Origin of the sequence: Butyrivibrio sp. XPD2002 (genome assembly GCF_000423945.1) — a bacterium.
Taxonomy (GTDB): Bacteria; Bacillota; Clostridia; order Lachnospirales; family Lachnospiraceae; genus Butyrivibrio.
The window spans coordinates 1-115,343 of sequence record NZ_AUIY01000018.1; the positions used below are offsets into that span (position 1 = coordinate 1).

119 protein-coding genes are annotated in these 115,343 nt (G+C 39.9%); 19 read left to right on the forward strand and 100 right to left on the reverse strand.

Going from position 1 to position 115,343, the window contains the following annotated elements; translation table 11 throughout:
* Positions 1-624 precede the first annotated feature (624 nt).
* Entirely contained in the window at positions 625-2,007 is a 1,383-nt protein-coding gene (locus tag G587_RS0110035; protein WP_026492123.1) for an ATP-binding protein, read from the forward strand.
* Between the two features lie 67 nt (positions 2,008-2,074).
* Here the strand turns inward: G587_RS0110035 and G587_RS22305 are convergent, their stop codons facing one another.
* The 29 genes from G587_RS22305 to G587_RS22320 all read right to left on the reverse strand — a co-directional run bounded on the left by G587_RS22305 (position 2,075) and on the right by G587_RS22320 (position 28,098).
* On the reverse strand, positions 2,075-3,436 hold the full coding sequence (locus G587_RS22305) for an FtsW/RodA/SpoVE family cell cycle protein (RefSeq protein ID WP_051200951.1): 1,362 nt from the start codon (positions 3,434-3,436) through the stop codon (positions 2,075-2,077).
* A 2-nt stretch (positions 3,437-3,438) separates the two neighbouring features.
* Entirely contained in the window at positions 3,439-3,768 is a 330-nt protein-coding gene (locus G587_RS0110045) for a PadR family transcriptional regulator (RefSeq protein WP_026492124.1), read from the reverse strand.
* A gap of 188 nt (positions 3,769-3,956) precedes the next feature.
* A complete protein-coding gene (locus G587_RS0110050; RefSeq protein ID WP_026492125.1) occupies positions 3,957-4,406 on the reverse strand; it encodes a hypothetical protein in 450 nt (149 codons plus the stop codon).
* A gap of 191 nt (positions 4,407-4,597) precedes the next feature.
* Positions 4,598-4,852 carry a hypothetical protein gene (locus G587_RS0110055; RefSeq protein WP_155829490.1) on the reverse strand — a complete coding sequence of 85 codons (255 nt, stop codon included), beginning with the start codon at positions 4,850-4,852 and terminating at the stop codon, positions 4,598-4,600.
* A gap of 39 nt (positions 4,853-4,891) precedes the next feature.
* Complete coding sequence (locus G587_RS0110060) at positions 4,892-5,956, reverse strand: helix-turn-helix domain-containing protein (protein WP_026492127.1); 1,065 nt, start codon at positions 5,954-5,956, stop codon at positions 4,892-4,894.
* A 557-nt stretch (positions 5,957-6,513) separates the two neighbouring features.
* On the reverse strand, positions 6,514-7,059 hold the full coding sequence (locus G587_RS0110065; protein ID WP_026492128.1) for a type III toxin-antitoxin system ToxN/AbiQ family toxin: 546 nt from the start codon (positions 7,057-7,059) through the stop codon (positions 6,514-6,516).
* Positions 7,060-7,597: 538 nt separating this feature from the next.
* Positions 7,598-7,903, reverse strand: coding sequence for a hypothetical protein (locus G587_RS0110075; protein ID WP_026492130.1), 306 nt, complete (start codon positions 7,901-7,903; stop codon positions 7,598-7,600).
* A gap of 49 nt (positions 7,904-7,952) precedes the next feature.
* Entirely contained in the window at positions 7,953-8,483 is a 531-nt protein-coding gene (locus tag G587_RS0110080) for a GNAT family N-acetyltransferase (protein ID WP_026492131.1), read from the reverse strand.
* Positions 8,484-8,745: 262 nt separating this feature from the next.
* Positions 8,746-8,973 (reverse strand): hypothetical protein, encoded by a 228-nt coding sequence (locus G587_RS0110090; protein ID WP_026492132.1) that lies wholly within the window; start codon positions 8,971-8,973, stop codon positions 8,746-8,748.
* Positions 8,974-9,221: 248 nt separating this feature from the next.
* A complete protein-coding gene (locus tag G587_RS24425; RefSeq protein ID WP_051200952.1) occupies positions 9,222-10,214 on the reverse strand; it encodes a hypothetical protein in 993 nt (330 codons plus the stop codon).
* A 105-nt stretch (positions 10,215-10,319) separates the two neighbouring features.
* A complete protein-coding gene (fliD, locus tag G587_RS0110100) occupies positions 10,320-11,189 on the reverse strand; it encodes a flagellar filament capping protein FliD (protein ID WP_026492133.1) in 870 nt (289 codons plus the stop codon).
* A 110-nt stretch (positions 11,190-11,299) separates the two neighbouring features.
* Positions 11,300-12,592, reverse strand: a complete 1,293-nt coding sequence (locus G587_RS0110105; protein WP_196812553.1) for a sensor histidine kinase — start codon at positions 12,590-12,592, stop codon at positions 11,300-11,302.
* 128 nt (positions 12,593-12,720) lie between these two features.
* The gene (locus G587_RS0110110; protein ID WP_051200953.1) at positions 12,721-13,488 is read right to left on the reverse strand and encodes a LytR/AlgR family response regulator transcription factor; all 768 of its coding nucleotides are present in this window, start codon (positions 13,486-13,488) and stop codon (positions 12,721-12,723) included.
* 228 nt (positions 13,489-13,716) lie between these two features.
* Positions 13,717-14,499 carry a hypothetical protein gene (locus G587_RS26250; RefSeq protein ID WP_242830068.1) on the reverse strand — a complete coding sequence of 261 codons (783 nt, stop codon included), beginning with the start codon at positions 14,497-14,499 and terminating at the stop codon, positions 13,717-13,719.
* Positions 14,487-15,134: a hypothetical protein gene (locus tag G587_RS0110120; RefSeq protein WP_026492137.1), complete on the reverse strand. Its 648-nt coding sequence runs from the start codon at positions 15,132-15,134 to the stop codon at positions 14,487-14,489. The genes G587_RS26250 and G587_RS0110120 overlap by 13 nt, the downstream gene beginning before the upstream one ends.
* 50 nt (positions 15,135-15,184) lie before the next feature.
* The gene (locus G587_RS0110125; RefSeq protein WP_155829492.1) at positions 15,185-16,054 is read right to left on the reverse strand and encodes a hypothetical protein; all 870 of its coding nucleotides are present in this window, start codon (positions 16,052-16,054) and stop codon (positions 15,185-15,187) included.
* A gap of 70 nt (positions 16,055-16,124) precedes the next feature.
* A complete protein-coding gene (locus G587_RS0110130; RefSeq protein ID WP_026492139.1) occupies positions 16,125-17,255 on the reverse strand; it encodes a M56 family metallopeptidase in 1,131 nt (376 codons plus the stop codon).
* A 144-nt stretch (positions 17,256-17,399) separates the two neighbouring features.
* Positions 17,400-17,795 (reverse strand): BlaI/MecI/CopY family transcriptional regulator, encoded by a 396-nt coding sequence (locus tag G587_RS0110135; protein WP_026492140.1) that lies wholly within the window; start codon positions 17,793-17,795, stop codon positions 17,400-17,402.
* Positions 17,796-17,916: 121 nt separating this feature from the next.
* Complete coding sequence (locus G587_RS0110140; protein WP_026492141.1) at positions 17,917-18,528, reverse strand: hypothetical protein; 612 nt, start codon at positions 18,526-18,528, stop codon at positions 17,917-17,919.
* A gap of 192 nt (positions 18,529-18,720) precedes the next feature.
* Positions 18,721-19,992: a sensor histidine kinase gene (locus tag G587_RS0110145; RefSeq protein WP_196812554.1), complete on the reverse strand. Its 1,272-nt coding sequence runs from the start codon at positions 19,990-19,992 to the stop codon at positions 18,721-18,723.
* A 136-nt stretch (positions 19,993-20,128) separates the two neighbouring features.
* Positions 20,129-20,842, reverse strand: coding sequence for a LytR/AlgR family response regulator transcription factor (locus tag G587_RS0110150; protein WP_026492143.1), 714 nt, complete (start codon positions 20,840-20,842; stop codon positions 20,129-20,131).
* A 161-nt stretch (positions 20,843-21,003) separates the two neighbouring features.
* A complete protein-coding gene (locus G587_RS0110155) occupies positions 21,004-22,110 on the reverse strand; it encodes a hypothetical protein (RefSeq protein ID WP_026492144.1) in 1,107 nt (368 codons plus the stop codon).
* A 104-nt stretch (positions 22,111-22,214) separates the two neighbouring features.
* A complete protein-coding gene (locus G587_RS22315) occupies positions 22,215-23,099 on the reverse strand; it encodes a DUF6033 family protein (RefSeq protein WP_051200954.1) in 885 nt (294 codons plus the stop codon).
* A 229-nt stretch (positions 23,100-23,328) separates the two neighbouring features.
* Positions 23,329-24,105 (reverse strand): hypothetical protein, encoded by a 777-nt coding sequence (locus G587_RS0110165; protein ID WP_026492145.1) that lies wholly within the window; start codon positions 24,103-24,105, stop codon positions 23,329-23,331.
* Between the two features lies 1 nt (position 24,106).
* Positions 24,107-24,601, reverse strand: a complete 495-nt coding sequence (locus G587_RS0110170) for an RNA polymerase sigma factor (protein WP_026492146.1) — start codon at positions 24,599-24,601, stop codon at positions 24,107-24,109.
* A gap of 489 nt (positions 24,602-25,090) precedes the next feature.
* Positions 25,091-25,741, reverse strand: coding sequence for a hypothetical protein (locus G587_RS0110175; RefSeq protein ID WP_026492147.1), 651 nt, complete (start codon positions 25,739-25,741; stop codon positions 25,091-25,093).
* Positions 25,742-25,758: 17 nt separating this feature from the next.
* The gene (locus tag G587_RS0110180; RefSeq protein ID WP_026492148.1) at positions 25,759-26,805 is read right to left on the reverse strand and encodes a helix-turn-helix domain-containing protein; all 1,047 of its coding nucleotides are present in this window, start codon (positions 26,803-26,805) and stop codon (positions 25,759-25,761) included.
* 192 nt (positions 26,806-26,997) lie between these two features.
* Positions 26,998-27,399 (reverse strand): DUF6483 family protein, encoded by a 402-nt coding sequence (locus G587_RS0110185; RefSeq protein WP_026492149.1) that lies wholly within the window; start codon positions 27,397-27,399, stop codon positions 26,998-27,000.
* A gap of 30 nt (positions 27,400-27,429) precedes the next feature.
* Complete coding sequence (locus tag G587_RS22320; protein ID WP_035773349.1) at positions 27,430-28,098, reverse strand: helix-turn-helix domain-containing protein; 669 nt, start codon at positions 28,096-28,098, stop codon at positions 27,430-27,432.
* 153 nt (positions 28,099-28,251) lie between these two features.
* Between G587_RS22320 and G587_RS0110195 the strand changes: the two genes are divergently transcribed.
* The 3 genes from G587_RS0110195 (at position 28,252) to G587_RS0110210 (ending at position 30,825) form a co-directional block, all read left to right on the forward strand.
* Positions 28,252-28,563: a hypothetical protein gene (locus G587_RS0110195; RefSeq protein ID WP_026492150.1), complete on the forward strand. Its 312-nt coding sequence runs from the start codon at positions 28,252-28,254 to the stop codon at positions 28,561-28,563.
* Positions 28,564-28,714: 151 nt separating this feature from the next.
* Positions 28,715-30,106, forward strand: coding sequence for a hypothetical protein (locus G587_RS0110200; RefSeq protein ID WP_026492151.1), 1,392 nt, complete (start codon positions 28,715-28,717; stop codon positions 30,104-30,106).
* Between the two features lie 323 nt (positions 30,107-30,429).
* The gene (locus tag G587_RS0110210; RefSeq protein WP_026492152.1) at positions 30,430-30,825 is read left to right on the forward strand and encodes a hypothetical protein; all 396 of its coding nucleotides are present in this window, start codon (positions 30,430-30,432) and stop codon (positions 30,823-30,825) included.
* Positions 30,826-31,007: 182 nt separating this feature from the next.
* Here the strand turns inward: G587_RS0110210 and G587_RS0110215 are convergent, their stop codons facing one another.
* The 6 genes from G587_RS0110215 to G587_RS0110240 all read right to left on the reverse strand — a co-directional run bounded on the left by G587_RS0110215 (position 31,008) and on the right by G587_RS0110240 (position 35,709).
* Positions 31,008-31,454, reverse strand: a complete 447-nt coding sequence (locus tag G587_RS0110215) for an Hsp20/alpha crystallin family protein (RefSeq protein ID WP_026492153.1) — start codon at positions 31,452-31,454, stop codon at positions 31,008-31,010.
* Positions 31,455-31,628: 174 nt separating this feature from the next.
* Positions 31,629-32,117 carry a hypothetical protein gene (locus G587_RS0110220; protein WP_196812556.1) on the reverse strand — a complete coding sequence of 163 codons (489 nt, stop codon included), beginning with the start codon at positions 32,115-32,117 and terminating at the stop codon, positions 31,629-31,631.
* 110 nt (positions 32,118-32,227) lie between these two features.
* Positions 32,228-32,350 carry a hypothetical protein gene (locus G587_RS26495; RefSeq protein WP_256379313.1) on the reverse strand — a complete coding sequence of 41 codons (123 nt, stop codon included), beginning with the start codon at positions 32,348-32,350 and terminating at the stop codon, positions 32,228-32,230.
* Between the two features lie 17 nt (positions 32,351-32,367).
* Positions 32,368-32,604 carry a pyroglutamyl-peptidase I family protein gene (locus G587_RS0110230; RefSeq protein WP_026492155.1) on the reverse strand — a complete coding sequence of 79 codons (237 nt, stop codon included), beginning with the start codon at positions 32,602-32,604 and terminating at the stop codon, positions 32,368-32,370.
* A 29-nt stretch (positions 32,605-32,633) separates the two neighbouring features.
* Positions 32,634-33,089: a hypothetical protein gene (locus tag G587_RS22325; protein ID WP_051200955.1), complete on the reverse strand. Its 456-nt coding sequence runs from the start codon at positions 33,087-33,089 to the stop codon at positions 32,634-32,636.
* 46 nt (positions 33,090-33,135) lie between these two features.
* On the reverse strand, positions 33,136-35,709 hold the full coding sequence (locus G587_RS0110240; protein ID WP_026492156.1) for a tetratricopeptide repeat protein: 2,574 nt from the start codon (positions 35,707-35,709) through the stop codon (positions 33,136-33,138).
* 363 nt (positions 35,710-36,072) lie between these two features.
* On the opposite strand from G587_RS0110240, the gene G587_RS0110245 reads away from it, so the two are divergent.
* Entirely contained in the window at positions 36,073-36,333 is a 261-nt protein-coding gene (locus G587_RS0110245; protein ID WP_026492157.1) for a type II toxin-antitoxin system HicA family toxin, read from the forward strand.
* Entirely contained in the window at positions 36,330-36,677 is a 348-nt protein-coding gene (locus G587_RS0110250; RefSeq protein ID WP_026492158.1) for a type II toxin-antitoxin system HicB family antitoxin, read from the forward strand. Before G587_RS0110245 ends, G587_RS0110250 begins: the two co-directional genes overlap by 4 nt.
* 158 nt (positions 36,678-36,835) lie before the next feature.
* Here the strand turns inward: G587_RS0110250 and G587_RS0110255 are convergent, their stop codons facing one another.
* From G587_RS0110255 to G587_RS0110335, 17 genes are all read right to left on the reverse strand, one after another.
* Complete coding sequence (locus tag G587_RS0110255) at positions 36,836-38,431, reverse strand: glycoside hydrolase family 43 protein (RefSeq protein ID WP_026492159.1); 1,596 nt, start codon at positions 38,429-38,431, stop codon at positions 36,836-36,838.
* 8 nt (positions 38,432-38,439) lie between these two features.
* Positions 38,440-39,078: a bifunctional 4-hydroxy-2-oxoglutarate aldolase/2-dehydro-3-deoxy-phosphogluconate aldolase gene (gene eda, locus G587_RS0110260; protein ID WP_026492160.1), complete on the reverse strand. Its 639-nt coding sequence runs from the start codon at positions 39,076-39,078 to the stop codon at positions 38,440-38,442.
* 25 nt (positions 39,079-39,103) lie between these two features.
* Complete coding sequence (locus G587_RS0110265) at positions 39,104-39,907, reverse strand: gluconate 5-dehydrogenase (RefSeq protein WP_026492161.1); 804 nt, start codon at positions 39,905-39,907, stop codon at positions 39,104-39,106.
* Positions 39,908-39,916: 9 nt separating this feature from the next.
* Positions 39,917-40,759: a 5-dehydro-4-deoxy-D-glucuronate isomerase gene (kduI, locus tag G587_RS0110270; RefSeq protein WP_026492162.1), complete on the reverse strand. Its 843-nt coding sequence runs from the start codon at positions 40,757-40,759 to the stop codon at positions 39,917-39,919.
* A gap of 40 nt (positions 40,760-40,799) precedes the next feature.
* Complete coding sequence (locus tag G587_RS0110275) at positions 40,800-41,891, reverse strand: sugar kinase (RefSeq protein ID WP_026492163.1); 1,092 nt, start codon at positions 41,889-41,891, stop codon at positions 40,800-40,802.
* 21 nt (positions 41,892-41,912) lie between these two features.
* Positions 41,913-43,394 carry a UxaA family hydrolase gene (locus G587_RS0110280; protein WP_026492164.1) on the reverse strand — a complete coding sequence of 494 codons (1,482 nt, stop codon included), beginning with the start codon at positions 43,392-43,394 and terminating at the stop codon, positions 41,913-41,915.
* Entirely contained in the window at positions 43,387-44,871 is a 1,485-nt protein-coding gene (locus G587_RS0110285; protein ID WP_026492165.1) for a tagaturonate reductase, read from the reverse strand. The genes G587_RS0110280 and G587_RS0110285 overlap by 8 nt, the downstream gene beginning before the upstream one ends.
* A 53-nt stretch (positions 44,872-44,924) precedes the next feature.
* A complete protein-coding gene (gene uxaC, locus G587_RS0110290; RefSeq protein ID WP_026492166.1) occupies positions 44,925-46,361 on the reverse strand; it encodes a glucuronate isomerase in 1,437 nt (478 codons plus the stop codon).
* A 131-nt stretch (positions 46,362-46,492) separates the two neighbouring features.
* The gene (locus tag G587_RS0110295) at positions 46,493-47,329 is read right to left on the reverse strand and encodes a sugar phosphate isomerase/epimerase family protein (protein ID WP_026492167.1); all 837 of its coding nucleotides are present in this window, start codon (positions 47,327-47,329) and stop codon (positions 46,493-46,495) included.
* Between the two features lie 49 nt (positions 47,330-47,378).
* Positions 47,379-48,368: a pectinesterase family protein gene (locus G587_RS0110300; protein WP_026492168.1), complete on the reverse strand. Its 990-nt coding sequence runs from the start codon at positions 48,366-48,368 to the stop codon at positions 47,379-47,381.
* A gap of 9 nt (positions 48,369-48,377) precedes the next feature.
* Positions 48,378-49,970: a glycoside hydrolase family 28 protein gene (locus G587_RS0110305; RefSeq protein ID WP_026492169.1), complete on the reverse strand. Its 1,593-nt coding sequence runs from the start codon at positions 49,968-49,970 to the stop codon at positions 48,378-48,380.
* The gene (locus G587_RS0110310; RefSeq protein ID WP_026492170.1) at positions 49,960-51,129 is read right to left on the reverse strand and encodes a glycoside hydrolase family 88/105 protein; all 1,170 of its coding nucleotides are present in this window, start codon (positions 51,127-51,129) and stop codon (positions 49,960-49,962) included. Before G587_RS0110310 ends, G587_RS0110305 begins: the two co-directional genes overlap by 11 nt.
* Positions 51,126-52,949 (reverse strand): ABC transporter ATP-binding protein, encoded by a 1,824-nt coding sequence (locus tag G587_RS0110315; protein WP_242830069.1) that lies wholly within the window; start codon positions 52,947-52,949, stop codon positions 51,126-51,128. Before G587_RS0110315 ends, G587_RS0110310 begins: the two co-directional genes overlap by 4 nt.
* Positions 52,946-53,716, reverse strand: a complete 771-nt coding sequence (locus G587_RS22330; protein ID WP_081673493.1) for a rhamnogalacturonan acetylesterase — start codon at positions 53,714-53,716, stop codon at positions 52,946-52,948. Before G587_RS22330 ends, G587_RS0110315 begins: the two co-directional genes overlap by 4 nt.
* A 3-nt stretch (positions 53,717-53,719) precedes the next feature.
* Entirely contained in the window at positions 53,720-54,586 is an 867-nt protein-coding gene (locus tag G587_RS0110325) for a carbohydrate ABC transporter permease (RefSeq protein WP_035786355.1), read from the reverse strand.
* A 10-nt stretch (positions 54,587-54,596) separates the two neighbouring features.
* Positions 54,597-55,547 carry an ABC transporter permease gene (locus tag G587_RS0110330; RefSeq protein WP_026492173.1) on the reverse strand — a complete coding sequence of 317 codons (951 nt, stop codon included), beginning with the start codon at positions 55,545-55,547 and terminating at the stop codon, positions 54,597-54,599.
* Between the two features lie 125 nt (positions 55,548-55,672).
* Positions 55,673-57,373 (reverse strand): hypothetical protein, encoded by a 1,701-nt coding sequence (locus G587_RS0110335; RefSeq protein ID WP_026492174.1) that lies wholly within the window; start codon positions 57,371-57,373, stop codon positions 55,673-55,675.
* 290 nt (positions 57,374-57,663) lie between these two features.
* On the opposite strand from G587_RS0110335, the gene G587_RS0110340 reads away from it, so the two are divergent.
* Positions 57,664-58,572, forward strand: a complete 909-nt coding sequence (locus tag G587_RS0110340; RefSeq protein ID WP_026492175.1) for a helix-turn-helix domain-containing protein — start codon at positions 57,664-57,666, stop codon at positions 58,570-58,572.
* A 167-nt stretch (positions 58,573-58,739) separates the two neighbouring features.
* Here G587_RS0110340 and G587_RS0110350 read toward each other — a convergent pair whose 3' ends face one another.
* The 5 genes from G587_RS0110350 to G587_RS0110370 form a co-directional block, all read right to left on the reverse strand.
* Positions 58,740-59,588: a hypothetical protein gene (locus tag G587_RS0110350; protein ID WP_026492176.1), complete on the reverse strand. Its 849-nt coding sequence runs from the start codon at positions 59,586-59,588 to the stop codon at positions 58,740-58,742.
* A 9-nt stretch (positions 59,589-59,597) separates the two neighbouring features.
* Positions 59,598-60,668 (reverse strand): DUF6077 domain-containing protein, encoded by a 1,071-nt coding sequence (locus G587_RS0110355; protein WP_026492177.1) that lies wholly within the window; start codon positions 60,666-60,668, stop codon positions 59,598-59,600.
* A gap of 220 nt (positions 60,669-60,888) precedes the next feature.
* On the reverse strand, positions 60,889-63,021 hold the full coding sequence (locus G587_RS22335) for a clostripain-related cysteine peptidase (protein ID WP_035786357.1): 2,133 nt from the start codon (positions 63,019-63,021) through the stop codon (positions 60,889-60,891).
* Between the two features lie 665 nt (positions 63,022-63,686).
* Positions 63,687-63,866, reverse strand: coding sequence for a hypothetical protein (locus tag G587_RS0110365; protein ID WP_026492178.1), 180 nt, complete (start codon positions 63,864-63,866; stop codon positions 63,687-63,689).
* A gap of 34 nt (positions 63,867-63,900) precedes the next feature.
* Complete coding sequence (locus tag G587_RS0110370; RefSeq protein ID WP_026492179.1) at positions 63,901-64,098, reverse strand: hypothetical protein; 198 nt, start codon at positions 64,096-64,098, stop codon at positions 63,901-63,903.
* Positions 64,099-64,382: 284 nt separating this feature from the next.
* Between G587_RS0110370 and G587_RS0110375 the strand changes: the two genes are divergently transcribed.
* Positions 64,383-65,825, forward strand: a complete 1,443-nt coding sequence (locus G587_RS0110375; protein ID WP_026492180.1) for an InlB B-repeat-containing protein — start codon at positions 64,383-64,385, stop codon at positions 65,823-65,825.
* 63 nt (positions 65,826-65,888) lie between these two features.
* Here the strand turns inward: G587_RS0110375 and G587_RS0110380 are convergent, their stop codons facing one another.
* The 8 genes from G587_RS0110380 to G587_RS0110415 form a co-directional block, all read right to left on the reverse strand.
* Positions 65,889-66,107 (reverse strand): hypothetical protein, encoded by a 219-nt coding sequence (locus G587_RS0110380; protein WP_026492181.1) that lies wholly within the window; start codon positions 66,105-66,107, stop codon positions 65,889-65,891.
* Positions 66,108-66,112: 5 nt separating this feature from the next.
* The gene (locus G587_RS0110385; protein ID WP_026492182.1) at positions 66,113-66,511 is read right to left on the reverse strand and encodes a hypothetical protein; all 399 of its coding nucleotides are present in this window, start codon (positions 66,509-66,511) and stop codon (positions 66,113-66,115) included.
* A gap of 86 nt (positions 66,512-66,597) precedes the next feature.
* Positions 66,598-66,855: a hypothetical protein gene (locus G587_RS0110390; RefSeq protein WP_196812559.1), complete on the reverse strand. Its 258-nt coding sequence runs from the start codon at positions 66,853-66,855 to the stop codon at positions 66,598-66,600.
* Between the two features lie 236 nt (positions 66,856-67,091).
* A complete protein-coding gene (locus G587_RS0110395; RefSeq protein WP_026492184.1) occupies positions 67,092-67,961 on the reverse strand; it encodes a CPBP family intramembrane glutamic endopeptidase in 870 nt (289 codons plus the stop codon).
* Positions 67,962-68,152: 191 nt separating this feature from the next.
* Positions 68,153-69,010 carry a CPBP family intramembrane glutamic endopeptidase gene (locus tag G587_RS0110400; protein ID WP_026492185.1) on the reverse strand — a complete coding sequence of 286 codons (858 nt, stop codon included), beginning with the start codon at positions 69,008-69,010 and terminating at the stop codon, positions 68,153-68,155.
* A gap of 14 nt (positions 69,011-69,024) precedes the next feature.
* Complete coding sequence (locus tag G587_RS0110405; protein ID WP_196812560.1) at positions 69,025-69,987, reverse strand: HAMP domain-containing sensor histidine kinase; 963 nt, start codon at positions 69,985-69,987, stop codon at positions 69,025-69,027.
* Positions 69,988-70,085: 98 nt separating this feature from the next.
* Positions 70,086-70,778 carry a response regulator transcription factor gene (locus G587_RS0110410; RefSeq protein WP_026492187.1) on the reverse strand — a complete coding sequence of 231 codons (693 nt, stop codon included), beginning with the start codon at positions 70,776-70,778 and terminating at the stop codon, positions 70,086-70,088.
* A 117-nt stretch (positions 70,779-70,895) separates the two neighbouring features.
* Positions 70,896-71,945, reverse strand: a complete 1,050-nt coding sequence (locus G587_RS0110415; RefSeq protein WP_026492188.1) for an SGNH/GDSL hydrolase family protein — start codon at positions 71,943-71,945, stop codon at positions 70,896-70,898.
* Positions 71,946-72,084: 139 nt separating this feature from the next.
* Here G587_RS0110415 and G587_RS24430 point away from each other — a divergent pair, with 139 nt between their 5' ends.
* The gene (locus G587_RS24430) at positions 72,085-73,467 is read left to right on the forward strand and encodes a BspA family leucine-rich repeat surface protein (RefSeq protein WP_026492189.1); all 1,383 of its coding nucleotides are present in this window, start codon (positions 72,085-72,087) and stop codon (positions 73,465-73,467) included.
* A gap of 188 nt (positions 73,468-73,655) precedes the next feature.
* On the opposite strand, the gene G587_RS0110425 is transcribed toward G587_RS24430, so the two are convergent.
* Positions 73,656-74,642: a guanosine polyphosphate pyrophosphohydrolase gene (locus tag G587_RS0110425; RefSeq protein ID WP_026492190.1), complete on the reverse strand. Its 987-nt coding sequence runs from the start codon at positions 74,640-74,642 to the stop codon at positions 73,656-73,658.
* A 682-nt stretch (positions 74,643-75,324) separates the two neighbouring features.
* Here G587_RS0110425 and G587_RS0110430 point away from each other — a divergent pair.
* Positions 75,325-76,599, forward strand: a complete 1,275-nt coding sequence (locus tag G587_RS0110430; RefSeq protein WP_026492191.1) for a leucine-rich repeat domain-containing protein — start codon at positions 75,325-75,327, stop codon at positions 76,597-76,599.
* A 758-nt stretch (positions 76,600-77,357) separates the two neighbouring features.
* Here G587_RS0110430 and G587_RS0110435 read toward each other — a convergent pair.
* Positions 77,358-77,735, reverse strand: a complete 378-nt coding sequence (locus G587_RS0110435; protein WP_026492192.1) for a glyoxalase/bleomycin resistance/dioxygenase family protein — start codon at positions 77,733-77,735, stop codon at positions 77,358-77,360.
* Between the two features lie 261 nt (positions 77,736-77,996).
* On the opposite strand from G587_RS0110435, the gene G587_RS0110440 reads away from it, so the two are divergent.
* Together G587_RS0110440 and G587_RS0110445 are read left to right on the forward strand one after the other, a co-directional pair.
* Positions 77,997-78,464, forward strand: a complete 468-nt coding sequence (locus G587_RS0110440; RefSeq protein WP_026492193.1) for a hypothetical protein — start codon at positions 77,997-77,999, stop codon at positions 78,462-78,464.
* The gene (locus G587_RS0110445; protein WP_026492194.1) at positions 78,461-79,678 is read left to right on the forward strand and encodes a DUF3298 and DUF4163 domain-containing protein; all 1,218 of its coding nucleotides are present in this window, start codon (positions 78,461-78,463) and stop codon (positions 79,676-79,678) included. Before G587_RS0110440 ends, G587_RS0110445 begins: the two co-directional genes overlap by 4 nt.
* Positions 79,679-79,847: 169 nt before the next feature.
* Here the strand turns inward: G587_RS0110445 and G587_RS22345 are convergent, their stop codons facing one another.
* The 10 genes from G587_RS22345 to G587_RS0110495 all read right to left on the reverse strand — a co-directional run bounded on the left by G587_RS22345 (position 79,848) and on the right by G587_RS0110495 (position 86,415).
* Entirely contained in the window at positions 79,848-80,354 is a 507-nt protein-coding gene (locus tag G587_RS22345; protein ID WP_051200956.1) for a metallophosphoesterase family protein, read from the reverse strand.
* Positions 80,355-80,434: 80 nt separating this feature from the next.
* On the reverse strand, positions 80,435-80,986 hold the full coding sequence (locus G587_RS0110455) for an NAD(P)H-dependent oxidoreductase (RefSeq protein WP_035786360.1): 552 nt from the start codon (positions 80,984-80,986) through the stop codon (positions 80,435-80,437).
* A 38-nt stretch (positions 80,987-81,024) separates the two neighbouring features.
* A complete protein-coding gene (locus G587_RS0110460; RefSeq protein ID WP_026492196.1) occupies positions 81,025-81,651 on the reverse strand; it encodes a hypothetical protein in 627 nt (208 codons plus the stop codon).
* A gap of 15 nt (positions 81,652-81,666) precedes the next feature.
* On the reverse strand, positions 81,667-82,398 hold the full coding sequence (locus G587_RS22350; RefSeq protein ID WP_081679411.1) for a C39 family peptidase: 732 nt from the start codon (positions 82,396-82,398) through the stop codon (positions 81,667-81,669).
* A gap of 37 nt (positions 82,399-82,435) precedes the next feature.
* Positions 82,436-83,278: an alpha/beta hydrolase gene (locus G587_RS0110470; RefSeq protein WP_026492197.1), complete on the reverse strand. Its 843-nt coding sequence runs from the start codon at positions 83,276-83,278 to the stop codon at positions 82,436-82,438.
* A gap of 27 nt (positions 83,279-83,305) precedes the next feature.
* The gene (locus G587_RS0110475; RefSeq protein ID WP_035786395.1) at positions 83,306-83,524 is read right to left on the reverse strand and encodes a hypothetical protein; all 219 of its coding nucleotides are present in this window, start codon (positions 83,522-83,524) and stop codon (positions 83,306-83,308) included.
* A gap of 74 nt (positions 83,525-83,598) precedes the next feature.
* Entirely contained in the window at positions 83,599-83,775 is a 177-nt protein-coding gene (locus G587_RS25460) for a hypothetical protein (protein WP_155829497.1), read from the reverse strand.
* The gene (locus G587_RS0110485) at positions 83,775-84,872 is read right to left on the reverse strand and encodes an RtcB family protein (RefSeq protein WP_081679415.1); all 1,098 of its coding nucleotides are present in this window, start codon (positions 84,870-84,872) and stop codon (positions 83,775-83,777) included. Before G587_RS0110485 ends, G587_RS25460 begins: the two co-directional genes overlap by 1 nt.
* Positions 84,873-84,971: 99 nt before the next feature.
* The gene (locus G587_RS0110490; protein WP_026492200.1) at positions 84,972-85,739 is read right to left on the reverse strand and encodes a hypothetical protein; all 768 of its coding nucleotides are present in this window, start codon (positions 85,737-85,739) and stop codon (positions 84,972-84,974) included.
* Entirely contained in the window at positions 85,729-86,415 is a 687-nt protein-coding gene (locus G587_RS0110495) for a DUF4230 domain-containing protein (RefSeq protein ID WP_026492201.1), read from the reverse strand. The genes G587_RS0110490 and G587_RS0110495 overlap by 11 nt, the downstream gene beginning before the upstream one ends.
* Positions 86,416-86,563: 148 nt before the next feature.
* On the opposite strand from G587_RS0110495, the gene G587_RS0110500 reads away from it, so the two are divergent.
* Positions 86,564-87,100, forward strand: a complete 537-nt coding sequence (locus tag G587_RS0110500) for a hypothetical protein (RefSeq protein WP_026492202.1) — start codon at positions 86,564-86,566, stop codon at positions 87,098-87,100.
* A 114-nt stretch (positions 87,101-87,214) separates the two neighbouring features.
* On the opposite strand, the gene G587_RS0110505 is transcribed toward G587_RS0110500, so the two are convergent.
* From G587_RS0110505 to G587_RS0110575, 16 genes are all read right to left on the reverse strand, one after another.
* Complete coding sequence (locus G587_RS0110505) at positions 87,215-87,454, reverse strand: hypothetical protein (RefSeq protein WP_026492203.1); 240 nt, start codon at positions 87,452-87,454, stop codon at positions 87,215-87,217.
* Complete coding sequence (locus G587_RS0110510; protein WP_026492204.1) at positions 87,439-87,669, reverse strand: hypothetical protein; 231 nt, start codon at positions 87,667-87,669, stop codon at positions 87,439-87,441. Before G587_RS0110510 ends, G587_RS0110505 begins: the two co-directional genes overlap by 16 nt.
* Positions 87,656-87,886 carry a DUF3791 domain-containing protein gene (locus G587_RS0110515; RefSeq protein WP_026492205.1) on the reverse strand — a complete coding sequence of 77 codons (231 nt, stop codon included), beginning with the start codon at positions 87,884-87,886 and terminating at the stop codon, positions 87,656-87,658. Before G587_RS0110515 ends, G587_RS0110510 begins: the two co-directional genes overlap by 14 nt.
* A 105-nt stretch (positions 87,887-87,991) precedes the next feature.
* Positions 87,992-88,672 (reverse strand): MBL fold metallo-hydrolase, encoded by a 681-nt coding sequence (locus G587_RS0110520; protein WP_035786363.1) that lies wholly within the window; start codon positions 88,670-88,672, stop codon positions 87,992-87,994.
* A gap of 339 nt (positions 88,673-89,011) precedes the next feature.
* Entirely contained in the window at positions 89,012-89,524 is a 513-nt protein-coding gene (locus tag G587_RS0110525; RefSeq protein ID WP_026492207.1) for a nitroreductase family protein, read from the reverse strand.
* 61 nt (positions 89,525-89,585) lie between these two features.
* Entirely contained in the window at positions 89,586-89,735 is a 150-nt protein-coding gene (locus tag G587_RS25465) for a hypothetical protein (protein ID WP_155829498.1), read from the reverse strand.
* Complete coding sequence (locus tag G587_RS22355) at positions 89,704-91,104, reverse strand: MATE family efflux transporter (protein ID WP_051200959.1); 1,401 nt, start codon at positions 91,102-91,104, stop codon at positions 89,704-89,706. Before G587_RS22355 ends, G587_RS25465 begins: the two co-directional genes overlap by 32 nt.
* A gap of 18 nt (positions 91,105-91,122) precedes the next feature.
* Positions 91,123-91,785, reverse strand: a complete 663-nt coding sequence (locus G587_RS0110535) for a GDSL-type esterase/lipase family protein (RefSeq protein ID WP_051200960.1) — start codon at positions 91,783-91,785, stop codon at positions 91,123-91,125.
* Positions 91,786-91,862: 77 nt separating this feature from the next.
* Complete coding sequence (locus G587_RS0110540; RefSeq protein WP_026492209.1) at positions 91,863-92,888, reverse strand: LacI family DNA-binding transcriptional regulator; 1,026 nt, start codon at positions 92,886-92,888, stop codon at positions 91,863-91,865.
* Positions 92,889-92,964: 76 nt separating this feature from the next.
* A complete protein-coding gene (locus G587_RS0110545; protein WP_026492210.1) occupies positions 92,965-94,452 on the reverse strand; it encodes a cellulase family glycosylhydrolase in 1,488 nt (495 codons plus the stop codon).
* Positions 94,453-94,476: 24 nt separating this feature from the next.
* A complete protein-coding gene (locus G587_RS0110550; protein ID WP_051200961.1) occupies positions 94,477-95,340 on the reverse strand; it encodes a carbohydrate ABC transporter permease in 864 nt (287 codons plus the stop codon).
* Positions 95,333-96,208, reverse strand: a complete 876-nt coding sequence (locus G587_RS0110555) for a carbohydrate ABC transporter permease (RefSeq protein ID WP_026492212.1) — start codon at positions 96,206-96,208, stop codon at positions 95,333-95,335. Before G587_RS0110555 ends, G587_RS0110550 begins: the two co-directional genes overlap by 8 nt.
* A gap of 3 nt (positions 96,209-96,211) precedes the next feature.
* Positions 96,212-97,522, reverse strand: a complete 1,311-nt coding sequence (locus G587_RS0110560; RefSeq protein WP_026492213.1) for an ABC transporter substrate-binding protein — start codon at positions 97,520-97,522, stop codon at positions 96,212-96,214.
* A 131-nt stretch (positions 97,523-97,653) separates the two neighbouring features.
* Entirely contained in the window at positions 97,654-97,986 is a 333-nt protein-coding gene (locus G587_RS0110565; RefSeq protein ID WP_026492214.1) for a helix-turn-helix domain-containing protein, read from the reverse strand.
* A gap of 2 nt (positions 97,987-97,988) precedes the next feature.
* Positions 97,989-99,161 (reverse strand): glycoside hydrolase family 130 protein, encoded by a 1,173-nt coding sequence (locus tag G587_RS0110570; protein ID WP_026492215.1) that lies wholly within the window; start codon positions 99,159-99,161, stop codon positions 97,989-97,991.
* A gap of 13 nt (positions 99,162-99,174) precedes the next feature.
* The gene (locus G587_RS0110575) at positions 99,175-100,356 is read right to left on the reverse strand and encodes an AGE family epimerase/isomerase (protein WP_035786366.1); all 1,182 of its coding nucleotides are present in this window, start codon (positions 100,354-100,356) and stop codon (positions 99,175-99,177) included.
* A 728-nt stretch (positions 100,357-101,084) separates the two neighbouring features.
* On the opposite strand from G587_RS0110575, the gene G587_RS0110580 reads away from it, so the two are divergent.
* Positions 101,085-101,627 (forward strand): hypothetical protein, encoded by a 543-nt coding sequence (locus G587_RS0110580; RefSeq protein ID WP_026492217.1) that lies wholly within the window; start codon positions 101,085-101,087, stop codon positions 101,625-101,627.
* A gap of 169 nt (positions 101,628-101,796) precedes the next feature.
* Here G587_RS0110580 and G587_RS0110585 read toward each other — a convergent pair whose 3' ends face one another.
* Positions 101,797-102,369: a rhomboid family intramembrane serine protease gene (locus tag G587_RS0110585; RefSeq protein ID WP_026492218.1), complete on the reverse strand. Its 573-nt coding sequence runs from the start codon at positions 102,367-102,369 to the stop codon at positions 101,797-101,799.
* Between the two features lie 347 nt (positions 102,370-102,716).
* Here G587_RS0110585 and G587_RS0110590 point away from each other — a divergent pair, with 347 nt between their 5' ends.
* On the forward strand, positions 102,717-103,493 hold the full coding sequence (locus tag G587_RS0110590; RefSeq protein ID WP_035786368.1) for a class I SAM-dependent methyltransferase: 777 nt from the start codon (positions 102,717-102,719) through the stop codon (positions 103,491-103,493).
* Positions 103,494-103,554: 61 nt separating this feature from the next.
* Here G587_RS0110590 and G587_RS0110595 read toward each other — a convergent pair whose 3' ends face one another.
* From G587_RS0110595 to G587_RS0110605, 4 genes are all read right to left on the reverse strand, one after another.
* Positions 103,555-104,781, reverse strand: a complete 1,227-nt coding sequence (locus tag G587_RS0110595; RefSeq protein WP_196812561.1) for a hypothetical protein — start codon at positions 104,779-104,781, stop codon at positions 103,555-103,557.
* Positions 104,782-104,902: 121 nt separating this feature from the next.
* Positions 104,903-105,106, reverse strand: a complete 204-nt coding sequence (locus tag G587_RS26755) for a DUF554 family protein (RefSeq protein ID WP_081679413.1) — start codon at positions 105,104-105,106, stop codon at positions 104,903-104,905.
* Positions 105,103-106,236, reverse strand: coding sequence for a rhodanese-like domain-containing protein (locus tag G587_RS26255; protein ID WP_242830070.1), 1,134 nt, complete (start codon positions 106,234-106,236; stop codon positions 105,103-105,105). Before G587_RS26255 ends, G587_RS26755 begins: the two co-directional genes overlap by 4 nt.
* 57 nt (positions 106,237-106,293) lie before the next feature.
* Complete coding sequence (locus G587_RS0110605; protein WP_026492222.1) at positions 106,294-107,250, reverse strand: YwqG family protein; 957 nt, start codon at positions 107,248-107,250, stop codon at positions 106,294-106,296.
* A 222-nt stretch (positions 107,251-107,472) separates the two neighbouring features.
* Here G587_RS0110605 and G587_RS26870 point away from each other — a divergent pair, with 222 nt between their 5' ends.
* From G587_RS26870 to G587_RS0110620, 4 genes are all read left to right on the forward strand, one after another.
* Positions 107,473-107,712 carry a leucine-rich repeat protein gene (locus G587_RS26870; RefSeq protein ID WP_442855755.1) on the forward strand — a complete coding sequence of 80 codons (240 nt, stop codon included), beginning with the start codon at positions 107,473-107,475 and terminating at the stop codon, positions 107,710-107,712.
* A gap of 997 nt (positions 107,713-108,709) precedes the next feature.
* Positions 108,710-109,591 carry a helix-turn-helix transcriptional regulator gene (locus G587_RS0110610; protein WP_026492223.1) on the forward strand — a complete coding sequence of 294 codons (882 nt, stop codon included), beginning with the start codon at positions 108,710-108,712 and terminating at the stop codon, positions 109,589-109,591.
* Positions 109,592-109,826: 235 nt separating this feature from the next.
* Positions 109,827-111,200, forward strand: coding sequence for an MATE family efflux transporter (locus G587_RS0110615; protein ID WP_026492224.1), 1,374 nt, complete (start codon positions 109,827-109,829; stop codon positions 111,198-111,200).
* A complete protein-coding gene (locus tag G587_RS0110620; RefSeq protein ID WP_196812562.1) occupies positions 111,197-111,811 on the forward strand; it encodes a hypothetical protein in 615 nt (204 codons plus the stop codon). Before G587_RS0110615 ends, G587_RS0110620 begins: the two co-directional genes overlap by 4 nt.
* A 201-nt stretch (positions 111,812-112,012) precedes the next feature.
* On the opposite strand, the gene G587_RS0110625 is transcribed toward G587_RS0110620, so the two are convergent.
* Positions 112,013-114,070, reverse strand: a complete 2,058-nt coding sequence (locus tag G587_RS0110625) for a methyl-accepting chemotaxis protein (protein WP_026492226.1) — start codon at positions 114,068-114,070, stop codon at positions 112,013-112,015.
* 365 nt (positions 114,071-114,435) lie between these two features.
* The gene (locus tag G587_RS0110630; RefSeq protein ID WP_026492227.1) at positions 114,436-115,305 is read right to left on the reverse strand and encodes an NAD-dependent epimerase/dehydratase family protein; all 870 of its coding nucleotides are present in this window, start codon (positions 115,303-115,305) and stop codon (positions 114,436-114,438) included.
* Positions 115,306-115,343 lie beyond the last annotated feature (38 nt).

Consider the following 115,343-nt stretch of genomic DNA (forward strand, 5'->3'; position numbering starts at 1 on the left):
CGTGGAATTAAGACTGTATTTGAGAATAACTGGTGTCTTAAAACAAGAAATAATGATAAGATTTGTTTAAATGGTGGCAGATTGAAATTCCACAGCCACCCGGACGCGACTTAGTTCACTCAGATGAAAATCGGTCTGAAGCCCAAACAAAAGGACAGATTTTGAATATATGAAGTCTGTTTTTTTGTTTGGTCTTACACCGATTGTTCACGTTCCGAGATAATGTCTGTTTGTATTATTAAGTATAACATACCCCTTAGTGGGGCTAAGCTGCAGATCGGTGGTGCTAAATAAAAAAACAATAGTGCTGAGCAAAGATTAGCACCGGTGCTATCAGACCGAAATAATCAACCGTCACAGAAACATTCTTTGCTAGTCCGTTCTTTGCGTATACATATACATGACAGGTTCCGACACTGACTCCGTTGATATTGCCATTCTTATCAACAGTTGCAAGGAAGCAAGGATGGACGTAGCTCAGAAACTGTTTTCAAATTATTTGAATAAATTAAAGTATGTCCCATATTGCGGAAAACGGTGAAAAAAACTATAATGTAATTAACCGAAATGTATTTAGGCGAAATCAATTTCGGCAAAACGCAGTTTGACACTTGGAGGTGTTCTATGCAAGAAATTTTTAGAGGCAGAACAAAAGAACTTGCTGTTCTGGATAAAAAATATAAAAACGACAACTTTATTATGACTGTACTTTATGGACGGCGAAGAATTGGCAAGACTATGCTCATAAACAAATTCATAAAAGAGCATGATTGTAAACATATATCCTTCACAGCTGTTGAAAGAGGCGAGGCTGAGCTGTTATCAATGATGACGGAGTCTGTACTTGCAGCCTTGGCTCCGGATATGCTTGGAAACATCAGCTTTAACAGCTTTGAAAACATTTTTGATTATGTAGGAAAACAGGCCGAAAAAGAGAGGATTATCTTTGTAATTGATGAATATCCGTATCTGGCAAAGCAGTGCCCGTATATCCAGTCCGTTTTGCAGAAGTATATCGATACCAGCTGGAAAAACAGCAAACTATTCTTCATCATATGCGGTTCCCTCGTAAGCTTTATGAAAGATGAAGTTTTGGCTGAATCGGCTCCTCTCCATGGAAGAAGTGACCTTGAGCTGAAACTGAGGCCTTTCAACTATATTGAAACAGCACAGTTTCTTGATGGATATAATAGTGAAGATAAAGCAATCTGCTATGGACTCACCAATGGAGTGGCAAAATACATTGTACAGTTCGATACATCCCTTAGTCTTGAGGAAAACATCCTTGATCAGTTCTATTCTATTGGCGGATATTTCTCTGAGGAACAGATAAGGACCACTGTCACCAGTGAAAAACAGAGTCCGGCTTTATATAACTCCATCATATCTGCAGTAGCAACCGGACACACAAAAAACGGAGAGATTGCTTCATGTGTAGGTGCAGATGATGTGACCTATCCTCTTAAGGTCCTTACCAATGCAGAGATCCTTGAAAAGAGGATGTCAAAAAAACCTTATTACGTGCTTAATGATAGCATGCTCGAATTCTGGTTTCGATATGTAAACAGAGCAACAAGCTTAATAAACGCAGACAACGGCCAGGCATATTATTACTCAAATGTAAAAGATCATCTTCATGACTTTATGGGGAAAATATTTGAAAAAATGGCAAAAGAATACCTCATGCTCAATGCCGGCAATAATGGGCTCCCTATCTTGACTGAAATTACTGATTATCAGGATTCTGTTTTAGATGAAGAACGAAAACCTAAACAGATAGAAATAGATCTTCTTGGCAAAAATGGAAAAGACATTCTCCTTGTTGGTGAATGCAAATTTAAGAACTCCCAGTTTGACAAGTCTGATTTTCAAAATCTGATGGATAAGATAAAGTACCTTCCGGTCACAAATCCTCTGGTATGCATATTTTCTCTTGGCGGATTTTCTGATTATGTGAAAAACAACAAGGGAGATTGTTTGCTTATCGGAATCGATGATATGTATTGATATTTGCAAAAAAACAGCCAAGCAATTGCTTAGGCTGTTTTTTGGTATATTGCTTTTGTTTACAATATCAGTTCTTTATGAATTCTATTTTTCCAAGCTTTATTCTTCCACGTATATCTATGTCCATGTGCTGTGGATAAGCTGTTTTGTACTTATATATGCTCATTATGATTCCAAGAAAAGCATATGAAACCAACAGATTACTGCCGCCTGCCGATATGAATGGGAAGAATGATGAAAAGAACGGAATGATTCCAAAGGCTGCACCCATATTTACGAGGGCACTTGCTAAAAGAGCCATCATGCAGCCACTTCCCATTACCATACCAAGCTGATTTTTAGTTTTTGATGAAGCGATAAATCCTGCAACGAGCAGTCCCCCTACTGCAGCTATGACAGCAAGTACTGCAACTGTTCCCCATGTGGATGAGATATAAGTCAGGATATAATCACTGTCAGGACGCGGAAGCCTGTTGAAAATATCCTCAGAATTTCCACCTAATAGTCCTGATGATCTGGCAAATTCTCTTACGGTATTAATCTCATAATAAGCGGGAGAGTCTGCGTTAAACATGTGCTCTAATCTTGCTTTCTGATATTCTGCAAGAGTTCCTAAGGAATACGATCCCCATACTAAAATAATCGGAGATAAAATAAACACTGACCATATGCCTGCAATTACAGGAACTTTTGGCACTTTTATCCACCCCTTAGCGATTGCTATTGTAAGCTCAGCGAGCATGCTGATAGCCATAATTGCGGCGGGCATTTTCATATGATCAATGAATACAAGACCGCAGGGAATCATTATCCACAATAATGACTTGATCAATGCTCCTACTCCACCGCCCTTGTATTTATAGATGATTCCGCCATATAAGGGGACCATCAGAAGTAAGAGTGACGATGAAAGAATAGCGTTATGTCCTATGACAGCAAAGATTTCAAGCTCGTTCTCACCGATCATCACTATGACGAACAGTGTTATTGCGATAATTCTGGAAAACTTGGCTATAACTGTGTAGTCGATAAAATATACGATCAGCATCGTCAATATTCCAAGAATTGTGAAAAGAGCAAATGAGTAGCTACCACTGATTTTTAATTCAGCGAGCACTTCATCCCCAAGCAAGTCCATATTTTTAATTAGCATCATATGTATTACACAGCCGATAATGCCGACAACTACTCCCCCAAGCACCATTGTCCATGCAATCTGCGGTCTGTGTACCCTATCCATGGAAATTCCAACTTCTACCGGATCTCCCATATCCTCTATAGCCGCTTTTTCAGCAGCTTCTCTGTCCATGCCGGCAGCCATGTTATCTTCAATCTGGTCTTCTATATGTGCTATTATTTCTTCTGCAATTCCTCTGTGAGCCTTCTTGAAGCGCACCTGTTCAAGAAGTTTTTTGATATACTCCTCCATTGTCACACCTCCAGCGCCAGTACATTCATTATTGCCCCTGAATATACATTCCACTCTTCAGTTTTGCTTTTTAAAAGCTTTTTTCCCTCTTTGGTAATGCTGTAGTATTTTCTTGTTTTCCCCAAAAACTCCTGCTCGTATACCGTGAGCATCCCCTTATCTTCCAGTCCGTGAAGAAGCGGATACAAAGTACCGGCTTTAAGCTCAAAGACATTCTGGGACTTTTGCCTTAAAGTATCGATCATCTCATATCCGTACATATCTTTCTCTGACAAAAGCTTTAATATCAGCATGGTCATGCTTCCTGTTAGTAGAGATTTATCAACGGCCATGGTTGTCCTCCTTTATATAGATTGTCTATATATTGCTTACCTATATACTATATCGATAATCTATATATGTCAACATATTATCCATGAAGTTACAGAACTCTTCAAAAGAATACTGTTTGCTGCCATCGCCATACAATACAGGAATGGCTCATTTACAGGTAGAATTATTCGTGCTTTTGCAGATATGTTCATGTTCCATATAGCATTTTCCTACGCTCAATTGCTTTTTCAGTCAGTTCCTTTTGCATATCCTGCCGTTTCTGATACTCCTGGAGCTGTTTTTTCTGTCTTGCAGTCTTCTGTGCTCTGCGCTGGGCATTTGTATTGTTATTATTACGCTGTCTGTTTTGAGTACTCTGGCTTCTTATCTGGTTCATGAGTTCTTCCAGTTTTTCATCCTCTGTCAGCAGTTCTGCCTCTCGACCCTTTATAGCCATGTCAACATGCTGGATTGTTCCGGCTTCGCCGTTTTCTTTAAGGAACACACCTGTTTTTCTCACTTTGCCGTCAAGAACCTGATCTGCCCCGTCCATACGGAATTCTGTCTCTTCTGCTCCAAGGAAAATCGCTCCTACACCTGCATCCTTAAGACTCTTTAACTCATCACCCTCTTCACTTTTTTTGCATACATAGTTCATCCTCCGAATTATTATTCCTATTTATATAACGCACGAAGTACCCATTTCGTGACATAAAATATAGAAAAAATTGAAATTTTTCATAAAAAAGTAGGTACCAGCAAAACACTGGTACCCACCACTATGCAACAATTTCTTAATCTGGCGCCTGCTCCGTTTCCTTAGTCTGGCATAAAAAAAACTCCTAATTTTCACTCTGTTCGCCTGGAATATATGCAGTCTAAAAAGCCTTTTAAATACAGCTTACAATCTGCCCAAAGAGTATTTTTCCCTCTTCTTAACATCCGCATCCCCATGTGCCACATTTCCGTGAGCGGCACAGTGCGTTCCAACCGTTCATTTTTCGCCCATGTTGGAACAGTATGCAAATCTCTTTTACTTATTCCATATTTTGCTTCTATTATTGTCTGGGTATCCATGATGATTTCCTCCATTAACTTCCTCATGAAATACCCTTCGGCCGAAAGGTTTTATATCCTTTAATGTTATTTTATCTTGTCTATCAGTCTTCTCTTTTCCTCGCAAAGAGCGTCAACATCCGCGCCTTCAGTGATGTTCCATTCTTCTTCCAGATACTTGATCTGAAGCTCAACATACCTGATGGCATCTTCATATTTTCCAAGTATTTCATAAATCCTTGCCTGTGCCTGGAGATGATCCATGCAAATATGTTCCTTGTGGTTAGTTACATATATTTCCTCAGCCGTGTGATATCTTTCCAAAGCCTCCTCATGTTTTGCATTGGATGCATATATGCCTGCTACTTCAAACATCGCATCGTAGTTGTCATGGAACTTTTCCTCAATATCAGAAACTATTTTCCATGCATCCTCAGCACGATACTCAGCAAAAGCAATATATGCTTCATATACCGGAACTAAAACATCCTTATGATCAGGCAATTTTGAATAAGAATCCAAATATACAGCAGCCTCCTTGGTGCGATGATCAGCGATCAGGTTATCCATAAGGAACAGATAATTCCTGCCTATTTCAGGATGTTTTTCTATTAAATCCTTGAAAAACTCAATAGTACTGTTATGCTGTCTTGCGTTCCAGTCCCAGACTACTGCCCCTTCACTTTTTTGCAGGAGCCACTGATCCTCTTTTGCATTAGGATGAAAATTCATAGCCTTTCTGGCATACAAGCTAACATATCTGCTGTCACTAACTATTCTGTGATGATAAAGATGGGCCAGAAATGTATAAATCCTGCCATCCATTCTGTCAGGATGACTCTCATCATAATCATCTTTTATATCCAGCAGGAACTCCTTTGTATTATTAAACGCTTCATCCGTGAGCTCATTTTCATAATCAAGCATGTTTTCGATACGGTGGAGCTTTAGCTCTACAGATAGATCAAACAGTTCATCAATCGTAACCCCAAAGAATTCCGATATGGACGGGAGCAGTGATATATCCGGGGCACACACATTGTTCTCCCACTTAGATATAGACTGACTGCTTACTCCTAATGCGTCTGCAAGAGCCTCCTGCGTTGTACTAGATTTTAAACGAAGTGCCTTTATCTTGTTTCCAATATTCATTTTCGCGTCTCCTTATATGATTTTGAAGAAACGAAGCTTCATTTCAGTTCTTACAAGAATAATTGTAGAATATTGTCGTATTGCCCACAATGACGCAGTTTTCTAGTCGGTACAACCTGAGGTTGATTATTTATTCTTGTATTTTGTCATTCTTCCCCGGTCTTTTTAATATCTTCAGGGATATATACAAGCCCCACCTCGTCCAGTCTCACATCATATTTGAGACTATGATACTTTAGCGTGCGAAAGTTTATTGCTCTCACATGCCTATTTTATGGCATTCCTGCGATGATATGCTTTTTTAACAAAAACTCAGTCTCACGGTAGTCTCAAAATTTCATGAGACTACCATGAGACTAACTTGAGACCACATCAGTTCAAATTGTCCATGTTCAATCCAATCATCTATATATTGTAGTCGATTGGTTCTTTTGATGGAATATCTTGTATAAATATTCCAATTATTCCACTCATTCCACGGCTTTTTAGAAGTTTTTGTTGACATTTTGTTGATATTATCCGGTAGCAACCACTTGTTATGAATGTGGTTACATAAGTCATTTTTTCAAAAACTTATCTGCTATCTTCTCTAACTCTGTAAACTTAGAAGATCTCTTCACCAAATTTCTATTTTTATCTGGCTTGTTTGTCACCAGATCATACACTTTGTTTGCCCTATTCTCGATCGTATCAGCATGATCTCTGCACCATTTTAGCTGCTTTTGCATAAGTTCTTTATGATTTTTTATCTCGATAACATCATTCTTGTGTATTGTTAAATCCACTTTCTGTATAACGCTATCTATAACAGAAATCATATTATTGATGTTAAGAACACCTATAAGTTTACTTGTTCCATCCTCATTTTTCTTACTATCATCAAAAATTTTGATAAAATCAACCTGACTTTTCTTGTTCTGGAATTTAGGCTTTGGCGAAGTAAGTGGTATACAGTAATGCCTGCCATTGAGAAGTACAACAACTCCAACAAATGGTCTGTTCTCCTTTCCTCTCTGCGGAGATATAGACATAACATTATCATCCGCATTGGACAAATCCCTGATATATTTTAAGTCAATGTAGTAAAAGTTCAGTTTCTTCAAGTAATCATGCTCCTTAATAAATCGAGTAGGCTGACTCCTACTCGATTTCGCACACGAACATTCCGCACTTCGCGCTCCATGTTCTTACAACCGGCAAATGAATTTGTATGCAAGCATCCATTCGCTTGCCGGTCTTGTGCAACAAATAACGAGCTACGTCGCATGACGCAGCTCGTAAAATTCCTTTTCGCCGGTAGGGCTCCCATCTTAATAAAGTTCCCATTTGTTTTATATGGTAGGGCTCCCATCTGATAAAGCTCCCGATTATTTTATATGGTGGGGCTCCCATCTGATAAAGTTCCCATTTCGCTTGGTAAGGAAACCAATACATCTATTCGATGTAACTAAATACTAACATCTCCAAACATATGTTGCAATATCAAAAATACACAAATAATATTCATTATAGTTAGACGTGATTACATTCCCCTATTGTCGATAACGGCTATGCGCTAACTTTGTGTAATCGCCGGTCCTTTGGAGTTCCTGGGCTCGGATTAGTATGTCTGGAATATCTTTATTCATATTTCTTTCCACGCTATTTACCATTATTTCTTCGAATATTAGCTGTGTCCTGAACTGCTTTAGGCAACCCATCTGCTTTAACATAATCAAGCGGAATGACTAACTCTTGAATTTTGTCATCCTTGCCAGGCCTCTTGATATCGTCTGGCAAATAATCCAGCCCGACTTCCCTTAAGCTCATGACACTATCATAAATCCAGCCAACAGCCTGATTATCACAATACAAACAATAGCACCCAAACATCTTTTTTACTTTTACATCAAGCTTTATGAGTGCATCTAACCATTCTTGAACTATTTGCGGATCTTCATAAGCCATCTTATTCCCTCCGTAACGGTAACGTTATTACAGTGTTTGTATCTTGGAATTACGACCATTCATCACGCAGGATTCGCATCATAACAAAATCGCTGTACTCTCCGTTGTAGTAATAACCTTGTTCTTGGACGCCCTCCTGCTTGAAACCGATTTTTTTGTAGAATTTCAAAGCATCTGTATTGAGTCCCACTACTCCGATAGATACACGGTTCATTTCAAATTCATTAAAAGCCATATCCAACATGAGACGTATTGCCTCTGTACCATATCCTTTATGCTGCATTTCAGGATTTGGAATTATTATTGTCAAGTCGGTACAATGCCATGCAGGAAACATTCTGAGTAGCCCAGTTTCTCCTATAATTGCCCCGTTCATATCCGTGATAGTAAACCATACAGAATCTTCTGATTTATGGCATTTGTTGATATATTTTTTTTCTTCTTCCTCATTCGTAGTATCCGTAAATCCGCATTGAAACATAATTTCTGGCTGGTTGAACCATTCTGCAAAGAACTTTGCGTCCTCTTCTTTTTGTTCCCGTAGAATTATATATTTCCCTTTAATCTCAGCATGTATCATTTTTATAAACCTTCCAATTTACTGAATACAAAATCATTATCTCTGCTCTATCGCTAAAGCTCACATTCTGCATTTCTTAGTTAAATGGCTATGTTCAGTCTAGCCAAAATAGTTGGGGCTTCCCATACCTATTGTAGCCCAATGTCTGGCAAGTTCGAGCTCTGAATCAACATAGTCCTGATCATATTCTCCGTCTGCCTTCATTTCTTCAATATCTCTCTGACCCCCCCCTCTGGAGTTGACTCTCTGGAAATACCAATGCTTATTTCATTAAAGATATATGAAAGCTTGTACTTATGACTATATATTCAGACACTAGGGAATCTGCAAGAACACTGAGCATAGTCGTCTTACCATACTGCCTCGCCCTGTTAACCGTAAAATATTTCCCGTCATCAACAAGCTTTCTGATTTCCATAACTCTCTCTGTCAGATCCACCATATAATGTTTTGAGGGAATACATACTGCTGTCGTATTAAAAGTCTTCACTACAGTCTCCTTACAACTTTAACCTTTTTTATATTATATCGCATGATTGACACTTATCATATGAAAATCGCACAAACAAAAACACTGCTGTGTCCCGTATTCAGATAATCCAGCAGTGCTTTTAGTCGTTACCATCATTTATTTCTTATAAAAAAGCCGCAACACCTAAGGCTTCTCCCAAGAAAGCTGTTAACACACCTACTGTGAAAGTCATTTTTCTGTATCAGGGCACTGAATTAATGGCATTATCAGGCAAGCTTATTCTGATCCTGCAGCATTTCACGACGCTCAATAGCTTCCTCAGTCAACTGTTTCTGATAATCCTTTTTCTTGTAATATTCCTCAAGCTTCTTCTTTTGTCTGGCAGCTTTTTGAGCTCTCCTCTGAGCGTTAGTATTATTATTGTTTCTCTGTCGATTCTGAGTACTCTGATTTCTTATCTGTTCCATTAACTGATCAAGCTTTTCTTCATCCGATAATAGTTCAGCCTCGCGTCCTTTTATAGCCATATCCACATGCTGGATAGTCCCTGCTCCCCCGTTCTCTTTTAGGAACATGCCTGTTTTCCGGATCTTTCCGTCAAGAACCTGATCTGCGCCATCCATTCTGAATTCTGTCTCTTCTGCTCCAAGGAAAATCGCTCCGACGCCTGCATCCTTAAGACTCTTTAACTCATCGCCGTTTTCAGTCTTAAACCACACTTTGAGCTGATCAAAAACCTCATCATTTTCATCGATCCAGCCGTTACTATCTGTATCATATTCTGCAAGATCCTTGAAGCCATCACCACTTTTCACTCCAAAAAGCTCATTTCCATCGTTAATCTTGCCATCTCCATTTTTATCCAGTGCCAGGAATCCGCTTCCTTCACCAAGCGTAGAGATCTCATCCTCTTTTCCATCAGCATCCAGGTCAAATTTGAATTTCTTATCACTAAGCTCTGTAGTGTCGGATCCTGTATTTATGATAAGTGGATCAAACAGCGCATCTAGCGGAGAAGCCATCGGTACAAAAACTTCTGACACTTTGCATCGTTCCATAGAGGCGTTCATATCAACATCAATACTTCTACCATCTGTAGTTTTGACTGTTCCCTTAGCTTCATATGTTGTCATTTCCTTCTCTGTTGTTTTATCGACAAGACCAACAAATCCCATGTTGCTGCCTTTTCCCGTCTGGCCGTACTGTTTATCATAATATCTTGACGCTGTACTGTTTATTTCACTCTGATCAATTCGCATATATATTTCCTCCAGATACTTCCGAGACACAAAAAGCGCCTTAGTTCAAATTAGATCCCTCGAACCAAAGCGCTTTCCGTAGCTTTAATCTATGTTATTTTTCCCTTATGCCAGCCAGTTTCCTAAAAATGATGAAAGTCCATAGTTTCCGGTAAGACCATAGCTGCTTCCCAGCCCATAGCTATTCATCAATCCATAAAGGCTGTTGGTCCCATACAATCCATTGCTGCCATAAGCACTGGTTGTACTATTCCTTACAGCTGTCGCAGCCACGCTCTGAATCAGTGTAGAATTAGAACGGATCCTCTGACCAAATGAACCATCCCGTCCAAGCAGGTTTTTGACTTTATCCTTATCAGCTGCCTTAAATTTCTTTTCATCAATGCTTAGTGTTCCATTTTTGCTGTTATAGCTGATACCAATTTCACTAAGAGCATCTTTATTCCCGGCAGCATCATTTTTCATGGCAGTAGCTCTGGTTCCGATAATTGTAGCTGTGCTGTTCTTTGCCTGAGAAACAATGTCATTATATCCATCAACAAGATTCTTTGCACTGTTATACAGCTCATCAGTATTTTTATCACTGTAGATATAATCGCTGCCAAGTGTCTTCCCGGCTGCCTCAGCCTTTACACCGCCCTCAAGCACAGAACTGTTTGCTCTGGCTGAACTACCATAAAGCTTGTTATGCAGATTGCTGCTTCCCGTTGAACGGATATTTCCAGCGTTTCCATACCTGCCTGATGAAGAAGCTCCGGTATTTATACGAGTACCTGATTCAACAGCCTCTCGTCTTTCTGCCCTGGACATTTTCATAAAAGTATCCGCATAGCTTGCCTGCGCAACAGCCTGACCTTTGGTAAGCTGTTGTCTTCCACTTTTTCTTACGGATCCCGTTCCATAGCCACTCCAAACTGAGCCGGCACCACCGATCCTGCTCATTAGCGCGCCTACATAATCCATCCCAAAATTCATGCGATTACCTCCTCACAAGGAGCTTTTTCCTTTGCTATTTCAAGTATCGTCCATGAAATGAGACAATTAAATAGGATTGTAACGAACGGACAGTTTAATGTAATGAATAGTCATTTTTCTTTTGACTGCAGCATTACCGTAACGATAAAAGTATTATTATCAGTCTCCACTTTGACTCCGCCAAGATATTTTTCTGCGATGTTTTTTACACTTTCTAGCCCAATACCATGCTGCCCGTTATATGTTTTTTCCTTTTTCCTGCTAACTATCGAGCTATCTTTGTCCCGTATCACAGTTCCATCATAGGAATTTTCTGCTTTTATCAGATAAAAGTTATCTTTTGAAGTCCCATATAGCTTAATAAATCGTTCTTTTTCCGATACCAATGCCACCGCTTCCAATGCATTATCTAAAAGGTTATTGAGTACAATAGCCATATCCATAGCACTGATGCTCTTATCATCAGGGTAAGAGAACTCACACTCAAAGGTACATCCCTGCTTTTCTGCCTGAGTTGCCGCTTCATTTATTACAACATCAGTAACCGGATTACCTGTAGAATATTTCACCCCACTGGCATTCAGCTCTATATCCATTTCACTTAAAAAATCACTTGCATCCTGATAGCGATTATTCTCGATAAAACTCTTTAAAATCATCAGCTTTCCTGCCATATCATGACGCAGAGTCCTGATCTGATCGTGATGTTTTTCAGTAAATTCTATCTTTTTTCTCAGAAACTCCTGCTCCTGCACCTGTTCCTGAAGCAAAAGGTCTTCTTCCTTTAAGCGCCTATACCGCTGCCAGGTTGCTATGGCTGATAATTCACCTATAAAGATAAGCACTGCAAGAATTGGCAGAGTATATCTAAGACTTCTCTTTTCGTCCAGCAAAACAAATACTTCCTTTTGCATGGGAACGACCATGACATCTACGATCATGTATGAGATAAAATAAGATACCGCAGAGTAGATTGAAAGATAGACGGCTTCCGTCCAGGTCATATCATACTGTTCTGGACAAATTCTTTTTATTAATAAAAATTCTACCTCCACCATAACAGTCATAAATAATACTTGAGCAAGCATCAGCAAAAACATCCTGAGCCACAGTTCTTCTATCGCTCCTTCCAGCGAATAATCTATACTTCCTATGACCATGTCTGTTATTGAATTAGAAGCTGCTGTATTGATCAGATGCCAGACATAATATACGTTCTGCCAGAGAAAAAACACAAAGATCATGTGTGGCATAGCTTTTTTATCATAAAAATAAAATATTGCTGCGATTGTCAGAACACTTATTATGGTAAATAGCCCTTTTACAGGGAAAGGAAGAGAATACAGGCATAATGCCTCAATCGTAATTACTGCTGATAACACAATCCTCTTTACACTGTTCAAGACCTCTTTTTTTATAAACAGGCTCATGAAAAAATACAAAAATATGCCACGTATCAGAATTATTGATACTCCATAAAATTCTTCTATTATCCTAATTTGCACTTCTGACATATACACCAATTACCTCGTCACAAAATATGATCCATGTATGCTTTAACAAAATCCGCATATTTATATTTGGAGATAATGATAGAATCTCCGCTGTCCATAATGGCTTCTGTCCTTGTGTACCCTCTGATATGGTTCAAATTCACAAGATATCCTCTATGTATTCTGAAAAACTCTTTTCCCAGTTCCTCTTCAAATTCTGACATTCTTTTATACACTTCAAAGCTTTTGCCTTTGAGATGTACAGTAGTTTTCCTGCCATTACTTTCTATATACAAAATATCCTTGATGGCTATCTGGATTGTTATTCCACCTGTCTGGATTGTTGTGTATTGTTCTCCTGTATCCGCTTCATATGCAGCTTCACATATCATCTGGGCATCCATTTTTTTCAGTTCTTCCACTGCTCTTCGAAGTTCAGACTCAAATGCGGCTTTGGATATTGGTTTAAGAAGATAACCGTAAGCCCTTACACCAAAAGCATCTCCCATTCTGTCGGGAATACCGGTAACAAATATGATAAGCGGCCTTGAAGCCCTGATACTGCGGCCACTCCCTTCAATTCTTTCCCCCAGAGCTTTTGCTGCCTCAATTCCATCAGTACCACCCATAGCTATATCAAGAAAAAGCACATCTATTTTGGATCCTGAATCTATGTCCTTTATGAGGTCTTCAGCTGATGAATACTCCTTTATTTCTGCGTTATACACACTTCCGGAAAGCCATCCGTAAAGTAATTCTCGTACTGCTTTTTCATCATCACAGATTGCAAAACACATTTTTCCCATAATGTGTGAACCCACTTTCCTCTTTTATTGTCTATTACATCCATATCATCAAAACTAACAATCATAATGCCGTTAACAACAAAGTTATCTCCATAGACATAACAAAAAGCTTAACATGATTCTTCATGTAAGCTTTTTGAATTTCAACTTTATTTTAATCATAACATTATGCCAGCACTCTCTATAGGTCAATGTTATGAATGGTCAGTTTTATGTCATGAGTGGACATTACTCCTTCTTATCAACAGCCCGTGGTAGCAGTGATGAAAGTGCATCCGAATATCTTCCCTGGCTATTATATGTTCCGCCACCTCTTGCTGCAGCATTAGTAATGGCTCTTCCTTTGTCACTCATCTTTGATGCAAACGAATTATACCCGGTGAAAAGTGTCTTTAGTGTTTTTATATCTGAACTCTTAAGCTTATCCTCATCCACTTCAAGCTTATTATTGGCTCCTACACTTATGCCCACCTTGTTTAATAGCTCCTCATTTACTTCAGTTGTTTTAATCATCCATGTAGCAGAACGTAGCACATCTTTGGTGTTTGACTCTGCAGCGCCATCCAATGTTCGGTTGTAACTATCCACAAAGCTCTTAACAGCCTTGCTGATACTATCCCAATCGTACTCTTCAGTTACTGTCTCTTCACCTGCTTCTTCGTTCATTGTAGTCTTCTGCTTTTTCTGCCAAAGAGAGTCCTTCATCAGATTCTGCGCAGCTTTCGTCAATGTTCCTGCATTACTTGCCATAGAAGTAAGCTTTGCATGCGAGTCCTTACCTGCAGCAGCATTTTCTGCTTTCTGCTTGGCATAGTATGCTTTCACAAGCTTTTTGTACGAGCCATTTCGGAGCATAGCATAATCAGAAACACTAAAAGGACTTGTTGCACTTGTGCTGGTATTTATATTTAGCCCCGATAAAAAAGAGCTTGCATTCTGATTATAATCGCTGAAATCATAATCAGATTTATCATAATAACTACCACTTAATGAGTCTCTTATCGTTGACATCTCCTTGCCCTCCTTTGCTTCGACTTATAATAATCATCAAAAAGTTTGTTTGCAGCTTTCAATGTTTCATTACATATAGATGGAAGATCTCTCCCCCATGCACCAGTAGCCAAATTAAATCCCTTTTCCATAGCTTTCTGCATCTTTTTCATTTTCTCTACATCATCTCCTGCAAGAGCTGATGCAAAGTCAAAAAGTCTCTGAGAAGTCTGCTTTACGCCATAGTATCCATCTTCAGAAATATCCTTTTGTGCCTGAGCCTTAGTTGTTGCATCAACCTTGAAATTGCCACCAGCCAGTCTTTTCCAAAAGCTGTCATCTGTTGCCTTTCCAAAAGCTGAAACCTGACCTTCCAATGTTTTCCTGACAATTTCCAGAAGCTTGTTTCTCTGATCCTCTTCAGCATGTTTCATCTGCTGAACTATTGCTGCTCTGTCTGCAGGTGACTTCTTATTTATGCTATATAACCCTGCATCCTTTTCAGCCGTCTTCTCGTAAACTGCCGCAGATTCTTTATTCTCGCTTGCTACTTCCTGAACACTGTCAGTTTTCTTTCCATTTTCAGAACTATAGTTTTCTGTGTTCATGACTGAATAATCAGTATTCTGAATGTTTCCTACTAATCCTGTACTCATAACAAATATCTCCTTTATTAACATCTGTTAATCATTTAGTTATAAAAAAGCTATATTTCTGCATCAACCATGCCACCTACTTCTGTCATTCCAGAGTCCTGTACCATCACGGGCATCTCATCTCCGCCAAGTGATAGCGAAACACCGCTATCAAAACCTGATGAAACTGACGATTTCCCCAAATTCTCTTTTTCTGCCTGAAGTCTTTCAAACATTGCCTTTAGATATTTTAAGTCAGCCTTCATGATATCCCTTGCTTCATCAGATCTGTGTTTAGCCTTTAGCTGTTCAAGATCCTGCGGCTCCATGGCTCCTGAAAGTGCCTCAGCCATCTCATCTAGCTCCTGATCTAGCTGAGCCGTTTCCTCAGCCTCTTCATACATCTCCTCAGCAGACATTTCCAGCTTTTCCATAAGAGCTTCGAACTCTTCCTGTTCAAGTTCCGTTATTTCCTCATCCGACTGAACTTTTTCTAAAGGATTTTCTTGCTCAGAAGGCAATTCTTCGTCCATATTCTGCTCAGCAGTTTCTTCCATTTTCAGGTTCTTCTTTTTCTTCTCACAGGCACGTTGAACCATTTCCGCATGCAGGATTGCCCTCAGAATCTCTTCATCATCGTATTCTCCGGTTTTCAGCTTCTTCTGAAGGTTCCCGATTTTCATCCTGATCCCGATTGAAACCTGAGCAGCTTTTGCGGAAGTCTTGGCACTTAATACCTGTGCTGAAACCTGCTTGAAGCTATACATAGCAGGTCTCTTCTTTTTAGAGCTGTTACTCGTTTTCCTTGGCCTGGACATAGAGATAGTCCCTACATGGTTACCATTAAGGTCATATAAGCGCTTTGAGTAATACTCTGTATTTCCTCTGATCTGTAGTTCATATCCATACATAGTTATCGCCTTCTCCACTTCGTTCCGCATACAGTCTTACTAAGCTCACAAGTTCGCTAAGTGCGACTAGCCTCCTTGCTTCGCTACGCAAAAAGATTTTTCATAACCACATTATCATCCAGTTCCATACATCTATATCATCATGGTTCTCTATTCTGAACACTCCGTCCTTAATGTCAGATGCTGAAAATTCACCCCAGCCTCCTCCACCGCCTACTCCGGGTATTTTATAATATCCCCCGACAAAAACAAATAGAGGCTGTTCTTCTATCTCAGCATCAGGATATGCTTCCTTTAAAGCTTCTCCATCAATATATATGTAATCCCCATCGTACCCTGTAACTACCTTTTCTTCTGTATCTTGCACAACCGTATCCATCTTTGTCATGCTGTAAATGCCACTTATATCCAACGGGTTATTACGCTTGTACGAAAAGCATTTTATTCCAAAGATTGAAGCTATAAGTGCCATTATGAAAAGGACACCACCGGCTAAAACCACTTTTCTGTTATAGCCATTCCTCTCAAGTATCCTGTGGATCCTTTTATTTAGCACCTTATAATTATCATCCCATGCAAAAAGGAACCCTTCTTCGCACTTCATGTTTTTTCGGGACAACATGATTTCCCTGGCATTTGCCAGAAGTGATTCACCATAATCAAAAGGATCAATCCCATTCATTTGCATAGTCACAGCATCACAAACATCTTCAAGATCCCTTTTTATGTACTTTGCAGCAATATGAAGAAAAACATTAGGCCACAAAAGACACCGCACCATATCATATCCGGCAATTATCCAAAGATGTCCCAGTTTAATGTGAGTTTCTTCATGCTTTATAACTATAAGAGCATTCTGCACGTCAAGCTTTTCCGGAATAACTATTATAGGATGGATACAACCTATGCAGAAAGGGGAAATAGTACCCGGATATTTTCTAATTTCATTATCAAAGCCGCAGGACGTGGCTTTATCCAGCCCCTTCACAAATTTATTTAGTCGCCTTCTTCTGTATATAAAATATGTCGCAAATATGAATATTCCAACTATATAGATAATTGAAACGATCCTGTGTGCACATAACAGATTCCATCTGCCCAATGTATACCACCCGGCTTTGGTTTCGAAAATAAGCTTAAGTTTTCCGCAAAATAAACAAAGGATCAATAGTCCCCAAGAAGCAGCCTTCGCAAATACTCTATCTGCTAAGACAGTCTTTCTAAGGAACATAATGATCCCCAAAACCAGTACTGATATAAGCGCACAGAAACCTAAAATGATCGAATAATAAACGACCAAAAATTCAAAAAACTGTGATAAATTTGTAAAGAATTGCTGCAGTCCTTGCATAACATACCTCTGCTCATCCGTGAGCTACTTATTCTTCTTTGCATTCTTTATAATGTTTTCAAGTTCCTTTATCTGATCTTCAGTAAGTGACTCTGCCTCCAGAAAAGAAAAAGCCGCACCTAGTTTATTTCCTCCAAAATAATTATTGGCAAAATCTATGCTCTTTTCACGTCTGCATTCTTCCTTTGTCTTTATGGGAAGATAATGATAAACTCTGCTATCTTTTTCATCTACTGTATATGAAATAAGATTCTTCTTGCACAGCCTGTTGATAAGAACTCTCACCATTCGCTGCGACATTTTGTCCTGTCCGGGAAGTCTCTCACATATCTCTACAGAAGTAAGGTCTCTTCCAGCATCCCAAAGTGTCTCCATTATCAGCCATTCACTCTTACTAGGAAGCATTTCTTCTCTTTTCATGAAAATCTCCTCAAAATACCACATAATCCGATATGTTACCTTTTCATAATAACATATCGGATAATGTGTGTTAATAATTAATAGCTGTTAATGATTTTTTTTGATTTTTTATTTTTTCGACTCAAGTCTTTACATCAATACTCACACTGACGCCTTCTGCTGCAGACACCTCTGTTCCTGTTGATTTTGCAATCTTTTCATCAATATGAGGAACCTTTGTATTGTGCGTGGACTCTGAAACCACAGAAACCTTCACGCCACCGACATCGATCTGCTGTGCCTTTGCATTTTCTTCGTCTGAGAATCCTGATGCACTTGCCTGTGCATTTGCAACTCTGTCTGCTTCTTCCGCTCTTCTTTCTGATGCAGCCTCCTGAAGATGCTGTTCCTGCCACCTTCTCTCAGCTCTCTTCTTTTCACGCGCTGCTTCAGCTCTTTCATTCTCTTTCTGCAGGGTCGCATCAGCTTCCCTGGCTTTCTGCATTTCCTTATTAGTCTCAGCAATCTGCTCCATATTGTTATTTGCTATGTCTTCAGATCTTTTCTGAGTTTCAGCCAGTTCTTCTTTCTTTTTTGTGGTATCCGCGCCGGATGCCTCATCTCTCTTGATCTCAGCATCCAAAACACCGGCCTTACCATCCATCTGCTTTTTCACTCCCTGCTGAAGCTGTATCTGTTTCATGGATGTACTGGCAGATATAAGAGACTGAGTCATTACATTTGTTAAAGCCATTACACACACCTCCTTGTATTAAATAATGGAAGTTCTGATCTCACTTCGTTCGCCAGAACACGTTCGGACTAGGCTCAAAAATACTTCGCCAAGTCCTCTCAGCTCTACCAAAGGCTTCGGAAAGTTAACCAAAAACCATTATAGATTTTTCACGAAACGACCTTTTTCAATCATGAATGGACTGGCTTTACATTAAATTACCATCATAGCTGTGAAAATAACTGTATCATCCTCCTGTTCCAGTTGTGTTGTTCCAAAATACTTTTCTGCAATTCTTCGCATATTTTTCAGTCCATAACCATGCTTATCAAAATCCGGCTTCGATGTTCTCACAAGTCCATCCTCATCAGAAATCCATAAAACACCGCTAAAACTGTTCCTGACCTGAACCATGAACATATCACCACTACGCCAGGATTTTATCTCAACAAACGGATTATCCTGACCTTCAGCAGCCCTAATTGCATTTGAAAGAGCGTTATTTAAAATAACACCCACATCTATAGATTCTACTTTTCCTTCCTCCGGATAGTGAAAATCATCTACAAATCGTATTCCAGCATCTTCAGCTTGTCTCCGTTTCTCTGAAATCACTATATCCGTGACTGGATTTCCGGTCTTTGCATTTATGTCTACTGTATGGAAATCCTCAGACCAATCATTTAGGTATTGTAAAGCCTGATCACTACTGTTTTCCTTTATTAGATTACCGAGTACCATAATATGATTGTTGATATCATGCCTAATTCCACGGAAATCCGAATAGACCTTCTCCATAGAATGAACATGCCCTGAAAGTTCGTCGATCTGACTGTGTATAAGTGAGTTTTGCAGTACTTCTTCCTCTGATGCCTTTATCTTATGATAAAAATAAATTACCGCCATCATGGCAAGAAAAGCTATCACTCCGAACACAGCGCATATTCCATGATATACAGGATACCTATGCCCGAAATAGTCACCTGCAGCTTTTTCAAAGGCTTCCTCCATAAATGTACATATCCAGTATGATGCAATTATTGCTATGTATGTTGTGGACAAAAAAGCCAGCTCTCTCCATTCCATTAACTCTTTCTTGCGCTTGTATATGACCTTAATCAGATGAATTCCAAAGCTCAGAACAGCGCACCGTATTACCGCATGAATAGCCTGCGCCAAACCATAAAGCATAATCTGCTGTAAATCTCCTGTCACTTTTGGATTCATAAAAGTCACAGAGCTTATAAGATTCCATGGCAAAACAGCAAGCTCCATTGATATCCACAAAAGCAGATACATCGTCATTGATAAAAACATCATTTGCGGAGCGTTCACCCTCTCTACGAAAACGGAGGCAATACATACCGCACTGCAGCCAAGAGCATAGGCAATTACCCCGGAAAAGTTCACCGGAACAAAATACAATATAGACATCACTCCTGCATAGACCACTCCGAGTATAACTGTGCGCACTCTTCTTCTCAAAAAAGGTATGTAAAAAACCGAAACAAGCACTGCATTTAACAGCACATTTGCAATCATCGATATATTATTTACCTGGTCCCACATGGCTTCAGTAATCATTAATTCTCTTCACCTCTATAATTTTTGAAGTAATACCTTACTCCGCTCTCTTTTTGTTGTAATCCATCAGGGCTTTTACAAAAACCGGATAGTTTTGTTTTGAGATAAGTGCTTCACCCCTTGCCATATAGCACGTTCCCGAATCATACCTCTTTACAAATCGTAGATTTACAAGATATCCTCTATGAGTCCTTAAAAAATCATCACCTACAAGCTTTTCAAGTTCTGATAGATGTCCATAATATTCAATTTCATCAGTTCTTGTGTGTACGATTATCCTGGCACCATACACTTCTGCAAAAACAATGTCTGAAACACACAGCCTTATATGACTGCCTCGTGAGTTCAACATCACATACTTCTTTTGAGAATTAGTAGCCGATTTAGCAATTTCCACTTTTGCATCTTTTATCACATTAACCATCTTCTTATTTGAGAATGGCTTTACAAGGAAATGAAATGCTCTTACATCAAAAGCATCAAATACATACTGCTTTTCTCCAGTTATAAAAATGATAACAACCTCATCGCTAATATCACGAAGTTTCCTGGCGACATCCATTCCAGACACTCCGGGCATCATAATATCCAGAAGAATAATATCAGGCATATAACCATCTTGTTCCACAACTCTCAAGACGTCTTCTCCAGTGCAAAAGCAACTAATCTCATCATCCGAAAACGATGCATTCAGTTCCGACACTATAATTTTTCTTATTCTTTCTTCATCATCGCATACTGCTATCTTCATAAGGCAATATTCCTCCAAGTTATTCGTATCATAATCACATAAGAAATACTATGATTTGATCACGAAACGACCTTTTTCATATCTGAAAGGGCAAAAAAGAGCCGGATAGAAATATTTTCCATCCGACTTTACATTAACAATATAACTTTTAACCATACTGTTTAAATCTGAACATCAATCGAACCCCCATCTGAAACCGGAGCTGCCATTGCCGGCATTGATACGGTTACCCCCTGCACTGCAGGGCTTCCAACCACTGCAGAAGCTGACTGTCCACCTCCCATACCGGGAATACTTCCGGCTTTTCCAAGCTCATGCTTGATCATATCTTTAAGGTATTCCATATTTGCTTTTACAATAGCCTTGTTTTCCGAAGCCCTATGCTTCCGCTTTAGATCCTCAAAATCCTCTTTGCTCATATGCGGATCTACCACTTCCATATCTTCAAGCATCTCCATAGTTTCTTCCAACTCTTCCAGTTCTTCCTCGCCAAATTCAGAGATCATCTTGTTCAGATCAGCCATCATTTCATCCGAAACATTAGCTCCGCTTTCTTCGATTTGTTCTAGAGCTTCCTCCAGCATCTCCTCGCGCTCATCGAAGATTTGGTCTTCTTTCTCAGTGATCTTTTCTTCCTCTGCCTGTGTTATGGTACTCTGAATACCCCGAACAGCATCTTCCTGTTCGTCAAGGCGCTCATCCTGCTTCTGAGCACGAGCCACCATTTCTTCCAGCTCCAGATGATGTTTCTTTTTCCTTGCCACCATTTCCATGCGCTTTGCATGGGTTAAAGCAAACTGTAGTTCCTCAGGATCACCATCCCCCGCAGAAATCTTTCTCTTTATCTGCGTCACAGCTCTTTTTGCTGCCAGTACTGCCTGCCCGGCACTGTTTGATGTCTTGGCACTCTGTATTTTGGATGCAACCTCTTTATAATTATAGGTCGGCTTAGGCGCTGTCTCTTCCTCTGCTGCATCCGGGGAACCGGATGATGTCAGAAAATCATTTATTTTTTTATTATTCTGATCTTGCTGAGAATCCTGCTTCAGTGAGCGTATCATCTGCCGCATCTGCTGTGATAATCCTTTTCGATCATTAACCTCATTGTCTGTTCTTCTGTCAAAGCTTGATACAAAAGGATTTACCGGCATCTTTCCCATAATTGTATTCTTCATGCCTCCGTCAGTCTTCTGAGCATAGAGATTCCCCTGGGCATTCTTCATGTACTGTGAACTATATAGATTATTCGCAATAAATGATATATTCATGCCGTACCTCATAACATATAGGAATCGTATTTATACGATTCCTCTCGCGCCAGCCGCACGCTGCATAGCAGCAATTTCCACTGTGCGGCTGTGTGCATAAAACATCAGCCTCTGAAATCTATCTTTGTTCCTACCATCTGCTCGGCCTGAGTCATAACTTTTCCGGATGCATTATTGTATGAGTATGTCTGCACCTTAGAGAGAAGTTCATCCATGGAATCTGCTTCGAATGTTACATATTCCTCGTCATCTTTAATCCTGGAATCCTCTTTATCAGTATCTTCCTTTTCAGCTTTTTTATCCCTGGCTTTTTGGATACGTTCCTCCTGCGCCTTCTTTTCCGCTTTCTTCTTCTCCTGAAGTTTCTGAGCCTTCTTCTCTGCTGCTTTCTTTTCTGTACGCTTTTTCTGAAGATCTGAAGATTTATTTACAGTGGCAAAGAAACTCTCCTTACCATTAGAATCAACACTCATCCCAAAATTCTTAACACTTGCGCCGCTGCTGGCAAGTCCCATCTTAGCCTCTGACATCTTTGTCTGTGCCATAGCAATGATTCCCTCATATTTTTTGCGATATGATTCATCCGTCGCCATCCGCTCAAGCTTCTCTTCATCTATAAGAACTACCATTTTGTTGGCATTTCCATAGGAGGCAGCATTCTGCTGGACCTGTGCTTTCATATCCTTGCTGACAGCAATGAACTCCATGTTATGATATTTTGATTTCAGCGAATTATAGTAGTCCTTTGCCTTATCGGAAAGCTGCACATCTCCAATAGTCATCCCATATTCAGTTTTTCTGGGCACAAGTGAACTCGTGGTATCTATCGGACTCCACGCTTTTGTTTCTACTTTAGCCTGCTGAGAATTTTTTGCTGAACCAGCCTGATCTGCCCTACCTGTATCAGGAGTCTTAGACACTCCCGATTTCTCGTTATGGACACTCGGATTTATCTGCTGATATGCAGAAATGCCATTAATTCCTGTCATACTGATCTACCTCCTTGTAAAAAAGCCGACATCCTTTTCATTCATTTATATCTAAAAACGCATAGTAAGACACTTATCCATTTCTTATATATCTTTTATCGTCTTAACTTCTGCAGGAATACACCCTGAATTTATTAAAAAAATATAAAAAGGTACTCTCGTTTTTGAACAGCCCCCTGTCAAGTAGATAGGGGGCTGTTCACATTGAGGAATGCTCTTTAATCATTTCTTACCTTGCAGTGATGATTTCCTCAGCCATTCCAAAAAGATCCTCCGCTGACATATCAATGTCAAAGCCTATCATTATATAGGCTATGCCATCTATTTCAAAATCGATGCCACTCACATAGGAAGTATAACGCTCATCACTTCCATCACTGATAAAGAAATGATTATCTGTTTCTGTTCGTTGTAGTTCCTCTTCTGTAGGTCTTTCATCCCCAGGAAGATTTAGGTATTCATCATAGTTATAGTGAACTGTTATACCGTCAATTTCCCTAACAGCCGTATCCCTATCATGAGGATCACCGTACATATCTGCCTGATCCATACCAATATAAATATCAGGGCATCCATCTTTTGCATAGGTTAAGTCTATGCCCTTAAAGCTTCTAAGATCATTGCCTTCTGCATCCTGTGTTTTAGCCTCAGAAACTTCCATATAATCAAAAGTATACCCATTGCTAAATGATTCAACAGCAATGATATCCATCCCCGCCTTCTCTTCAATTTTTGACAGATCTTCGAAGCTGCTTGTTCTGGTACCTATTATGTTCCCCCCAACAATACTTACTGCTTCCCCTGCTGCAAGGGCTGTCACACTAAATAATATCAGGCATGCTGCTATAGTTATTCCAAGCTTTTTAATATCAAGTTTTCCTTTCATACGACCTCCATCTTTAGCTCCACCATTCAGTATCTGGTGGATCATATGCTCCTTTTCATAATCAGAAAATTTGATACTCTCCATGGATTCTTTGTAGATCTCTATTCTTTCATTTCCCATATTATTCACCTGCCTTATTTCTGGGTGTATATTCATCTGACAATGTATCTTTAAGAATTCTTCTGCCCCTTGAGAGATACTTTGAAACTGCTGTTTTTCTTTTGCCCATGATATCTGCAATTTCTTCAGTATTATATCCCTCGTAATAATACAGATAGATGGCAGTTCTGTAATTACTTGGGAGTTTCCATATCTCATCAAGTATCTCTGAGTTCTTTACCTGTGGCGCTTCCTTCTCAGTGACTTCATCCAACGCTACTGTTTTCCTGAAAAAAGCACTTTTCTTCAGATCATGGCAGGCATTTATTGTTGTTCTTACCATCCATGCCTTTTCATGCTCCCGGCTTTCATATGAGATATTTCCGGTTAAATACTTTAAGAAAACAGTTTGGCAGATATCGTCGCAGTCATAACTGTGCTGAAGGTAGTTGTAACTGATCCTCTTGATCATATCAGAGTAATCCTTTACAACTCGCCTGACTTCCTGTTCATCCATGTGTGAGTAATCTCGCTTTCTGTTCCTTTTAGAAGGCCTTCTACTAATAATACGATTTATAAAGTCCAAATTGGACACTGCATACATCTTTTTATACAAAAAATAGCCATCCGCTATTACAGATAACTATTTTCATGCACTGTTCTTATACAATTATGACTGTTTCTGCTTTACAATTTTCTGGCATTCCAGCTTGTCTTAAGAAGCTCATAAATCAATACTGCAAGAAAAGCCAAAGACTTACCAAAACGGATTTGCTAAAACATATGGGATTACCTACTGATTGGGAGAATATAACTCGCTATAAGATATAGGATTTTTAAGTTGACTTTGCGTATATCCTTTTTCTTTTCGTAATCCGGCAATGATTACATCGCTGTCACCCATATCAATCAAATCAAGTATGTTAATAACAAGTTGTAAGAAAAAAGGCCTTCAGAAAACAAAATCCTGAAGGTCTTCCATATTACTGCAATACCAGCCCATAAATCACAGATCATCTGTCTTTCCACCTGGCATCCAATCCATAGAACATAAGTATTCATAAAAAGTCATATATTCCGGAACAGGCCATTTCCCTTCGACATACTCAATCAGATCTGAATCGGCGCTATAATCTTCATCAATGCATTTTCCATAGACAGATAATGCCTCGCTACTATTGCCAACCCAATAATCACCAGTCTCAACATCAAAAACAAGTGTCTGATACTGTTCGCCATCATTAGGAAGTCTATCCTCATCTACAAGATCAAGAACTATAAAGTGATAGTGTTCGTTCAAGGCTGCTTCTTCTCTAAGATTATCCAGGTTTTGACTTGCATAGATAATCATATAATTAGAGCTGTTTCTTTGAACATTTTTATAAGTACGGTATATTGCTTCATAGTTGTCATTATGGCGATAAAAATCATTTAAATCATATTTCATGGTATGCCTGAATGTATTGGAATCTAAATACCACTCTTGCTCTTCCTCATCATAATCTTCTGTCAGTGATACAAATGAGCATTTGTGTACTTTTGGACACTGAACCTGTTCATCTTCAGAAGCATTTGCTGATAGTGAGAAATTCTTTCCGCATCCAAGTAATCCTATGCTAAGACCCAATATAGTTATTGCAGACAATACCTTTTTCATTAAATAATTCCCCATCTTTATTTTTTATGACTTTTGTCTTTTAAAGTCTCCCAATAAATATTACCACTCATATATCCAAAAGTCTTTTCGTCGCAGAACCTTTTAATCAGTTCAGCCTGTAACTCCGCATAAAAATCCTTACCCGACTGCTTAAATGTAAGGTGTGAAAACAGATTTGACTTGGTAAAGTCTGATATAGACGCGCAGTTGTCAATCAGAGCCTCCATAATCCTGGCTGTTTCATCGACATTTTTCTCATATGCAGCAAGTTCTAACTGTACTGATTTTTCCTGATAAACACCCATGTCAAAACATTTTGCTACATTTTCATTGGCATCAGCTACTCTATGAGCCTGTTCCAAATTGCCGTCTTCCTCACACAGAACCTGCAACGCATTCATTATAATGCGAAGCCGATTAACTTCTGCAAGCATCAGCTCTTCATATGCTACATAAGCTTCGCTAATCCGTCCTGTTTTCGTAAATATATTTGCCTGGAGCACTTTGCGTTCCGGATTGTCCTCTGAATAGTATTGGAGATACTTTTCTGCAGTTTGATAATCCTCTTTTCTGCAATAATAATGAAAAAGCGATTCCGCTGCCGATTTCCGGATTGATAAATCCTCTGATCCCAACAACCCAGAAAACCATGAACGGATTGCCTCATCATATTGGCCGCTGTTGTCTACTTCATTAAGAAGTCTCGCCGCATTGAGTACAACAGCTACTTGCCACTTCAGCTTCTCGTTGCAGGGATATTCTTCAATTTTCTTTTTAGCATCAGCAAAGACATCCTCAAATGGCTCCTGCTTCAATCTCCTATCCAATTCCTTGATGAAGATATCGATCTCTTTATCAGTGATATCATCTTTAAATGACAGTAGTTCATCAGTAGAAATGCCAAATAATCTTGCAATAGGCACTAATAGCGAGATATCCGGAAGGGTATTGTCCTTCTCCCATTTATTTACCGCAGGAGTACTCACTCCAAGCCTGATAGCCATTTCCTCTTGTGTCAGCCCGTTTTCTTTGCGGTACTTTCTTATTACTTTTCCAATAGTCATCTGCAATTCCTCCAAACAGTATTGGAACCGGTTCAATAATAATGATACCTAAGAGGATCTGATTTTGCTATTGAATTCAGGTTAATCATTTGGAAATATTTTTAACCAGTGAGAAATTCTTGATTCTTCATATATAAAAAGGCATGTGACTGTTATTTAAGGCACACACCCTTTAACCTTCCAATAATATGCTTATAGTACCTGTAATCCCTCAACTATATTTAGCAGATCTCCATATCCAGCTTTCTGAACCAACCGGTTCATTCCATCTAAGACCTCTCCCTTTGAAAAGTCATGTTCTGTCAGGAAGCTTTCACTTTTCTCTGATAAATATTGATAGAACAAGGCTGCAGCAGCAACATTTTCTTTATCGGAATAATCGATATTATCCAAGAGCTGATTTTCAGCTTCGTTTATCATTCCCTGATCAATCATCATTAGGAAATCCTCAAGTTTTTTCCCTGAAACTTCATATCCATTATCTTTTTCCATTTCTACCGCAACATATTTTTTGCCAAGCATCAATGAGAAGAGGACTCTTGCTACTTCTTTGATAATCCTCATGATATAGTCTTTTTCATCATCAAATGTCATAGGTCACCTCCGTTAATAGTCGGAGCTGCATTACTTGGTATGCTTTGACGATATTGATGATAACAGCCTCAGAACGCCTAATGAAACTGCAAATATTACAATAAAGAATAACAAAGAGTACTTCAGTTCCTGCCCGGGAATAGCCTTACTTAACATAAAGAAAAATGCAACGGTAAAAACTATTGTGCATGCTAAGCTACTGATAACGTCTTTTTTTAATGTATCCCCGTTGCTCTTAGGATAATTCCATGCCCCGGCTCTTACTATCAGCATCAGGTAAGCCATCCCGCCAAGTAGCACTGCAACCGTCTCTCCTATAACCAATTTCATATCCATAAAGGCAATCATCTGAATCAATATGGCTATCGCACTTATGATAAAGATGGTAACAAATCCATAATTACTTGCTTTTACGGCTGCCTTTTTCTGTTCATCAGTATACTCTGCTACAGTTTTAAGTGTTTCCTTTAATTCTTTATCCATCTCGCTTTTCCTTTCTCCATTTAGAAGCTCCTTGACATCGATATCATAATAATCTGCAAGCTCTATCATGATAGAAAGATCCGGCATGTTTGTTCCCGTCTCCCACCGTGATACAGTCCTGCCAGAAACATTTAATATTTCAGCAAGCTGCTCCTGTGTTAAGTTTTTCTCCTTACGAAGTACCCGTAAGAATGCTCCAATTTTCTGTGAATCCATTAGTTCCTCCTTTCACTCACAGAATATAGAAAGCTGTCTAATACAAACACGACACAAAGCGAGAAATGCCGTTTTTATGCTATTAGACAGACTTGTCTAATACATTATAGCCATAAAAATAGCAGTACACAATTTAATAAATCATGTACTGCCATGTATGAGGAAGCTAGAAAAAGGCGTGAAGCTGCTGCGGAAAAAAGAAATCAAAAGCGGCTTATTGAACCTAAGAAAATAATCTACAGAGATCAGATGCTTTTAAGAAGACTAATAAATAAGTGGCAGAAATCTGAAGTATCTGCAAATAAACAGATAGAAAACCTCAAAAAAATCCTTGAGGAAACAAAGAAAGCATTAAATTATGTTGTTACCCTGCCTAGAGAAAAAGCTGAAGAATTAAAAGATCCTCTTGCATGGCGAAATCACGAAGAACTTGGCTATGTTTTTGCAACGAATGAACTGTTTTGATATGGGAGTATAAAGTATAAAATATAAATGACGGAATGGATACTCCCAACATAAACAGGAAAGAACGGGCATTCGAGTTCGAGTTGCCCACACGACCTGTATGATGGTGATAGAATAAGTAGCGAGGGAATAATTAGATGGGAGAATTGATATGAGATATAAGGTTTTGGGGAGTATCCTTTTAAGTATGCTTGTTTTGTCTGCATGCTCTTTTTCAAATAAAAATGAAATAAAACAAGATAATGAAGCTGTTATAGAAGAATCTGTTGAAGAAAGCTCAACCACGCAGGAACCTGAAGAAATCTTCAAGTCAGAAATGCCTATCCATGCTGGAGTTTGGCAGGTAGAGGACTATGGTGATATCAGTTACTACTATGACTTTAAAGATGATAATAGCGGAAGGCGTGTCAGATTTTACGAGGGCGATATCGAGGAGTTCACATATGAAGTGACAGATGGGAAAAAACTTGTTCTTCATTATGATGACAGAGACGAATATGCGAATTATTCTTTTGGTGAAGATGGTAAACATCTTGTTCTTACCTATAAGGATTACCAGCAGTCTCTATCATGGGTTTCACATGGTACTTTGGAAGATATGGGTGGCTTAGGACTTTCGTTTACTACAGAAGATGTTACTCCTGTAGGATGTACTCTTAAGTATTCACAAAAAGGCGGGTATGTTTCCGGCAATATCACTGTGGATCAGTGTTATTGCGTGATTCTGTATGATGAAAATGAAGGGAACTGGGGATTTACGGATTATATTGGAGATGAAGATCAGACTTATACCATTGATAAGAATTCTTCGGGAAGTCTGTCACTTGATTGGGGAAGAAAATTGGGAGCTCTGAAACCCGGTACATACGCTTTGAAATTCAGGATTCGTGATGTAAGAAATATCGGAGGAGACTGGGATTCATTTGATTATCGAGTGTGGTTCACGGTTCCGGATCTGGATGCTGATCAGCCTTTAAGAAATGAGACTTATGGTATGTTGGATTCAGGCGATAATAATGACTACGAAGACTATTCAGCTATTGAGCCTGAGTGCACATATACGTCCGAAGACGGAACAGTTTATGGGATGCTTCCTGTAGATCGTGCAGCTGGAAGCAGCTATTACGTATTTGCGGCATATAAAAAGGGTGAAACTATCCCGGTACTGGTAAATGAAGATCCTTTTTGTGGAAGTGGTGGCCAGGCAACATGGATTGATTTTATAGATAATTCAAATCTTGGATTTTCATGTCTAACATATAATGGTGGGGATGATGGAATGCTCTTTAGGACCGATGACGGAGGGAAATCTTTTACACAGATTGAATATCCTTCAGCAGAGGTTGAGCTTTCAGATGGAACAATTTATAATCCATTTACTATCCCTGAAAAAGTATGGACCGAAGGAGCTACTCTGTATATGCTTGCAGGACAGAGTCCATGGTCAGGTGATTATTATAACGATGAACTAGAAAAGCACCCGTCCGGATTGTATGTGTCTTATGACGATGGTATTAGTTTTAAATATCTTGGAGAACAATAAAGTATTTGTGGCAAAAAGATGAAAAAAGAATTGAAACCATTATTTCTATTTCTGATAATACTAACTGCTTTACAAACAATACTGATTTTTATGCCTGACTGGCTACAATTTATTATATTTACTTTTTTTATTGGAAATTCTTCAATAAGGCAAATTGTATAATTGCGATGATTTTTCTAGTACTGTTTTGGATCGGCGAAGAAGTTGGTTGCAGGCGTACAAAAGACAATGATTAAGATATGAGTATCTAATGACATGCAGAAAGAGAATTTTGCGAGGATAAACTTTATTTCATTAATTCAAAAATGGGAATTGGAGATGTAATGGCAGAAATTATTTTTTCGGATTTCTACAGAACAGTCATATTGTCATTATTATCTGCCTGCATTGTTTTTTTTTCACGAAATGCAGGTAAAAGAAAGAGAGCATTAGCTCTGATGGGGTATGAAGCTTTTATGCTTATTCCTTTTCTTTGGATATTTTTTATAGCCATTGCATTTACACATTTTTCGGATGAATCAATGATAGATATTGTTCTATGGGAATTAAAATGGCTTCTTTATTTTTCAGTAATTACGATATTACAGTTTGTTATGTATCAATTACTATGGAAAAAAAGTACAGCATATAAGGTTATTGCCTTGCTGCTTTGCATAATAATTGTTGTTATTCCATTCTCTGTTTTGACTTTTCAAAAGATTATTTATTGGAATATATAAAGATATCAAATAATAAAAGTACCTCTTCCTGATATTTATAGTATCAGTTTAATCCGATGGTGTTAGTATTACCCGACATTTCTTGCTCTGATTTGTCGTGAAAATCATAATACAAAAAACATCCCGAGGTGATCTCGGGATGCCTTTTAGGAGTTTTCTTATTATGTGGAGCCTATTGGCTCTTAAGCTATCATGATATGTTTCTTTTCAGGAAGCTTTTCCTGTTCTTTCTTAGGAATGGTAAGTGTCAGAACTCCGTGATGGAAGGCTGCCTTTACGTCCTCTTCTGTGATCTGGTCGCCTACATAGAAGCTTCTCTGCATCGAGCCACTGTATCGCTCCTGCCTGATCAGACGTCCTTTCTTATCGTTCTTGTCATTGTTCATGTTCTTTGAAGCACTGATCGTAAGATAACCTTCGTTTAGTTCGAGATTAATATCTTCTTTGCTGAATCCAGGAAGATCGATGCTGACCTCATACTGGTTATCCTCTTCCTTAACGTCAGTCTTCATCAGCCTGTCGGCGTGACGTCCGTAGAGCTTACGCTCCATGTGGTTCAAATCCCTGAAATCCGGGAAGTTGAACAGATCATCAAAAAGTCTCTCTTCAAAAATACTTGGTGCTAACATAGTTTTTTCCTCCTTTGCATCAAAAACATTTATTTTTGAGCATTGGGACGGAGGGTTCAGATCTAGGGAACTTAAGTCCTTATGGTCTTCTCTGTTCCTTTGTTCTATATATGGTATAACACCAAATTAGCACTCTGTCAAGTAGAGTGCTAATTTTCTTATAGGATTTTTATATCATTTCCAATAAATATCAAAAAACTGCTGAGGTCCTTTAAATAGAGTAACTATGCTCCCATCATTAAGGTCTACAACCTTAAAATAGATATCCTCATCATCTGTCGGAGCACCTGCTCCCCAGGGATGCATCTCCTCATAAAGAATACGATCTTCATCAGGAGACAGAACGTACTGGTCGATATAGTAATCATTGCCTACTAGGCTCCTAAGCTTTTCATATATTTCATCTGACTCGTGTTGTTCTTTCTCCAGTCCAGTTACATCGATGGCATTTTTTGAAAGCCCCCAGAATGTCCGACTGTATGCGCTATCATTGCAAGTAAATACTATGTCTTCATAACCCTCCACTTTTCTGAAGTTCTGAGAAAAATCCAGATGAAGGTAATAAGAGGGAAAATACCATAAAAATCTTAATATTATAAATATGAGCAAAAGGTTAAATGCCATAATTACAACAAGCCCGATTCTCTTTAGCACCTTTTTCATATGCATTTCTTAAATCCTTTATTCACATTCTTTTTTTATCCAATCACTACTATAACATAAAAAAGGCCGGACTCCGATATCACTCGCAAATCCGACCTCATAAGATTTAATTAGATGCACCTGCTGATGATGAAGTACTTGCTGTAGCTTCCCTGTCCTTTATCATGTGCTGAAGGGTAGTCGCCTTGCAATGCCTTAGCTATATCACAGTACTCAGGCAAGTAATAAATCAAAGTCCGCCACATATTAGTCAAACCTCTTTCAAAGCAGTCTCTACGCATATCTGAATCCCCTTGGCGATTTCGCCTATGCCAAGCTCAGATTTTGTTTCCGCATCCGATTCAGCTGGATTAGGTACATGGATAAATCCTGCATGAATATCAAGAGCCTTTTCTTTCAGGTAATGCATTACCCTATAGAAAAGGTCGTTGCATACATAAGCTCCTGCTGAATATGAAAGCTCAGAAGGTATTCCTTCCTTTGTCATGGTTTATCTCCTTCTAGAAAGCGCCTCAATCACCTAGAATAGCTTACGCTTTCAAGTTTGATTGGAATGGGATTTTGAAGCACCCACTTAACAGCGAGCTCCTCAAGCCTATACATCTCTGTTTTACCCTGATTGGGCAAGGTTTTTGCGATTTCTTCAACCTCAAGCAGTTCTGAGTCTGACAACCCCTGCCCTTCTTTAAAGTACTCTTTTAATGCATTGACCATTTTTCTGAATTCATGATCCCAGTTGGCACCGCCATTATCAAGTACTTCATGGGAAAGTCTTCCGGTTATTCTTATAACTTCACCCTGAACAATGGAACATGCACCTGAGCCTGGAACAAGGAAATCCCACAGTTCTTCATGCTGCTCCATCCAGCCTTCCGCCTTTGGATGTATCTCACTGACACCGTCGTGAACCTGTCTTTTAGGCACGGGTTCTACATCAAGTAGCTTATAGAGCTTATCTACTGTATCATCCACTCTCTGGTTAAACTCTATAGCCCATGCCCAACATACGTGGTGCTAATTACATGCCAAACTCTTCATAGTAATTTATAAGATCCTTAAGCGGCGGAATCACCCTTCTTATATCCTGTTCAGTTACACTTACAGATTTTGAACCGTTTGCATGTGCCCCGCTATTACCAACTTTTGAAATATTATATAGGATCTCAATATAGTGCTTTGGAATCACCTTTGCGTTTTCTAGCTTTTTGCGCTGCTCTCCCTTATTGTCAAAAACACATTCCGGTATGAAGATCTGGACAAAATAAGACAAAATAGTCTCTTCTATATGTCTTATATTAGCTGCGGCATCTTCAAAATACCCTTTTTCAAGGTGTTCCATTACTCTCTCGTAGAACTCACTAACCGATCCTTTTTCAACACTTGCTGCATCTACATTCGTAATATTATTCTGGCTGCTTACCTTGTTTTCTCTGTATAACCTGTCACATTTCTCAGCTGCATTTTCTTCCCCATTATCATGCGCTTTTTTATACCATTTTGCTGCAAGATTATAGTCCTTTGGAACACCGATACCATCTTCATAACATAAGCCTAGATTAAACATGGCATGACTGTTACCCATATCAGCTGATTTTTTATAGAGATTGAATGCCTTAACATAGTCTCTTATATCTATACCCAATCGTTCCTGATAACAGATGGCAAGCATGTTATAGCCATCGCTCGACCCCTGGATAGCTGCTTTCATATTCCAGATATAGCAGCTCCTTCTTTCCTTGTCTTTTTCAGGACTGGTAGGTCTGATATAATCCGATCCAAGCTTTCTACACGCACACTCGTTACCTCTATTTGCTGCCTTGCTATAAAGTCCATATGCACAGGCTTTTTGGTTCGCTTTTATAATATTATAAGTAGCTTTATCATGCTTTTGCATATAAATGCGGGCTAACTCAACATAACCCCAGTTTTCATCATGCCTTGATGCTTTCATGTACCAACGTATCGCATCTTCGATATTTACAGGTACACCATTCCCATAATGATAAGCATCTCCAACCAATAACTCTGCCCATGAATCACCATCTTTTGCTCTTTTAAGTAATTCATCAAAATTCATGGATTCATAATCAATCTCGTCTTCATCATCATCGCTACCAAGATCTTCAGTATAATCCAGATTGATCGTAATACTGGTTTCATCAGTTTCGATGCGCCTATTATAAATGTACTTCTCAAGCTCTTCTTTTATCAGTTCTTTCTTTTCCGTATCAGTAAAAGCAAAAGAAACCTTACGATCCCCTAACAATGCGTTAGTGATTTCTTCCCTATTTGCATATAGCCATTCCTCAAATTGCCCAATAACGCTCTCAGGGTTTTTAATGACTTTTCTACCTTTCTCTATATAATTGTTTTCCCAGGTGTTATGGTAATAGTCAAAACAGTCTGAAAGGATAGATTCAAAATATTTCTCATCCTTTGTTTCCTGATATTTCTTATCATACAGTTCATAAAGCTCTTTTTGTGCCATGGGGATTTTTTCTTTTACTGCCAAGCGCAAAGCATCTACTATCTCATCAAAAGTCGATGCATCGTGCCTTTGGCACTTTATCACAGAGGGCATAAATCCAAGATTTGCTGACTTTTTCCACCAGTCATAGCTTATCTTTTCGTAATTCACGGTCTTTCTTTGCTCTATAATTTGAGCAAGCTGATACATGGAAACAGGATTATTTGCGCAGGCACTGCCACCTAATACCGAGAATCCATAGTCGGACATATGGTGCGTATAGAATAGATAATTAGCCCTTATAAAAGCAGCATAACTTTCGCCCATTTGTTCAGCTATTAAAAACAGCTTGTAAGCTGCTTTAGTATTCTTTTCTACACCTGTACCAAATGCATAACACTCAGCCAGTTTTGCAGTTGCTATACAGTTACCAGCTTTATAAAGTTCAAACAGACTTTTTGCATCATTATTGTTTATGATATTGTCATATGCGTTCTTTTTTTCTCCGAGAAGCCCGTGGTGACTTGCATATCTGACAACATTTGTCCAGGAATAATTGCGTAGTTGATAAGACTGCATTTCTTCTACATCAGCAAGGACGGGTTTCTTTTTTTCAAAAAAATCTGTCGATGCATATATTACCGTCGAGTCCTGATTGCTTTTCGCGCATGAGCGACAGAAAGGCTTATTCTCCGAGTTGTAATATATATTTTCAGAACAACATTTCATGCATATAGGATTTGTTTTGGGAATCTGCTTTATCTTATTGTTTACGAATGACTTCCTTTGAACCATCCTGGTATATCTATTACCACCAGAAGATGACTGGTTATTATTCTTTTTATAAATCGCGTATCCTTTATTCTGATCATTTCCCACAGATTTTGTAAGAGTATAATCCTCAGGCTTATTTTGCCTAGGTTCATTCAGATCCAGAGCTGCATCATAACCATCATTAAGATCATTATCATCCTCATCTACAGTCTGACTTTTACCCAAAAGAGATCCTCCCCAAGAATCATTAGAAAAACTGTCATTTTTGTACCTTCGCTCATCTTCCTCCAGATTGTCAATGAAGACAGAAAAATTCTGAACTTCATCATCAAAAAAGCCAAATAAGCTCATAGGTTGTTCCCTCCCAACTATTATTTTTTGTCCCCTCTGTACTGTTTTACGACAATACATTACTACTATATCAGAAACAGCAGAATATGACAGCAATTATCACGAAAAAGTGCTGCCTTTTCTGCCAAAATCTCCCATGAGACTTTCACCCTTAGAGTGCATGCGCTGCAAACTGTTTCAAGCGGGGCTTTATATATATCTGATCCATGGAACACACTAATAATCCCGACATATCAGGTATTGTATCTGAAACATGAAGATATGTATGAAATAAGGAAATGCTAGCTGTTACTCTGTTGGAATTGACGAGGTAGGGCTAAAGTGTTATATTGTAACTAGAAAATAGTTGCAAGAGGAATTACTGTGCCAAAGAAATCAAAATTACTAGAAAAATTACTGTCAAAACCCGCACCGACAAGTTTTACAATAAGAGAACTGGACACACTTATGAAGCAATGTGGCTGCGAAAAGTTCGAGGGCGGAAGAGGATCAGGAATAGGCTATTATCATGTTGAAACCAAGCGCATCCTTCAATTTGACGGTCCGCACCCAGGTAATGAACTGTACAGGTATCACGTAAAGATGGTCATAGTATTTCTTAAGGAAGTAGGTGAGATAGAATGATAAGTTCACTGATGGAATACAATGGATATCATGCAAAAGTAGAATTTGACCAGGAAGATCAGATATTCATAGGTCACGTTCTTGGCATCAATGACTCTCTGAATTTTCATGGAGAATCAGTAAAAGAGCTTACACAGTCCCTGCATGATTGTATAGATAATTACCTTGAATACTGCCAGAAGATTGGAAAAGATCCTGAACGAGAATTTAAAGGCTCATTCAATGTTCGCATTAAGCCTGAGCAGCATAAGAAAATTGCATTATATGCTGCCAATGAAGGAATCACAATAAACCAGTTTGTATCCAGAGCTATTGATGATGAACTGGACATCCTAGAAGGTTAGCCCAATTTTCAAACCTTTCATTTTTTAGCATGTCTCTATAAATATATATTGCGGTCAAAAATCTTGACCGCAAATAAATTCTGTAATAAAGCATAACATAAATTCACAGGCATTAACATCGATAGATACAAACATGAATGTCGTCTGTCGCCCTTGTTTTATGCAAGAATTATACATTTTGTTAACACATCATCAACTGCGACATAGCCTGAAGAAGAGCTTCTTGATGAAAGGCAGAATAAACCGAATTTTACGCCAACCCACCTTCCCGGTACAGCTCTCATTTTTAGTGCCGGAGTGTAGTTTACTCCATCGATACTATAATACATGGTGACACGGTTATCAGGAAACATCCCATCCTCTGAATTGATTTCTCTTTTTCCGATATTTTCTACAACGTACCTGACATAAACAATACCTGACTCAGTAGGTAATACCTTCAAGCACAGACAGTCTTCCTCAGACTTTTCAACAAGTATTCTCCCAAATATCTGGTGTCCTCTAATAACTTTGACAAAAAACTGTGATTTACAGTGGCAAAAAGAAATCACTCCGTAATCCATTCCCAAAGATATCATTCCTGCTTCATCCCCTTGCATAAGTTTTGAAAGAGATAGTCTTGCAGTCCAGGAGAATTCAGAAGCAGGCCATTTCTGAAGAAGGATATTCGGCTGATCACCATAAGCTCCACCCTTCTTAATAGCATGAAGATGCAAGGCATCGTCTTTTATATCAAACCAGGATGAATTCGGGTTAGCATTCCATTGCCATTTAAGGCTAATACGGCCTTCTGAAAAGTCCTTAGAATTATCTGATTCCCGTATCAAATAGGATACTTCTCCGACATCAGGCTTTTTATGTCTGCTTACAGGCTCGCCATAATCGGCATCTGCAACAGGTTTTCCAATTATAGGCCAGTCATTTTCCCATTTCATGGGCTGAAGATGTACTATTCTTCCTGCTGCATATACATCCTGAAAATGTATAAACCAGTTTTCTCCGGACAAAGTATCAATCCATGCACCCTGATGTGGTCCGTTCACTTCACTATTCCCCTGACGCATAACAACTTTATATTCATAGGGACCATAAATATTTTTCGAACGAAGCACCGTTTGCCATCCGGTTTTTACACCACCTGCAGGTGCAAAAATATAATACATGCCATTTCGCTTATACAGCTTAGGGCCTTCGATAGTATGCTGATCATTCTCATTTCCATCAAATACTTTTACAGGTTCACCTATAAGTCCCAAGCCATCAGGTTGCATTTCCTGAATATGGAGAACACTTTTATAGCCAATGCGGCTTTTTGCTACTCCAGTTACCAAATATGCTTTTCCATCATCATCCCAAAATGGGCATGGATCAATCCGGCCTGCGCCTGGACATATGTTTACCGGCTCAGACCATTCGCCGTACGGATCTTTTGCGGTAGTCATAAAAATTCCCTCATCCGGTGTAGGAAAGCATATATAAAACAGACCTTCGCGATAACGTATTGACGGAGCCCATACCCCACAACCATGTACCGGAAGGTCATATCTTTTATTGGGAATCTTTGGTAAAGCATAGTTTATAAGCTTCCAATCAACAAGATTCTTTGAATGAAGAATAGGAAGCCCCGGGGCATTGCTAAAGCTTGAAGCTATCATATAAAAATCGCTTTCAACTCGTATAGCATCCGGGTCAGAATAATCTGAATAGAGGATGGGATTTGTATATGTCCCATCCCCATTATCTGCAATATACATAACAGAACTTAGCCTCTTATTTCCTTTACAGCCTTAACAGCCTCCGCTGTAAGCTGCTCAATCTTTGTAAAATCGCCACTCTTTATAAGATCGGATTTAACCATCCAGCTTCCGCCACAGGCACTGATTTTGTCAAACGAAAGATAATCTCTTAAGTTCTTCTCGTTTATGCCACCTGTAGGCATGAACTTCACTCCGGTGTATGGTGCAGCCATCGCCTTGATCATTGGAAGTCCTCCTGCTTGCTCTGCAGGGAAGAATTTAAGAACCTTAAGACCTCTCTTTACGCCCTGAGCTACCTCTGAGGGTGTTATTGTACCGGGAATAATCGGAATATTTTTACTGATGCAATAGTCTACCACCTCAGGATCAAATCCCGGACTAACAATAAATTTTGCTCCCGCTGATATAGCTTCATCCACCTGCTTTGCTGAGAGAACTGTTCCGGCTCCTACAAACATATCAGGGAAATTTTCTGTCATGGCCTTTATTGCGTCAGCCGCTGCTTCCGTACGGAAGGTTACCTCCGCACACTCCAGTCCACCTTTCATAAGAGCCTCTGCCAGAGGTACTGCATCTGTAACATCATCTATTACAACAACAGGGACTACCCCGTATGTCATAAGCTTATCTATAACCTTTTCCATTTTTGTCTCCTCAAAAAAATTTGTTTTAGGGCTGTTTTCCTATATAAGCAAGGATGCCTCCATCTACATAAAGTATATGTCCGTTTACAAAGTCAGAAGCCTTTGATGCCAGGAAAATGGCAGGGCCTTTAAGGTCATCTGACTCACCCCAGCGCTCAGCAGGAGTCTTTGCAATAATGAAGCTATCAAAGGGATGTCTTGAACCATCACTCTGACGCTCTCTTAAAGGAGCTGTCTGCTCAGTAGCTATATATCCGGGACCTATGCCGTTACACTGAATATTGTATGCTCCATACTCAGATGCAATGTTCTTTGTAAGCATTTTAAGTCCGCCCTTTGCAGCTGCATAAGCTGATACAGTCTCTCTTCCAAGCTCAGACATCATTGAACAGATATTGATGATTTTTCCTCCACCTCTTTTCATCATTGACGGAATAACCGTTTTAGATACTATGAAAGCAGCTGTAAGATCAACATCAACAACTCGCCTGAAATCACTTGCTTCCATCTCGATCATCGGAACTCTTCTGATCATTCCGGCATTGTTAACAAGGATATCAACCTCGCCAACCTCCTTGCATATTCTCTCGTGAAGGCTCTTCACTGCATCCTCATCAGTTACATCACACACATATCCTTTCACAGAATCGAGAAGTCCGTCTTCCTCATAGGTCTTAAGTCCTCTGTCCACAGTCTCCTGTCTGCTACAGTTAAATACTACCTTGGCACCGGCTTCAATATACGCCTTTGCTATTGCATAGCCTATTCCATAAGCAGCACCTGTAACCCATGCCACTTTTCCTTTAAGTGAAAACATATCTTCGCTCATATATCCTCCTTATAAAAGGTCAGTTGCCTTTAGATTGTCCATATCATCAAACTCCTGATTCTCTCCACCCATTGCCCATATGAAGGTATAGTTTGATGTACCTGCTCCTGAATGAATAGACCATGAAGGAGAAATTACAGCTTCCTCGTTTTTCATTACAATATGTCTTGTCTCTCCGGGCTCACCCATGAAATGGAAAACCACCTGATTCTCAGGAATATCAAAATAGGTGTATATTTCCATTCTGCGCTCATGTGTATGAGACGGCATAGTATTCCAAACGCTGCCCTCTTCAATTACTGTCATTCCCATACTAAGCTGGCAGGTCTTCAAAACATTCGGATGAATAAACTGGTTTATAACTCTCTTGTTGCACTCAGCGGTACTTCCAAGAGGTCTCTTTACTGCGTCTGCAAAGGTAAGAAGCTTTGTTTCATAAGAGCAGTGTGCAGGAGCACTTACCATATAGAATTTTGCAGGCTGTTCCTTATCATCTGAGGAAAAAAGAACCTCCTTTGCTCCTCTGGTGATATAAAGGCAGTCCTTGTGTCCAAGGTTGTACTCTGTTCCATCTACATTGATTTTGCCGCTGCCTCCGATGTTAAAAATACCAATCTCTCTGCGTTCCAAAATATAGGAAGTTCCAAAATGAGCGTAAACATCCAATCCATCATCCAATGAAATCTGCTTATTTACAGGCATGCATCCGAAGGTTACCATTCTATCCACATGTGAGTAAACTGCCTTTACCTTGTCTGCCTCGTATAAACCAGTAATCAGAAACTCATCACGGAGCTCGCTTGTTGTATATCTTTTAACATCCCTCTGATTTGCAGAATATCTTATTTCCATAATCAAATACCTCTCATAATTTTTGGCTTAAAACAAAGGATTATCTCTGAACCCTTGCTCCCTTTCCGCCCATAATTGCTTCAACTTCACTTTTATCAGCCATGGTGGTATCACCAGGTGTAGTCATTGCAAGTGCACCGTGAGCAGCTCCGTAATTAACAGCAGTCTCAGCATCACCTGTAGTCATAAGGCCATAGATAAGTCCGGATGCAAATGAATCACCGCCTCCAACTCTGTCCATAATTTCAAGTCCTTTATAGTCCTTAGCCTTATAGATTTCTCCATCTGCAAAACACAGAGCACTCCAGTCATTTACTGTAGCTGTTTTTACTTCTCTTAAAGTAGTTGCCACCGCCTTGAAGTTAGGATAGGTCTTTACAACCTCTCTTATCATCTTCTTATAGCCCTCAATATCAAGCTTTGAAAGGTTCTCATCATTTCCTTCTATCTCAAATCCAAGACAGGCTGTGAAGTCCTCTTCGTTTCCAATCATCACATCAACATATTTGGCAATTTCCTTATTAACCTCTCTTGCCTTTTCTATTCCGCCAATAGCACTCCACATGGATGGTCTGTAATTGAGGTCATAGGAAATAATGGTTCCATATTTCTTTGCAATTTTAATAACTTCAAGAGCTGTTTCACAGGACTGTTCTGATAAAGCAGCATAGATTCCGCCTGTATGAAGCCACTTCACTCCCATTTCACCAAATAGCTTCTCAAGGTCAAAGTCCTCCGGCCTTACCTTTGAAATAGCAGTATTGGCTCTGTCTGAGCATCCCTTTGCACCTCTTATTCCAAAGCCTCTCTCTGTAAAATTGAGACCGTTCCTGCATTCCCTTCCTATGCCATCTGTTTTCATCCACTTAATAAAGGATGTATCTACACCGCCCTGAAGAATCAGATCCTCCATAAGCTTTCCGACTTCATTGTCTGCAAAAGCGGTAAGTACTGTGGTCTTAAGTCCAAAGCATCTTCTAAGTCCCCTTATGACGTTATACTCTCCGCCACCTTCCCATACATTAAAATGTCTTGCTGTTCTTATTCTTCCTTCGCCCGGGTCAAGTCTCAGCATTACTTCGCCCAATGATACTGCATCAAAAACGCAGTCTTTTCTTAAATTAAGATCCATTTTTATCCTCCAACAAAAGATTTATAAAGTTACTCCATCCTTAAATATTGCAATTTCCCGGTAGCCGTCCTCTTCCTGTTTTGTAAATTCCCCACTTGCTACCTTCAGAACATAATCAAGAAGTCTGTCCCCTGCTTCGTCCAGGGATTCCTTTCCTTCCGCCACCGTTCCGGCATTAAAATCTATCCACTTAGCCTTCTTTTCATACAGTGCTGTATTAGTCGAAATTTTCACAGTTGGTGCAGGTGCTCCAAAGGGTGTTCCCCGACCTGTTGTAAACAGAATCATATGTGCTCCTGCAGCTGTAAGATCTGTCGCGGATACCATATCATTACCGGGACCTGACAAAATAGAAAGGCCCTTAGTTTTTACCGGCTCAGCGTATCCAAGAACATCAACTATCTGCGCACTTCCGCCTTTTTGAACACATCCACAGGACTTATCTTCAAGGGTAGTAATTCCACCTTCTTTATTGCCGGGACTGGGGTTTTCATATACGACCTGTCCATGTCCTACAAAGTACTTCTTGAAGCTGTCCACCATATCTATAGCTTTATAAAAGGTCGCACTGTCCTTACATCTGTTAAAGAGTATGGATTCAGCACCAAACATCTCCGGTACCTCTGTCAGAACAGTTGATCCTCCAAGTGATATCAGTCTGTCAGAGAATCTTCCTACCACAGGATTAGCAGTTATTCCGGAAAGACCATCAGATCCGCCGCATTTTAATCCAACAATCAGCTCTGAAGCATCAATTTCTTCCCTGACCGACTCCTGTGCTGCTCTTGCAATCTCTTCAAGAAGCTTTCTTCCTTCTGAAAGCTCATCCTCTACATCCTGACAGGTTAAGAATTTTACCCGTTCACCGTTCCACTCCCGCAGTTCCTCCTTGAACTCAGCCTGAGTAAGGTTTTCACAGCCAAGGGATACCACCAGAACACCACCTGCATTAGGGTGTCTTACAAGAGATGCTAAAACCTTTTTTGTAGTAGCATGATCCTCTCCCATCTGTGAGCATCCATAGGGATGAGTAAAGGCATATAATCCCTCGATATTTCCGCCGACCAGATCCTGATTGTCCTTTGCCAGCTTCTCCACAACTGAATTGACACATCCCACAGTCGGAATGATCCATATCTCATTTCTGATACCGATTTTGCCTTTGGGTCTTCTATATCCCATAAAGGATTTTCCATCAAGCTTTGGCAGGCTGTTTAGAACCGGATGATACTCATACTTTGTGTCCTCAGAGAGCGCAGTTTTAACATTATGGGTATGTACATGACTTCCTGCCGATATGTCGCAGGTTGCAATGCCTATCTGATTACCATACTTAATAACCGGGCTATTCTCCTTAATATTAGTGAGAGCAATCTTATGTCCCCTGCTTATTTTTTCACTCGCACAAAGCTTGTTTTCATCTGCGTTTATACAATCTCCTGATTCTATATCTGCAAGAGCAACCACCACATTATCAAGTGGGTGTATTTTTATACTATTCACCCTGTACCTCCATCATAGCTTCGTACATTCCTTTTTCTCGTATAAGTTTAAGATCTCTGATTACAAGCTCTTTGAATCCAGGCAGCTCTGAAAGCTCTTTGCCCCACATCTTTTCATTATTTATAATCTTAGTTGCCAGAATTTCATCATCAGAATCCTTAAGCTTCAGGAAGTCCTCAAGCGCCCACTCGTCATCCTTTATCAGGAATTCCTTATCTTTTCTGTGCGCGACCAAAGCTCCGTCTCTCATTTCTTCTCCCATGTGGTAGAAATCAAGCAGCGCTGCAAACGAGAATGTCAGTACTTTAGGAAGCTTCTTTTTTTGCTCATAATATTCAAGCACCGTATACATAACTCTTGCCTTCCACTTGGATACTGAGTTGAGGGAAATGCTTAAAAGCTCGTGATCAATATAGGGATTTGCAAATCTGTCTGAAACAGCGGCTGCAAATTCCTCCAGATCCTTCTTATCAAGACCTGTAAGAACCGGGATAATTTCATCATAAAGGGCTTTATTCATATATCCTCTTATCACATCGTCCTGCATGCAATCCCTGACAATGTCCTTACCTGCAATGAAGGCTGCCATTATCATAGATGTATGTGCCCCGTTGAGAATTCTTACCTTTCGCTTTTTATAGGGATCAACATTATTCACCACTATTACGGGAATATCTGCTTTCACAGCCGGAAACTCATCTTCAATAAGCTTTGGTCCTTCAATAACCCAGGCTCCAAAAACTTCAGCAGTATCAATTAAGTTATCCTGATAACCAAGCTCATTACATATAGACTCAGCTTCAGCTCTCGGATATCCCGGAACAATTCGGTCAACCAGTGTTGAGCAGAAATAATTCTCATCTGACACCCATTTAGCAAATTCATCCGGTAGTCCCCAGCTTTCGATGTATCTGTTAACACATCTGTGAAGTTCATCTCCATTCCTGTCAATAAGTTCACAGGACAGAATAATCACTCCGGGAAGTTTGTTGTTATATCTTTCATATAAAAACTGAGTAAGTTTTCCCGGAAAACTGGATGCCGGTCTGTCATCAGCCTTACAGGAAGGGTCATATACAATACCTGCTTCTGTTGTATTGCTGACTATAAACCTGATCTCAGGATTCCTCGCACAGGCTAAAAATTCATCATATTCATCATAGGGATTTATACATCTTGAAACACTTGATATGACGCGCTTTCTGCTCACTTTTTCACCATTTTCCTGGCCTCTTAGAAAAAGTGTGTACAGACCCGCCTGCTCATTTATCATGTCAGAAAGCCCCTGTGCAATGGGCTGGCAAAGAACAACCTTCCCATTAAATCCTGCCTTTTCGTTCATGATATCTATGAAATAATCCACGAAAGCACGAAGAAAATTACCCTCACCAAACTGAAGGACTCTTTCCGGTGCATCCTTAAGTATGTATCCGTCATACCCCTGTTCTTCCAACAGTTTGTAACTAAGCCTTTCCATTTATCTTAACCTCCCCAAAACTTTATCTATTTTTCCGATTACAACAATCGCTATCACCCAATACCGAAATATCTTTTAGCATTATAGAAGGATATACCTGAAACTATCATCTTAAGAGCCTCGTCATCGGCCGGGTACTCACCATTCTCAACAAGATTTCCGATCAGGTTACACATAATTCTTCTGAAGTAATCATGTCTTGTATATGATAAAAACGATCTTGAATCTGTTAGCATCCCGATAAAATTACCAAGAAGTCCGAGACTTGCCAGAGACTTCATCTGCTCTTCCATCCCCTGCTTTGTATCGTTGAACCACCAGGCAGGTCCGTGCTGTATTTTTCCCGGAATCTCCGAGGACTGGAAACATCCAAGAATTGTTCCAATCTGCTCATTGTCAGCAGGGTTCAAAGAGAAAATAATTGTTTTCGGAAGTTCTCCCAACTTATCAAGCTCAGACATTAATGCTGCAATGTTTCCGCCGCAGGTATTCTGAGAAATCATGTCAAAGCCTGTATCCGGGCCTTCAAGCCTGTACATTCTCTCATTTACGTTTCTAAGGCAGGAGTAGTGAAGCTCCATTGCAATGCCGTGCCTGTGATATGCTCTGCCCAGTGCAAGAAGCAGTGCTGTCTGATATCCTTCAGCCTCCTCTATCGTAATGCGCTCACCCTTCATAGCCTTTTTAAATGCTTTATCACATTCCTCCATACTCATCATTCGGAAAGGGATATAATCAAGACCATGATCAGATGCCACACACCCGTGATTGGCAAAAAACTCTACTCTATCTGTCAGCGCATCTATAACGTCAGTAACTGAATCAAGCGACTCTTTTCCTACAGCCCTGGCAAGCTGTCCAATATATTCAGCAAAGCCTTCCTTTGTGATGTTAATAGCCTTATCCGGTCTGAATGAAGGACGTACAAGAAAATCTATGCTTTTATCTTCTGCAATTTTTTCATGCCAGATAAGAGAATCAATGGGATCATCGGTTGTTCCTACATAAGCTACGTTACTCTTTCTTATAAGTCCTCTAACCGACATGTCAGGATCATTTTTTAGGAGATCGTTACATTTATTCCAGATTTCTTCTGCATTAGCTTCATTTAATGGTTCTGTTATTCCGAAGTACTTCTTAAGCTCTAAGTTGCACCAGTGATACATCGGATTGCCAATTGCCTTTGTCAGAGCCTTTGCAAAGCCCTTGAATCTGGAAAGCTCATCCTCTCTCCCGGTTATGAGCTCCTCGGGCATCCCATCAGATCTCATAATTCTCCACTTGTAGTGGTCTCCAAAAAATGAACCGTCGCTCTGTTTTCCTCCAAACCACACATCTCCAAGGCTTTCAAAACGCTTATCCTCATATATCTCCTTAGGTGATATATGGCAGTGATAGTCTATTATCGGTAAATCCTCTGCATAATCGTGAAAAAGATGCTTAGCGGTATCTGTCTGTAACAAAAAATCATTATCCAAAAACTCTTTCATAACCGGTCTCCACTTCTTAAATTTGATTGCCATAATGCAATGTTAGTACCTTAAATTCTTTTTTTATATATGTTTGGCGTTTTAAACCAACTTATGCAACAAGTAAAACAACTTTTACAATCTTTTTGACACTATATTTTTTCATACAGATTCTGTACAAATTCCCTTGTAGCTACTGCATTCTCAGGCTTGGTATTCTCCAGTGTGCACTGTATAAAGGGCTTATATTCCTTTATTTTTGAAAGCAGTAATTCGTAGTTAAGGCCGCCCGTTCCGGAAGGAACCGATATAAGTTCATCTCCATCAGTTACAAAATCCTTCAAATGGATAACAGCTATGTCATCCCGCAGTATGTCAAAGGTTTTGACTATTATCGAATCCTGTTTTTCAATATTACCCTTATAGAGCATGTTCACAGGATCAAATATAATCTGCAGATTAGGGCTTCCAATCTCATCAAGAACGTATCTTGCCTGCTCCGGACCATACACAATATGCTTCCACACAGGCTCAATTGCTACTATTACCCCAAATTGCTCTGCAGCCCTTACGACAGGCTTTAGATTTTTAATGAAAATATCAAGAGCAGTCCTATCATGATTCGCGGGCTCGTATTTGTAGGCTGCGTTTACCGCTCCTGTCTCTGTTCCGACAACTCCTGCCCCCAATATACCTGCAAATCTCATGTAGACAATATACTTATCCGTTATCTCCTTTAAAGCCTCCGGGTCAGGATGAGCTAAGTTCAGATAATTGCCAAGTACAGCAATATTTACAAGATTCTCATCGCATAATCTCTTTATGTACATTGCAAGCCCCGGTGTCATGGAGCTTTTGTTTATTTCGAACTCCTTTATGGATTTCGAAAGTGCCATATGTATACAGTCAAATCCCTGTTTTTTTATATTTGGTATAAGCTCATTAAGTGGCGCATATTCTGCATCATGGGCCCGTAATCCTATCTGCATTTTTCACCTCTTTGTAATCAAACGGATAGCCTTTAAAAATATTGCAGGCCTATAGCCTGCAATTATCAACTTCACTGACAAGCTCATCAGCAAGTGTGTTTATTCTTTCGGCTTCCTCATCATCTAATATTTTTACCCATTTATTTTTGCCCAATAGATCACAAGGTCTTCCATCATGTAGCTTTGATCCGTACTCAGCAAAAGCAGCCATACTGTCCTCTGTTTCTATTGCATTCCACTCACAAAATCTAAGAGGATTTATAGCTTCATCATATCTGCAATTTAAAAATGCAGCCTTTCCCTCCGGTCTCCATGGCCTCCCAAGAAATACCGACTCCTTAGAAATCCCCTCTTCTCCATGAATAAAACAGTTTCTAAACACAAATCCTATTGCTCCAAGATTTTCAGAGGGCGCAGTAATATACCCATTAATCTTCTTTTTCCTGTTCATAGACACTATTTCGCATTCATCAAAAACGGCGTCAGCTCCCCCGAAAATATAATCCACATCTCCCTTTATTACGCAGTTTTTAAAGTATTGTCTTGTGTTCTTGATATCCCCGAGCATCCTGGGGCCAAAAAAGCCTCCGGGTTGACGCTCCTTCAAAGGATGTGGTGCAAGAAATAATGTGTCCTGTCTTGAGCTCATGCACACATTTTCCATGTACACCCGGTCCGAATCCGAATATACAGCAAGGGCCTGACCTATATCCTCTCCCCAGCCGGCTGTATTTTCGATGGTCAGATCAGACAAGCGTGCAAACTCCCCTGTTATAAACAAAGTCTGGGTTCTAAAGGTTCCACGCCTGGAATTATCTTCAAGAATTTCCTCTGCACTTGCATTTCCTCTGATAATGGTTTTGTGCATCCCTGAGCCTACAATGTTTATATTTCTTTTCTCAATGTGTAGTCTTTCATTGTAGATACCCTCTGCAATACTTATAATCGCAGGCATATCATAGGGAACAGCCTGAATGGCTTCTGTTATGGTATGATAGTCACCGCCTGGTCCTACATTTACTCTCATCCCTGTTTTCATACTCTTAACTCACCCAAAAATCAGGTTATCCTTTTCAATTTGCTCTACACCATTTAAATCTTCTTTTGAATCTACAGATCCTTTGATATGCACATTCTTCAGAATAAGCTTTCCGACATTCCTGGCAAAAATTCCGCGGCCACTCATCTTATCGATTCCATCCATCATAACCGGATATTCAGCCTCTCTTTTGGTCTCTTCTTTATAATCTGCCTCTATATCCTCAAGAGTTACTGTTCCTACCTTCGATTCAGGCAGACCGTATACTGTAAGAAGACAGACCTCTGTGCCGGTACATTTAATATTCTTTGCGGATATATCCTTAATCTCCGGGGTCATGTCTGTTATTTCAAGAGCTTCTTTGCTCTGACAATAATCACTATGGCCGTCAGGGTCACAGAAATAAAACATGTTGATAGTAAAAGGCATTCTCACATCCTCCATACTTATGTTTTCGAATCGAATGCCTTCAATTATTGAGCGTTTTCCTCTTCCCCTTCTTGTCTTAATTCTTAATCCTCTGTCAGTGGAATCAAAAATACACTTTGTTACAGTTACGTTCCTGACACCGCCTGCACATTCACTTCCAACAGTGACACTTCCATGCCCCCTGTTCAAAAGACAGTTTCTTATATCAATGTTTTCTGTCCGTTTATAGTGCTTCAAAGCCATGTAATACTTACCTGACTTAATTGCTATGCAGTCATCTCCAACAGAAATATTCGCTCCAGCAATAAGCACATTTTTACAACTCTCCGGATCTATGCCATCTGTGTTAGGTGAATTATCCGGATTCTTTATATATACCTCTATAAGCTTAATATCATCTGAATAGTATGGATGCACGGTCCATGAGGGTGAGTTCCTAAGCTCAATGCCAACAACTGTGATATTCCTGCAGCCATTCAAAAAAACAAGTCTTGGTCTATAGGCACCGCGTTTTTCCTTGGGCTTTTCCCACCAGTCACCGTTTTCGGCATTTCCATCTATTATTCCGCTTCCAAATATTCGAACATTTTCCACTCCTATACCTGTTATCAGCGATGCAAAGGACGATAATGGATTGCCTTCCCAGCTTCCAAGGTTATACTCCTCATTTTCATCTGTTCCCAATGTCATTCCGGGAAGAATCGGATACAGGCTTCGATCAGTAAGTCCCTTTATGACTGCCCCTCGATCTATCCATATATTGATATCGCTTTTTAGGAAAAGAGGTCCTGTAAGATAGATTCCTTTTCCGATATGAACTGTACCATTTATAGGACATGCACTTATGGCCGCCTGCAGGTAAACAGTATCATTAGTCACCCCATCTCCGGCAGCTCCAAAGTCCTTAACTTCCAAAAGTACACTTTCCTTTTTTGTTGTAACTGTCTTTACCGTTTCCACTTCTCTATCTGAGTTGTCACAGCTTGCAGCTATCTCTATTTCATACTCAGTATCCGGAGAAAGATCTTTTAAAGTGAAAACATTTTTTATAAAGTCCCCTAGAATTTTCCCATTTAAGGACACCCTTACAGGGCTCCTTGTTTCATAAGAAAAGTCATTATCAAGTTCAATACAGATGCTTCTGCATCCGATATCAATCACATTAAAATTCATCTAAAATTCCTTCTTTTATCAGGCTTAGAATTTCTGTATATAGCAGTAAAAGTGGAGCTGTTCCCTTGGCATCATTCTCAACAACAGGTTCACCAAAATAGTATTCAAGGGATCCATCTCTTCTATCCTTACCACCCAAGCCTGCAACGAGGCAAATTCCGCCAAGTCGCGGAAGCCCTTCCTCATTTTTTGAGAGATATCTGTTTGTTATTCCAAAGAAAATGCTCTCTGCAATCTGTGCATATCGCTTCGGCAGGAATTTGAGTCTTACTCCCTTGGCAATGGCATAGGCTATAAGTGCTGATCCCGAGGTTTCAAGGTAATTGCCGGCTTCATCTGCCTTATCTATAACCTGATAAAACATAGAGCTCTCATCGTCCATGTACTTAAGCAGTGTGTCTGCGAGCTCCCAAAATATATCCTGCAGAGTTCTGTATTCGTAGTAGAGCTGCTCTCCCATTGCTTCTGCTGTATCCACAAGAGCTGCCATGAACCACCCTGTAGCTCTAAGCCAGAAGTTTTTGCTGCAGCCACTCTTCTCATTAGCCCAGTACATTTCCCGGGACTCATCATATCCGTGATAATACAAGCCGGTTTTTTCATCTCTCATCAGCCTCTTCACATTTTCAAACTGATGAAAGCTGTCAAGACATCCATTCATTTTTCTGTACCGTCTCTCATATTCCATGTAAAAGGGCTGTGCCATATACAGACCATCCAGCCAGACCTGATTGGGATAAATCTTTTTATGCCAGAAATTCCCTTCCTTTGTCCTGGGCATGGTCTCAAGCTGCCTCCTCACCGTGTCCATGGCTTTTCTATATTTTTCCCTGCCTGTAAGATTGTAAAGCGAGAAAAGATTACAGGCAGGTCTTACATTATCAAGGTTATATTCTTCTACGTCATAGGTAGCTATTGTTCCATCTTCATTTACATAAAATGAAACAAAGCCATCAGCAAAGTCCAGGTATTTCTTTTCGCCTGTTATTGCATATAGTCTGAGCAATGCAGTGATCATACAGCCATCAATGTAATTCCATTTATTAGGCTTACCGCTTCGCACCTTTTCAATGTTCCACATAGGATGCTCCGGATCTGATCCTGACATCAGATAATTCACATATTCATTTAATAGCTCCGCTGTTTCCCGCCTTGTCATTCAAGACTCTCCTTCATGTAATAGAAATAACCTTTTAGCTCCATGAGCTCTTCATATGTTCCTCTTTCTATTATTTTTCCATTTTTCATTACAATTATCAGGTCAGCATTTCTTACGGTTGCAAGCTTATGCGCAACGATAAAGGTTGTACAGGTCTTCGACATACAGTCGAGAGCACCCGTAACCTCTTTTTCTGAAATCGCATCAAGGGCAGAAGTTGCTTCATCCAAAATGATTACCTTTGGATTTCTGATAAGTGCTCTTGCAATTGATATTCTCTGTTTCTGCCCGCCTGATAATCTGTCTCCGTGCTCACCTACAATTGTGTCTACACCATCAGGCAGCTTATCTATAACCCGGCTAAGACCGGATTCTCTTATTACTTTTTCAAACAGTTCATCAGAAACGCCTGTGCTTCCATAGAGAATATTTTCTCTGATTGTTCCTGAAAACAGCGCCGTACTCTGTGGCACAACTGCCAAAAATCTTCTATAGCTCCTAAGGTCAATCTCATCAATCGAATGTCCGTCGATAAGGAGTCTTCCTCTGGTAGGCAACATAAAACCTATAAGGATATTTAATATAGTAGATTTTCCTGCACCTGATTCTCCAACAAAAGCAATAGTCTCACCGCTCTTAACCTCCAGATTAAGGTCTTCAAGAACAGCCATTTCACCTCCGGGATATGAATATCCCATGTTTTGGAAGGAATAATCGCCCTTGAGATCATTAAGTACCGTCTTTCCTTCATTATCTTCCACTTCGTCAGCTGCAAGGACCTCACCTATACTGTTAACTGACTCCAGTCCCTTTGAAATTGTAGGGAGCAGATTGAGTAATCCCGTAACATAGCCGACAATAGTGGTGAAATAGGTCTGATACAGAACCACATCTCCGGTACTTATAACCTTTTTCATAGCAAGAAAGGCAGTAAACACCAGGCATAGTACCTGAAAGAACTGAAAAAATGCCCAGCTGACCGCTCCGAAATTAGTCTGAACCATATCCAGCCTGTAGCCTTCAGCAGCTATTTGGTACATCTGCTCATCCATTCTGTCTGTAGCTTCTGCCTCAAGAGCGTGTGCTCTGGTCACCGGAATAAGCTCGATCATCTCAGATATTTTTGCAGATGTCTTTTCAACCTCTTTTCTGAACCTTTGATTGTGGGCCTTTATCGGCTTTTTAAAAACGTAAACAAGAACTGCAGCCAGAGGAACCATCAAAAGAAAGAACAAAAACACCACTTTACTTTTAAAAATCGTAACTGATAATGCTACAATTACATTTATTATAATATTCAGCAGATTGACAAAAATCTGATCCGACAGCGTTTCAATTGCTTCTACGTCCCTTATTATCTTGGACTGAAGTCGCCCTGACTGAATATCCTTTTCAGATAATATGGTCATTGTCTGAAGCTTATGTACCAAAGCACTCCTTAGCCCTGCCTCGACATTTCTTACAGCAGATGCTCTAAAATGCATGTGCAAATAATTCATCGGTACATTAAGTATAAGCAAAGCTATCAGCACCGCTGCATTAAGCAAAATCAGACCGGTTGTATTTTCATATCCATCCACTACATAATTTATAATGTTGGCTGTAACTATTGGCGTTAACCATACAGGAGAATGCTTCACTGTATAAAAAATTATCGATAGAACAAAATTGTGGTAATAGCCTTTATAAAAAGCTATAAGTGCCAGTAATGGCTTTGCTTTATATTTTCTATAGCTTTTTTCAAGCCTTTTTGCTGTATCTTCCGTTATCTCCTTCATGCTTTGCGTATTCCAGTCCCACTTATAATCATCAATAATCACATATCAGCCACGGCATACTCATCTGCCACACCTTCATCCTGTAAATTCCTGTCATGAACCATATCAAGTTCTTTTAAGACACTTTCATCAATGAGAGATGAAAAGGGCTCTCCTGCTTTAATTATTTCTTTTGCCAGAAGTTCCCCAAACTTCATTGCTCCTTCATATTTAAGGTGTGTATTGTCAGTAGAAAGGCCTTCAGGAAGCCAGAATACCTCACCTTTTTTTACATGCATAAAATACTTCTTGGTTTCCTCGTCACCTGTCCTCTCGATAAACTGCCGACTAGCCTTGAACAAATCGACAATCGGAACCTCATACTTTTGTGAAGCTTTAAAATATGCCTCCACATAAGGCTCATGCTCCGAGATTTTTAAACGTTTATGATCATCCTCAAAACTTCTTCTTTCCAACGGTGTAATAAATAGGGGGATTGCACCGCGATTTCTGGCAACATTTACATACTTCCCAAGGTTATCAATAAAGTCCGTATTTGGATCTGTATATCTGCTAAGATCAGTTATCTTTTCATCGTTATGTCCAAACTGAATGAAAAGATAATCTCCTTCTCTTATTTCCTCATCAATCCTTGCAAGTCTGCCCTGATCAATAAAGCTTTTTGTACTTCTTCCATTTATCGCATGATCGTATATTACTACATCCGGCATTGTATATCTGTCGAAGGCCTGTGCAATTCCGGTCTGGGGGTATTTATTTGCCTTATTGCAGGTATTGGTGGAGTCACCTGCCCAAAATATTATTCGCATAAATTATTCCTTTACAGCACCGATATTTACACCCTTTACGAAATACTTCTGCAGGAACGGATAAAGTGCCATAAACGGAAGTATTGCACATACAATAGCTGAATAATACAGCGTATTCTGCGATACGTTGAAGGATGTTGTAGGTGTATCACCATCCATGACCATAACTCTTAAGATATACTGGAAGTTAACCTGGTCACGATTTGTGATGTAGATCTGAACTGTTGAATAGTCATTCCATACTGTTACCGCAAACATAAGACCGATGGAAGCAAGTGCTGCCTTTGAAAGGGGAAGCACAATCTTAAAGAAAATTCCCATAGGTGTGCATCCATCAATTTTTGCTGCCTCAAATAGTGATCCCGGAATGCCCTCAAAGAAGTTCCTCATAAGGACAAGATTGTAGACATTCATACCATGCTTAACCACAAGGATCCACATGCTGTTTACAAGGTGGAGCTTCTTCATTACAAGGTATTCAGGTATCATTCCACCTGAGAAAATCATGGTAAACAGAAGGAAATATGCCAGTGCTTCTCTTCCCGGAAGATCCTCCTGGGCCAGTACATATCCTCCAAGTGTTGATAATACAAGTCCGAGAATTGTTCCAAGAATTGTTGTTATAATTGAATTAAGAAAAGGTCTATACAGCTTAGCTGTACTGAAAATCGTTTTATATCCATCAAGCGTTGGCTGTGTGGGCCAAAGCTGGAATTTATATACTCCTACAGCATTGAATGAATCTGCAACAACCTTCCAGATCGGAACAAGTACAATCAGACCGATCAGAATAAAAACCAAATAGTTGATCACGTCGAAAAGGTCCGTCCTTCTCTTGCGACCCACTGCGTATTCTTTTGCTCTAGCCATTGTACCCTCCTTAGATTATTCCGCGTCCGCGGATCTTCTTACTTGCTCTGTTACAAATAATTACCAGCAGGCATCCAACAAGAGACTTAAATAAACCTACCGCTGTTGTGTAGCCATAATTGGGAATTGCTGTCAAAAAGGTTTTACGATAAATATAAGTTGAAATAACATCTGAAACCTCAAAAACTCTGTTGTTATACATAACAAATACAGATTCAAAAAGGTTAAGTACCTTTGCGAGATTAAGAATCAGAACAATAATAATCGTATTTGCCAGTTCAGGAACTGTGACATACCATATTTTCTGAAGTCTTGATGCACCATCAATGTCAGCCGCTTCATATATCTCAGGATTTATTCCGGCAAGAGTTGCAAGGAAAATAACCGTTCCCCATCCTGTTTCTTTCCAGATATTAACGATGTAATATACCCATCTCCACAGCTTGGTCTCATGCATGAAATCAATACTCTGGGATATAAGTCCCCAGCTCTTAAGTGTTTCATTTATAAAGCCTGTAGATGAAGTGGACAAAAACAGAGTAAATACTGCAGCTGTAACTGTCCATGACATAAAGTGCGGGAGATAAATAACTGTTTGCAGAACCTTTTTTGCAAACAGGTTTGCCATTTCATTAATAAAGACTGATACTATAACAGCCGTAAATGTCGTAATCAATAATTTTGTTATTGAGAGCCAAAGTGTATTAGTAAACGCACTCCAGAACTCTGCATCCGAAAACATCTTTTCGAAGTGCTTAAGTCCAACGAATTCAATTTTCTTTAATGTGTAATCATAAAATGAGTATCTTATACCCAGCATAGGCCAATAAAGAGTTATCAGCACATAGATAAATATTGGTAAAAACATGAGGTAAAAGCCTCTGTTATTCCAAATACGTTTTTTCAAAGGTTTTTTATTTATAACCTGCCCTGTTGATGTAGTCTTTTGCGTCTTACCCATTTGTTACCGCCCCTTCAAAAATCTTCTCTTTATAAACCATATGGGCACCCATTCCGGATGCCCATATAATCCTTATGTAGCAAAAATGATTGGTAGTAAAAGTATGAAATGTGAACTATCGTTTATTACTCAGCTGCGTTTAACTCAGAAAGAATCTGATCAATTGTGTCACTCCACTTGCTCTGATACTCTGCTATAGCATCTTCAGGTGTCTTCTTGCCTGCAACAACCTCATTTACAAGAGTTGTCTTATCTGTGGCAAGATCAGCCTCTACCTCTGTAAGAGTCTCGGATGAAGCTGCTGCAGGAGCATCTACACAATTCTCTGTAAAGAACTTATTACCTTTCTCTACAAGGGAATCTGTATCAACGAACCCATTTGTCAGCGGCGCGATAACAAGTACCGGATCAAGAAGATTCTTCTTCCAAAGTGCGTTAGGATCATTAGGTGTCTGCTTAAGATGGAATTCACCATCTGCAAAGCTGTATTCAGCCTTTTTCTCAGGATCATCAGCATTAAGAACAAATTCCTCTGCCTTTGTTGACCAGTGAACATCCTCAGCACCATAGGTCCAAAGTGTCTGAATCTTGTCTCCATCAAGCATTGTCTCAAGAAGAGCATCGAAGATAGCCTGCTCACGGCTGTTGTCTCCATCACCATCATCTGTGATTACCCATACAGGTGCTTCACGGTTAAGGTATCCGCCCCATGTATCCTTGATCTCCTGAATAGGAGCAAGCTGAACAAGTCTGTCATCGCCAAGTTCTGTATCTACATCGTTCTTATCAAGATTATCTGTAAGTGTTCTAAGCCATGTTCCTGCCCAGTATGTAAATACACCTTCGGATGTAGCCTGGTCATTTGAGAACCACTTCTCTCTTGCTGTCTTAGTAGAAGCTTCCTCTGTATCTGTATCAATAACTCCGTCTGCATAGCCCTGAGCAAGTCTTGCAAGCGCATCTATAGTTGCCTGCTCCTGGAATCCGTCAACCCATGTGCCGTCCTTCTCATAAATTGCAGGATATGCTCCCTGCCAGAACTCAGGCATATAGTTTGTATAGGGTGCTTCATCAAATTTTCCAAAACCGGCTGCGATAACACCTGTCTTTCCATCCTTTGTGAATGCTTTAAGCATGTTGTAGTAATCATCAAAGGTCTTGATGCTTTCTGCATCTATTCCTGCCTCATCCAGCCATGACTGCTTAATATATGTAACGCATCCATTACCGTATGTAGGAGCAAAGCCATACTGCTCGCCGCTATCAAGCTTAAGGTTCTCATTGATCAGGGGAAGTGTAATTCTTGACTGGAATTCAGCATTGTCAAATGCATCTGCCATGTTCCAAAGAATGCCTGTTGTCTGATACTGTTTGAGCATTGTTGCGCTCATAATTAGTGCATCGGGATACTGTCCATCGCCGGGTTCTCCTGTTGTAAGGAGCTGAGCTACATTATCCTTATATCCTGAATGCTCAGGCTGATTGATGTGAAGCTTAATGCTCTTACCAAGCTTCTCGGAAATTGCGCTCTCCCACTGCTCTACAAATGCATCCTGACCGTTATCTACGTTAGCTGTAAGTGTTCCATCCACTGTTATGTAGAGGTCTGTAAGCTCATAATCGGAAGCTTCTGCTGTATCACCTGATGCTTCCTCGGTGGAGCCTTCTTCTCCCGAAGCAGCTTCTGCACCCTCTTCAGTTGATGCTGCAGTCTCTGTCTTGTCTGCTGTTTCTGTTCCTGTTGAATCTGCGCTTGATCCCCCACATGCAGCAAGAGAAGCTGCCATGGTTGCAGAAAGCAAAATTGAAACCAACTTCTTTTTCATAGTTTTCCTCCTATACCCTTTCTCCTTCTTGGGGCATAATCAGCCATAAAAAGTGGCTGTGTGCCTTTTTCATGTGCCTTTGTCCCCTTGGCAAGATGTATTATATCGGATTAGGAAAACCAAAAAAATGAATAACTTGTTCTCGACTTTGCAAATGTTGCTGTAATAAACTTTATTTGCAGTTATTGCTATTTTGTTGTAGAATCATATCTGCAAAAGAATCAAAAAGCCTGCAAGCAAGCCACCAGCTTGCTTTATTCATTTATACATATATATTGGAGATTTAAGATATGCGACGAAACTTAACCTCAAAGTATGATGATAGGCAGTACATGAAAGAGCTTGATTTCGAGCTATATTACTATCATGACACAAAGCCCACTACCAGAACTGGTCTTCATACTCATAGATACTATGAATTCTATTTTTTCCTGGAGGGCCATGCTGAAGCACAGGTGCAAAATGAACATTATATGCTTAGCTATGGTGACATTCTGATAGTACCACCTGGAATTACACATGGTATCTTTGTACGAGACTTAGAAGTACCTTATAGAAGATTTGATCTGTGGATCAGTAAATCTGCATTTGCTGATCTCGTAAAACTTGGAGAAGACTACAAATATTGCGTAAATAAGGCTTTAAACGAATCCAGGCATGTCATTCATACGGATCATATTACCTTCAACTCCATTCTATCCAAGCTTTTTTACATAATTGAGGAGGACAAGAGTGCCAGATTTGGACGTGAATGTCAGCTAAAAATAAGTGTTGCTGATCTTTTGCTAAAGATAAACCGGCTCGCCTTTGAGCAGTTTAATGACAAACAAATATCACAGGATGTGTTGTACCAGAATATATGTGATTATATCGAACACCATATAGATGAAGATCTCTCCCTGGACAATATTGCCAACCACTTTTTCCTTAGCAAGTTTTACATATCTCATGTTTTTAAGGACAATCTCGGAATTTCGCTGCATAAATATATAGCAAAAAAAAGGCTGCAATTGTGCAGGGATGCTATACTCAGCGGGGAATCCATGTCCTTTGCCTGTAATAATTATGGCTTTGACGACTACTCAAGCTTTTACAGAGCCTTTAAGAAAGAATTTGGCATCACACCAAGGGAACTTTCTAAAGCCGCCAAACAAAATAAATCTAATGCCCAGGCAACTCAAAAGATTATATATGACTAAAGCTTGTTAAGGCAATCAATAAGTAGTTTAAAGTAAAAGCAGGAGCATCAAAAACTCCTGCTTTTTATATTGCGCTATATTGTCATTTACTGATTAGTTTTACCATATTATCTTCCGCCTTTCCGTTATAAGCATCTTCGGATAGGCGCTCACCGGATAAAAGCTTATTATTCATACATGTTCTGTCTTGTGTTAACGTAATTTTCTCTCTCTTTTTCCCTGTTTTCACTTATCAGGGTATCTTCATAGATATTATATCCGTCTATAGTGTCTACGAGCTTCACATCGAAAATTGTGATGTCCTCATCCAGTTTTTTGTCAGTAGGAAAAATTATATATCTGTCCAGATCAGCTCTTGTATAATACAAAAGCTCCTGGGTTTTCATTTCTTCTTCCTGCATTAATTTGAGAACTCCGGTGTAATATTTATGATCAACATAGTCTCTTCCGTAAGGCATCAGTATATTGGGATCATATTGTCTTACAAAGTAGACCAGTTCCGGAGTAAATGCAGCTTTTACTGTTCCTTCATCCTCTGTGGGTTTAATCCTGTCACATATATCTATAACATTTTGTGGCAGATGATAGATATTTTCCGCCTTATATACATATTCATTTGCATATACATACGAACCCGTGACTGCAATAATCAAAGCTGAAACACAGGCTGCAACATACTTTTTTACCGCACTATTAAGGCTGGCAATAAACTTGGTAAAAGCGTATGCAATAGTAACATACATGGGGATGATCCACAGAATTCTGTAATATGTATTGGCAGACTCAATCCCCGCGAGTTTTACAAACAGCTTCTTTGTTACAGGGAAAAGAAAGCCTGCTACTACAACAAACGGCATCGCTCCAAATACAATTTTCTTTCTTACATCAGATTCTTTTACTATCAAATAAATCGATGATATCAATAACAGAAGCCAAAAAATCATCCAAAGACTTCCGTTTTCAAGTCCACCATATCTCTTAAGGTCAACCCAGCATTCCCTGAAAATTCCGTACATATATCATCCTCACATAAGCTTATAAAGTACAACATAAACAAGATTTGGAATGACAGAACAAAATGCTCCCAGAAGAACTGTCATTCGCTTTGAAGAATACAGCAATACAAGTGTAAGTAGCGCAACAAGTCCCGCTCCGAACATAACGCCCATTTCTGAACACATACCGGAAAACATGTTAACAAGAGTAAGCAGACCCCAGAAAGAAGCCTTCTGCGAAAGTGTCTTCTCTTCTCCCCCTGTTTCCTTAAACATCCATAAAAATATCAACAGGATAGCCGGAAAGGCGATACTTGTAAGCATGGACTTTCCCTGCCAGGTTCTCATCAGAAAGAATGTTGCCGGAGTATAGATCGATACATTTCCAAAGATCATAAGCATATTGACCATGATCATGAAAATCGGGATCATAGCGGTATTATCCGCAAATAGTACTTTAGCTATCTCATGGAAAATAAAATATACCAGTGGAATAATCAGAACTGGCCAGACTGTATATGTGACAATTGTCGAATGTACACCCGCAGCTTTTGCAATAAACGCTATCCACATCGGAATAGCCGCAAGCGCATGCCTGCCATCAACCGGAATGATTCCACCTTTATTGGGATCTACAGTATACATTGCGCCCGTTTTTTGTGCGATTATGGATTGAGTGACATAAAACGAATTGTCGCCGTCAAATATTCTGGTTGAAACCGCCATTACCATCTGAAAAATTACAAGAGCAAAAAATATTCCGTAAAAGATTCTGGTATCCGTGCTAAGGCTCTTTATATCTGGCTTTTTCAGCATATTCTTATCAAATCTGAAACAACCTGCCACAGCAAATAACAGTACCGCTAAAAGACACCCCTTGAAGCAAGTTTCAAACGCATTAGGCTTGCTTGCAACGGTCAAAATACATAAGATGGATATTATCTGAATAATCCCGGAATAGATAAAAAAACCGAGTACAAAAGTAATACCCAGGGTTCTAAGTTCTTTTTTCAAAATAAATTTGAATAGTTGTCCCATACACATAGGGACTATGAGCATAAAAATTATAAGTCTGACTACAGACCATATTGTCATCAACATTTTTTCATACCTTCCCGCTAAACAATTCCCCAAGAAATAATTATATCAGCATGTTAAAAATCATCAATATGAATACGATAGTCACAAATGTGACCCTCGTTCAACAAAAGATATATATTCCCATATTCCCGGTCGGCTCCAAAGAGTGACGCAAAAACACCTCCGAATTAATGGTTTTAGCCACTAATTCGAAGGTGCATATTTTAGAATTTAATTTGTTTTAGTTTGCTTCTTCTGCTTCCTCTTCTTCCTCAAAATCATATACTGCCTTATTATCTTTCAAGGTAAATGGAACAGTCTCTGTACTAATAGTATTTCCGATCACATCCTGAATAACATAGGAATAACCATAGGTTCCGGAAGGAAGGTTCTTTTCTTCCACATGAAGATTCCTTGTTATTTCTATAGCCTCTCCCTTTTTATATATAAAATTCTTAGTTATAGGGTCGATATCGGGGTAAAGGAAGCTAACAGTCACTCCCTCAAAATCCTTTAGCGACCAAGTTCCTCTGCTCGGTATTTCTGTGTTTTCCACGTCATATTCACTCTTTAAAAATCCATATAGCTCATAGCTTGCTTCATCGTCTCCGTCACCCGGAAAATAAGCAAGAAGAAGTTTCATTATCTGACCCTGCATATAATCTATAGGTAACACACCATTATATTTATTGGGGTCAACTTTTTCTATATATACCGGAATAGAGTATCTGCTACATGACTGTGCCTCATTTTCTAGCTCCATATACAGATAAGAATTACCAAGTACAGGCCATTTACCATTAAACTGTGCAGGGAATTTTGCATCATCAAAACTGCCTCCCATTTCCGTACGGGTTCCCATAGGTTCAAGTGAACCATCCTTACCTATCTTGTAAAGCACATAGTCTATTGAAACTATACCCTGCATTCCATTAGTTACATTAAGAGTAAGGTCACCCTCGTCATTAAGTGTAAGCTTTGTATCAACATGATATTCATCGTAAGTAATGTCAGGTACCCTTTTCCTGTTTTCATATACCCAGTCAGGAGCATCCCAGTCCATATGTACAGAATCAAGATATGCAAGATATGCACAGCTCTTGGATACACGCACAAATCTCTCAAGATTTCTTGCAAAAGCTCTGGTGCCATCGTAGTATGACAATCCATGCGAATAACTTCTTCCTGTACCTTTCACATTATGCTTTACTGCCTTCATGACTGCCTTCTGAAGGTTATTTGCTTCTGTTGTTATCACTCCGCTTCTTCTGGTCTTCTTGGCAAGGTCAACAATATCTACAAGATTATGACTTTTCCCACCATAATGCTCGGCTTTTTCTGCATAATACCTGAATTTGCTATATTCTTCAGGTTTGTGAACAAGTTGTAGTGCCTTGTCGAAAAATGCGTCGAAGGCCTTTTCTACCTCATCTATTTCACTTAAGTCGATTACTGAAAATGTAAGCATTTTTAATGTTGATTCGTCACCTTCCTCAACATATTTTTGCGTAGTAACATCACAAAACTCATTACCAATTTCTCTTCCATCGCATTCGGGAACATCATACAAAAACTGAAGCCACCCTGTATATGCAGTTCCTTCGCCAGCCAGCACTTCCTCAGAAGCAGCCAGATACTTTGCATAATTCTTGACACATGAACACATCTCAATTGTAGCCATAAGGCAACAGTCAGTCACAATCAGTTCAAACTCTGTGCCTGCTCTTTTTAGTGCACTTTCCATATCATATAGCGTCATCAAACTATTCTCGTGCAATTCATCACAAATGAGACCTACTTCTGAACCACCGCCATGATCCCACATCACAAGCATATACTTCTCTGCGGGATACGTTTTTGTACTCCATGTAATAAAATCGCTGAGTGTATAACCTGAAGCCATGTTCTGAAGCGGTTTTTCATCTACCAGCACAAAGCCATCCTTACCATACTCAAAACGCTGTGTTTTTGTAGGGTCAGCACCTATGTCTATCTTATCAGTTTGCCACTTCCTGGTTCCTCCGGTCTGTATAACAACATTCACAGAGTCACTAGGCTCTGTTTTAGATATTTCATTCAAATTAAAGGAAGCTTGCCCGCCCTTCGACTCTAAGTCTGTTGCGCACAGATAGATCATAACGGTCCAATCTTTCTTGGATGCATTTTTTTCTGAAGTTTCTTTATCGTCCTTAGCTTCTTCCTTAGCTTCTTCCTTTTCTTCAGCGTCGTCTTTGCTCTCATCTGTAGTCTCTTGGGCAGACTCTTCCTGTACGTCACCTTCCGACGCAGCAAGGCTTACATTTGTGAAAGACATGCTCACCATAGCAGCAAGCGCCACAACTGATATCATTCTTTTCCAATACGAATATTTCATCAAAACCCCCTCAAAATAAAACACAGCCAACAGTACATATATTATCTGACACTAATTATTATGAACTATCAGTATAAAAATCCGATAAATTGTACATTAATTTGTTATAAAAAAGTTATGTACAAAGGCATCCATTTTCCGCGATATATCAAATACGATAGTCTCAAATGTGACCCTCGTTCAACACATAACAAACTGCTTGGTAAATCCAGATGAAGTCAATGCCAGATGTTCATGTGCCTATAGCCCAATATGTTTAACTGTTAATAAAGAAATCAAATAAGGTCAAGTAGCCTAAATTGCCATTCGGGCAATAACTACGCGAAAAATGGTCAAACAGGGATTTCTCGCGTAGGAAATGACCACCTAAAAGCAATCGACTACGTGAAAATTGCTTAGGAATAGATAAGACTCGTAGGAAAGAGCTAATACGAAGGCAGAAACTACTTGATAAATACTAAAACCCAGGCAGGGACAAGTAGAAAAGACAATATTGCTGCTAAATCCTACGCGAAAATAGTCGAAAAAACAAAGTGGTGTTATTGTGTGAACAGATGGTGCTCAATTGAGAATTGGGTGGGCTCACAGTCCGAAATATTCAATATGACCTAAGACAAAAATAATCCCGAGGACACGTTGACCTCGGGATTATTTTTATGGGGCATTTACTGCTTTTCATTTTCCGGTTCTGTTTTCTTATTTATACGTGCAGCTACAGCAAAGCTTGACGCTGCCACAAAGAATACGGCTCCCAGTCCAAAATGATTATCTGCTATCTGGAATACAGCTGAAGCATACAGAAGTGTTGCTGCAAGTGCATTCCACTTTGAAATATTTGCTCTCATCTCAATACTCCTTTCAAAGTTTAAAACTATAATATTACTTGTTATCTTCCTGATCTTTGCGGCCCTCATCGTCATATAGGCCAAAAACAATTGCCCACAGGAATCCCATACAAACTCCCATCACCCAGCTGTGCATGGATGTGCCAAATGAAATTCCAAAAAGGAGACCTATAGAGACAGGAAATATCTTACTTCTTATGTCCGTTGTCGATTCGTTATTTTCGTGTTTCATGATCTTCTGACCTCCCTTCATGAATGAAATATAACTCGGGATCAGAATTCTAATACTTTATGCACCTGAAAAGAGCGGATTTACACTGATTTATACGAAAAAGAGCGATGCGAAACTTCACACCGCTCATACACGTATCAATCAATTTTAGATATAAATAGGTTATGTATGTTATATAATCAATCAAAAATTCTTTTGATAAATCTATATCGTTTGTTATAATATTTGCTTGTGGGGGACGCTGTAATAATTCAGTATGAAGAAAAGTTAAGGGGAACATCATAATGAAGAAATACTTGGGGAATCTTTTATTCTTTATCACATCACTTTTGTGTGTGATAGTCTTATTTGGATGCTTTTCAATTCATTCAAAGGCAGCTACTAAAATGAAACCGGCAACACAATTAAGGTTTGATGGAACAGCCGTTAAATATACAACCGGCTCAGCGGGCTATTATACCGTCGCTGTAACATACAAGACTGCATCCGGAAAAGAAATTTTACACGATGTGTCGAATATGAGTGGAAAAAGAGGTGCAAATGAACCGGACTGGATCATTAGTTTAAGGGTAGTCTGCACACATGAAGAAGTTGGCGAATATGTAATCTATGTATTTAATTCCAAGAACAAAATCCCAAATTACGATACCATCGAGCAGTATAAAAAGGATTCTCACCTGACAATGGCCAGCAAAAGTGTAAATGTCAAAAACAAGCTGAAAGTTCCTTCATTTACATCCATAAAGCCTGTTACTGTAAAAAAGAAAAAGTACTACAGACTAAAATGGAAAAAGAGAGCCTGCTATTTTGATATTGACGATGACGTCAGCGATATTGAGTCATTTTTCCTGGCAGATGGCAAGGATCACTACGATATCCCGGTAGAGGATTATACAAAGGAAGTATCTATAAGAGCTTATAGTTCACATCTGGAAAAGGATGTAGCATCTGATACTATTTATTTGACAATTCCCGGCTCAAAGGATGATGGTGTTTTAAGGTATAGCGTTTCCTTTTCATCAAATGGTGGAAGTTACGTTCCTGCACAGAAGGTTGCAAAAGGCGCAAATGCAGTAAAACCGGCTAACCCGACAAAGGATGGTTATGTATTTGCCGGATGGTACGCTGATACGACACTGACTAAGGCATTCAATTTCAATACGCCTATAACATCAAATACATGTCTCTATGCAAAGTGGAAAAAAGTAGAAACTCCTGCCCCTGGTAACGACGAGCCCGTAGAAACAGAGCCTGAAAAAGAAACTCCCGGGGATGACTCAGCATCTGGCCGTAATGTGACGGTAGAATCAGGCAAAGCTGCTCTTCCAATGACTATAACACAGAATGGCATCACCTATTACATAGGAGCAGATGGTATCGCTACGGTGACAAAAATAGGCGCCGTTAAAAAGGCTTCTATTTCCAATGTAACAGCAGACGGCGTAACATACCCGGTAAAATCTATTGCAGATAATGCCTGCAAGGGAAATAAGAAAATCAAAAAGCTTAAGATTGCTGATAGTGTAGAGTCTATAGGAAAGAAAGCTTTTTATAATTGTAAGAAGCTCAAAACTGTCACTATAAAAGCAAATAAGTCACTTAAGATAAAGAAAAATGCATTTAATAAGCTTGCAAAGGAATCAACTATTACTATCAAAGGAGCCAAAAAGGCAAAGCTGGGACAAAAGCTTCGCAAGCAGACAAATGCAACAGTAAATAAGAAATAAAATAAAACAGACCTTTTCTGTAACAGCACAGATCAAGGTCTGTTTTTCATTCAGAAATCGAATTTAGTGCACTGCTTTGGCTTTTCTGAACAGAAGACTTGATAATCCGAGCAACAGTCCCAGGATTATCAAGACTACTGATACTATTACGCTTTTTCCAGTCTGCTCATCCGTAGGATACGCTTCCAACGAACCATGTAAAAGGAAGTAAACTCCGATAAATATAAGCAAAACGGCTGTTATTGTAAGTAGAATTCTTATAACACTCTTTATCACATGCATTTTTCTTAGTTCCCCTTTAACGGATTTATCATTTTCTGGAGCATATCCATGGCTTTCTTATATGACTCAGCCATCTCATTTGGGTCCTTTATTGTAAATTCTTTATCCTTTAGCCTGGTATCTCCATCAGAAAGCACGCCAACATACGTCGCTTCCTTCATAGACATATGTTCATTTTGACAGTATTCAATCACGGCTTCTGATGCATTTCTGCCTGACAGCTCTATTCTATCTTCGAAAAGTCCTACATTTTCATCAAAAAACTGGCTGTCTGCTTCCGATGCTATCACAAGCACCATAAATGAATGGAATTTCTCTTTTAGCATCTTAAGCTGTCGTGTAAGGATATCCCTGTCGGCATCCCCATAGTTTACGAAAATTGTTGAATAACAACTATTAGCCATTCTTCTGCTTCTCTCCCATATACTTTAATTATTTAGGCGTTTCGCAAACGCCTAATTATCTTTTTTCTGATGTGTACCAATACACTTTAACCAAATAGCTTTATTACATAATTAACTATGATTCCTGCAGAGCACCCTGCAAGTATAAGGAAAACAATTCCCACACCTATGCAGATGCGGCTCTCCATCTTTTTTCTTGTATCCTTTGAAAAATGGTTGCCGGTGACAAGAAGAAGGGTGCCGCCAATTAGGCCAGTTATAACCACTCCTACAAGAATAGCTGCGATAACCAGAAACACAGCCAGAATAATAAGACCCATAATTCCAATTAGTAAACTGAACATTCCTCCCATGATTCCTCCTAAAAATTTCTTTCGTAATAATGAATTTATCCACTTTTCTTTTCTTATCTACTTATTATACAGATGGGATGAGGAATTTGTCGCACCTTCATCCAAAAAAATTATAGCCATCCCAAATGGAACGGCTATAACTATATACAAAGCTGAATAATTTTTACAATTTAGAAAGGGGCTTTATTACTATCTATTTCTGCCGGCAGCCTCGTACTTTTTATGAATTATGCAGCAACCTCTGTATTTTCGGTCTGCTTAGTCTCTATGGGCAGCTTCTTGTAAATAAATGCAGCAAGTGCCAGAAACACTACACACATAATAGCTGCTTCAATATTGCTAAGAGCTCTTCCCATAAGTGAAGGTAATGCAATAGCAACTGTATTATTGATAGCATGCATAATGATTGCAGAAACTACTGAATTATACTTATAAGCTACGAATGCAAGTGCCAGTCCCATGGGCATTGCATATATGCTCTGAAGCGGGTTCATGTGCATAAGTCCAAACATCACTGCTGAGAGGATGACACAACCTACAATTTCAAAAGACTGCTTTGAGTTCTTAAGCATTACTGCTCTGAATGCCAGCTCCTCGGCGAAGGGAGCAAGCAGTGCTACTGTAAGTACAGCGATAACCTGATTTCCACCTGAGATAAGTCCCATAATCTGACCAAGCAGCTCTCTGCTTCCGGGGATAAGGGCTGCAGTAACATTGGAAACTATTAATACAAATGCATAGAAACCAAGTGCAGCGCTGGCAAGGAATGCGATTGACTTTACATTTGCTATCTTCTTAAGACCTGATTCATAGGTTCCCTGCTTTTTATCTTTTCTTACGGATCCAAAGTAATACCAGAGTCCGAATACTGCAATGCAGGCAATCTCTCCAACAAACTGTAATACAGTTAAGATTTCGGAAATGTAATCCATATATTCTGCCTGATCCTTAAAGGTTTCTCCTGTCTGAGCATAATGTATATAAGACGCTCCGACTGATCCTGCAGCTCCGATCACTCCCTGAATTCCCAAAAACAGGAGCACAATTCCCAGTGCTACGAATATTGCTTTTGCTTTACTTCCCTTTGTTGTTTTCATACTCATTCTCCTTTTTCTTATAAAATTATTGTTATCAATTTGAGGTTAAAAAAATACTTCAATCCTACAGGCGATTCCGTATCATGTTTGCACGCTTTCCTTTGCCTGATGAAAACATGATAATTCGAAATCATTTCCGCAGATTGAAGTAAATCTTAACGTAACCTTATTTTTACATTATTTTCAAATCTTTATTCGTTCTGTGAGGGAATATCCTTTGTATCTTTACTTGAAAAGGGCATTTTCCTGTACATAAAAATTGAAAGTGCAAGGAAAATAACAACACAACACGCACTTACAACCGGTGGAAGCCCCGGACAAAATATCTGATTCAGTAATATCGCTCCGATATTGTTTATTAGGATCACCAGCATGCCCGGTACGACTGAATTAAACTTGTAAGAAACAAACATCATAACAAGGCCAAATGGGATTCCGTAAATTGTTTGCACCGGATTAAGCATCAACACAGCAAACAGTATGGCAGGTATAATTATGCAGGCCGCCATCCCGAAGGATTTCTTGAATTTTTGCATTATAATACCCGGAAAGGCAAAGGCCGTTGCCATAGCTGATAATATAACCATTGATGTGATATTCATGGGAGTTACTTCCGAAACGTTTGACATTATGGTGGATAATAACTCACCGCTTTCAGGAGATATCATTATTATCAGATCAGCAATATGTCTGTCAAAAAGTCCTATTGCCAGTGATGAAAACACTATAAAAGCAATGACTTTTGCATCACACATTTTCTCATGCCAGGGCTCATAAGTTCCGGCAAGCTTGTCTTTTCTTACATATCCCAGGTAATACCAAATTCCAAACAATACTGTACAGATTAAATTCGAAATGAATAGCATAAGCGGTTGCATGGCATTAATACTATTGAGCAAGGCTTCCTTATCCATGTTGTCTGCAGACATGGCCAGGGATACAACCAGACTGATAATGATTGATACCGCCAGTTGTATCAGCAGGTAAAGCAGTGTTATTGCTACTGCCTCCATTACTGTCTTAACCTTGTTTTCCTTTTTTGTTTCCATATTTTTTTACCTCTCTACATCCATTCCAAGGGTAAAGTAACTACAAAACTTTTGTAGCCATCATCCGAATTCTCATTATATTCGAGGCTTCCGCCATGAAGCTCGACAATTCTTTTTGCTACTGATAATCCAAGTCCGCTGCCACCGCTTTTCCCCTTCTTATAGGGTTCGAAAATGTGCTCCTTCAGGTCTTCCTCCAGAAACGGACCATCATCTGAAAAGCTGATAATTACGCCATTTTCCTCTTTTATTGATACCCTGAAGGTAGTATTTTCAGGGTTATGCCTTATGGCATTATTGATCAAATTAGTAAAAACACGCTTCATCTGCTCAGTGTCATATTTGCAGATGACTTTGTCCGGTATTTCAGGCTCAAGAATTATTTTCCTGTCCTCAAATCTGTAGAACATATCTGCAAGAATGCCACGAAGAAAACCCGCAATATTGCCTTCTTCCGGGAAAATCTTATAGTCTGTGCTTCCGTATTTTGCATACTCAAGCATGTCTTCTAGCTGGACATTGGCAGCTTTTATCTGTTGTTCGATTATAGTCAGATAGTGATTTCTGTCATCCTCAGAGATATCCTCCTCCTTGAGAAGTCTGGCATAGCCCATTACCATAGTCATGGGAGTCTTCAGATCGTGAGCAATCCCGGCGTATAACTGCCTGTTCTGTTCCTCATTCTGCTCTCTGATACTCTGAGCCTCTTTTAATTTCAAAACCATGTGGTTGAAGGCTTCTTCCATCTCTGCAAATTCAAAGCTGTCCTTTACTTCCATCTGCACATCAAGATTCCCAGAGCTTACCAGATTCATGTTATCTGCTATTTTTCTGGCAGGTTCCGAAATATTCTTTTCCAAAATATTGGACAGTCCCCAGAAAAGAAGGTAGGTCACAATCATGCTGGCCATGGTGATCTGAGTACCGAGATCTTTACTCATACCCTGACCGCCATATAAGCCGTCTATGACTCCCATCAGGAACTCCCTGATTTTATCTATAAATAGGATAAGTAAAAAAACATATGCCAGAATAATTATCAGGAATGTTTGGAGTTTTCTTTTATATTTAAGTCTCATTTTTCTTCCATCCGATATCCCAGCCCTCTGATGGTGTGGATATAATCATTTTCTCCGTCAGAGATTTTCGATCTCAGCTTACTTATGGCAACCATAATGCTGTTATCGTCCGGGAATTTGTCGCTTTCCCATGCTGCCTCATATATTTGATCCTTAGTGAGGACCTGTCCGATATTACTCATGAAAAATTCGGTCATTCTGTATTCCAGAGCCGTAAGCTCAACGGACTCATCATTTTTATAAAGGCGCTTCAATGATGGCTTGAGCTTTAGCGCCCCGCAAATGAGCTCCTTCCCTTCCTCCTGACGGTCATAACCGTAGCATCTGCGAAGGGTTGATAACACTCTTGCAGCGACCTCCATGGGATCGAAGGGCTTTACGATATAATCATCCGCACCAAGATTAAGTCCCTTTATCCTGTCCAATACATCACCCTTTGCGGTCAGGAAAAGCACCGGTACATTGCTCTGCTTCCTTATCTTTTCAACCAGCTCATACCCGTCCATGACAGGCATCATTATATCTGTGATGACCAGATCAAACTGTTCGGAATTGAACAGTTCATAGGCTTTGCTACCATCATATTCTTCCTTTACCGTCATTCCATGCATCTCAAGACATACTTTTAAAAGTCCTGCTATTTGAGGCTCGTCGTCAACGACCAGCACTTTGTACTTTTTATCCGCCATATATACTCCCTCTAACCCACTTTTTCATTTTTATAATTTATAATACCCCTCAGTCATTTCTGTACATTTAAGTGAATCTTAACGTAACCTTAACCAATCTTTGCTCTTCCCATATTCTTATGTCTGGGGCAATAGTTTTCCAAGGCAGTCCGAAAGTACTTCTGCCGCTATACGATGTCCTTCCGGATCCGGATGAAGCCTTGCACTTACGTGAATACCTGTACAATCCGGGAGACGTAGATATACAACGTTATCATCATTTTCTGCATTAAATGTATCTATGATCTCAGATACATACTCTTCCATATCATTTCCCAGCATTCCATATGCCCAGATGATCTTGGATTTCGGATTATTTTTCCTTACAGCTTCAAGGAAATCGATTCCGCAGGTTCTAAAATTCTGCAGGAATTCATCTTCGCTCCATTTGTCCAGCTTCATTGCACTACTGTCATTCGTGCCGAGGTTGATGATAACGGCATCCTTCTCATTATCTGTAAAGTTCCAACTATCCATGCATCCCAGCTTTTTGGCATCTTCAGCTATCTGCGCAGCACATACATAGGGATATACCTTCGGAAGTGAGCACTCGGTACTACCATCCCAGGAAGCAAACAGGCCCTGTCCGCTCTGACTTAGAATGCTGTAATCCGCATCAAGCATTTTTGCAGTCATATATGCATAGGTGTTTACACTGTCAAACACCGTGGGAATCCATTCTTCACGCGTAAGAGCAAACGCTCCCTCGCCTGATGTAATGCTGTCACCCACAAATTCAAGGTTGTACTTTCTCTTCGGCACCGGAAGGAACTCCCCGTCAGTGTCAAAAGAGAATATTTTGATCACAGAGGCACACTCCTCCATCATGGACTGAGTGCTTCTCGCGATCCTGACATTAGTAGCATGAGCCTTATCAAAGCCGCGCATTATCTGATATCTGTGCCTGCCCTCCATCAAGGGGAAATGCATTATTCGCGCATCATCAATAAAAACATCCAGCCACAACTCAAGCGTTCCAAAAGTAGCCTCTATATCTGCATACAAATATCTGGCCTTTACATTTACTTCTATTCCGCTTCCGGTCCAGAACAATGCCGTACAATCATCTAATGATGAACATCTTCCCCATATACGCTTATTTTCTATTTCTGATAATTTATATTCCATTTTCCATATCCTCCAAAAAAACACCAGTTACTTCAAAATTGTAATTCTGAGTACCATATATAGCAAGAAGATAATTTTTGCAAAGGAGCCCGGAAAGCCTGCAAATAAGCTTCGCCAAAAGTCTGTCGGAGATGGAGTTATGGCATACTATGACATTACGGAGAAAACCGTATATGTGTGCTGCCAAACAAATAAGATACGTTTCAATTCCAACTCCGGAGACATGTTCCGCGCCTTTAAAGAAGCTGAAGTTATCGATTTTGGAAAAAACATAATTGACACTACTCCCATGACTAGTGGCTCCTGTTTTTTCCTATACTGCAGAAGAGTTAAAGAACTGGATCTTAGTCAGTTTAGAACACCAAATCTTACCAACATGTGTGAGATGTTTCATTTTTGCACAAATCTAAGGAAGCTGAATGTAAGCACACTGGATACCTCCAAGGTTACCGATATGCGCTCCGTATTCCTGATCTGTCCTTCACTTTATAGTCTAGATGTTAGCAACTTCAATACATCCAAAGTAAAAGACATGTCTCAGATGTTTGAATATTGTGGTATGTTCAAAACACTTGACCTGTCAAATTTCGACACATCCAATGTTGAAAATATGTATCGAATGTTTGCAAATTCATTGGCCCTTAATAGCGTCAATATCAGCAGCTTTAAGGCTTCAAAGGTAACTGATGTCCAGGAAATGTTTTGTGACTGCACAAGTCTGGAACACCTTGACCTTCGAAGTTTTGATCTTACAAATGTTCCTGCAGAAAAAGCAGGCAGTTTCCTTGGAAATTGCAAGAATCTGAAGTATGTGGACGGTCCCGCTAAAACAAACCGCAAATTCTATTATAATGCGGATACTAAATCAAAATATCAGATTGGAAAAGTAGCACTAGACGATAACAAGGATGGCAAACCTGATTCAGGTGCACGCTACGATTACTTTTTGCAAGGGTCAGCAATCCACCGATACCTCTTCGTGGACCACATTGATAAATCAGAAAAGGATAAAGATCCTGAAAAAGACCCTGATCCCGTAGACGGTTCCGATGAGGATGAGGAAAAATCTCCTTCTGCAAGGGTTGATAATCCTTCTGCAGATGGTCAGTCTCTTCTTCCCATGACTGTTACTATTAACGGTGTTACTTATTACATCGATATTAACGGCATGGCTACAGTCACTAAAATTGACAAGGTAAAGAAGGCCTCCCTAAATGATGTTACAGTCAACGGAACAACCTATCCCGTAACTACCATTAGTGCCAATGCCTGCAAAGGAAATAAGAAAATATCATCTGTTACTATTGGCAAAAATGTAACAATGATCGATAAAAAGGCATTCTATAAGTGCAAAAAGCTAAAGAAAGTAAAGATTACCGCAAATAAGTCCTTAAAGGTGGGCAAAAATGCATTTAAAAAGCTTCACAAGAATGCCAAGATCACGGTCAAGGGAGTAAAAGGAAAATCCAAACAAAAGCTCATTAAAAAGCTTAAGAAACAGACTAATGCTGTGGTAAAGTAATATATTTCATTAGTGTTCCTCATTTTACAACCTTGTCTAAATTAAAGATTGCGAACGCGCACGGCGAGTTTCGCAAATACCTAACTTTAATTATTATAATTATCCACTATTCTTATGAAAAATAAAAGATGGCGGTACTAAATTGCCGTTAAATAATACGCGAATCTCCGTTTACAGTATTCTCGGATTTAATCAATAACATCATTCTGAAAACGTGACAAATGCTCAAATGGCAGAATCAGTCTGCCTCTATAAAGTCCGCAACCATCATTTATCAGACTGTTATTGATTGCACCAAACATGTTGACGTCAACCTTAGAAAGGTCAAGCTGTTGAAGGAGCATTCCTCGCTCATAGGCTTCATCAAAATAAATGTTTTCACCCTGTGGAATCTTGTCTCTTCTTGCACGTTCTTCCTGTTGGCGCTTTTCATAACCAAGATGGTTAGCGGGGCCTATCTCTGCATAATCATCCATGTCCTTTGTGCGAAGCTGCACTTCGACATAACTTCTTGACTCATTATCATATAGAGTAATGTGGAGTGACTGATAGCCATACGGACTTGGATTATATATATAGTCCCTAAAATAAGGTCGTACATGGTCATCGAGTTTTTCCGAAATACCATCGTTGAAATTCGATACTTCTGCACTAAAACCGCGCATTTCAAGGAAGTCCGGAATCATGTTTGCAAGCTCATAAAGGCTCTTTAGCTCTATCTTCTCGCGGTCATCTCCTTCCTTCAGATGACATTTAGGCATGGAAATCACGATACGGTAAGCAATGAGATCCCTGAAATGTTCTATCCTGCCCTTTATCTGAGACAATTCCGGATATGTCCCATTCTTTTTATAGTAATCATAGATAGTCTCGACAATATACGCATTGAATTTCTCTTCCGCTCTGATGAGGGATTTGATTCTTCCTTTGAAAGTAAAGGCCAGCTGCGGATATTCTTTTGTCATGTACTTATACAGCTCCCTGATCCTCTGCGACTGGGATGTGAGGAAGTCGTTATGTACCAGAAGCTCCTCCATTCTCAAAAGAAAATTGCTATGAAACATATCAACTGTATTCCCGGTTTCTATGGAAGACTTTTTCAAATCTTCAGAATACAGCCTTATTATTTTAAGAACCGTGTCACCCTTATACAAATAATCATTCAGTGAAACCATAAGCTCCCCCTTCTTTGCCATGACCTAATGTCGTTATCTGCAAAATTCCCATAAAAAAGGGCAAAGATGCCGTAATTAAGCGCCTTTGCCTTCTCTACCAATATGATAACACAATTTTTATGATTTTCGCCAGCATGGATAAAATTCCGCCTTATTGGACATCTGTTGGACAACCCCCTGTATACTTATAAACAGATAAGGACGACACACAATTGTTTATCAGTTTCTCATGAGGGGGAGATAACCTGCTTAAACAACTACAGACCCATCGCAAAGGCAGCGTGTGCTTTACCGGAGCAAAAGGTCTGAATCTTATCTAAAATAAGTACTTCGGTGGCGATGCTTCACCTGAAAGTACTAATATTTCCGTAGTAAGAGTGACGCGTGTTTCACTTAAGACTTCGGAAGAATCAAAAAGCGGCTTTCGAGCCGCTTTTTTGATATTAATACAATATGAAATGATTATTAAAAAATTATAGATACGACCTTTTAAGGAAAATATTATGTATAATTATTTTGCTGCGAATAGAGACTTTGTGAAATTATATTTCAGAGGTTGACACGTATGTTTAAAATGTGCTATTCAACTTTGTTATAAATGGCCATCAGAAAATTAGGCGTAATTTGCGCTTATATTTCTTGATGGTTTTTTATATATCATTTTCTTATAGGAGGTTAATTTATGAGTGAGAGAAAGAAAAGTAACAACAAAATGATTAAGAGAATTCTTAGTGGCGTTATGGCTTTCGCTATAGCGCTGAGCATGTGCATGGTAGCTATGCCGACGAGAGTATTGGCAGGTGATGATGTATCGGTATCGACAAATTTTTATGTTTATGATGGTGCGGTTCATAATAATGACTCTAGTACAAGTAAATATGATATATCTGGCTTTGGTTTATTAAACGTAGCAAGTCCAGAAGCCATAATGGAGTATTCAAATAACACGCTAAAAATAAAACAAGGCATTACTATATCTGATGTTGGTGACACCGGAATATGGATTTTTAGTCCTAATCAGACAATAGAATTATCAGGAAATAACACATTTCCTAAAGTAAGCGTCGAAACTGAGTGTGTAACGATAAAAATGACTCAAGGCTCTACTGTAGAAATTACCAAATTTATGTCTTCCACAGAAATGACCCTTCAAAAAGCAGTAACCGCTGGACATCTTAAGGTTGAGAATGGCAAAATTGATGGCACCAAGATTGTTTATGGCGAGAATACTCCTGATCCCGATACTCCCACCGACGTCAAAGTTGATGATGAAGTATCAGAAAAAGGCAAAACTACTGCAGAAGCTCCCACTTACAAGGTAACAAAGAAGGATGGCAACACAGGCGAAATAACCTATGAAAAGCCCGCTACAGATGCAGCAAATGTAAAGGAAACTGAGGAAATTCCATCTGAGGTAGTTCTTCCCGATGGCAACACCTATAAGGTAACAAAAGTAGCTAAAAGAGCTTTCGCAGACGCTCCCGGCAAAGAAAAGATCAAGGAAATCAAGGTCGGTGAAAACGTTGATGAAATCGGAGAAGAAGCATGCAAGGGCCTTCCTTCACTTGAAAAAGTAAATCTTGGAAAGAACGTTAAGAAGATTGATAAGGGCGCATTTGCTAATTGCGGAAAGCTTAATAAAGCTGACCTTCCCGCTGATCTTGAAGAAGTCGGCGAATCCGCATTTGAAAGAACAAACCTTCCTTCCGCTAAATTTGGCAAGAAGGTAAAGAAAGTCGGCAGAAAGGCATATTACAAGTGCAAGAAGTTCAAAAAGCTCACTGTAAAGTCTAAAAAGCTCACCAAGAAGAGCCGCGTTGCAAAGAACGCTTTTGCCGGAACAAATAAAAAGTTTAAGGTAAAGGTTAAAATATCTAACGCAAAGACTAAAGCAGCTACAATCAATGTTTTCAAGCAGAAAAAGATTGGTTATAAGCCTACCTGGTCTGTAAATTAATTGTTCAGATAGTTGATATGATATGGAGCGAGCCTATGGCCCGCTCCATTATTATTCCTTCGACTTTAATAACTTTTAATAACTTAGTGTCAGTTTAATAAGTTTTAATAAGTTTTCAATTTTTACCATATCTATTTTCACAGTTTTTACACAAAACAGTCACTTTCTCTTACGATTTGGGAGTTATGATAATACTCAATTAAGAGAGTACCCCCTCTCTTAACCCCCTCATAAGAATAGAAAACTTTTCTTCAAACACATAGGCTGGCAACTCCCGTGACAAGGTGCCAGCCTTCTTTCATTAATCGACTAAACAGAAATATCTAATGCAAATATGATATTAATTTCTGTCTATTCTTGTACAATTTTAATCAAAATGCTCTGTATCATTTTTTAAAACCCAAAAGGCTTATAGTTCCGCTTGGTCAACACTCAAAAACTCATCTGGAGTTTCTTTCAAAACAGCCAAAAGAGGAATTTGTTATCGACCATATTGGTCAACAGAATTGTGGCATTTACGTCCTATTATTGCCTTGTTATGACACTTATGTCACTACGATATTGAAGAGATTACGTCAGTTCTGACAATTATCTCTTAATCGGTTGCTCTGCGGAATGCATGTTGAGGAGACGGTTACGTATATTCGCGAAGAATTATTCTGACTGATTGACCTCCCGCCCCGCTTGAAGATAAACCCTCTCTGATCCAATTAAAAGAGCATCGCAACCAGCGATGCTCTCCCACTCATAAACCTCTATCATTCACTCTTTATATGCTTTACAAGTGCAATTCTAAATCCAGAAGGTGAAACCATTGTTACTTCCTTGGAGCTCTGTGTATCCAAAGTATCATCTCCACGGGTATTGGTGAATCCATGTTCCTTCAGAATATTATACGCTGCATCAAAATCATCTACATTCATACGAATAATCACATAATCCTGCGGAACTTCGTCCACCTGTGCTATATCTATGTGGAAGCCTTCCTCATTTTTCATACGAGCAGTTGATACTTCTCCGCTTCCCGTCTGAGTAACCGGGCTATGTGTCTTTGCAAATCCAAGTGCCTCGAAGACTGAGATTGCTGAATCTGCATCTTTAGATACGATAAGTGGATCAAATGTTGTAATATTCATGGTCATCCCTCCTCTTATAACTCAATATAATTCAATAACATCTAAAACTATAAGCCTTTATACCCATCATTAAAACAAACCCACCATTAAAATTTCCTAAATTAAAATTTTATAAAATGCTCTGTTGCAAGAAAAAGTAGTGCTATATATGCAACAATTCTGCTTCTGCTTCATGAAAACAACGATCAATGCAACATTTTTCCATCGATAGCTGTTTAAATAATGTAGCACAATATAAGGTACTAAGGAGGAATAAAGGAATTGAAAAAGGTTGGATATAAGAAAGTACGTTTGATAATATCAGGTTTTTTGCTGTTTCAGGCGTTGATTATGTGTGTACTTAGCGCATGCAGTAATTGGTATTCAAAAGTTCTGGTTTCATATGTTGAAGTCCCCGCATATGTAACCGATGTCTGGGAATATAATGGTGGTCGATATTCATCTACCAGGTATAAATATACTATTGTTTATACGTACGAGGGACAGGAGTATAAGCGTAGAATAGATTGTAGTTCAAGCCCTGATGAAGACCTGACACGTGTTTGGATTAATCCTGTAACCATGAATATTTCTGAAGATAGCCGGGAATCATACGAACAAGCCGTTTGGGTGTTTGGAGCTCTGGCTATAGTAGTATTTTTGGCAGCCATCATTTCGTTCATAGCAATAACAGTTTCAGAAAAAAGGAAATTGGAAATTGAAGACTCAATGAGGAGCTACGTAATATGAAACGAAGGACGATTTTGACAGGGGTATCATTAGCAGCATCTATACTTGTAAGCGGCTGTGGTATGATCGACAACGCTGCGGATAATTTTGTTGGCGTAATACAGCAGACTAAAAGGGAATCAGAGGATTGGGATTACGGTTTTAAGATTGCCTATAAAGAGGTCAAATCCTCTTATGATGGCAACAAGACATTTTCTAATCCTGAAAATGACTATTCTAAAGGAGAGCTTTTTGAGGGAAAATATGCTGTTCTCATGATGGACGATGCGGAAACTGCTTCGGCGCTTTATAGGACTATTAGCAGGAATGCGGATGCCAGGATTGCAGATTTAGAAAAGACTACCCTGGAAGTGACTAAGCAAGCCAGAGCTGCCTACGAGGATGCTATCGACAACGACCGACCCTTCATCGGGCCATATTATTACTATGAAAATGTTAATGTGATTCGTGCGGATGATACACTGGTCAGTACAACGACTACGATTGATGAGTTTTACGGTGGCCCTCACGATAATATTGTACAATATGGCTGCACCTATGATACCAGGACTGGAGAAGAGCTGAGAATCGGAGATGTTTTAAAGTGCTCCGAGGACGAGCTGAGAAGGATTCTGGCAGAGGAGCTATATGCAACTGAAGAGGATGAAAACCAGTTCATGAACCTGGATAATACGCTTTCTCATTATAAATTCGAGCCAGTCAGCTCCTATACTTCGGACGATGAAAATGCAGAATTGCCATATAACTGGTATTTTGCAGGTGATGGTCTGCATTTTATCTTCAATGTCTACGAGCTTACTTCTTACAACTATGGCGCCTCGGACGTCGTTCTTGGATATGACGAGTATGAGAGCGTGATTGATGAAAAGTATATTCCCGCTGCAGATAGCTATTATGTGACATCGCATACGGTTTATGCAGGTAGTGACAAGCCTGATGAAAATGGGATCACTCTGGATTTCATTGCAGATATCAAGAATTCAGGCATAATGGTAGATTATTATTACGTCCACCAAAAGGATGGAAAGGCTTTCATATATGTAGTTCTTCCTGAAGAGGATGAATCCTACAAGCTTTTCGTGTATGAAGTCACAGATGGAAATCCCCGTCCAGTCAGCATAAGAACCTGCGAGAGATCTGCGGAGGAGTTGAAGGATGGCTATACCGCATATCCTGCTTATGCCTTCTGGGGAAGGGATTTGATGGGCAGATAGTGTGAAGATGATATTTAATTAATTTTAAGAGTATTCATCATGTAGGAAAATCTGTGTCCAAAACCTTCTGCGCTTTCGTAAGTGTAGTGCGCAGTTCCTACAAGGCTTCCGTCTCCTGAAGGAATAATATATATCGCCTGAAGCTTTGAAGAAGATTCTGCAATTGTAATTACTCTTCTATCTTTTTAATCTCCGGGATTATCTCATAATCATCCGTAATCGTAATAACGGCATAAGTCGCTTTATCACCTGAGACCTGGGGATAGCAGATGCTTCCGGGGTTTACAAGGGTGATGTTGTTTTCGGTGTCCTTTACTATCTCAGCATAGTGGCTGTGCCCGAAGAGAACAAGGTCAGCGTGTCTTGACTTTGCTGCTTCCTTTAAAGTCTTAAGGTTTTCCTCATATTTGACATTGTAGGCAGTTCCATGTGTTGCCCATACGCTTAAGAAGCCAGCCTTGAACTCTTCATCGAGTGGAAGGCTGTTCCCAAAGTCGCAGTTACCGCGGACTATCTTTACTTCATAGGGCGGATTGTCTCCTGTTATGGAAGTGATGGAGCCCTGAATATCTCCGCAGTGGACAAGGATATCGAAGGGAGATTCCTTCTCGATCGCCTTTTTGGCAAATCCAGGATAACCATGTGAATCAGATATTACTAAGAGTTTTACGTTCATGTTGATATCTCCGATATATTATTAGCCTACAAAAACCTTACTCAAGCTGTTACAATGCCTTTTTAGTTTCACCTACAATTTTAGCCTCGTTCTATATGGGCATCTTTGAGAATAGCCTCCACGTCAGCGCCTATAATATCAAGGCCCTCGGCCTTAATCTGGTATACTTCGTCTATTCCGTAAAAATTATTGGCGAGCGCTTTTACATACCCGAATCCGGGTTCATCAGATAAAATCGGTCCACCGGCTGTTGTTACGTAATACAGCTTCTTTGCCTTGCAGAGCCCCATAGGAGTGCCGGTTTCCGAATAGGTAAATGTCAGTCCAAGGACATTGATCTGCTCAAAAAACTGTTTAAGCATGGCAGGAAATGATAGATCATAATAAGGAGCAGCTATTACTATTAAATCCGCATCCGCGAAGTCTCGCCCAAGTGAAAACATGGAATCATCGTATTTTCCTGCATTTTTCAAATCCTCTCGATGATTTATGAACTCTTCATCTACGATAGGGAATTTTACATTTTCCAGTTTTACTTCCTTTATTTCGCCTTCGAGAGTAGCAAGCAGCTGCTTAGCTAATCTGAGAGTTCTTGATTCCTTGCGAACACAGGCATTAACAAATAGAATCATAGGATACTCCTTTCTTTTGATTGCTTTTCTATACGTTATTATCCAATTTTCTTCCAGTCGGATCGATCCAGAAGATAGTCAGTGACAGATTCCTTTAATTCCTTTTCAAAATCTTCCTTTGTGACGTCTTTATCCATAACTTTATATTCCGGAATGTTCGATTCAGAGTCAGAATTTGAAAATTCTTCCTGGACAAAAAGGTGATTTACAGGTTCTTTCTCTCCTGCCGATTGATAACAGTAGATATCATAAGATATCTGGTCACCGTAATCATATTCCTCAACCATCAGGCCGTTTTTAAGCGGATAACTATAGCAGATCGCTTCTACACTGTCACTGTACCAGCAGACAATTTTTCCATCTGCATAATGAAATACAGAATTAAAAGCGCCCGGATCATCTTCCATCTGAATCAGAAGCTCGTCTGTTTTATCGCCATCAAGGTCCAAAAATGTGTACTCATAATCAAAAGCTTCTTCGGAAAATTCAGGGACAAACCATTGATCCTTTGATGAATCAAGAAGACTGGTATCTCCTGATACAAACTTTTCAAAAGCTTTATGGGCAACATCGTTTTCATTGCTTGTCTGATTTTTTAATGGCCCGCAAGCCGCTAATAAGCTGAGGCCAAGTATGCCTGTTGTTATAAGTTTAATTCTTTTCATTTTTTCTCCAGTATATTACATATTATCCTTCACTTTTACCGCGATAATTCTTCCCTGAGCGCGAAGAGCCCCCTCTGATTCCACAGTGAAAACGGTATTTTTCTCAAACATTCCTATTGCGAAGCCCATTTTAAGAAACCAAGGCATATCTTTATAAGCTTCAAAGCTTGTTCTATCTAGGAATTCCTCTACAGATATTTCCTCAACATATCCATAAGGATTGGCAATAACCACTTTGTCATTTGGAATATCTAAGCCGGTTATCAGTGAGTAATGAAGGGTCCATTCGTCTCCATAAAGAGCTGCCCACTCGAAAGGAACAGGAATACCATTAGCCAGATTATTGTAGACAGCGTCGATAAGTTCAGTATTTTTCATGTACTTATGAATGGTGGTTTTGTATTCCGGGAACTGCTTGTTCATTTCGGCACAAAAAGCTTCTCCCGTTGAGGTTATTACTTTTCCATAATCAGAAAACAGACTTTCCTCAGTAACATTTTTGCCACTCCATGTACTGAACATTTCTATTACGGCATATCCACAGGAAATATCCTGTTTTATGACTTCAACACCATCTACAGATACCGGTGTTGAATACTTGCTATCCTGAAAAATGGATGAATAATCATCTAATATTGCTGATGTCCTTATTTTTAAGCTTACTAAAGCGATGATAACTATTGTGAAAAAGAGTGCAATTATGCTCAATATTACGATTGGTATTTTTGCGTGTTTATTTTTTTTCATTCCATCTCCGTTATGTATTTAGCTGATTTTTTTCTGGTTATTTAGATTTTTGATCTGCGAAGTAATGTTTTTTTGCATAAGCAAAATGTTTATTATAGCTTTTGATAGCCGCTTTCCCTGCAGGGCTATCAGGTTCACTCATGTCAAAGGCATGATATAACCCCTCATATACATCAACTTTAGCAGGTATTCCTGCGGCTTTAAGGTTGTTGATATATGTAAGGGTTTCGCAATAGAAGGGTTCTGTGGTACATACAAAGGTATATGCCGGTGGAAGCCCTGAGTAATCCTTTTGTCTTGCGGGAGCAGCGTAAGGCGATACTTCCTTTTTGGCATTTTTTCTGAGATAAACAGCCCATGCCTGGTGGTTTCTTCTGGTATTCCAGACCTTTGCATGATTATCTCTGGAACTATCCGTATCGAAATTGTCGATCATAGGATAAAGTGGCATCTGGAATGCAATATTAACCTCTCCTTTGTCCCTTGCGTACATTGAAATAGCAGCAGCCAGGCCACCGCCCGCGCTCTCGCCTCCGACCATTATCTGACTTGGGTTTATACCAAGCTCCCTTGCATGTTTTTTCATATACAAAAGAGCTCCGTAGCAATCCTTAAGAGCCGTCGGATAAGGGTGGAACAAGGATAAATGATAGCCTGGAGCTATTACAACTGCGCCATGGTTTCTTACAAGATCGGCAGCTCTGCCTATGTAGGCCATTTCTTTCATTCCGGTCATGTAACCACCGCCATGGATCCACAGTACTCCGGGCGCATTCTTGGGTTTAGATATGGGCTGCAAAATAAGGAGCGGAACTCTAAGACCATTAACTCTTATTGATGTTCTTTTGCTTCGTATACCTTTAGTATTAAATCTATACATAACAGTTCCTCATGAATATTGTCCCGATTATGCTTCTTTTGCCACAAAACCGATTATCATAGCTATTATGAGTATAGGGAATGCCAGGTAAAGCAGTCCACCAACAACCATTGCTATAAGAATAAACGGCAAAAATACAATATAGAAAGCTATCTTTATTATGCTCCATGAGAACTTAAAAGCAAATCCTATGAGCTTTCCAACCATGCCAAGTAAGCAAATGTAAAAAATAAATGTCAGTAACATGTTCATCACCATCCTTTTATGAATAAACAAGTGTTTTTGTTTATGTTTATATTCTACATACAAACTGTTATCTGTTATATATTATATAGAGAAAAAAACAAGACCTTATTTCCCTTTTGGGGAGAAATATGGTCGTTACATAAAAAATCAAGTAGAATCTCAGGGTACTCCTTCTGTAAACTCTGGAAGATTCCGCCTACTGCAACCCTGCATTCTACAGGCCCCATGCCTGAACTAATCTGCATTATCATCACGCATTACCTCCCTTGTAGTTATATATAGGCTTGAGGATCTTTGTGATGTCCACAGTTTCTGCTACGGCATCCTTGATGTAATCGATATTCCTGTATGCAAAAGGTGCTTCATCCAGTGTGTCCTTGCTGATGCAGCTTGAATAGATGCCCTTCATGGATGACTTTAACTCGGATACTGTATGGGATTTTAAGGTCTGTTCCCTTGAAGTAAGCCTTCCGGCACCGTGCGGTGCAGAACAGTTCCACTCTTCATTTCCCTTTCCTTTTCCAAGAATCACGCCATCTCTCATATTGATGGGGATGATTACATCTTCATTTTTCCTGGCGGAGATAGCGCCCTTTCTAAGGATGGGCTCATTTCCATCAAAGTCTGCGTAATTGTGGATGCATGAATGGATTTCCTGACACTTCCATTTCATTCCCTTAGCAATTTCTCTTATGATAATACTGCGGTTCAGGTCGGCGTATTCCTGGACTACTGCTATGTCATGCAGATAGTCTGAGAGGAGTTCATCGGTGAGATATGTAAGTTCAAAGGGAATATCCTCTTTTCCGTGCTTCTTAAGGTACTCATGGCCTTCACTCATGTAGTACTCTGCCACTTCTTTTCCAAGATGACGGCTACCGGTATGAACTATGAGGTATCCCTCGCCATCATCATCTACATCAATCTCAATGAAGTGATTTCCACCGCCCAAGGTTCCCAGGCTGAGCATGGCCTTCTCATATCTTATGTGCTCAGCGCAAAGAAGCTCTGCAAGGTCAAAGTCTGCAGCCTTGGAATGCGCTGTACTTCTAATACCAAAGCCCACCGGCACATTCTCTCGGATCACGGTATCAAGCTTCTGAAAATCCTTTCTTACCTTTCCAATCTTTACCATGCTCATTCCACATCCGATATCAATGCCCAGAAGTGCAGGAATTACCGCATCTTTTACTATCATGGTAAGTCCGATGGGACCAACCTTTCCCGGATGAACATCCGGCATTACTCTAATATTGCTGCCCTTGGCAGCCTCAGTGTCACAGATCATCTTTATCTGTGCGATGGTATACTGATCCACGTTTCCATCAGACTCATCTCCAATGCACATGATCATGGCATCTGAGTATTTTCCATTTATTTGTATCAAAACAAACCCTCCGTGTGGTGTCTTAGCAAAAATGCGCGCAAAAACCTTCCAAAATGTTGATCAGTCCAGCTTTTTCGTTAATCGCTCTAGTGAATCCGGGTCAATCGTAAGTACGTTTGACGAAAAGATTGCCTTTACAATCCAGAATAAAATCACAAGCACAAGTATCGGGATGATGCATGTAGTAACCAGCATTACTGCGAGGGTTTCAAGGAGACTGCTAAGAAAAGAAGTGACCTTGTCCACGGTATTGCTGGTTATTGATGTAAGCTCGCTGAATATTCCACCCTCTGCTTCTCCTTCGATATCCAGGTCATTGTACTCTTCAACTGCAGAATTTACGCTGTCAGCCTGTGTTTTATAAACCATGTCAGATAGCTTGACACTTGCAGGGACAATTATGAAAATGATAAGTCCTAAAAAGGCGATCTTTCCTGCAACGTTGTACCACGTCTTTTTTCCAAATAATACCGCTGCGCATATAACTATGCAGGCTGCAGGTATAAGAACCGAAAATGCTATGTAACCTGACAGGCTTATAAGGAATTTTTCAAGGTAAAGTGCGCTGAGTATCACCATGAAATACTTTGCAAGCTCCGCGAGCTGTTCAGCAATAGGTGTGCACATATCCCCCGGAAGGAGTGAAAGTGTTGCGGAGGTTCCTGCAGCACCTGCAGAGAGAGTCATTACGGTTGATATCTTTTCATCCGTCTGCTCTATGGAATGCTTGTGGTTAGCGGGATCGCCGGCCCATGGTGCTATTTTTGTAAAAGAAATAACTGCTATAAGTAAAAAGAATGCTATTAGCGTCGCTTTCTTAAGATTCATTGCTATCCCTCCATTCAAAACTTATGTCATACCCCGATGCCTGCGGGAAATTACCTATGAAGTTCCTGATAAGGCTCTCTGCCTGATCATCTGAGCGCTCGAGAATACCGTTTTCAAGGGCTTTTGCCTTTGCAGCCTCTTCAAATTCTGCAAGGGACATGTTGTAATCTTCAAGCTTTATCGGATTCCAAAGAGAATCCTTCTCAGAGTATATCTTAAATGTGTCTTTATCTATCGTTGTCGCCTGTATCTCAGAATGAGGAAGCTCTACTGTCAGGTGCTTTTTGTCTTCATCCTTGGAAATCGTGATCTTTTCAAAATCAATTCCGGCCATTACTTTCCCATCATAGCTGTAAACAAATCCCGACTCTGACGGAATGAATTTGAATATCTTCGTCTCCTTGGTATAGTTCTCCACCTGTGTGAAGTAGTATTCCTGCGTCATGAGGATACCCATATTTGCAAGGCCGTCCTGTATTGTCTCCGTGCTGATGGAAACAAGTACTTTATCCTCTTTGTCTTTCATTGCGGTAATTGGAGTGTTCTCCTCAGAAGTATCCGTGGAAGCGGATTTGTCCTTATAATAGCCTGCCATAAGAAATATCATTGCAATGATAGCAATGGCTATGAAACCTAAGCTGACATATTTTCTAGTCTGTTCTGATACGTTCATCATGTTGTCCTTTCTGGTTAGATTTTAATGTAAATTTAAGATTCTCGAAACCGACTTTTAACATGTAACTGCTATTGTTAGCTTATGGATTTATGCATGCATTTTTCCTGTTGTAACACCATTTTTCCACCAAAACAGGAGGTCATGGCTTATGAAAACAAAGAGAATCTTGTCATTATTTTTATGTGCTGCATTTATTATGATCACATTTACAAACAAAGTAAATGCCTCTTCTCCCGCAGCCGACATTGATACTATCGAAGAGGACGCATCCTCCACACCTACCATAGACCCAAATAATTACACCCTTGATGAATTGAATACCTATACAGAGACATTGATCAGTAACAAGTGGGGCAAAGACCAATTCCAATTTCGAGTTTATGAAGATTGCGTAGTTATTGATTTATGGGGCGATGGTATAGCTGATTTTGCTGAAATGGCCAAAACCAATGCTGAATATAAAGATCTTTGGGATAGCACCGTTGAGAGCATGCGAGATATGAGCGAGCTCTTTTACGGCCAATATTCCAATTTTGACATGGATACCTATGTATATGTTCTAAATGATAAAAATCTCGATAATGTCCTTATCATGACAATGGATGGTGTTAGAATTTTTGACTGTGTAAACGATGATGAAGATACAGGGGTAACAATCGACATGACCAGAATGCGATTCAGATAATACAGATTTCGATATTTGTAATTAAAAGAGGAGGGTGCAACTAACCCTCCTCAATTTTTCGCATTTAACTTAAAAAAGGTTCCAGCACTCGCCAGAACCTTTAGATACAATAAATTAGTCTTTTATCTCTATGCCCTTTTCTTCCATATACATCTGTGACAGATATACTGGGCCTTCCCACCATATTTTCAGATCAGTATCATATAAAAGCTTACATGTCTTTGACTGCAGAAAATCTGCGAGTATGTCATTTTCAGGCATATCTAGTTTGCTAGAAAGCTCTTCTACTGTCATGGCTATGAGCGAATCGACGGTATAATCAAGCATATCCTTTGTAATTACTTGTTCAGCCATATCTTTTCTCCTTGAACAAATTCAAGTGCACTTAATGCTTTATCAGATCTGAAGCAAAACTGGTCTTTTAACCTTTCAGGAAGAAGTCTTCCAATACACAATGAATCCGCTTCATCACTTCCAACCTCACCAAAAGCTCCATTTGAAAGATCAGGTTTACTCACTTCGCAGTAACTACCATGGTAAAGGGTCATTCCATTATCAAGCTTTATCATTATCTCCAAACCCCTTTCTTGTAAGGTAGTCATTCACGTCATAAAAGACAGCCTCATCCCCTTCACAATGGAATATGCCAAAACCTTTTTCTATGTAGCCAAATACATCGTATTTTTTAAAGATGGCTCCTATCTTACCAATAGGAAGATTCCATTTTTCAGAAGCAAGCCGCGCAATTCGTGTCTGCATGAATACTATCTGCATTCTTTCTGACATATCTTATCCTTTCAAGATTGCTATTTGTCCAATTAATTTTATCACAAAAGAGTTCTGATAGTGGCTGATCATTTCGTGTTATGACAATTATTCTTGGACAATCTGTCAATTCCCTAAAAATGTTGCAGCACCAATATTGTAAACACTGATTGTTTGTCCAAACAGTTCAGCTTTTTCAGAAGTGACTTCCCCTTTTTCTACCCTTATTGCACCATCTATCAGTTTATCTACTATTGAGAATTCAACTGGACAGGTACCATGGCAGGGATAGATATTCTTTATATCCGGTGCATGTTGCTTAAGTCTTTTAAGGCTATGAATATAGGCACTCATGTTTCTCATGGGACCAAACATGAAGATCCTGCCATCCTGAATGGGATCGCCACTGAAAAACGCTCCGCTATCTTTATCAAGGAGTCCTGTACTCCCAGGAGTATGGCCGGAAAGTGCTATTGCAACAAGCTCTCTTTCTCCAAGATTGATAACGTCGCCATCGTAAACAGGTATGATATTCTGCCAGGTATAGGATTTATCGTAATTTACGAGCTCTGCCGGGTTAATCATGACTTCATCAAACTCATCATTACTTCCTATATGGTCAATGTCCGTATGTGTATTGAACAGACCTATCGGCAGTTCTGTTATCTCCTGCGCCAGCTCTTTGGCATTTCTTGTCTGCATTCCGCTGTCGATAAGAAGTGCCTTCGCCTTACCAATTACCAGGAAAAACCTTACTCCCTCTTCATCATACTGATAAGTATTGTCATCTATCTTTTTCCAACCCATAATACCCTCCCGTTTGTTGCTTGGTCTAACTTCCTCTTATTATACAGAAAAATCCTCCTGCCAGCAGCATTTATACTGGTTTCAAGGGGCTTAAACTTGCTCTGGGCTACGCGCCATACTAACAATAAGGACTTTTGACAAGTAGGACTATCCCTTATAATCCGAGCCTACGTGACATTACTGATTTGGCAGCATTCCTCGCGTATTGGCGCGCCCATACCCCATAATACAAAAAAAGGAGCCATGACAAAAGCCACAGCTCTTAATAGCAAGTATGATATTATTCAATTCCTGACGCCCTTCATTAAGAGCCCAGCAAAAGCAACAAAATAACCATCATCAAATATAACTCACTGTCTCTGACAAAGGCTTCCTGCTATTATGATTGTCCAGCGGACCCGCGCCCTCGGCAGCATATCCAAGATCAAGAAGCATAAGGATTTCTTCATTTTCAGGAAGACCGAGATCTTCAGCAAGCTTGTCAGGGTCAAAGAAATTGAGCCAGCAGCTGTCAACGCCCTCATCATATGCTGCAAGCATCAGATGTGTTGCAACAATGGATGCATCTTCTATACCGGAATCTCTTTTCTCACCCGGATATGTAAAAACATTGTTCTTATCAAAAGCGACAGCAAGAACTGTAGGTGCGCCGTATCTGCAGGGTGTTGCCTTGTCAATCTTGGCAAGTGCTTCCTCAGACTCAATGACATAAATGTGCTGCTCCTGAAGATTCTTTGCAGTAGGTGCAAGTCTTCCTGCCTCGAGGATATTATTAAGTCTTGCTCTGTCTATTTTTCTTTCACTGTACTTCTTGCATGAGTAACGATTTTTAACTACTTCCTTAAACTCCATCTTTATCCTCCTGCTTTTTGTGCTTAGTTCTATTAGATTGCATGCAATATATAGTGATATATTAAAGCACTTTTAGAATTAAATCAATACTATTATGCAGGTCTTCCTTCACATTGATATAGCTTCTCAAAAAAACACCTTGAGCGCACTCATCATCATGTATATATTCTTTGATATCTTTAGAAAGCCTTTTCCGTTTTCTTGTAGCCATTTAAGTTCCCCTTATCTTCACTTAGCATTTTTCTCGCTGTAAACAGCATGGTTATAAAGCATGCCATTCCACCCACAACGTTACTTACAGGCTCCGCAGCAAACACTCCGTCCGTTCCCAGGTGGAAAATGTAAGGCAGTGCGTAGGTCAGAGAAACCACGATAACAGCCTTTCTGAACAATGAAAAGAATATCGCATGCCCTTTTCGTCCAAGAGATTTGAACACAACCTGGCCTGTATGCTGGAACGTCATGAAAATGAAGGTCGAGAAATACAGGTTAAACGCAGGTACAGCGTCCATAAGAATCGTAGTGTCCGAGCTGAATATTCCGATGACCTTCGCAGGGAAAATCCTTATGAAAAGCCATACGATTACAGAATAGCCAAAGTCCAGAATAAACATCAGCAAAATGGCCTTCTTTACCCTGTCATATCTTCTCGCACCGAAGTTGAAGCTTATTACAGGGGATGAGCCCTCTGTTATAGCAATGATCGGCGTTTCAATCATCTGCCTTGCGCTGTTTACGATTGTCATGATGGAGATGTAGATGTCTCCGCCCACGTCTGCCAGAACATTGTTGCAGCATATCTGCACAAGCGCATTTGTAAACTGCATCATAAATGCGGCCATTCCAAGACCTACGATATTGAGGATTCTTGCGCCGCTTCGCATTACCTGATCGAACCTTAAAATGCTTACAGGAATACTTATCTTTTTTCCGAAAATGAATTTAAGAACATACGCTGCGGAAAGTGCCTGGGATATTACAGTAGCAATCGCAGCGCCTTCAATGCCCATACCAAGCGCAAAAATGAAAATGGGGTCAAGTACAATATTGGCCGCTGCGCCAACAATAACAGTTGTCATTCCTACAAGTGAAAATCCCTGGGCATTTATGAACGGATTCATGCCGGTGGCGATCATCGAAAACGCCGTTCCGATCATGTAAATCCTAAGATAAGGCAGGGCGTAAACCAGAGCCTCGCTTGATGCTCCAAACAGCCTCAGAATCGGCTCTCCGAACAACTCTCCAATCAGGAAAAGTGGCACAGATGTTGCAATCAGCAGAAAAAATGAAGTGTTCTGAATAGCTGCGGCCTCTTCCTTTTCGCCCTTTCCTCTAGCCATTGAGAAAAGCGGAGCGCCGCCACTTCCGTACATATTTGTAAAAGCCGTGACCAGAATAACTATGGGGAAGCACAGTCCCACTGCTCCAAGAGCCGCCGTTCCGATCAGCGGAATTCTGGCGATATAAATCCTGTCCACGATGTTATATAAAAGGTTCAGAATCTGTGCAACCAGCATCGGAAGCGCTGTTGCCAGAATAATGTTCAAAGTTCTGCCGTTTTTAAAATCAATCTGTTTCATTTCCCAATTTGCCTGCCATTATAGATATTTCTCCATGTTTTCGAAGATGACCTCGTATGCATCACTCCACATATGAATGCCATCAATCGTATACTCCTCCTTGGTTCTGCCATTTTCATCTGTCAGACCATCGTTTACATCGATATAATTATACCCAAACTCCTTAGCCAGCTCTTCCACTGCCTTGTTGGCTTCATCAAGTCTCTCCATACGAAGCTGCACTGCCTTAAGAGCACCCGGCCAGGCCTCATTTGCGGCGACCGCATCATTTACGGGATAATATGCCATCATGAAAACTTCAGCATCGGGAAGTCTCTTCTTGATATTGTTAAGAACCTCCCTATAATCAGAAATCAGCTTTTCCTTAGTTTCTTCAGGTATGCTTATATCATTAGTACCTATATTAATAAAAATTTTTGAAGGTTCAAGAGCAAAAATCTGTTCATCCAATGCCTTAAGCATCTCAGGGATAGTGTATCCGCCTATTCCCCTGTTATAAATTATTTTGTTCATTCCGTGATTTAGCATGATCTCCTGTATAGGAAACTGCTCCATCAGCGATGAACCTGTAAAAAGTATCTCACCCTTTTTCACGAATTTATTAAGATGCCTGTATCTTATAACCTTGTCATCCTTCTCTTTTTGAAAAAAATCCTTTGCAATATCCTTTTCTCCTGCCATTTTTATCCTCCTGTTTTTCTATTACAAAATGCATAAAAACAGACTGCCAATAATATAGATACAGTCTGTTTTCATCTTTACTTTATGGATTTCACACTCTCTTTTTCCACGATATGTCCGGTAACTATATGAACATGCTGATCAACAGTTTTGCCCTGAAGTAGGCTTTCTACAATAGAAATCGTTCTGTCGACCATCTGCTTCATGTCTACTTCATAGGTAGTTATTTTCACATCGCAAACGCCCGGGAAAATAAAATTATCATATCCAACCACGGAGATATCATCCGGAACATTATAGCCCTTCTCCTCCAGCTTTTTTATAAGCTCGCCTGCAGTCAGATCGCAGTTACATACGAAGGCTGTGGGCATTTTTGAAGGGAGCTTAAACTTGTGCGCTTCAAAAATAATACCTGTATCCTTGTCTCTATCCTCTATAATCCGGTCTTTTCCGGGAGTAATTCCGTGCTCCATCATGGCCTTAAGATATCCAAGATATCGGTCAGTTATTGATGCAGTTTGTAAAAGCGATCCCACAAATGCGATGTCTGTATGTCCTTTTTCGAATAAATAGTTTGTCAGATAATAGGATCCATAAAAACTGTCCGATATTACGGACTGCATCTCCTGGTTCTCATCGTTAAAATCGAGATAAACCGTGGGAACAGATACATTTTTCTTAAGAAAAGCGCAGTATTCCTTTGAAAATTCGCCAAGCAGAATAAGCGAAGATACCCTCTTCTCACGAAGCATATTTGACAGTATCAGCTCATCCTCCATATTGTAGGTGATGACCTCCAGCATGCTGTAGCTCTGCATATCTGAAATCTTGGCTGACAGCATCTGATACATCTGCAGATAGAAGGAATTGTACTTGCTGAAATGCTTCTCATGAATAAGAATACCAATATTGTAGCCTGCGCCTTCACTAGTCTCCTTCACAGAGGCCGAGGGCTGCTTGTAGCCGAGCTCGTCAGCAAGCTTAATTATCTTTTCTCGCATCTGCTCGCTTACACCCTTTTGTCCTGACAACGCCTTTGAGACTGTTACAACGCTTACGCCCACTTTTTCGGCTATGTCCGCTAATTTAACTGACTTTGCCATTATCTGACTCCTTATAAATTCATGTTCTGTTTAGCTAAAATATAAAACAATTGATTAATTTAGTCAATAAATTAGCTTAAATTTTATGGCATACATTTTCCACAGTAACTATATTTGACCAGACGCCTTTACCGCTTTCATTGCAAGCCCTTAATCTATAGGAATAAGTCTGGCCATCAACCGCGGTAATATCATTAAAGCCGGGAATGCAATTTATACAGTCCACACCGTCAACTTCAATGTTTTTTCCGGAATCAAAAACGTATTCCTTTTCGCCGGCTACTGTTGTCCAACCGAATTCATCTGCGGTTTCGCTTACTCTTCCATTCGCTCTTTGAATCTCATAGTAGGCGCCTCCAACAACTCCTCGCCATTTGATATCTGCCACATTCCCATTTTCAAAGCTGTCCTCGTATAAAACCGGTGCTTCTTCAGTTTCAGGCCCAGGTATCGGTATCAGCCTTGCTTCTTCATAAGTATCTGCCTTACCATTTGCTATCTGTGCATAGGCATAAATACTTCTGACGATCTCTGTTTCACCATAATAATCGCCTGCGGGAAATCCCGGCCAGTGATAGGAAGCCCAATATCCATCCTCATCATGAAAATAGAAGCCAAAGCCATCCTTATGGGCTCTAAGGCTCCACATCATTACTCCGTTCGCATGATGTATGCGCGCCTGCTCAAATACCTTGATGCAGGGATCTGCTTTAATATAGGTTCCAAATTCCCCGAGAATATAGGGCTTTCCGGCTTCTTCATGAACTAGCTCCGTTTCATCTGCACACCTTTTTGCAAAGTCGCCTTCATAATAGTGTGCTCCCAGAATATCTGCGGGGTTCCCGGCACTTCTGCTTCTTTTTGTAGTGGACATTCTGCCGTCAAGAACCAGGTGATTACTGTCTAAACACTTGATAAAACTAATTATGTCCTTTGTCCACTCAGACAGCTCTTCATCATGTAAATCCTGACATTCCGGATTGCCGCCGAGCTCATTTCCTGTCTCCCAGCAAAGGATAGCCTTATCATCCTTGTACTTAATTCCTGTTACGGAATTTTCTCTTTCAAGCACATGGGCTATCATCTGCTTAAACAGATCTCTTGGCTTTTCTTCAGTGTAGAATTTCCACGCCCACTGATAGAAGGTGCCTCTTATGGGTGACTCACCCTCTGATAATCCTGCGAGCCAGACATAGCTCTCCATGCCGCCTACCCAGTGCCAATGATCCACGAAAGGAATGATCAGTCTGATTCCGTATTCGTTGCAGACAGCAAGGAGATTATCGAGCTCATTAAGCGCATCCTCGTTGAATATGAGCTTTCCGTTTTCATCCACTCCCTTTACGTAGGCCCATTTGTCATTATGTCCGTTAAAAACAGGGATTACATAGCTTCTTGTTACATTTCCGCCCATGGTTTTTATAGTCTTAATAGCGTTTCTCTGCTCCCAGGGCTTATCGCTTGTGGCCTGGGGATAGTTGAGCGAAACAAACTTAAGCTCTTTATCCCCATCCATAAGCCTTGTACCACTTCTGGTTATAAAATTTTCAAATACACTTTTCACCAATCATCCTCCATATCCTTGTTGTTATTTGACAGCTCCGTCCGTTACGCCGCTGATTATGTATTTTTGGAGGAAAACATATATGATTATCGTCGGTACAGCTACAAGTATTATTGCTGCAGACATAAGTGGCCATTCAGCAAGCTTATCTCCGGAGAAGGAATACAAGCCTGTAGCCGCAGTTTTTACCTTGGGCATATACATATACGGTGTAAAGAAATCATTGTAAATTCCCAGCATTTTTAGTATGACTGTCGTTGCGATCGCCGGCTTAAGCTGAGGAAGAATGATCTTATAGTAGATCTGAATCCTGCTTGCGCCATCTATCCTCGCACTTTCATCAAGGGCCTTCGGAATCTGATTTATAAACTGAATGAAAATATAAATCTGCATGATATCCGTTCCTATGTACAGGATGATTCCGGCAAGCAACGAATTATAGAGTCCAAGGGCTTTGATGATCTGAAAAGTCGCTATTGTTACTGTCATTCCGGGAATGAAGGTCGGCACCAGGAATGCCATATATACTATCATTTTGCACTTGAAGTCATATCTTGAAAGTATGTATGCAACCATGGTTCCGAATAAAATGGCAAGCGGTACGCTTATAACCACCAGAATCCCGGTGTTTATAAAGCCTGTGACAAAGTTTCCTTCATTAAAGGCTCTTATGTAATTCTGAACATTAAACAGATTTTCAGGGATCGAGTAGACACCCTTCATCATGTACTCATCATTCGATTTAAGGGATACGTTAAGTATGATGAAAAGCGGTGCGAACACGCCTATTACGCCAATACTCAGAAGCAGATATATGAAAAATCTGCCCAGCTTATTATTTACAATAAAGGGAGAGGATGGAATATCTTTCATTTTTATCTTATGCATTTTCTTTATCCTCTTTTAATAACACTCTCTGAACCAGCACCAGGAGCATGATGATCATAAGCAGTATCACACCCATGGCTGCGGCTTTTCCATACTTGCGGTAATTATATGCAAGCTCAAGCGACTTACTGATAAATGTTGCGGTTCTTCCGTTAGGGCCGCCCTTCGTAATGAGGAAGGGCTCGAAGTACACCTGAAGCGCTCCATTCAAGCTAAGTAGGAGCGATACCTTGAGCATACTTTTTATATTAGGAAAAGTGATATATGCAAGAGTTCCGAAGAATCCCGCACCATCTATCCTCGCTGCTTCAAACACTTCACTGGGGATGGACTGTAGGGCAGCCACGTAGATTACCATGGTATACCCTACATATTTCCAAAAACTAATGAAGGACAAAGCAAAATTCGTCATGTATGAAGTGCTGATAAAATGTACCGCATTTATCCCCAGTGCCTCCAGGATGAGGTTTACCGGTGAATTGCTGTAGTCATACATATAATTGAACATGAAGGCTACAGCCACACCGTTTATAATATATGGCATGAAAAGGACTGCCCTGAAGGTGGTTTTCATTCTGATGTTGCTGTTGAGGAGAACTGCCAGGAATAAGCCCGCGAACTGCTGCAAAATCGCAGTAAGTACATAAGCCATATTGTTGGAAAAGGTGCTGAACAGCTCTTTTTGTCCGAGAATATCCTTATAATTTCTCGTCCCGATGTACTTCAGATTCGGGCTCATTCCGTTCCAGTCCGTGAAGCTAAGCTGTATAAGCTTAGCCAGGGGATAATATGAAAATAATGCCAGCAAAATCATTGGGATGAATAAAAATCCCACAATTATAATTCTGTCTTTTGCTTTTGAACTCATCTCTTAATTTCCTTCTACCCAGTTAGGACGCTCCGCTGCCCACTTTGCATTCCAATCATCCACAAGCTGCTGTGCCTTGGCATCATCTTCCTCCATAACGTATGTAAGGAAGAACTGCTGGCCATCGAGCTCGATTGCATTTCTGATGTTACTGAACGCAGCGGTTCCTAAAATAGGTGAAAGGGGCTCCACACCGTAGCTAAGAAGTTCTGCAACAAAAGGATCCTCTACAGCGATATTCTTGTTTGAAGGAATATCTGCATCTGAAACGGGGTTATTAAGCATATAGGAAAGGAATGCCTTTGCAAGCTCGGGAGACTCTGTATCCTTTGAAATTCCCCACTGTTTTCCTGATCCGGCCTTGATATTCTTAGCTCCGGGGAAGGGGAACATTCCGATATCCTCAGCATTTGCGCCAAGCTCTACAAACTGTTCAGGGAGCCATGTCTCTGAATAATGCATTGCTACTCTGCCCTGAGCCAGATCAAGCTTGAACTGATCCCAGTTAGCTGACATAATGTCTTCCTCCAGCTCACCCTTCTTGTAGAGATTTCTTACAATATTCATGGAATCGAGCATTACGTCATCGTAGATTTCATCCTGCTCTGCGTATTTGTTCTCACCGCGCTCATCACCTGCTGTCAGGTTTACTTCGCCCCATCCGCACCATGCATAAATCGGCCAGATATCCTTAAAAGCTGTTCCCACAGGTGTAATTCCTGCTTCCTTGAGCTTGTCGCAGTCTTCATAGAATTCATCCACAGTCTTGGGAACGTTCTCAATTCCTGCGTTTTTAAAAGCCACCTTGTTGTAGATCATTCCACAGTAGGAAACTGTCAGCGGAAGAACATAGAGATTACCGTCCGAGCCGCGGCCATTTTCATAGAAAAGTATGTCGTCAGCAGTAAAATCGAGATCATCTATAGGCAGGAAATAATCTGCATAAGTATCCTGGTTAATAGGATCAACCACATAGAACAGGTCCGGTGCTTCACCACCGGCAATTCTTGTAGGAATCACATCGTCGTATTCCTTGATGGTCTCAAACTCTACTGTAGTTCCGGGATTCTCCTCCATGAACTTAGCAGCGTAGGCGGCAAAATCCTCTTCCAGATCAGTTCTGTTACTTGCTACCACGATTTTGCCTGTAAGCTCAGGCTTTGCAACTTCTCCGGTACTGTTTGCTGTTTCGCTCTCAGTAGCTGTATTACCGGCCTCAGTTACTCCGATTTCTTCCTTCTTCTCGCTGGCGCATCCTGCCAGTGTACTTAATGACATGGCCGCTGTAAGGCCAAGTGCTATTAGCTTTTTCATCATAACCCTCCAATGCTTCTCATTCTTGATTGTTTAATTATTTACCTAAATTTAGTTGCAACTGTTGGTATTATGATAGTTAAATTTACTTTGTTTTTAAATAGCACCATTTTGGATTTATGTGCATATCTTTAGCTATGTGCAAAATTCCTGTATTCATTTGGAGACATGTGGAATTTCTTCCTAAAAGCCCGGCCAAAGCTGGGTGCATCCTCATAGCCCACGGCATTTCCTATTTCATAGACCTTGAGCCTTGGATCCTTCAAAAGTTCAATAGCCCGCTCCATCCTTACCTCAAACACATAATCTGAGAATTTCATTCCGGATTTGAGCTTAAATAGGTTGCTGAAATATGATGGATTAAGGTCAACTAACGCAGCCACATTCATAAGGGAAAGAGACTTTTCATAGTTGGTCCTTATATAGCTCTGGGCCATCTCTATTTTGGATATATATGTCTTCATTCTTACTCCTGATGTAACGCTTCCAGATTTTTCCTAATGAGATCACATCTCTGTCTTACGCAAAGAACTGATCTGCCCGGATCCTCCGGTGTGTTGAAAACGTAGTCAATAAGCTTGTTCACGGTTGTTGTGGCAACATGCATCCTTGTATCGGATGACGCATAATAGATGAAAACTTCACCCTTTTCATTGACTATGGCGCCATTTGTGAATACCACATTTGACACATCTCCGACTCTTTCCTCGCCTCTCGGTCCGATTAAAAGTCCGGAGGGCTCAGCGATCACCTTAGACGGGTCATTAAGGTCCGTTGCGAATGCATAGATAACATATCTAAGTCCAGCTGCGGTATTTCTTACTCCATGTGCGATATGAATCCAGCCCCTGTCTGTCTTTATCGGGGTTGCGCCGGCACCGTTTTTAGCCTCTGTGATAGTGTGATATTTCCTGAGACTGGTCATCTTCTCTTCGTCTATAACAGCATGGGTTATGTCGTCGCACAGGCCAAAGCCGATTCCGCCGCCACTTCCTGTCTCAATGAAATCGTCCATGGGCCTTGTGTAAAAAGCGTATTTGCCATCAACAAACTCAGGATGCAGCACCACGTTTCTCTGCTGAGGAGAATTAAGTGTCACAAGATTGGGAAGCCTCTCCCAGCTCTTAAGATCCTTGGTTCTGACAATCCCCGCAGCAGCCACAGCCGCTGAAAGGTCTGAGGAAGCTTTATCCTTACTTTCTGAGCAAAATACTCCGTATATGTATCCATCTTCATGCTTGGTGAGTCTCATATCGTACACATTGGTCTCCTCCGGGCAGACATCCTCAAGAAGTATCGGATAATCCCAGAATCTGAAGCCATCTACTCCGGTGCTGCTCTCAGCAACTCCAAAGAAAGACTTTCTGTCATTTCCCTCGATTCTGGCGATCAGATAGTACTTTCCATCAAGATAGATCGCGCCGGAATTCATCACTGCATTTATTCCAAGTCTTTCCATGAAATAAGGGTTTGATTCCTTTACCACATCATATCTCCAGGTGATAGGCGCATGATCCCTGGTAAGCACGGGATTCACATATCGGTCAAATAAGCCATTATAAAAGTCGGACTTATTGTTCTTTAGCTCTATCAGCTTATTTTGCTTCTCAAGTTCCACATAGTAGTTTTCATGTATCATTGTTTTCTCTCCTTCATCCAAGTATTTTCATAAGTTCAAAACACATTCTTCCGTTGTGATACGGGCATTTCCAGGGCTCAACTATGGGTTTCTTTGAAGGTGTACCGTCAGGACTGACCTCCCAGAACCACTCTGAGCCTTCTCTTTTATCTATCAGAGACTCCTCCACAAAATCCCATAGGGTCTCCGCGCCTTTAAGATATCTGGTGTCCTCTGTTTTCATAAACGCATTCACAAAGCCTACCATGGCCTCAGCCTGAACCCACCAGATTCCGGTCTCATCGACAACGCCGTTCTCGCATTCATTTACAAAATACCTTCCGTTAAAGGCCTTTTCGTAGGTTTCCGCTGCCATTTCAAGTGTTATCTTTTTTATGTCATCAAGAACTTCCTTTGTTAACGCATTCTCTCCCAGCACCTCAACCGCACGATCAATCAGCCAGGATGCCTCAATATCGTGTCCGTAGCTGTGAAGATCCAGAAGGCTTCTATATTTTTCATCGAAGAAAACCTCCTGCCTTCTCTTATCAGCGTTATATATCTTGCTTCTCACAATATTAAGAAGCGCTGCCAGCTTCTGGCCTACCAGTTCATGCTCCTCTATGCCGGCTGTCACCTTGTACAGCTGTGTGTAGGCTTCAATGACGTGAAGCGCTGTGTTCATGGTCCTTTCTGCGATCACTCCGTTTTCAGAGAGCTTGTGGTTTGCAACCGGATTAAATTCTCTGGTAAAGGCTTCGCAGTAGCCTTCCTCATCCCTGCATTTATTCTCGATTATTTCGAAGATTTCCAGTGCCATTCTCAGAGCCTCTTCGTCCTTACTGGCTTCATAGTATTCAGCCAAAGCGTAAATTGCGAAAGCCTGATTGTATGTATGCTTGGTATTATCAAAGAGCTTCCCATCATAGGTAAGTGACCAGTATATGCCGCCATAGGTCTCATCAATACAGTAATTTTTCAGGAAATCATAGGCGTGCCTGGCCTCTCTCAGAAGGCTCTCGTCCCCCAGTTCCACGTAAGCCCTTGAGAAAAACCACATTATTCTGCTGTTAAGGATGCAGCCCTTCTCTGCCTTTTTGTCCACGTTCAGGTCATAGTCCATGTATCCGTAGAAACCGCCATGCTCACTGTCATGAAGGCTAGTCCAGAACGGGATAATGCCATTCATAAGTTCGTCTTTAATTCTGTGTAACATCTCAAATACCTTTCTCTTTTAACTAATAATGTTGCTTAATATCAGGTCATGTGTGGTTTAGGTAAATTTAGCTTTATTTAGCTAAATATTTTGTCGTTTAGCCTAATATTTAGCGTGATTGTAGTATTATTTAAGTTATTTGTCAATATTTTCAACTTAATTTTAAGTTAAAACACAACAAAAAAGGAAGCCATAAACCTGTTATGACTTCCATAGGTATCTCAAAATGAAAACATCAGCTCGAAGCCCTGCTTTACTGGTTATTCTGATATAATCATTTAAGAGAGTGATGTGGGGTGATTTTTATCTAAGACGATACCGGTATCGGTGGGTTTTACCTGTAATTAATATGCTGTGGCATTTACTTGTCTTTACTATAACCTTATGGATTGTCACGTAGTCATAACATTCATCTGGGAAAAATTACGCGACATTTGTTTAATGAAATAAAAATGACGCGTAGAAAATACCTATTTTATGCATTTCACTACGTGATATTTGCTTAAGCTTGGATTAATCACGTAAGTAAGCCCTAATACTAATACAAAAACTACGCGACATTACTCAACATACAAAAAGAACACGTAGGAACAAGCTTTTTGCGATAAAGTCCTACGCGCAATAACTGAAAAATAAGAATTGAACACGTAGCAGCCCCACAAGAATATTAGCCAACAAATATTTGACTGATTGTTTTAGAAAAATCAGTAAAGAAAATGAGGAAAAATATGGAATCCACAAAGAATATAGAAACTGAAGAAAAGCAACAGAAATGCAATGAAGATAGTCTCCTTATTCGTTCCCTAAAGACAGGCCTGGTCGCAATTGTCCATGCCAATCTTGTGATACTTCTGTTTAATTCGATTGATCTGATATGGATTGATTTTATAGACCCTGTAGTTTTTATGATTGCAGCAATTTTACTGGTTATGGCGATTACCTTCGCTGCGTTTCTTTTTTCAAACAAAAAATTATTTAAGGCACAGAATAAGAAAAACATGCCGCTTATTTACTTTGCTGAAATATGCATCTCCTACCTCATTCACGAAGTTATTTGCTGGTATATACAAAGGACAGCTCCGGCCAGTGCGGATCTTGGGCCATATTTTTTTAAACTGGTTTCTACTTTGCCCTATTTCCCAGTAGGAGTGTTTACCATCATCAGCTTTATGAAAAGTAAGTCAAGAAAAATAATCCCCACTATCATTTTGGTAGCAGGGATGGTTTATCTGGCATTTGTAGTAGCACCTTTTTGGGCTCTATTATTTTGAGGGATACCCTGATTAACGCGGCATATTGCCTTAGCTTTGTTATAATCCAATTCCTACTCCCCTTCTCCAATTGTCATACTTACTGCGCTATCTGCCTGATATAGAGCTGCCCAGATGACCTGCTCTTACCAGCCGTTTTTATGAAAAATAGACGCTTACCAGTTTTCCCTCAATAAATACCAAAACTATATACGTTTATAAGAATAATTCCGCATATTATTCCGATAACCAAGCCCGTAAAATGGCCAATAGAATCTATCTTCTTAGAAGTTGTCATGAGTGCCAGCAAGACAATTGTAGGTATCATGGACTTCAGGCCCGCAAACCCTCTGACAGAGAACGCTATGACCATATAAATCCCGAGAAGTCCGCATATTACGCCTGATGCACCTATGCACAACGTAAATGGCGCTGACTTTTTATGGATTCTTGCAGATAAAAAGCCGCCAAATAGCATTATTACTGCGTAGCACAAGGCATAGCGCCAGGCTCCCAGCATATGCTCCAGTACTCTTCCGATATTGTATAGAGAGTACATATTACAGGCGAGGTGCAAAAACTCCTTCTGGGTAAATGCCGCCGTCACTATCCTGTAATACTGCTTTTCCTGAATACTCTTTATATATGATGAGCCCAGCCAGGATATATTCAGCTTCTTTATATTGATCAAAATAAATATCACTATGTTTATCGCTATAATCCCGTATGTGATGGGATATTCCGCAAGGTTAATGGTCTGCATCTCTTCTTCAACGTTTAGTTATGGTATTTGTTATTTTTGCTCATTCATATAATATAACACGAAAAACGACCCGGATTCACCTGAAGGTCTGCTCCGGTTCAATTTATATTACAAAATTAAGATTTCTACACTAATATGTAGCGAAATTAATCAAAAATCCCCAATACAACTGGCATTCCTCATTTACGACACTTCTGTCATTCCATTTTTCCACTCTTCACCCAACCATTTCAAAAAAATTTAAAGTCATCTCTTGACTCTTCCCTTAGGGCACCCTGTAAATTTATATTATCGACAGAAAACAATAAAAATACTTACATAGTTATGCTCAAAGGAGGAGAAAAGGGATGAAACTTTTCATAAATGAAACAGCTAAGGTAAAGACACAGTATTCAAAGGCAAATGGCCTTAACACAAGACTTTCCATTCACGAAAAATATTCAACTAACAAAATGGGACTGGGAAACTGGTTTTTTACTTTATATAACATTGAAAACGGGATGAAGGTGTTAGAGCTTGGCTGTGGCACCGGTGCGATGTGGACAAACCACAAGGATGAAATAGAAAAATGCTCTGAAATAGTATTCTCCGACTTTTCAGAGAACATGGTAGAAACTGCAAAGACAAATATTGGAACATTTCCAAATGCAAAGTATCAGGTCATTGATATTCAGGATATTCCCTTCGAGGATGGCTATTTTGATATAGTTATCGCCAACTTCATGTTATATCATGTGCCTGACTTAGAGAAGGCACTTTCTGAAGTCAGCAGAGTCCTCAAAAAGGGCGGAGTCTTCTATGCCGGCACCTCCGGAGAGCACGGCGTAATGGAGACTATCGTAAGCTGGCTTGGATTTGAAGGCGTCTATGTTAATACATTTTCGTTGGATAATGGAAAAGAGAGACTTGAAAACCATTTTTCAGATGTGAAGATCATGAAATATGCAGATTCTCTTGAGGTTACAAGCCTTGATGATCTGATGGAATACATATACTCCGGCATCACTTTCAAGAATGCGGTCACTCTTCCGAAGGAAGATGTCAGAGAAATCCTGGAAAGCCACATGGAGAACGGAGTTCTGACTCTTCCAAAGGAGCCCGGAACTTTTGTATCAATAAAGTAATCCTTTTCATTGTCCTTGAGAAAATGGGCAGAGAATAAATCTTTCTCTGCCCATCTCATTTTTAATCATCTGTCTCCTTCGCCATAGCCATCGCTACGCCGCCAGAATTAAATTTCTGCACCTCTTCGCTGCCAAAGAGCGCCTGTTCATCAAGTTCAAATTCTCTGACTGTATTCTCAGCTTCCATAGCAGTCTCATTCGCGGATGCGCTTTCTTTAAGCTGCTTTATATACCTGCTTTCATAGCCAAGCTCCTTTGCGAGATATATAACACCTGCCAGTTTAAGGACTTCACCCTGCTCAAAAGCGATTTGGGCGTTTTCTTCTATCTTTTTCTCACACATACCGCGGGGATATTGCTTCAAAACATCTACCGCCATAAGGAAATATGCTTCATCAACATCGCTTAGACACTCAAAAAGAAAATCTATTCCCTCCATATTTTTGGGATTCCCAATCACTTTTAACAGCTCTACGCCATTACAAACGCAAAACTCGTTCTGATATTCCTTAAAATCAAGATATCTTGTCAGAGGAACCCTCTTACCGGTAACAGCCGCTGCTGTGCTGGCTATTTCCCTGTCCGATAAAACCCTCTCAAATATAGTGGTACTTATCACGCCATCCTTGGAGATGGGCCTGTATCGCTGATTCTTGTTATTGTTCTGCCAGTAATTGTGACTGCTACTAACAATGGATTTCTCCCACAAATATCTGACCCTGCCCCAGTCTGCTTTGGAGAGCCTGGACCTCGGGCCTCTTAACGCAGTATTGAATTCAAGCCCGGCTTTGGGCGGAACAGATTTATAGTATTTTCCCCTGTCTTCAAAAAATGTCTCTATCTCGCTCTGAACATGCGGAAGCCAGGCCTTTTTAGGAAGCTTAATGACCATTCCATCTATGGTATACAGCTCGTTTAGCCTCTTGTTGTACCCACAGAGCAAATCTGTCGGAAAATATCCGCCCAGGATACACACCCACTTATCACTTCTGCTCACCTTTATATGTCGGGATTTTTTGCCGCTTTTACTTACATAGTTGGTAAAATTCTCCCTTGCGATCATCTCTTCTGCTTTGCCCTTGCCAAGCATTTTTTCAAAGTGAGGAAATTTGTCATAATTGGTGATTATATGCGGATCACCCTTTTTGTACTTACTCTGTATGCCTACGCACCCATTTTGAGCAAGAATAACATTTATTAGTTCAGGTAAAGCGAATATTACAAGAAAGACAGTGAACACGGGAATAAACATGTCGGCTTCCGATGGGAAAGCTCCTTCAATACCCATGAATATCATTCCGGTAATAAAAAAAGAAATAGCCGCCCAGCCTATAATCAGAAATGATATAGCAAGCTGAGCAAATGCTCTTTCATACCATTTTCCATGGTCTATTTTGTCACGTAAGTTTTCATATATGCGATACATCTATTACTCTTTTCATACAAATGGAATATATGCCGCGATAACAGCGACAATCAGTGCCGGATTTTATCTTAAGCCATTCTCCAAATCGCTCAAATGCAGCCTCTATCCCTACGAGCTCTCCTACTATCGTTCCAATGGCAAGGCTTATTACTACCAGTTTTCTCCTAAAATAGTGCTTTTTTATCAATCCTTCGAAGCTTCAAGCACCAGTTCTTCACCCGGTTTGACGATTATTCTTCCGGGAACCTCGAAGCTTTCAGCCACAGACTGATCAAAGCAGTTGGTCTTATCTGCAGGGATCATGTGATAGGGTATGTTATGCTTTGCGCCTACAGTTTTAGCGCACTCTATAGCTTCTGACACATCCATGTTGTAAACTCCGTCACAGCAGAAAAATGCATAATCAAGCTTTCTGTCTGCCAGTTCCTTCATCTGCGGAGTTGTAGAAGTATCTCCTGAAAGATACAGAGTCACACCATTTGAAAAGGTGAGGATAAATCCCACACATTCCTTCGCATCATGGTTCTTATTGTAGCCTGCCTCAACAGCTTCAACCTTCACATATCCAAGATCAAAGCTCTGATGCTGCCCACCGCTTAAGGCTTCTATCCATGTGATAGTCTCGCAATCTGCATTCTTCGCAGCTATCGTATCTGTCTGAGTGTGATCAAAATGTCCATGTGTCATGAGAATAAGATCTGCCGGTACATCATAGCCTTCTCCAGCAAAAGGATCCACGTAGATCACCTTTCCCTCAGATGTAGTAATTCTCATGCTTGCGTGTCCCTGATACAAAAGTTTTGCTGCTCCCATTTCATCTCCTCCATTTTCTGCTTCTTCCGTTACAGGAAAAGCCTCCTGATCCTGCATGGTTTTATCATCTGTATTCGGTTCAGAATCACCTTTTTCAATATCCCCTGTCCAGTCGATAATTCCACCGAACTCATAAACCTGCGAATATCCCATATCCGCAAGCTTTTGCGCCGCTTCTTTACTGCGTCTTCCGCTTCGACAGTATACAAGGATAATCTGGTCAAAGTCAGGAAGCTCCACAGGCGGTTCCACATCGATGCTTTCATTAGGAATGAGAATTGCGCCAGGAATATGTCCCTCTGCGTACTCATCCTCCCTGCGGACATCGACGATAACATGGCCATCGTCCTTTGCCATCATCTCTTTTGCTTCGTCCTGGGATATCTGCGTATACATGAATGTTTGAAACATTCCATCACCGTCCATAACCTGCCCCTTTTCGCCACAGGCTGTGAATAGTAAAAGGAACATCATCACAAAAGTAAGCCACCATTTTTTCATCATTTATCTGTACCTTATCCCTAAAACATCTATGAATCTCTCCAATTCACCACCGTGCGATCAATAGCAATCCCAGGTGAAAAATGCTTTATCAAAATTCTGATTCTTTAAATTTTCTTCATCTATGAAGAAACCGCCAACTCCGGAGTCTCCCCACATGATATCCTGGCCTTCCGAATCCATCTGGAAAAGAAGGATATCGTTTTCACCATCACATCGAGGATCGTCCTGAGTAAAGAATGGATATCCGAAGATCTTATGTCCTGTTCCGCCGCAAAAAGCCTCTGACAGATGATCATAGTCCTTCTCATCCATAAAACTGTAAAGCTTGTAGAAGCCCTTTATCTCTACCTTGTCCATATCAACGTTATAGAGCTCTCTTAACTTATCTGCCACTGCCTTTTCAAAGGTATTGCATCTTTCGTTAATGAACTCCTCACCTTCAGAAAATGTAAGGCTGTAGCTCTTATAAAGCGGCATATACTCGTCATTATCTGAGCTCAGATCACTCACAGCCCTTATTCCAAGCGCTTTTACGCTTTCTTCAGTAGCAGAAGGATCGATGTCCTTATGATAAATAACCCTGAAGCCATTCTCGTCATCGTATCCGTTTACATCATCGCAGCTTATAAAATACTGCAGAAGACCTGAATCCGGAAGACGCGGGTCTCTAACATCAGATAGGTTTATCTGCGCAAGGAGTATAAGCCTTTCGTCATGTGAATTTACTGGATACTCCATGCCTGCCGGCCAGTAAGGATAGCCACCAAATTTGCTATCTGTTATCTTCAGCTCATTATTTTCAGTTGTTTCTATATTTATGACCTTTCTTACGGTCTCCTTTTTAATGCTCTCAATTATAACGTCGAGCTTTTCTCTTGAAATAACAAGCTTGTTATCTTCTACATAGACATCGTCCGAATCCCCCGCTTTGTCATTGGTGTCGAGCTTGAAATCAATCTCAACTTCCTTTACTTCACCGGAAGTAAGTGCCTTAATTATGCTAAAAATCCCCATTCCCAACTACTCCTTTTTCTTTTTCCTACTTCAATATACTTAATAGCCCTCAAAACAGCAATACTAAAAAAACTATTAAATAAGCATGGCCGGTAATCTATTGAAAAAGGAAAAACTCCGGAAGAAGCTCCCACCTACATAATAACAAAGAAAGATGGCAACACCGGAGAAGTTACCTACAAAAAGCCAGCAACAAAGGCAGAAAACATAAAAGAAACAGAGATAGTTCCCGCTGAAGTAGTTCTTCGGGATGGCAATACCTACAAGGTAACCAAAGTCGGTGACAGAGCTTTCGCAGATATCGCCGGCAAGGAAAAAATCAAAGAAATCAAGATCGGTGATAACACCACAGAAATCGGCGCCGAAGCATTCAGAGACCTTCCTTCACTTAAAAAGGTAACTTTTGGCAAAAATGTAAAAAAGACCGGAAAGAAGGCATTTTTCAAGTGCAAAAAAGCTTAAGAATCTAACTGTAAAGTCAAACAAACTCACCAAAAAGAGCTGCATTGGCAAGAACGCTTTTACCGGAACCAATAAAAAACTCAAGATCAAAATTAAAGTATCTAAAGGAAAGACCAAATCTTCTATCATTAAAGTTTTCAAACAGAAAAAGATCGGTTATAAGAGCACCTGGACTCTATGAGAATCTCCGTATCTCGTATTATAAAGAATTGGCCTTTCCTACGCGATGTTTTATAGTTTTATAACTTTTGTAGTGTAGGATTACTTTTAGAATTGCCCCGGGCTACGCGACTTTTTATAGCTTTATAACTTCTGTAGTGTAGGATTGCCCTTAAAAATTGGTCTGCTCTACGCGATGTTTTATAATTTTATACCTTATGTAACGTAGACCCACTCTTAAAATTGGCCTAGTCTACACGTCTTTCTGTAGATTTATGCCTTTTGACAAGTAATCTTATCCCCTAAGATTTTCGGAGCTACTCGACATTATTATCTCTAAGCCATCCGACGCGTAATACCGCTTTCCATCCACATCAATAGCAACCTCAGAAAAAAGCCCCCTGCCACGAAAGGCAGGGGGCCACAATTATATCAGGTCTACAATAGGTTTTGTCACGAACCCAATATTATCTACATGCTGGAGATAATCATATATGCAGACCATACATATATCATTATAACTATGTGTCATAAAAATTTTATCACTATTACACATATAATGTAAAGGCGCTCAAACACTGTATCCCTGCTATTTGGTAAATTTTATAAAATATTTATAATTACGTTATATCGAAAAAAAGAGCGGCTTACTCATCACAAATGAATGTAAGCTGCCCATTTCATGCTAATCTTACTATCTAAAACACTCTGTTTATAAACCTAAAAGACATTCCCGATTGATTTAAGATTATCACTTCTGTAAAATGTTTATATATAATATCGAATGTAAATATATATTATCCGCCAAAATTTTCAGAGGGCGACAAGGAGCGGCAAAATGAGCGAGACAAACAAAACTACATCAGAGGATCTTTACAAGCTACTTCTTGAGGACATCAGAATAACTGATGATAAGCGCTTCAAGGTAGATAAATCCGTTGAAAAAATCAGAAACTCAATCATTAAAGGCTTTGAAGAGCAGGTCTTTTTCGAGACTGAAGGTTTAGGCGACCCTGTCTCATACAAAAGAGCTGCGGAAAAATCCCTAATGTATTACATTTCTTCAGGGGATATTGCAAAGGTCATCTCTCTTATCAACAGCTTTGATCCTACAGAAAATCACTATCAGCCCGGAGAATTCAATGATATAGGAGAAGTCTCCGAAAATCCATTTTTACAGGCTATCAGTATGTTTGTAAGCGGTATCACCTTGTACACAAGAGCTGCTCTGGACGGCGGTCTTCCCGATCATATCGCATATTCACTGAGCGATAACTACATCAAATACGGGCTTATGGTGACAAGCATCCCCAAGCTCAACCACCTGCAGAACTGTGCGCTCTACGACTTTACCTACCAGGTGCACAACTACAAATACAGGAACTGCGGTCTTTATGTAAAAAAATGCTGCGAATACATATACAGACACCTCCACACAAAGATCACCCTTTCGGATTTAGCTGCGATTGTTGGGAAAAGTGAAGGCTATGTCTCCAAAATTTTCGAGCAGGAGCTTTCCGTAAGGCCTACGGTTTTCATACGAGACAGGAAAATAGAGTATGCGGCCCATGCACTTGAAATAACGGACATATCCGTTGCTGCCCTCTCTGATCTCTTATCATTCCCTAGCACCAGTGCCTTCATAACATATTTCAAGCAAAAATATGGCTGCACTCCGCTTGAATACAAGAAAACGCACTACAACAAAAAAGAATCCTGATAAATAAAAAGCAAGTAGGAAATTTCATTGTGAAAAATTTTCTACTTGTTTTTTTCTGAAAAAATATGCTTTAATATATTACAGTTCTATTTATCTAAGACATTCCGTTTTGTAATTAGACATCCCGACAAATTTATTATTTTTCCGGTAATATTCCGGATTTTTCAAGTTGCTTATTTAACACCATAGGCGCTTTATTTTCATGCGCCGAAATTGCATTACGGAGAGAGGAATTATGAAAAAAACAAGTTTATTTGCCCCTGTTGATATGACAGAGGGAACGCCGGTAAAACAGATAATAACATTTACTATTCCCATGTTACTTGGCAATATCGCCCAGCAGCTCTACAACACAGCCGACAGCATAATCGTTGGCCGCTTTGTCGGCGATAATGCCCTTGCAGCCGTTGGAAGTGCAGGCCCTTTACTTAATCTTATGCTTGTACTTTTTATGGGAATCTCAGTAGGTGCTTCAATTATGGTTTCCCAGTATTTTGGTGCAAGAAAAAGGGAGGAGCTTTCAAGGACGATCGGTGCAAGTATCACGCTTACTGGAATTGCATCACTTTTTATCATGCTTGTGGGACCGATAATAACAAGGCCTATTCTGGAGCTCCTTGGCACACCTGAAAGCATCATCGACTGGTGCACCAGCTATCTCTGGATAATCTTCATTGGAATTGCGGGCAGCGGCTATTACAACATCATGAACGGTGTCCTGAGGGGACTTGGCGATTCCGTATCAGCACTCATTTACCTTCTTGTAGCCACTTTTCTTAATATCGGCCTTGACCTTGTATTCGTGGCATATCTTGGTATGGGCGTTGCAGGCGTAGCCCTTGCTACAGTAATTGCGCAGTTTGTATCAGCATTTTTATCAATCTGGAAGCTCACTAGAATGTCCGAAGTTTTCGATTTTAAGAAGGAATATCTTATACCTGAAAAGAAGTATTCCGGCGAGCTGATAAGACTTGGCTTCCCTTCAGGTGTTACGCAGGCTATCTTTTCAATGTCAATGATTGTTGTTCAGAACCTCACCAACACCTTCGGTGCGCAGTACATCGCAGCGAACGTAATCGTTATGCGTGTTGATGGCTTTGTTATGCTCCCTGCCTTCTCCTTCGGTTCTGCCATGACAACCTTTGCAGGTCAGAATATTGGAGCAGGAAAAATGGAAAGAGTTGAGCATGGCGCAAAAAGCGGAACCATCGCAGCCATGGCAATCTCCGCATTTCTTTCTGTTTTGATCCTTATTTTTGGAAGATTTATCATGGGTATTTTCACAAGTACTGAAGAACTCATCACCTTGAGTTATAATATGATGAGAATCCTGATAATCGGATATATTGCGATGGAAGTCACTCAGTGCCTCTCCGGCATCATGCGCGGTGCAGGTGACACCACAACTCCTATGTGGATATCGATGTTTTCATCTATCCTCATGAGAGTTCCCATGGCGTACATATTCGTTTATCTCACCAAGTCTCCCGATCTTCCACAGGGGAACTGCTATATGATGCAGATGTCCATGCTGGTTACCTGGACAATTGGTGCATTCATCACCTACATGACTTATAAGAAAGGAAAATGGAAAACAAAGGCTATATGAATGACAACTCACTGATCCGTTTTATTGCACTAAATATCGCAGTCCTGTGCATTGGCCTGTCTTTAATTCAGCTTGGCGCCGCTAAAGACTTTGAAGACTATGTCTCTGTTCCTGCATATATTGACAATGTCTCATCAGAAATAAGATATTCAAGAAAAGGCGCAAAAACAGAGTACACCTTTGATGTTCACTGGTTCTACGAAGGCACTGAGCATATAACAACCAAGAAAACTTATGTTGATGCACCGGATTACAACCTTTCCGAAGTAAGAGTTAATCCCGCCACAATGGAAATGTCACTTGGAAGCGTCCAAGGAAGTATTGATGGAGCGCTCCTTACTGCCGGCGTGTCAGCAATTTCTCTTTTTATATGGCTGATCTTCTTTCTGTTCTCAAAGAACAGGAAAAAAGAAGTGCTTGGAAACTGTAATATCTCCATAGGAATCGGCATTGTTGGTCTTCCTATATGCCTCCTATGTACGTATGCGGTTTTATCGGATAGCCGGTATTACTCCAGCGCTCCTCCAATAATAATGCTGGATATCTGCTTTGCCATATCACTTTTAGCAGGAATATTAGTAAAGAAAACGGTCAGGAAATGCTTTGCCTGATTTATGATAACAAAGAGGACAGCGTTACGAAATATAAGGTAAAATGTAAAGAGACGGATTTTGTAAATGTTCATCTTTAAGAGCCTGTTTTTATGAAAAAACATCCCACACTCTTATATACTTTTAAAGGTGTGGGATGTTTAAATTTTAATGGTATTTAGAAGATCTTTACGGACTTCTTCAAAAACTCATTTACATAAGTCAGCTTATTGTGAATCTCTCAAGGTTATTATTGATGGTATCAACCGCGTCGGAAACAGAGGTTGCAGCAGATGATACATTTTCTGACGATGAGGCAACGCCTTGGGCTGCAGCTGTTACTCTTTCAACGTTGTCTGCAATTTCCTGTGTGGATGCGGACTGCTCTTCAGATACTGAAGCCATGTTGGTAGCAACGTCATTGACCTTGTTCATCTGCTCGGCCATTTCTACAAGGATATCATTGGCATCGGACAATTCCTGAGTGATCTCTTTAAAGGTTGTAGCTGCAACATTTACGGTCTCAGCACTGTTATTGATAAGAGTAGTATTGGTCTCGGATTTTTCAGAAAGCATCTGCACCTTCTGGGACATATCCTTTATAATTTCACCGATCTGGTTAGTAGCATCTGCTGAATTCTGAGCAAGTGTTCCAATCTCGGAAGCAACAACCGCAAATCCTTTTCCAGCTTCACCTGCTCTTGCTGCCTCGATGGAAGCGTTGAGTGAAAGGAGATTGGTCTGGGAGGAAATAGAGTTGATAAGGTCAATGATCTGATTGATCTTATCGGCAGCTTCGTCAACGTTTTTAACGGCATCTGCCATATCCTTCATGGAGTCAACGATGTCGGACATTCCGTTTGCTACGTTAGACATATCATGCTGACCGCTTTCAGCCTTTTTAACAAGTTCATTCATAGAAGCTTCAATCTGGGCTTCCTGATCTGTAACATTGGATACGGTCTGAGCCAGAACGGTTGCATTTTCAGCAACTTCATTTACGGCGCTGGCCATATTTTCAATGTTTTCTTTGATCTGAGTCATGCTTGCGGATTGATTGTTAGCGGCCTCTTCCAGATTTTCTGCTGTATCCTTGGAATTCTGTGCATCACCCATAAGCTTTCCGGATACATCTTTTATCTCTGTAAGCGATGAGCGCATACCTGTTATGAACTCTCCCATAGCTCTGTTCATGTAAGCAATTTCGTCATCACCCTTAGTGGTGATATCAACTGTAAAGTCACCGCTCGAAATCTTTTCAATGTTTTCGGTAAGGGCTGTGACAGGTTTCTTGATCATCCTCTGAAGTACCTGAGAGATTATGATAATAACCACAACAATCGATACTAAGGATACAATGATAAGAGCCAGAATGAGTTGATTTAATACTGCCAGAACTTCGTTCTGTTTTGCATATATAACAACTCTCCAGTCAGTACCGCTAACCTTGGATGTTACTGAATAGAAGGTCTGTCCATCTGCCTTAAATGAGTGAACAGGACCTGTGTCACTTTCACTATTTGCGGCATCATCACTAACAATTGCACCTATATTGGAAATAAATGCATTGTTTGAAAGTTCGGAAACATTTTTTCCGTTTAATGAAGGATCATCTCTGTATGAAAGAATGAGTCCCTGAGGTGTAAGCAACATCGCACCACCGGTTTCATAAAGCTTTATCTGATTAAGAGATTCCTGAGAACCCGCAAGGAAAAGGTCAGCTGCAAAACATCCCTCACGCCCGTCCTTTAAATGAATGTGTCTGATAACTGTCGCACACAGATCACCTGTTACTGTGTCAAAATATGGGACGTCATAAAAGTAGAACCAACTGTTGTCATAGCCTAAAGACTGTGTATACCAGGGCTTTTCAGTGATGCCTTCCATCTGAAAATCAGGCTGGCTTGGATAGATGAAGGTTTCATCGTTTAGCGCAATATAAGCTCCTGTGGGAAGCATTTTATATCTGCCTACAGTTCCTATCATATATTGCATAAGCTCATCGTTGCTGTTATATTGATTCTGCTCAACAGCATCGGCAACACCATTTAGGTAATAGAATGTTGCATTAAGCTCTTTGTTTATCTCACCGGCATCACTTGAAACCTTATTAGTCAAAGTGGAGTCGATAAGATTCTTGACAAGCCCGTAGCCCATGGTAATCACGATGGTTTCGCTTACCAGAATGCTCAGCACAAGAAGCCCCACAAACAGAATGGACAACCTGACGCTTATGGCCTTTACTTTTTCTTTTTTTCCGGTTTTATCGGTGCTACTCATGATCAAATAACCTCCTATCAGTCAATATGTGCAACGCTACTATTTAGTATAAAATACAATAGTTTACAACATATAAATAATGTCTGTAGGAATTATTAAATATAACTGATAATTCTATAATTTTATCACTCAGCTTGCGATTTTAGGATATTTGCCCATGACTATGCACAGACTACTGTTCGCTTATCCTGATTTACGATAAATACATTGGCGTCAAAATCCCAAGTATAGGAATTGTAGTCTTCCATATACTTTTTTGCCGGAAAAAAAAGACACTATTCTTAAAAATAGTGCTTTTTTGAATAGTTTGATTATATAATTTCTTACCTTATATAACTGACACTGTCCTCTTTTTTTGTACTTCTCTATTTGATTATTTGTCCAATTTCATAATCAATCAACTTATATAACCAACTGTTCAAATCCGGAAAAACAAAACCCGCTTTCTCAGCTTTTTCTGTGTTAAAGCTAAGAGTATCTTTACGTCCATTAAAGGGTGCTGCGTCACCATTCTCACTAAGAATAGCTTTTTTGCCAAGTTTCTTTTCGATATAACTGATAATCTCAGAAATCTTTACAGTTCCACTTGAGCAGCCATTAACTGCGCCATTAATAGGATGATCAACAAGATATGCAATAAATTCTCCGGCATCTTTCTCATGTATAAAAGCCATTGCTTCATCGAGATCATCTACAAACATAGCCTGTTCATTATTTATGTGTTCAATATAAAAGCACAGTCTTCTGGTATAATCATTTTCTCCAAGGACAATCGGATATCGTACAAAAGTGCAGGCCGAAGGGGCCATGTATTCCAAGACAGCTCTCTCGGCATTACGCTTTGTCGTTGCATAGTCCTTGATCCTGTCCATCCACACCAAGGGATAGTCACTTGTCACAAACTCGTCTTCACAAATATTTGCATGTTCATTTAGATAAACGGAGCACGTAGACATCTGAATATATCTTTCACAGATGACGTTTTCCAAAAGTGTTTTCACGTCGTTTGAGCTATAGGCAATCTTATCAATGATAACATCAAACTTCTGATTTTCTAAAGCTCTTTTGACACTTGATGAATCCATCCGATCGAGAGTCACATAGTTTACCTCGCCTTCAAAATCCACCTTAGCATTTCCTCTTGTAGCAATGGTCACATCATGTCCTTTTGTCAGCAATGCATTTACCATAGGAATCCCAAAATATCTAGTCCCACCAACAACCAGTATTTTCATACGTTTTCTCCCTGTTTTTTCAACAAATTATTATCTAT

What these genes read in the sequence shown, in the direction of transcription:
- G587_RS0110625 (WP_026492226.1), bottom strand. Translation starts at nt 114,070, where the DNA reads ATGAGTAGCACCGATAAAACCGGAAAAAAAGAAAAAGTAAAGGCCATA.
- G587_RS0110525 (WP_026492207.1), bottom strand. Translation starts at nt 89,524, where the DNA reads ATGGAGTTTAAGGAAGTAGTTAAAAATCGTTACTCATGCAAGAAGTAC.
- G587_RS0110505 (WP_026492203.1), bottom strand. Translation starts at nt 87,454, where the DNA reads ATGGCTGAACAAGTAATTACAAAGGATATGCTTGATTATACCGTCGAT.
- G587_RS0110175 (WP_026492147.1), bottom strand. Translation starts at nt 25,741, where the DNA reads ATGAAAAAGGTATTGTCTGCAATAACTATATTGGGTCTTAGCATAGGA.
- G587_RS0110130 (WP_026492139.1), bottom strand. Translation starts at nt 17,255, where the DNA reads ATGTTCCTTAGAAAGACTGTCTTAGCAGATAGAGTATTTGCGAAGGCT.
- kduI (WP_026492162.1), bottom strand. Translation starts at nt 40,759, where the DNA reads ATGGAAATAAGATATTCTGCAAATCAGAGGGATGTTAAAAGATATACA.
- G587_RS0110060 (WP_026492127.1), bottom strand. Translation starts at nt 5,956, where the DNA reads ATGAATATTGGAAACAAGATAAAGGCACTTCGTTTAAAATCTAGTACA.
- G587_RS0110595 (WP_196812561.1), bottom strand. Translation starts at nt 104,781, where the DNA reads ATGGGTATTGAAGGAGCTTTCCCATCGGAAGCCGACATGTTTATTCCC.
- G587_RS0110220 (WP_196812556.1), bottom strand. Translation starts at nt 32,117, where the DNA reads ATGAAAAAGGTGCTAAAGAGAATCGGGCTTGTTGTAATTATGGCATTT.
- G587_RS0110390 (WP_196812559.1), bottom strand. Translation starts at nt 66,855, where the DNA reads ATGTTCAGTTTACTAATTGGAATTATGGGTCTTATTATTCTGGCTGTG.
- G587_RS0110340 (WP_026492175.1), top strand. Translation starts at nt 57,664, where the DNA reads ATGCGACGAAACTTAACCTCAAAGTATGATGATAGGCAGTACATGAAA.
- G587_RS0110430 (WP_026492191.1), top strand. Translation starts at nt 75,325, where the DNA reads ATGAGTGAGAGAAAGAAAAGTAACAACAAAATGATTAAGAGAATTCTT.
- G587_RS0110255 (WP_026492159.1), bottom strand. Translation starts at nt 38,431, where the DNA reads ATGTATATTGCAGATAATGGGGATGGGACATATACAAATCCCATCCTC.
- G587_RS0110155 (WP_026492144.1), bottom strand. Translation starts at nt 22,110, where the DNA reads ATGAATATATCATTTATTGCGAATAATCTATATAGTTCACAGTACATG.
- G587_RS0110300 (WP_026492168.1), bottom strand. Translation starts at nt 48,368, where the DNA reads ATGAAAACAGGGATGAGAGTAAATGTAGGACCAGGCGGTGACTATCAT.
- G587_RS0110500 (WP_026492202.1), top strand. Translation starts at nt 86,564, where the DNA reads ATGAAAACAAAGAGAATCTTGTCATTATTTTTATGTGCTGCATTTATT.
- G587_RS0110380 (WP_026492181.1), bottom strand. Translation starts at nt 66,107, where the DNA reads ATGCATGTGATAAAGAGTGTTATAAGAATTCTACTTACAATAACAGCC.
- G587_RS22315 (WP_051200954.1), bottom strand. Translation starts at nt 23,099, where the DNA reads ATGACAGGAATTAATGGCATTTCTGCATATCAGCAGATAAATCCGAGT.
- G587_RS0110285 (WP_026492165.1), bottom strand. Translation starts at nt 44,871, where the DNA reads ATGGAAAGGCTTAGTTACAAACTGTTGGAAGAACAGGGGTATGACGGA.
- G587_RS0110180 (WP_026492148.1), bottom strand. Translation starts at nt 26,805, where the DNA reads ATGACTATTGGAAAAGTAATAAGAAAGTACCGCAAAGAAAACGGGCTG.
- G587_RS22330 (WP_081673493.1), bottom strand. Translation starts at nt 53,716, where the DNA reads ATGCGAATAATATTTTGGGCAGGTGACTCCACCAATACCTGCAATAAG.
- G587_RS0110125 (WP_155829492.1), bottom strand. Translation starts at nt 16,054, where the DNA reads ATGCGGAACGAAGTGGAGAAGGCGATAACTATGTATGGATATGAACTA.
- G587_RS25465 (WP_155829498.1), bottom strand. Translation starts at nt 89,735, where the DNA reads ATGGCTACAAGAAAACGGAAAAGGCTTTCTAAAGATATCAAAGAATAT.
- G587_RS0110620 (WP_196812562.1), top strand. Translation starts at nt 111,197, where the DNA reads ATGAATGACAACTCACTGATCCGTTTTATTGCACTAAATATCGCAGTC.
- G587_RS0110165 (WP_026492145.1), bottom strand. Translation starts at nt 24,105, where the DNA reads ATGGGAAATGAAAGAATAGAGATCTACAAAGAATCCATGGAGAGTATC.
- G587_RS0110535 (WP_051200960.1), bottom strand. Translation starts at nt 91,785, where the DNA reads ATGGCAGGAGAAAAGGATATTGCAAAGGATTTTTTTCAAAAAGAGAAG.
- G587_RS0110415 (WP_026492188.1), bottom strand. Translation starts at nt 71,945, where the DNA reads ATGGAATATAAATTATCAGAAATAGAAAATAAGCGTATATGGGGAAGA.
- G587_RS0110570 (WP_026492215.1), bottom strand. Translation starts at nt 99,161, where the DNA reads ATGATACATGAAAACTACTATGTGGAACTTGAGAAGCAAAATAAGCTG.
- G587_RS0110575 (WP_035786366.1), bottom strand. Translation starts at nt 100,356, where the DNA reads ATGTTACACAGAATTAAAGACGAACTTATGAATGGCATTATCCCGTTC.
- G587_RS0110335 (WP_026492174.1), bottom strand. Translation starts at nt 57,373, where the DNA reads ATGAAAAAGAAGTTGGTTTCAATTTTGCTTTCTGCAACCATGGCAGCT.
- G587_RS22345 (WP_051200956.1), bottom strand. Translation starts at nt 80,354, where the DNA reads ATGAACGTAAAACTCTTAGTAATATCTGATTCACATGGTTATCCTGGA.
- G587_RS0110395 (WP_026492184.1), bottom strand. Translation starts at nt 67,961, where the DNA reads ATGAAAACAACAAAGGGAAGTAAAGCAAAAGCAATATTCGTAGCACTG.
- G587_RS22355 (WP_051200959.1), bottom strand. Translation starts at nt 91,104, where the DNA reads ATGAAACAGATTGATTTTAAAAACGGCAGAACTTTGAACATTATTCTG.
- G587_RS0110210 (WP_026492152.1), top strand. Translation starts at nt 30,430, where the DNA reads ATGGCAGAAATTATTTTTTCGGATTTCTACAGAACAGTCATATTGTCA.
- G587_RS0110110 (WP_051200953.1), bottom strand. Translation starts at nt 13,488, where the DNA reads ATGGGAAAAATGTGTTTTGCAATCTGTGATGATGAAAAAGCAGTACGA.
- G587_RS0110455 (WP_035786360.1), bottom strand. Translation starts at nt 80,986, where the DNA reads ATGATTCTATTTGTTAATGCCTGTGTTCGCAAGGAATCAAGAACTCTC.
- G587_RS0110385 (WP_026492182.1), bottom strand. Translation starts at nt 66,511, where the DNA reads ATGGCTAATAGTTGTTATTCAACAATTTTCGTAAACTATGGGGATGCC.
- G587_RS0110055 (WP_155829490.1), bottom strand. Translation starts at nt 4,852, where the DNA reads ATGAGGAAGTTAATGGAGGAAATCATCATGGATACCCAGACAATAATA.
- G587_RS0110215 (WP_026492153.1), bottom strand. Translation starts at nt 31,454, where the DNA reads ATGTTAGCACCAAGTATTTTTGAAGAGAGACTTTTTGATGATCTGTTC.
- G587_RS0110375 (WP_026492180.1), top strand. Translation starts at nt 64,383, where the DNA reads ATGAAGAAATACTTGGGGAATCTTTTATTCTTTATCACATCACTTTTG.
- G587_RS24430 (WP_026492189.1), top strand. Translation starts at nt 72,085, where the DNA reads ATGGCATACTATGACATTACGGAGAAAACCGTATATGTGTGCTGCCAA.
- G587_RS0110370 (WP_026492179.1), bottom strand. Translation starts at nt 64,098, where the DNA reads ATGAAACACGAAAATAACGAATCGACAACGGACATAAGAAGTAAGATA.
- G587_RS0110170 (WP_026492146.1), bottom strand. Translation starts at nt 24,601, where the DNA reads ATGGATGAACAGGAAGTCAGGCGAGTTGTAAAGGATTACTCTGATATG.
- G587_RS0110240 (WP_026492156.1), bottom strand. Translation starts at nt 35,709, where the DNA reads ATGAGCTTATTTGGCTTTTTTGATGATGAAGTTCAGAATTTTTCTGTC.
- G587_RS0110470 (WP_026492197.1), bottom strand. Translation starts at nt 83,278, where the DNA reads ATGTATAGATTTAATACTAAAGGTATACGAAGCAAAAGAACATCAATA.
- G587_RS0110510 (WP_026492204.1), bottom strand. Translation starts at nt 87,669, where the DNA reads ATGATAAAGCTTGATAATGGAATGACCCTTTACCATGGTAGTTACTGC.
- G587_RS0110580 (WP_026492217.1), top strand. Translation starts at nt 101,085, where the DNA reads ATGGAATCCACAAAGAATATAGAAACTGAAGAAAAGCAACAGAAATGC.
- G587_RS0110140 (WP_026492141.1), bottom strand. Translation starts at nt 18,528, where the DNA reads ATGGCTTTAACAAATGTAATGACTCAGTCTCTTATATCTGCCAGTACA.
- G587_RS0110325 (WP_035786355.1), bottom strand. Translation starts at nt 54,586, where the DNA reads ATGGCTAGAGCAAAAGAATACGCAGTGGGTCGCAAGAGAAGGACGGAC.
- G587_RS0110305 (WP_026492169.1), bottom strand. Translation starts at nt 49,970, where the DNA reads ATGAATTTTAATGTGATTGATATCGGATGCAGAAGCATCTGTATTGAA.
- G587_RS0110150 (WP_026492143.1), bottom strand. Translation starts at nt 20,842, where the DNA reads ATGAAGATAGCAGTATGCGATGATGAAGAAAGAATAAGAAAAATTATA.
- G587_RS0110490 (WP_026492200.1), bottom strand. Translation starts at nt 85,739, where the DNA reads ATGAATCTTAAGAAAGCGACGCTAATAGCATTCTTTTTACTTATAGCA.
- G587_RS0110550 (WP_051200961.1), bottom strand. Translation starts at nt 95,340, where the DNA reads ATGCATAAGATAAAAATGAAAGATATTCCATCCTCTCCCTTTATTGTA.
- G587_RS0110615 (WP_026492224.1), top strand. Translation starts at nt 109,827, where the DNA reads ATGAAAAAAACAAGTTTATTTGCCCCTGTTGATATGACAGAGGGAACG.
- G587_RS0110590 (WP_035786368.1), top strand. Translation starts at nt 102,717, where the DNA reads ATGAAACTTTTCATAAATGAAACAGCTAAGGTAAAGACACAGTATTCA.
- G587_RS22320 (WP_035773349.1), bottom strand. Translation starts at nt 28,098, where the DNA reads ATGGATTCACAGAAAATTGGAGCATTCTTACGGGTACTTCGTAAGGAG.
- G587_RS0110080 (WP_026492131.1), bottom strand. Translation starts at nt 8,483, where the DNA reads ATGATACATGCTGAGATTAAAGGGAAATATATAATTCTACGGGAACAA.
- G587_RS0110630 (WP_026492227.1), bottom strand. Translation starts at nt 115,305, where the DNA reads ATGAAAATACTGGTTGTTGGTGGGACTAGATATTTTGGGATTCCTATG.
- G587_RS0110475 (WP_035786395.1), bottom strand. Translation starts at nt 83,524, where the DNA reads ATGTTACTGACATTTATTTTTTACATTTGCTTACTTGGCATGGTTGGA.
- G587_RS0110310 (WP_026492170.1), bottom strand. Translation starts at nt 51,129, where the DNA reads ATGACAAGGCGGGAAACAGCGGAGCTATTAAATGAATATGTGAATTAT.
- G587_RS0110045 (WP_026492124.1), bottom strand. Translation starts at nt 3,768, where the DNA reads ATGGCCGTTGATAAATCTCTACTAACAGGAAGCATGACCATGCTGATA.
- G587_RS0110330 (WP_026492173.1), bottom strand. Translation starts at nt 55,547, where the DNA reads ATGGGTAAGACGCAAAAGACTACATCAACAGGGCAGGTTATAAATAAA.
- G587_RS26255 (WP_242830070.1), bottom strand. Translation starts at nt 106,236, where the DNA reads ATGATGAAAAAATGGTGGCTTACTTTTGTGATGATGTTCCTTTTACTA.
- G587_RS0110050 (WP_026492125.1), bottom strand. Translation starts at nt 4,406, where the DNA reads ATGAACTATGTATGCAAAAAAAGTGAAGAGGGTGATGAGTTAAAGAGT.
- G587_RS0110185 (WP_026492149.1), bottom strand. Translation starts at nt 27,399, where the DNA reads ATGACATTTGATGATGAAAAAGACTATATCATGAGGATTATCAAAGAA.
- G587_RS0110355 (WP_026492177.1), bottom strand. Translation starts at nt 60,668, where the DNA reads ATGTTGATGACAATATGGTCTGTAGTCAGACTTATAATTTTTATGCTC.
- G587_RS0110560 (WP_026492213.1), bottom strand. Translation starts at nt 97,522, where the DNA reads ATGAAAAAGCTAATAGCACTTGGCCTTACAGCGGCCATGTCATTAAGT.
- G587_RS0110120 (WP_026492137.1), bottom strand. Translation starts at nt 15,134, where the DNA reads ATGAGTACAGGATTAGTAGGAAACATTCAGAATACTGATTATTCAGTC.
- G587_RS26250 (WP_242830068.1), bottom strand. Translation starts at nt 14,499, where the DNA reads ATGTCAACGATAAGAGACTCATTAAGTGGTAGTTATTATGATAAATCT.
- G587_RS0110520 (WP_035786363.1), bottom strand. Translation starts at nt 88,672, where the DNA reads ATGGGTTGGAAAAAGATAGATGACAATACTTATCAGTATGATGAAGAG.
- G587_RS22350 (WP_081679411.1), bottom strand. Translation starts at nt 82,398, where the DNA reads ATGAAAAAAAATAAACACGCAAAAATACCAATCGTAATATTGAGCATA.
- G587_RS0110555 (WP_026492212.1), bottom strand. Translation starts at nt 96,208, where the DNA reads ATGAGTTCAAAAGCAAAAGACAGAATTATAATTGTGGGATTTTTATTC.
- G587_RS22335 (WP_035786357.1), bottom strand. Translation starts at nt 63,021, where the DNA reads ATGAAATATTCGTATTGGAAAAGAATGATATCAGTTGTGGCGCTTGCT.
- G587_RS0110425 (WP_026492190.1), bottom strand. Translation starts at nt 74,642, where the DNA reads ATGGTTTCACTGAATGATTATTTGTATAAGGGTGACACGGTTCTTAAA.
- G587_RS0110275 (WP_026492163.1), bottom strand. Translation starts at nt 41,891, where the DNA reads ATGGATCTTAATTTAAGAAAAGACTGCGTTTTTGATGCAGTATCATTG.
- G587_RS0110540 (WP_026492209.1), bottom strand. Translation starts at nt 92,888, where the DNA reads ATGGCAAAGTCAGTTAAATTAGCGGACATAGCCGAAAAAGTGGGCGTA.
- G587_RS0110295 (WP_026492167.1), bottom strand. Translation starts at nt 47,329, where the DNA reads ATGCAGATAGGATTACGGGCCCATGATGCAGAATATGCGCCACTTAAT.
- G587_RS0110075 (WP_026492130.1), bottom strand. Translation starts at nt 7,903, where the DNA reads ATGGCTTATGAAGATCCGCAAATAGTTCAAGAATGGTTAGATGCACTC.
- G587_RS0110410 (WP_026492187.1), bottom strand. Translation starts at nt 70,778, where the DNA reads ATGGCGGATAAAAAGTACAAAGTGCTGGTCGTTGACGACGAGCCTCAA.
- G587_RS0110565 (WP_026492214.1), bottom strand. Translation starts at nt 97,986, where the DNA reads ATGAAGACATATATATCCAAAATAGAGATGGCCCAGAGCTATATAAGG.
- eda (WP_026492160.1), bottom strand. Translation starts at nt 39,078, where the DNA reads ATGGAAAAGGTTATAGATAAGCTTATGACATACGGGGTAGTCCCTGTT.
- fliD (WP_026492133.1), bottom strand. Translation starts at nt 11,189, where the DNA reads ATGAATTTTGGGATGGATTATGTAGGCGCGCTAATGAGCAGGATCGGT.
- G587_RS0110435 (WP_026492192.1), bottom strand. Translation starts at nt 77,735, where the DNA reads ATGAATATTACAACATTTGATCCACTTATCGTATCTAAAGATGCAGAT.
- G587_RS0110460 (WP_026492196.1), bottom strand. Translation starts at nt 81,651, where the DNA reads ATGAAAAGAATTAAACTTATAACAACAGGCATACTTGGCCTCAGCTTA.
- G587_RS0110605 (WP_026492222.1), bottom strand. Translation starts at nt 107,250, where the DNA reads ATGGGGATTTTTAGCATAATTAAGGCACTTACTTCCGGTGAAGTAAAG.
- G587_RS22305 (WP_051200951.1), bottom strand. Translation starts at nt 3,436, where the DNA reads ATGGAGGAGTATATCAAAAAACTTCTTGAACAGGTGCGCTTCAAGAAG.
- G587_RS0110365 (WP_026492178.1), bottom strand. Translation starts at nt 63,866, where the DNA reads ATGAGAGCAAATATTTCAAAGTGGAATGCACTTGCAGCAACACTTCTG.
- G587_RS0110350 (WP_026492176.1), bottom strand. Translation starts at nt 59,588, where the DNA reads ATGTACGGAATTTTCAGGGAATGCTGGGTTGACCTTAAGAGATATGGT.
- G587_RS0110200 (WP_026492151.1), top strand. Translation starts at nt 28,715, where the DNA reads ATGAGATATAAGGTTTTGGGGAGTATCCTTTTAAGTATGCTTGTTTTG.
- G587_RS25460 (WP_155829497.1), bottom strand. Translation starts at nt 83,775, where the DNA reads ATGATAATGCAGATTAGTTCAGGCATGGGGCCTGTAGAATGCAGGGTT.
- G587_RS0110265 (WP_026492161.1), bottom strand. Translation starts at nt 39,907, where the DNA reads ATGAGCGAAGATATGTTTTCACTTAAAGGAAAAGTGGCATGGGTTACA.
- G587_RS0110400 (WP_026492185.1), bottom strand. Translation starts at nt 69,010, where the DNA reads ATGGAAACAAAAAAGGAAAACAAGGTTAAGACAGTAATGGAGGCAGTA.
- G587_RS0110485 (WP_081679415.1), bottom strand. Translation starts at nt 84,872, where the DNA reads ATGTGCATTGGAGATGAGTCTGATGGAAACGTGGATCAGTATACCATC.
- G587_RS0110585 (WP_026492218.1), bottom strand. Translation starts at nt 102,369, where the DNA reads ATGCAGACCATTAACCTTGCGGAATATCCCATCACATACGGGATTATA.
- G587_RS0110445 (WP_026492194.1), top strand. Translation starts at nt 78,461, where the DNA reads ATGAAACGAAGGACGATTTTGACAGGGGTATCATTAGCAGCATCTATA.
- G587_RS0110250 (WP_026492158.1), top strand. Translation starts at nt 36,330, where the DNA reads ATGATAAGTTCACTGATGGAATACAATGGATATCATGCAAAAGTAGAA.
- G587_RS0110405 (WP_196812560.1), bottom strand. Translation starts at nt 69,987, where the DNA reads ATGGGAGTCATAGACGGCTTATATGGCGGTCAGGGTATGAGTAAAGAT.
- G587_RS0110230 (WP_026492155.1), bottom strand. Translation starts at nt 32,604, where the DNA reads ATGACAAAGGAAGGAATACCTTCTGAGCTTTCATATTCAGCAGGAGCT.
- G587_RS0110035 (WP_026492123.1), top strand. Translation starts at nt 625, where the DNA reads ATGCAAGAAATTTTTAGAGGCAGAACAAAAGAACTTGCTGTTCTGGAT.
- G587_RS0110135 (WP_026492140.1), bottom strand. Translation starts at nt 17,795, where the DNA reads ATGAAAAGAGAAGAAATGCTTCCTAGTAAGAGTGAATGGCTGATAATG.
- G587_RS24425 (WP_051200952.1), bottom strand. Translation starts at nt 10,214, where the DNA reads ATGCGAATTGATCAGAGTGAAATAAACAGTACAGCGTCAAGATATTAT.
- G587_RS0110610 (WP_026492223.1), top strand. Translation starts at nt 108,710, where the DNA reads ATGAGCGAGACAAACAAAACTACATCAGAGGATCTTTACAAGCTACTT.
- G587_RS0110195 (WP_026492150.1), top strand. Translation starts at nt 28,252, where the DNA reads ATGTATGAGGAAGCTAGAAAAAGGCGTGAAGCTGCTGCGGAAAAAAGA.
- G587_RS0110495 (WP_026492201.1), bottom strand. Translation starts at nt 86,415, where the DNA reads ATGATGAACGTATCAGAACAGACTAGAAAATATGTCAGCTTAGGTTTC.
- G587_RS0110515 (WP_026492205.1), bottom strand. Translation starts at nt 87,886, where the DNA reads ATGTCAGAAAGAATGCAGATAGTATTCATGCAGACACGAATTGCGCGG.
- uxaC (WP_026492166.1), bottom strand. Translation starts at nt 46,361, where the DNA reads ATGAAAGAGTTTTTGGATAATGATTTTTTGTTACAGACAGATACCGCT.